The 83,817-nt window shown below is 68.1% G+C and carries 74 protein-coding genes (1 of these 74 cut by a window edge); 35 read left to right on the forward strand and 39 right to left on the reverse strand.

All coding sequences use genetic code 11. From position 1 onward, the window contains the following. A protein-coding gene (locus AP428_RS32315) for a porin (RefSeq protein ID WP_011549877.1) crosses the window boundary here: on the forward strand, positions 1-817 show its 3' portion. The gene continues 239 nt to the left of window position 1, outside the view; the window shows 817 of its 1,056 coding nt (coding positions 240-1,056); its start codon lies beyond the left edge, outside the window; its stop codon occupies positions 815-817. A gap of 62 nt (positions 818-879) precedes the next feature. Here AP428_RS32315 and AP428_RS32320 read toward each other — a convergent pair whose 3' ends face one another. From AP428_RS32320 to AP428_RS32345, 6 genes are all read right to left on the reverse strand, one after another. Beyond that, positions 880-2,028: a porin gene (locus tag AP428_RS32320; protein ID WP_011549876.1), complete on the reverse strand. Its 1,149-nt coding sequence runs from the start codon at positions 2,026-2,028 to the stop codon at positions 880-882. A 191-nt stretch (positions 2,029-2,219) separates the two neighbouring features. Further along, positions 2,220-2,783, reverse strand: a complete 564-nt coding sequence (locus AP428_RS32325) for a cytochrome b (protein ID WP_011549875.1) — start codon at positions 2,781-2,783, stop codon at positions 2,220-2,222. 151 nt (positions 2,784-2,934) lie between these two features. Continuing rightward, positions 2,935-4,299: an aspartate aminotransferase family protein gene (locus tag AP428_RS32330; RefSeq protein ID WP_011695045.1), complete on the reverse strand. Its 1,365-nt coding sequence runs from the start codon at positions 4,297-4,299 to the stop codon at positions 2,935-2,937. Positions 4,300-4,361: 62 nt separating this feature from the next. Beyond that, positions 4,362-5,807, reverse strand: a complete 1,446-nt coding sequence (locus AP428_RS32335; protein WP_041489558.1) for an aldehyde dehydrogenase — start codon at positions 5,805-5,807, stop codon at positions 4,362-4,364. Positions 5,808-6,068: 261 nt separating this feature from the next. Further along, the gene (locus AP428_RS32340; RefSeq protein WP_054928658.1) at positions 6,069-7,508 is read right to left on the reverse strand and encodes an APC family permease; all 1,440 of its coding nucleotides are present in this window, start codon (positions 7,506-7,508) and stop codon (positions 6,069-6,071) included. A gap of 288 nt (positions 7,509-7,796) precedes the next feature. Beyond that, positions 7,797-8,741 carry a helix-turn-helix domain-containing protein gene (locus AP428_RS32345; protein WP_011549871.1) on the reverse strand — a complete coding sequence of 315 codons (945 nt, stop codon included), beginning with the start codon at positions 8,739-8,741 and terminating at the stop codon, positions 7,797-7,799. A 528-nt stretch (positions 8,742-9,269) separates the two neighbouring features. Here AP428_RS32345 and AP428_RS32350 point away from each other — a divergent pair. Further along, complete coding sequence (locus tag AP428_RS32350; protein ID WP_054928659.1) at positions 9,270-10,595, forward strand: MFS transporter; 1,326 nt, start codon at positions 9,270-9,272, stop codon at positions 10,593-10,595. 50 nt (positions 10,596-10,645) lie between these two features. Here the strand turns inward: AP428_RS32350 and AP428_RS32355 are convergent, their stop codons facing one another. Then, positions 10,646-11,347 carry a FadR/GntR family transcriptional regulator gene (locus AP428_RS32355; protein ID WP_011549869.1) on the reverse strand — a complete coding sequence of 234 codons (702 nt, stop codon included), beginning with the start codon at positions 11,345-11,347 and terminating at the stop codon, positions 10,646-10,648. A 233-nt stretch (positions 11,348-11,580) separates the two neighbouring features. On the opposite strand from AP428_RS32355, the gene AP428_RS32360 reads away from it, so the two are divergent. The 9 genes from AP428_RS32360 to AP428_RS32400 all read left to right on the forward strand — a co-directional run bounded on the left by AP428_RS32360 (position 11,581) and on the right by AP428_RS32400 (position 21,146). Next, the gene (locus AP428_RS32360) at positions 11,581-13,125 is read left to right on the forward strand and encodes a sugar ABC transporter ATP-binding protein (RefSeq protein ID WP_011549868.1); all 1,545 of its coding nucleotides are present in this window, start codon (positions 11,581-11,583) and stop codon (positions 13,123-13,125) included. Beyond that, positions 13,118-14,149, forward strand: a complete 1,032-nt coding sequence (locus AP428_RS32365) for an ABC transporter permease (protein WP_011549867.1) — start codon at positions 13,118-13,120, stop codon at positions 14,147-14,149. Before AP428_RS32360 ends, AP428_RS32365 begins: the two co-directional genes overlap by 8 nt. 42 nt (positions 14,150-14,191) lie before the next feature. Continuing rightward, positions 14,192-15,139, forward strand: coding sequence for an ABC transporter substrate-binding protein (locus AP428_RS32370; protein WP_011549866.1), 948 nt, complete (start codon positions 14,192-14,194; stop codon positions 15,137-15,139). Positions 15,140-15,174: 35 nt separating this feature from the next. Then, a complete protein-coding gene (locus AP428_RS32375) occupies positions 15,175-16,191 on the forward strand; it encodes an aldo/keto reductase (protein WP_011549865.1) in 1,017 nt (338 codons plus the stop codon). Further along, positions 16,188-17,063: an amidohydrolase gene (locus tag AP428_RS32380; protein WP_011549864.1), complete on the forward strand. Its 876-nt coding sequence runs from the start codon at positions 16,188-16,190 to the stop codon at positions 17,061-17,063. Before AP428_RS32375 ends, AP428_RS32380 begins: the two co-directional genes overlap by 4 nt. 23 nt (positions 17,064-17,086) lie before the next feature. Further along, the gene (locus AP428_RS32385) at positions 17,087-18,097 is read left to right on the forward strand and encodes a zinc-binding alcohol dehydrogenase family protein (protein ID WP_041489557.1); all 1,011 of its coding nucleotides are present in this window, start codon (positions 17,087-17,089) and stop codon (positions 18,095-18,097) included. A gap of 31 nt (positions 18,098-18,128) precedes the next feature. Next, positions 18,129-19,292 (forward strand): D-mannonate oxidoreductase, encoded by a 1,164-nt coding sequence (locus AP428_RS32390; protein ID WP_011549862.1) that lies wholly within the window; start codon positions 18,129-18,131, stop codon positions 19,290-19,292. After that, positions 19,289-20,812, forward strand: coding sequence for a UxaA family hydrolase (locus AP428_RS32395; RefSeq protein WP_011549861.1), 1,524 nt, complete (start codon positions 19,289-19,291; stop codon positions 20,810-20,812). Before AP428_RS32390 ends, AP428_RS32395 begins: the two co-directional genes overlap by 4 nt. A gap of 67 nt (positions 20,813-20,879) precedes the next feature. Further along, positions 20,880-21,146 (forward strand): hypothetical protein, encoded by a 267-nt coding sequence (locus AP428_RS32400; RefSeq protein WP_227746085.1) that lies wholly within the window; start codon positions 20,880-20,882, stop codon positions 21,144-21,146. A gap of 56 nt (positions 21,147-21,202) precedes the next feature. On the opposite strand, the gene AP428_RS32405 is transcribed toward AP428_RS32400, so the two are convergent. After that, positions 21,203-23,164, reverse strand: a complete 1,962-nt coding sequence (locus tag AP428_RS32405; RefSeq protein ID WP_011695044.1) for a phosphatase PAP2 family protein — start codon at positions 23,162-23,164, stop codon at positions 21,203-21,205. Positions 23,165-23,353: 189 nt separating this feature from the next. Continuing rightward, positions 23,354-24,940: a methyl-accepting chemotaxis protein gene (locus AP428_RS32410; protein WP_011549858.1), complete on the reverse strand. Its 1,587-nt coding sequence runs from the start codon at positions 24,938-24,940 to the stop codon at positions 23,354-23,356. A 350-nt stretch (positions 24,941-25,290) separates the two neighbouring features. Between AP428_RS32410 and AP428_RS32415 the strand changes: the two genes are divergently transcribed. Further along, complete coding sequence (locus AP428_RS32415; RefSeq protein WP_011695043.1) at positions 25,291-27,108, forward strand: methyl-accepting chemotaxis protein; 1,818 nt, start codon at positions 25,291-25,293, stop codon at positions 27,106-27,108. 205 nt (positions 27,109-27,313) lie between these two features. On the opposite strand, the gene AP428_RS32420 is transcribed toward AP428_RS32415, so the two are convergent. From AP428_RS32420 to AP428_RS32430, 3 genes are all read right to left on the reverse strand, one after another. Further along, positions 27,314-28,492 carry a fumarylacetoacetate hydrolase family protein gene (locus AP428_RS32420; protein WP_054928660.1) on the reverse strand — a complete coding sequence of 393 codons (1,179 nt, stop codon included), beginning with the start codon at positions 28,490-28,492 and terminating at the stop codon, positions 27,314-27,316. Between the two features lie 32 nt (positions 28,493-28,524). Continuing rightward, positions 28,525-30,306 (reverse strand): IlvD/Edd family dehydratase, encoded by a 1,782-nt coding sequence (locus AP428_RS32425; protein WP_011549855.1) that lies wholly within the window; start codon positions 30,304-30,306, stop codon positions 28,525-28,527. A 188-nt stretch (positions 30,307-30,494) separates the two neighbouring features. Beyond that, positions 30,495-31,532 carry a LacI family DNA-binding transcriptional regulator gene (locus AP428_RS32430; protein WP_011549854.1) on the reverse strand — a complete coding sequence of 346 codons (1,038 nt, stop codon included), beginning with the start codon at positions 31,530-31,532 and terminating at the stop codon, positions 30,495-30,497. 298 nt (positions 31,533-31,830) lie between these two features. Here AP428_RS32430 and AP428_RS32435 point away from each other — a divergent pair, with 298 nt between their 5' ends. After that, a complete protein-coding gene (locus AP428_RS32435; RefSeq protein ID WP_011549853.1) occupies positions 31,831-33,177 on the forward strand; it encodes an MFS transporter in 1,347 nt (448 codons plus the stop codon). Positions 33,178-33,282: 105 nt separating this feature from the next. On the opposite strand, the gene AP428_RS32440 is transcribed toward AP428_RS32435, so the two are convergent. Then, positions 33,283-33,858, reverse strand: a complete 576-nt coding sequence (locus AP428_RS32440; RefSeq protein ID WP_011549852.1) for a DUF308 domain-containing protein — start codon at positions 33,856-33,858, stop codon at positions 33,283-33,285. 292 nt (positions 33,859-34,150) lie between these two features. Between AP428_RS32440 and AP428_RS32445 the strand changes: the two genes are divergently transcribed. After that, complete coding sequence (locus AP428_RS32445; protein ID WP_054928661.1) at positions 34,151-35,626, forward strand: HD domain-containing phosphohydrolase; 1,476 nt, start codon at positions 34,151-34,153, stop codon at positions 35,624-35,626. Between the two features lie 118 nt (positions 35,627-35,744). Here the strand turns inward: AP428_RS32445 and AP428_RS32450 are convergent, their stop codons facing one another. From AP428_RS32450 to AP428_RS32490, 9 genes are all read right to left on the reverse strand, one after another. Then, a complete protein-coding gene (locus tag AP428_RS32450; protein ID WP_041489555.1) occupies positions 35,745-36,044 on the reverse strand; it encodes a hypothetical protein in 300 nt (99 codons plus the stop codon). Between the two features lie 146 nt (positions 36,045-36,190). Beyond that, entirely contained in the window at positions 36,191-36,499 is a 309-nt protein-coding gene (locus tag AP428_RS32455; RefSeq protein WP_011549849.1) for an EthD family reductase, read from the reverse strand. 70 nt (positions 36,500-36,569) lie between these two features. Then, positions 36,570-38,051, reverse strand: coding sequence for an MFS transporter (locus AP428_RS32460; protein WP_011549848.1), 1,482 nt, complete (start codon positions 38,049-38,051; stop codon positions 36,570-36,572). A gap of 49 nt (positions 38,052-38,100) precedes the next feature. Next, positions 38,101-38,697, reverse strand: coding sequence for a TetR/AcrR family transcriptional regulator (locus AP428_RS32465; RefSeq protein WP_011549847.1), 597 nt, complete (start codon positions 38,695-38,697; stop codon positions 38,101-38,103). 132 nt (positions 38,698-38,829) lie between these two features. After that, positions 38,830-40,302, reverse strand: a complete 1,473-nt coding sequence (locus AP428_RS32470) for an NAD-dependent succinate-semialdehyde dehydrogenase (protein ID WP_011549846.1) — start codon at positions 40,300-40,302, stop codon at positions 38,830-38,832. 104 nt (positions 40,303-40,406) lie between these two features. After that, positions 40,407-40,898: an Lrp/AsnC family transcriptional regulator gene (locus AP428_RS32475; protein WP_006749694.1), complete on the reverse strand. Its 492-nt coding sequence runs from the start codon at positions 40,896-40,898 to the stop codon at positions 40,407-40,409. Positions 40,899-40,983: 85 nt separating this feature from the next. Beyond that, positions 40,984-42,384 carry an aspartate aminotransferase family protein gene (locus AP428_RS32480; protein WP_011549845.1) on the reverse strand — a complete coding sequence of 467 codons (1,401 nt, stop codon included), beginning with the start codon at positions 42,382-42,384 and terminating at the stop codon, positions 40,984-40,986. 164 nt (positions 42,385-42,548) lie between these two features. Next, on the reverse strand, positions 42,549-43,475 hold the full coding sequence (locus tag AP428_RS32485; protein WP_054928662.1) for a glyoxylate/hydroxypyruvate reductase A: 927 nt from the start codon (positions 43,473-43,475) through the stop codon (positions 42,549-42,551). A gap of 13 nt (positions 43,476-43,488) precedes the next feature. Then, complete coding sequence (locus AP428_RS32490) at positions 43,489-44,349, reverse strand: GNAT family N-acetyltransferase (RefSeq protein WP_011549843.1); 861 nt, start codon at positions 44,347-44,349, stop codon at positions 43,489-43,491. Positions 44,350-44,816: 467 nt separating this feature from the next. Between AP428_RS32490 and AP428_RS32495 the strand changes: the two genes are divergently transcribed. Both AP428_RS32495 and AP428_RS32500 read left to right on the forward strand, forming a co-directional pair. Further along, positions 44,817-45,485 carry a haloacid dehalogenase type II gene (locus AP428_RS32495; protein WP_011549842.1) on the forward strand — a complete coding sequence of 223 codons (669 nt, stop codon included), beginning with the start codon at positions 44,817-44,819 and terminating at the stop codon, positions 45,483-45,485. Between the two features lie 186 nt (positions 45,486-45,671). Continuing rightward, on the forward strand, positions 45,672-47,210 hold the full coding sequence (locus AP428_RS32500; protein ID WP_011549841.1) for a methyl-accepting chemotaxis protein: 1,539 nt from the start codon (positions 45,672-45,674) through the stop codon (positions 47,208-47,210). 203 nt (positions 47,211-47,413) lie between these two features. Here AP428_RS32500 and AP428_RS37040 read toward each other — a convergent pair whose 3' ends face one another. After that, the gene (locus tag AP428_RS37040; protein WP_127479536.1) at positions 47,414-47,638 is read right to left on the reverse strand and encodes a hypothetical protein; all 225 of its coding nucleotides are present in this window, start codon (positions 47,636-47,638) and stop codon (positions 47,414-47,416) included. Positions 47,639-47,903: 265 nt separating this feature from the next. Between AP428_RS37040 and AP428_RS32505 the strand changes: the two genes are divergently transcribed. From AP428_RS32505 to AP428_RS32555, 11 genes are all read left to right on the forward strand, one after another. Beyond that, complete coding sequence (locus AP428_RS32505) at positions 47,904-49,487, forward strand: ABC transporter substrate-binding protein (protein ID WP_011549839.1); 1,584 nt, start codon at positions 47,904-47,906, stop codon at positions 49,485-49,487. Between the two features lie 79 nt (positions 49,488-49,566). Beyond that, positions 49,567-50,520 (forward strand): ABC transporter permease, encoded by a 954-nt coding sequence (locus AP428_RS32510; protein ID WP_011549838.1) that lies wholly within the window; start codon positions 49,567-49,569, stop codon positions 50,518-50,520. 30 nt (positions 50,521-50,550) lie between these two features. Further along, on the forward strand, positions 50,551-51,507 hold the full coding sequence (locus AP428_RS32515) for an ABC transporter permease (protein WP_027806332.1): 957 nt from the start codon (positions 50,551-50,553) through the stop codon (positions 51,505-51,507). After that, positions 51,507-53,381 carry an ABC transporter ATP-binding protein gene (locus tag AP428_RS32520; RefSeq protein WP_011695039.1) on the forward strand — a complete coding sequence of 625 codons (1,875 nt, stop codon included), beginning with the start codon at positions 51,507-51,509 and terminating at the stop codon, positions 53,379-53,381. The genes AP428_RS32515 and AP428_RS32520 overlap by 1 nt, the downstream gene beginning before the upstream one ends. Before the next feature lie 139 nt (positions 53,382-53,520). Then, complete coding sequence (locus AP428_RS32525) at positions 53,521-54,855, forward strand: FAD-binding oxidoreductase (protein WP_011695038.1); 1,335 nt, start codon at positions 53,521-53,523, stop codon at positions 54,853-54,855. Between the two features lie 23 nt (positions 54,856-54,878). After that, the gene (locus AP428_RS32530) at positions 54,879-55,310 is read left to right on the forward strand and encodes a helix-turn-helix domain-containing protein (protein ID WP_011549834.1); all 432 of its coding nucleotides are present in this window, start codon (positions 54,879-54,881) and stop codon (positions 55,308-55,310) included. A gap of 120 nt (positions 55,311-55,430) precedes the next feature. Continuing rightward, a complete protein-coding gene (locus AP428_RS32535) occupies positions 55,431-56,165 on the forward strand; it encodes a cupin domain-containing protein (protein WP_054928663.1) in 735 nt (244 codons plus the stop codon). Positions 56,166-56,167: 2 nt separating this feature from the next. Further along, positions 56,168-57,493: an FAD-binding oxidoreductase gene (locus AP428_RS32540; protein ID WP_011549832.1), complete on the forward strand. Its 1,326-nt coding sequence runs from the start codon at positions 56,168-56,170 to the stop codon at positions 57,491-57,493. Between the two features lie 93 nt (positions 57,494-57,586). Next, positions 57,587-59,044: an aldehyde dehydrogenase family protein gene (locus tag AP428_RS32545; protein WP_054928664.1), complete on the forward strand. Its 1,458-nt coding sequence runs from the start codon at positions 57,587-57,589 to the stop codon at positions 59,042-59,044. Between the two features lie 65 nt (positions 59,045-59,109). Further along, a complete protein-coding gene (locus AP428_RS32550) occupies positions 59,110-60,297 on the forward strand; it encodes a M20 aminoacylase family protein (protein ID WP_054928665.1) in 1,188 nt (395 codons plus the stop codon). A gap of 195 nt (positions 60,298-60,492) precedes the next feature. After that, entirely contained in the window at positions 60,493-61,395 is a 903-nt protein-coding gene (locus tag AP428_RS32555; protein ID WP_054928666.1) for a GNAT family N-acetyltransferase, read from the forward strand. 176 nt (positions 61,396-61,571) lie between these two features. Here AP428_RS32555 and AP428_RS32560 read toward each other — a convergent pair whose 3' ends face one another. Continuing rightward, a complete protein-coding gene (locus AP428_RS32560; protein ID WP_011549828.1) occupies positions 61,572-62,435 on the reverse strand; it encodes an SDR family oxidoreductase in 864 nt (287 codons plus the stop codon). Between the two features lie 110 nt (positions 62,436-62,545). On the opposite strand from AP428_RS32560, the gene AP428_RS32565 reads away from it, so the two are divergent. Then, positions 62,546-63,451 (forward strand): LysR family transcriptional regulator, encoded by a 906-nt coding sequence (locus tag AP428_RS32565; RefSeq protein ID WP_011549827.1) that lies wholly within the window; start codon positions 62,546-62,548, stop codon positions 63,449-63,451. Positions 63,452-63,550: 99 nt separating this feature from the next. Here the strand turns inward: AP428_RS32565 and AP428_RS32570 are convergent, their stop codons facing one another. After that, positions 63,551-65,059: a diguanylate cyclase gene (locus AP428_RS32570; RefSeq protein WP_011549826.1), complete on the reverse strand. Its 1,509-nt coding sequence runs from the start codon at positions 65,057-65,059 to the stop codon at positions 63,551-63,553. Between the two features lie 337 nt (positions 65,060-65,396). Here AP428_RS32570 and AP428_RS32575 point away from each other — a divergent pair, with 337 nt between their 5' ends. Next, on the forward strand, positions 65,397-66,692 hold the full coding sequence (locus AP428_RS32575; RefSeq protein ID WP_011549825.1) for an MFS transporter: 1,296 nt from the start codon (positions 65,397-65,399) through the stop codon (positions 66,690-66,692). Positions 66,693-66,747: 55 nt separating this feature from the next. Then, positions 66,748-67,530 (forward strand): substrate-binding domain-containing protein, encoded by a 783-nt coding sequence (locus AP428_RS32580; RefSeq protein ID WP_011549824.1) that lies wholly within the window; start codon positions 66,748-66,750, stop codon positions 67,528-67,530. Between the two features lie 24 nt (positions 67,531-67,554). Here AP428_RS32580 and dctA read toward each other — a convergent pair whose 3' ends face one another. The 3 genes from dctA to AP428_RS37045 are packed head-to-tail and all read right to left on the reverse strand — an operon-like array spanning position 67,555 to position 70,113. Next, on the reverse strand, positions 67,555-68,889 hold the full coding sequence (gene dctA, locus AP428_RS32585; protein WP_011549823.1) for a C4-dicarboxylate transporter DctA: 1,335 nt from the start codon (positions 68,887-68,889) through the stop codon (positions 67,555-67,557). A 34-nt stretch (positions 68,890-68,923) separates the two neighbouring features. Then, the gene (locus AP428_RS32590; protein WP_011549822.1) at positions 68,924-69,847 is read right to left on the reverse strand and encodes a LysR family transcriptional regulator; all 924 of its coding nucleotides are present in this window, start codon (positions 69,845-69,847) and stop codon (positions 68,924-68,926) included. 17 nt (positions 69,848-69,864) lie between these two features. Then, entirely contained in the window at positions 69,865-70,113 is a 249-nt protein-coding gene (locus AP428_RS37045) for a hypothetical protein (protein ID WP_127479534.1), read from the reverse strand. Here AP428_RS37045 and AP428_RS32595 point away from each other — a divergent pair. The 5 genes from AP428_RS32595 (at position 70,112) to AP428_RS32615 (ending at position 75,208) form a co-directional block, all read left to right on the forward strand. After that, complete coding sequence (locus AP428_RS32595; protein ID WP_054928667.1) at positions 70,112-71,011, forward strand: LysR substrate-binding domain-containing protein; 900 nt, start codon at positions 70,112-70,114, stop codon at positions 71,009-71,011. The two genes, AP428_RS37045 and AP428_RS32595, sit on opposite strands and share 2 nt — an antisense overlap. Before the next feature lie 157 nt (positions 71,012-71,168). After that, complete coding sequence (locus tag AP428_RS32600; protein WP_011549820.1) at positions 71,169-71,918, forward strand: SDR family NAD(P)-dependent oxidoreductase; 750 nt, start codon at positions 71,169-71,171, stop codon at positions 71,916-71,918. Positions 71,919-71,992: 74 nt separating this feature from the next. Next, on the forward strand, positions 71,993-73,318 hold the full coding sequence (locus tag AP428_RS32605) for an MFS transporter (protein ID WP_011549819.1): 1,326 nt from the start codon (positions 71,993-71,995) through the stop codon (positions 73,316-73,318). Between the two features lie 49 nt (positions 73,319-73,367). After that, complete coding sequence (locus AP428_RS32610; RefSeq protein ID WP_011549818.1) at positions 73,368-74,213, forward strand: transketolase; 846 nt, start codon at positions 73,368-73,370, stop codon at positions 74,211-74,213. Further along, positions 74,210-75,208 carry a transketolase family protein gene (locus AP428_RS32615; RefSeq protein WP_011549817.1) on the forward strand — a complete coding sequence of 333 codons (999 nt, stop codon included), beginning with the start codon at positions 74,210-74,212 and terminating at the stop codon, positions 75,206-75,208. Before AP428_RS32610 ends, AP428_RS32615 begins: the two co-directional genes overlap by 4 nt. 131 nt (positions 75,209-75,339) lie before the next feature. Here AP428_RS32615 and AP428_RS32620 read toward each other — a convergent pair whose 3' ends face one another. The 11 genes from AP428_RS32620 to AP428_RS32670 all read right to left on the reverse strand — a co-directional run bounded on the left by AP428_RS32620 (position 75,340) and on the right by AP428_RS32670 (position 83,808). Then, the gene (locus AP428_RS32620) at positions 75,340-75,636 is read right to left on the reverse strand and encodes a hypothetical protein (RefSeq protein ID WP_011549816.1); all 297 of its coding nucleotides are present in this window, start codon (positions 75,634-75,636) and stop codon (positions 75,340-75,342) included. Between the two features lie 168 nt (positions 75,637-75,804). After that, on the reverse strand, positions 75,805-76,230 hold the full coding sequence (locus AP428_RS32625) for an Hsp20/alpha crystallin family protein (RefSeq protein ID WP_041489578.1): 426 nt from the start codon (positions 76,228-76,230) through the stop codon (positions 75,805-75,807). A gap of 36 nt (positions 76,231-76,266) precedes the next feature. Next, positions 76,267-76,710, reverse strand: a complete 444-nt coding sequence (locus AP428_RS32630) for an Hsp20/alpha crystallin family protein (RefSeq protein ID WP_011549814.1) — start codon at positions 76,708-76,710, stop codon at positions 76,267-76,269. Between the two features lie 369 nt (positions 76,711-77,079). After that, entirely contained in the window at positions 77,080-77,271 is a 192-nt protein-coding gene (locus AP428_RS37050; RefSeq protein WP_027810892.1) for a hypothetical protein, read from the reverse strand. 172 nt (positions 77,272-77,443) lie between these two features. Continuing rightward, positions 77,444-78,460, reverse strand: a complete 1,017-nt coding sequence (gene rfbB / locus AP428_RS32640) for a dTDP-glucose 4,6-dehydratase (protein ID WP_011695037.1) — start codon at positions 78,458-78,460, stop codon at positions 77,444-77,446. Beyond that, positions 78,457-79,341: a dTDP-4-dehydrorhamnose reductase gene (rfbD, locus tag AP428_RS32645; protein ID WP_011549811.1), complete on the reverse strand. Its 885-nt coding sequence runs from the start codon at positions 79,339-79,341 to the stop codon at positions 78,457-78,459. Before rfbD ends, rfbB begins: the two co-directional genes overlap by 4 nt. After that, positions 79,338-79,919: a dTDP-4-dehydrorhamnose 3,5-epimerase gene (rfbC, locus tag AP428_RS32650; RefSeq protein ID WP_011695036.1), complete on the reverse strand. Its 582-nt coding sequence runs from the start codon at positions 79,917-79,919 to the stop codon at positions 79,338-79,340. Before rfbC ends, rfbD begins: the two co-directional genes overlap by 4 nt. Continuing rightward, positions 79,916-80,812, reverse strand: coding sequence for a glucose-1-phosphate thymidylyltransferase RfbA (gene rfbA, locus AP428_RS32655; protein WP_011695035.1), 897 nt, complete (start codon positions 80,810-80,812; stop codon positions 79,916-79,918). The genes rfbC and rfbA overlap by 4 nt, the downstream gene beginning before the upstream one ends. A 100-nt stretch (positions 80,813-80,912) precedes the next feature. Continuing rightward, on the reverse strand, positions 80,913-82,310 hold the full coding sequence (locus AP428_RS32660) for an MFS transporter (RefSeq protein ID WP_011695034.1): 1,398 nt from the start codon (positions 82,308-82,310) through the stop codon (positions 80,913-80,915). Next, positions 82,307-83,026 carry an ABC transporter ATP-binding protein gene (locus tag AP428_RS32665; RefSeq protein ID WP_011549810.1) on the reverse strand — a complete coding sequence of 240 codons (720 nt, stop codon included), beginning with the start codon at positions 83,024-83,026 and terminating at the stop codon, positions 82,307-82,309. Before AP428_RS32665 ends, AP428_RS32660 begins: the two co-directional genes overlap by 4 nt. Then, positions 83,023-83,808, reverse strand: a complete 786-nt coding sequence (locus AP428_RS32670; RefSeq protein WP_011549809.1) for an ABC transporter ATP-binding protein — start codon at positions 83,806-83,808, stop codon at positions 83,023-83,025. Before AP428_RS32670 ends, AP428_RS32665 begins: the two co-directional genes overlap by 4 nt. Between the last annotated feature and the right edge of the window lie 9 nt (positions 83,809-83,817).

The raw sequence follows: 83,817 nt of genomic DNA on the forward strand, positions 1-83,817 counted from the left end.
GCTGGAGAGCCAGTTCCAGACGTCGGACGGCGCGCTGACCGTACCGGGCTCCGCGTTCAGTTCACAAGCGTACGTCGGGCTCGGCGGTGACTGGGGGACCGTGACGCTCGGGCGCCAGTTCGATTTCGTCGGCGATCTGCTGCCGGCCTTCGCGATTGGCGCAAACACGCCGGCTGGCCTGCTCGCGTGGGGATTGCCGACGAACGCGTCGGCGGGCGGTGCGCTCGACAACCGCGTGTGGGGCGTCCAGGTGAACAATGCGGTGAAGTACGTGAGCCCGACATTCGGCGGGGTCGCGTTCGGCGGCATGTGGGGATTCGGCAACGTGCCCGGCACGGTCGCACGCAGCAGCGTGCAAAGCGCGATGCTGTCCTACACGCAAGGCGCGTTCAGCGCCGCGCTCGCGTATTTCGGCCAGCATGACGTGACCGCCGGCGGCAATCTGCGCAACTTTTCGGGCGGTGCCGGCTACAACGTCGGGCCGTTTCGTGTCTTCGGGATGGTGTCGGACGTCCGGATCAGCGCCGCCGCGCCGTTGCGGGCCACCACCTATGACGCCGGGTTGACCTATGCCGTCACGCCGTCGTTGCAGCTGGGCGGCGGTTTCCAGTACCAGCAGCGCGGCGGCGATATCGGCTCGGCCAACCAGGTCACGTTGAGCGCCGACTATTCGCTGTCGAAACGTACCGGCCTTTACGCGGTATTCGCACGCGGGCACGACAGCGCGTATGGCGCGCAGGTCGAAGCGGCGCTCGGCGGGGCGGCGTCCGGCTCGACGCAGACCGCCGTTCGGCTCGGGCTGCGGCATCAGTTCTGACGACGCGGGAACACACGGGCTGGCGCGTGCGCCACGCGCGAGTCCGTGTTTTTCCACTGGATTCAGAAACGATGCATCATCCCGACGCGCAACGCCAGTTGGTTGCGGCCCGACGACTGCCCGGCCGTGCCCAGCACGTGCGCGTAGTCGAAGTCGGTGCCGGTGTTGCCGGTCGCATGCTGGTACGCGCCCTGGATGTACGTCGAGGTCCGCTTGCTGAGATCGTAGTCGAGCATCATCGACAGCTGGTGCCAGCTCGGCGACGCATCGCCCGCCGCCGTCGCGACATGCGCATGCGTGTAGGTATAGGCGGCGCCTAGCCAGAGATCCGGCCGGAAGAAATACTGGCCGTTGACCTCGAAGTTGTCGAATTTCCACGCGTTCTGCGAGCCTGCCGCGGGCTGGTTCGTGAAGTAGAGATTCGACTCGGGGTTGGTCACGTCGACGTGAGAATACGCGGCGGACAGCGTCAGCTTGTCGCTGAACTTGTACGATGCGCCGGCATCGATGTTCTGCTGCGAGCGGCCGCTGAAGACCGTGTCGTCGCTCGACAATGCGCCGCCCGCGATTGCGCCGCCGTTGTTGGCCTTCAGGTACGCGACGGCGGCGGAAAATGCGCCGGCCTGGTACTGCACGGCGGCGCTGTAAACGCGGTTTCGCGCGAAGCCGCCCGCCTGATTCGCGAGCCCGTAGAGCACTTCGCCCTTGAAGCCGCCATACGTGGGCGACACGTACTTGACGCTGTTCTGGATGCGGTAGTCCCAGTCGGCGTTGTCGTTGTCGTACGGGTGCGCGCCGAAGTCGCCGAGCCAGTTGCCGGTGGCCGTGAAAGGACTCCACATGTCGAGCGTGGGGTCGTACTGGCGGCCGAACGTGAGCGTGCCGAACCGGTCGGAATCAAGCCCGACGTAGGCCTGCCTGCCGAACATCCGCGACGTCACGCCGAGCGCGCCGGTGCTCGCGTTGAAGCCGTTCTCGAGCTGGAACAGCGCTCTCAGCCCGCCGCCGAGGTCCTCGGTGCCTTTCAGCCCCCAGTTGCTGCCCACGGTATCGCCGCTGACCATCTGGTAAGCCTTGCTGCCGCCCGCGTTGCTCGTGAAATTGACGCCTTCGTCGATCAGGCCGTATAGCGTCACGGTGCTTTGCGCATGGGCCGTCAGGCCGAATCCCATGGCGCTCGCGGCCGATACGGCCGCCATCATCTTCTTCATCGTCGATCTCCAGGTGGGGACGGCCCACGCGGCGCGGTTTCCGACGGCATGCGGCGGCACCGGACACGTGTGGCAAGTCCGCTTGTCGTTAGTAAAACGAAATATAAAATGCGAAGAAGATCGGCCCGCCGCGATCGCGGCGGACCGAATGACGAACCTCGCCGGGCGCGAGGTTCCGCGTGGCGGCGGCGTTACAGCATCCGCCGCAGCACGTCGTTTTCCGGATTGCGATCGAAGAACCGGTGTTTCAGCGCGCCGAGTACATGCAGCACGATGAGCGCGAGCAACGTGTAGGCGAGCGTCTTATGCAACCACTGAAACGCCTCGAACCAGTGGTCGTTCTTCGGCAGCAGCTCGGGTACGCGGAAAAAGAAGAACGGCACGCCGTCGCTCTGCGTAAACGTGCTGGACATCGAATAACCCATCAGCGGCACGATAATCGCGAGCGCGTACAGCAGGTAGTGGCCGATCTTGGCAAGCTTGCGGTCGAGCGTCGGCAGCGTGGAAGGCAGCGGCGGCAACGGCTTCATCGAACGAATCGCCAGTTGCGTGACGACCACCAGCAGCGTGAGCACGCCGAATTCCTTGTGGGTCGGGTAATACCAGTCGAACTTGGCCGGCAGGTTGTCGTCGAGCCGGACCATCGTCCAGCCGGTCCAGAGCTGCGCGCCGATCAGGATCGCCCTGACCCAGTGCAGCAGCCGAAGCGTGAGCGGGTATTTCTCCGCGGGGAATGCAATGGCCTGGTTGTCCATTTGACTTGTCTTCCTTTGAAACGACATTGCGACAGGCGGGATGCCGATCGTCGACTTCGACGTCCCGTGGCGATCTTCGTCGAACCGAGGCCGGATGGCGAGGCGCACGAACCTTCGACGAAAAGTCCGTGCGCCGGGCTGCTTCCTGCGGTCAGGCGATCGCCCGCGAATCCGCGCAGCACTCCTGCAATGCCTCGCGCAGCGTCACGGCCATGAAGTCGGCTTCGCCTTGCTGCAACGTCAGCGGCGGCGACATCACCACCTTGTTGGCGATCGCCCGCACCAGCACGCCGCGCCGGCGCGCGGCATCGGCCACGCGGGCGGCGAACCCCAGGCCCGGATCGAGCGGCGTGCGGCTGGCCTTGTCGGTCACCAGATCGAGCGCCAGCATCAGCCCCTTGCCGCGCACGTCGCCGACGGTCTCGAAGTCGGCCTTCAGCGGCAGCAATTGCTCGAGCAGGCGCTGGCCCACCCGCGCCGCGTTGCCCGGCAGATCCTCGGCCTCGACGATGTCGAGCACGGCGAGCGACGCGGCGCAGGCGAGCGGATGCCCGCTGTACGTATAGCCGTGCATGACCACGTGCGAGAAACCCGCGCCATGTTCGATCGCGTCGGCGATCCGCCCGTTGTACAGCGTCGCGCCGAGCGGCACGTAGCCGGCGGAAATGCCCTTGGCGACGCACAGGATGTCGGCGGCGACGCCCCAGCCGCGGCTGCCGAGCAGGCTGCCGGTGCGGCCGAAGCCGGTGACCACCTCGTCCGCGATCAGCAGGATGCCGTTGCGGTCGCATACGGCGCGCACGCGCGCCCAGTAATCGGCCGGCGGGACGATCAGGCCGCCGGCGCCCTGCACCGGTTCGGCGACGAATGCGGCGATGGTCTGCGGGCCGTGGAACGCGATCGTTTCCTCGAGCTGCCGGATGCAGTGCTCGACGAGTTGTTGCGGGTCGTCGCAGTTCCACGGATTGCGATAGAGCCACGGCGTGTCGAGCAGCACGCAGCCGGGCAGCAGCGGGCCGTGATTGTAATGGTAGACGCCGTTGCCGCCGATCGACGTGCCGCCCATGTGCACGCCGTGATAGCCGTTGCGCAGCGACAGGAATTTCGTGCGCGACGGCTCGCCCGCGGCGACCCAGTACTGGCGCGCCATCTTGAGCGCGGTCTCGATCGCGTCGGACCCGCCGCTGCCGAACATCACCCGTTGCATGTCCTCCTGCGCGAACATCGCGCACAGGCGGTCGGCCAGATCGTAGACGCGCGGATGGGCGACGCCGTCGAAGGTCTGGTAGTACGACAGCTCGTCCATCTGCCGGGCGATCGCGCTTTTCACTTCCGGCCGGTTGTGACCGACGTTGACGTTCCACAGGCCGCCCACCCCGTCGAGCATGCGGTGGCCGTCGACGTCGTACACGTAGTTGCCGTCGCCGCGCTCGATGATCACGGTGGGGGTCGTATGTCCGGCGGCCGCCGAGCTCATCGGATGCCAGAATCGTTTTTGACGCTTTTGATAGTCCATGGTGTCTCTCGTTTCTCTTGCGAAGTGCTTGAACAGGTTGCGGCGCGGTGCGCGCCGCGGGATCACAGGGCTGCGGTGACGATCTTTTCCTCGAGGTACGAATCGAGCGCGGCCTTCGACAGGTCGCGCCCGATCCCGCTTTGCTTGGTGCCGCCCCACGGCAGGCGTGCGTCGATCGGACTCCACGCATTGATCGCGACCGCGCCGACGTCGAGCCGCTCGGCGACGCGGTGCGCGGTGCCGACGTCCTGCGTCCACACGGAAGCGGACAGGCCGAACGGCGTGTCGTTGGCGATGCGAACGGCGTCGTCCTCGGTCTCGAACGGCATCACCATGCCGACCGGGCCGAACACTTCGTCGCGGGCGATCCGCATGCCCGGATGGACGCCGCCCAGGATCGTGGGGCGCATGAAGCAGCCGCGCGGCGGCACCTGTTCGTCGCCGGCGAGCATGACCGCTCCTTCGGCGAGCGCGCCGTCGACGAGCGTACGCACGCGCGCGAGGTGACGCGGGTTGATCAGCGCACCCATCTGCACGCCGGGCTCCGATGGCGGACCGATGCGCATCGCCCGGGCCGCGTCGGCAAGCCGTTCCTCGAGTGCCTGGGCGATCGAGCGGTGCGCGAGCACGCGCGAGCCGGCCGCGCACGTCTGTCCCTGGTTCGCGAACATGCCGGCCATCAGCGACGGAATCGCACGGTCGAGATCGGCATCCGCGAAGACGATCTGCGCGGCCTTGCCGCCCAGTTCGAGCGTGACGCGCTTGAAGGTCTTGGCAGCCACTCCCGCGATCGCGCGGCCGACTTCGGTGCTGCCGGTGAAGCTGATCTTGTTCACGAGCGGGTGCGCGACCAGCGCGGCGCCGACTTCCGCGCCTATGCCGTGGACGATGTTGACGACCCCGGCGGGAAGGCCGGCTTCGCAGACGAGCTCACCGAGCCGGGTGATCGCCAGCGGCGTGTCTTCCGACGGCTTGACGACCACCGGGCAGCCGGCCGCCAGCGCCGGCGCGAGCTTCCATACCGCGATCATCAACGGCGCGTTCCACGGGATGATCTGGCCGGCGACGCCCACCGGCGCACGCCGCGTGTAGCTGAGCGTCGGGCGGCCCATGAAGCCGTCGGTCGGAATCGTGCGGCCCTCGAGCTTGTCGGCCCAGCCGGCGAAGTAGCGCAGCGTGTCGATGCACATCGGGAGGTCCATCATGCGCATCTCGGCAAGCGGACGTCCCTGTTCGACGGCCAGCAATTCCGTCAGCGCATTGCCGTCGCGCTCGACGAGGTCCGCCAGCCGAAGCAGCCAGCGCGCGCGGGCCGGGCCGCCGGCGCGGGCCCAGGCGTCGTCGTGCAGCGCGGCGTGCGCGGCGCGCACCGCGCGATCGACGTCTTCGGCGGTCGATGCGGGCACGGCGGCCACGTAGTCGCCGGTCGCCGGCGCCAGTTTTTCGAAGGTGCGGCCGGCCGCTGCGTCGCAATGCCTGCCGCCGATCAGATTCTGAATTTTCATCATGGTGTCCGTGTTTCCCAGGGGCGAATCGTCGGGCCGAACGGTGCGGCGGCGAGGGCGGCCGCCACCGTGCTGCTTCGACGTCGCATTCACTGTATGTCGATGAAATCGGGAGCCTTGTCCGCTATCGGCAATCGTTGCCGCGCGATCGGGCTAGGGAATACCCGTGCCGGCGCGACGCATCGCGGGGCGCGTCGGCAGCGGGAAATGCTCGGGGAGTGAACAACGAGACGACGGTGCGGCGCGGCACCGTCCGGGCGGCGGCTACTGGGCGGCGCGCCCGAGTTCGCGATACAGGTCGGGGTCGCTGCGCTTCAATCGCAGCGCGGCGCGGATGCCGAGCGCGCCGACGGCGACGAGGAAATACGGAAACATCGCGACGAAGGTCGAATCCGATCCGCTCAGCACGGACAGGTTGCGCACGACCAGCACGAGACACGCGCCGAGCGCGATCACGCTGACGAGCGGCGCGATCAGGCGGTGCACGACGCCGGCGTCCCGACGGTCGCGCGCGAAGAACGCGATCACCGAGGCCGCCACCAGGATCTGCACCGCGATGATGCCGATCGTGGCCAGCGCGCTCATCCACGAGAACACGACCGCGAACGGGTCGAGGCGAAAGGCCGCCGATCCGGCGATGGCCGCGAGCGCGATCAGCGTCTGCACCTTGCCGGCGACGTCCGGGCAACGGTGCACGGGGCACGTATGGCCGAGCTTGCGCCACAGTACGCGTTCGCGGCCCATCGCGTAGAAATAGCGCGTGATCGTGTTGTGGAACGACAGGATGGCCGCGAACAGGCTCGTGACGAGCAGCACGTTCATCGCGTCCGTCGCGATGCCGCCGAGCAGCCGGCCGCTGACGGCAAACCAGAGATTGGCCGGATCGCGCGCGGCCTGCGCGGCGATCGCGTGCTCGCCCCACGCCTCGACGATCGCCCACGACGACAGCGCGTAGAACGCCATGATGAGGATCACGGCCAGGTAGGTGGCGCGCGGAATCGTGCGCTTCGGGTCGCGCGCCTCCTCGGAGAAGATTGCCGTCGCCTCGAAGCCCATGTACGAGCCGAGCACGAACACGAGCGCGGTGCCGAGCCCGGGCGCGAACACCATCGCGGGGCTGAACGGTTTCGCGCTGAAGCCGCCGGTGCTCGCGCCGTGCGCGACGATCGCGAGATCGAGCAGCATCACGATCGCGATTTCACCGATCATCAGCATGCCGAGCAGCCGGCCGCTGAACTCGATGCGCCGCGCGCCGCAGAAGTGGACCGCGACGACGCACGCGAGCGCGAACGCCCACCACGGCACGTCGACGCCATAGTGCCGCTGGATGCTGTCGTTCAGGAAGAAGCCGAACATGCAGTAGATCGCGATCTGCACCGCGTTGTACGCGACGATCGCGACGAATGCGCCGCCCACGCCGGCAGGGCGCCCGAGCCCGTTCGCGATGTATGCGTAGAACGCGCCCGCATTGGAGATGTGCCGGCTCATCGCGGCATAGCCGATGCTGAAAATCAGGTACATCACGCCCGCCAGCACGAATACGCCCGGCACGCCGGGGCCGTTGCCGAGCGAGAACGCCGCGGGTGTCGCGCCGACCATCGCGGTGAGCGGCGCGGCCGCGGCGACGACGAAGAAGACGATGTGTGAGAGTCCGACGGTGTTCTTGCTGAGCCCCGCTTCGGACCGGGGTGACGATTCGTTCATGAGTAGTCCCGCTGGCCGGATCGTGCGTCAGGAGTCGACACCGGCATGCCTGATCGATAGCCCCGTGCCGCGCGCCGCTCCTGACGAGCCGGCAAGCGATGTCGACGTTCGCCGACGCCACGGGTGTGCGCTTGGACGGCCGCTCGATGCGGTGCAGCGCATGCGAGCCGGCCGACGACAAAATTTACGGTGGCGAAAAAACGGTCGTTGTCCGTTATCGGCAATCCGCACGTGTCGGCCGGCCGGGGGATTACCCGGATGCGGCGCCGCCATGCGTCTGCCGCAGGCTCAGCTCAGGCGCGGCGTGTGCGACGGCAGCTCGTGGAAATGCTGCTGGTAGTACGCGGAGAAGCGTCCGAAGTGGCAAAAGCCGAATTGCGCTGCCGCGTCGCCGATCCGTATCGTCTCGGGTGTCGTCATCAGGAAGCGGCGCACGGCGTTCAGCCGGATCGAGCGCAGATAGGCGGTCGGCGTGGTGCCGACCACGTTCTGGAAGCTGTATTGCAGCGTGCGGCGGCTGATGCGGAGGTGGTGACAGAGATCGAGGACCGTTGGTACGTCGTCGGATTCCAGCGCGATTTCCTGGCTGCGGCGCACGATGTAGCTCTGCGTCGATGCCGACGGCAGCGCCCCCGCATCCGGGTCGTCGGACTGTACGAGATCGAGCAGGATGCCGACCACACTGTGCGCGAGCACGCGTTCGTCGAACGCATCGCGTGCGGTGAGCGAACCGCTGTCGAGCGCCTGGCAAAGCACGCGCTCGAGGCCGTTCAGTGCATTGCCGTAGCGTGCGGGCGAGATCGGCAGCACCGGCTGCTTCAGGATGCGGGCGGGGAGGTTCGCGAGTTCGTCCAGTTCGCGGTCGGCCGTGAGCGTGCGGTCGATCGTGAACGCGAGCACCTCGGTGTCGCACGGCAGGTGGGCGACGAACTCCTCGCCGCCGCGCAGGGTCAGCAGGCTCGGACACTCGACGGCGCGCCCCTGGACCACGGGCGCGACCGCACTGGCGATCGGCAGCGCGAAGCAGAGCCGGTTGCGCGGCGCGAGGCCGTGCTGCATCACGCGCTGGTTGATGCGTTCGCGAAAGACGTGAAAACGCTGGCCGGCGACCTGGCGCAGCGTGGTCGTGGCGGTGCCCGGACTGATCTGGTCGTAGTGCTGCGACCAGTTCACGATCGCCTGGGAATGGAGGAACACATCCGAGAAGCACAGTGTTTCAGCGCGCAGGTTCATGGCGTGGCGAATGCATCCCGTTTCAAATTCGATCCCGGCCGAAGCCGGCTCATGCTGCCCGGGCGCGGGCAGCGCGGCTCGTCCTGCAGACGATCATATCCAGAAAAAAACACCGGGTGACCCGATCGAAAACCCGTTGACCCTCGTCGAGCGAGCACGTCGCGGAGGGCGACGGAGCGTAACCGAACCGAAAGAAATGCGGGGGTGCCGGACAATATCGACAAGCGACCGTCGTTGGCGATCGTGTTTTTTAAAATCTCATTATAAGGGATTGTATTTATTTATAAGGTCGGGTTTACACATGGTGTTGCGCGAGGTCTTGCAACGAGGGGAAAGCGGCCAATAAGATCGTAATACGTTGCTGTTTTCTTACAAAACTGACGAATGCGGATTTGGCGACGTGGTGTCTCACGGGTCAGCGCCCTCTCTCGTGTTAACTACCAATAAATCCCGAAATACGGGATTCGTATAATTGCTTCGCAACGCCTCGCTTGCTCGTGACGCATGTCCACATACCGGGAGCGGTCCATGTCCGAGTCACCCCCTGCCGTCTTGTATCGTCGGATCGCGCTGCGCGTGATTCCGTTTCTGTTCGTCTGTTACGTGATCAACTTCGTCGATCGCGTCAACATCGGGTTCGCCAAGCTGCAGTTCCTGCAGGACCTCGGCTTGAGCGAAGCCGTATTCGGCTCCGCGACGGCCATCTTCTTCATCAGTTACGCCGCATTCGAGGTGCCGAGCAATCTGGTGCTGGCGCGCATCGGCGCGAGCCGCACGCTCATGCGAATCATGGTGCTGTGGGGCCTCTGCACGGTGGCGCAGATGTTCGTGACCGGGAGCGTGTCGCTGTACGTGGTGCGCTTTCTGCTCGGCGCCGCCGAGGCCGGCTTCTTTCCGGGCCTGATCCTGTACCTGTCGTACTGGTTTCCGGATACGGTGCGCGCCCGTGTCAACAGCGTGCTGCTGCTCGCCGTTCCTGTAGCCGGGATGATCGGCGGACCGCTGTCCGGCTGGATCATGGCGCACCTGCAGGACACGATGGGGTTACGCGGATGGCAATGGCTGTTCCTGATCGAGGGATTGCCGGCCATCGCGCTCGGGCTGGTCGCGCCGCGGATGCTGAGCGACCGGCCGGAGCAGGCGGCATGGCTGTCGCCGCCGGAGCGGCAGGCGCTCTTGCGCGATCTGGACGCGGAGCGGGCCTCGGCCGTGGTCGGCCATGGCCGGGTGGGCGTGCTCGACATCGTTCGCAACGGTCGGGTGCTGGGGCTTGCGGCGATCTATTTCTGCGTCTACGTCGGCATGGGTACGGTGACGTTCTGGTCGCCGACGGTGCTGAAGGCGGCCGGGGTGGCGAGCGTCACCGGAATCGGTTGGTTGTCCGGACTGATTTCCGTGTTCACGATGATCGGCAACGTGGCGATCGCATGGAGTTCCGACCGATACGGCGAGCGCCGGTGGCATGCGGTGGTGTGCATGCTCGTCACCGCCTGCAGTCTGCTGCTCCTGCGCTTCTCGGTCGGTCACGTATGGATCACCGTGGCCTTGCTTGCGATCGCGCAGCTGTGCGCGTTCACCGTGCCGATCGTGTTCTGGACGATTCCGGCTGCCCAACTGACCGGCCGGGCGGCGGCGGGCATCGCGGTGATCAGCATGCTGGGTTCGCTCGGCGGGGCGTTCAGTTCGTGGCTGGTCGGCGTCCTGTTTGCGCGGACCGGCGCGCCGTATGCCGGGTTCGGGGTGGTGGCGGGGCTGCTGGTGGTCGGCGCGGTGCTGGTGACGAGCCTGGTGCCGCGCACGCTGCCGGCGCGCCGCACGGCCAGCGAACGGGCCGCGTTGCAGGGCGTTGAATAGCGCGTTGCCGGCGCCCGTGCTCGCCAACGCGTGCCGGCGCCGGCACGCGGTCAATCCGGATCGGCTTTCAGGCCACCCTCGATCCACCGCGCTTCGGACGCACGAAGATGCGCGCGAATCGCCGTCTGGGCCGCAATCGGGTCGCCGGCCTGCAGCGCGAGCAGCACGTCCTCGTGCTCGCGCACCGCGGCGGTCCAGGTCTGCGGATTTTCCGCGTGACCGCGCATGGCGGCCGCGATTGGGTCGTGGCGGCTGTCGAACAGCTCGCCGACGAAGCGGGTGAGCACCGAATTGCCGGCGGCTTCCGCGATCAGCATGTGGAACTGCCGGTCGGCTTCGACCGGCGATTTGCCGGCCTCCGCGAGCCGCTTCATGCGCTGCACGGTGCGGCGCAGGCGTTCCAGCATGGCGGCCGTCATCCGCGCGGCGGCCAGCGCGGCGACGCTGCCTTCGACGGCCGCGCGGGCCTGCATCAATTCCGACGGACTGTCGCCGAGCGTGGCCATCGGGCCGACGTCGTCGGCCGCCGTGTCGCGCACATAGACGCCGGAGCCCATCCGGATTTCGATCTGGCCGCCGATTTCCAGCGCGATCAACGCTTCGCGCAGCGATGGGCGCGATACGCCGAGCGTCAGCGCCAGCTCGCGCTCCGGCGGTAACCGCTCGCCGATCGCGAATTCGCCCTGACGAATCAGCGCGACGATCTGGGCCGCGACCGATTGGTAAAGCCGCTTGGGTTCTGTCGATTTCATTCGATGGATCGGGATCAAGGCGCTTTGGGCGCAAGCGCGTGTCGCGGAGTCTATCACGCTTGCTGCATCGCCCCGTGCGGCGGCGCGTTCATTCGGATGTCCGGGTTTTCACCATTGGTAAGATCAGATGTGAATAATTAAATTGGCTTGACCAAAATGAGTTTGATTGCTGTAATTCAGCCAAATTGGACTGACCACGTAGTGTCGAGGTCGATCCATCCCAAGGAGACGCAATGGCAATGCCTCGCAATCTGCCCGGTCAGGCCGCGCACGACGAAGCCGACCAGGAGATCCTGCGCCTGGACGGGATTCGCAAGCGCTTCCCGGGCGTCCTCGCGCTCGACGGGATTCGCCTCGACCTGCGCCGCGGCGAGGTGCATGCGGTGTGCGGCGAAAACGGCGCGGGCAAATCGACGCTGATGAAGATCATCAGCGGCCAATACCTGCCCGACGAGGGTGCCGTTCACTATCGCGGCGCGCCGGTGCGGTTTCGTTCGGCTTCCGAAGCGCAGGCGGCCGGCATCTCGATCATCCACCAGGAACTCAATCTCGTCCCGCACCTGAGCGTGGCGGAGAACCTGTTCCTTGCGCGCGAGCCGCGGCGCGGGCCGTTCGTCGATACGAAACGCATGAACGCGGAGGCGGCGCGCTGCATCGCGCGCATCGGCCTGAACGTCGCGCCGACGACGAAGGTCGGCGTGCTGTCCATCGCGCAGCAGCAAATGGTCGAGATCGCGAAGGCGCTGTCGCACGATGCGCGCGTGCTGATCATGGACGAGCCCACGTCGTCGCTGACGGAAGCGGAAACGGTGCAACTCTTTCGCATCATCGAGGAGCTGCGCGCCGACGGCGTGGCGATTCTGTATATCTCGCACCGGCTCGACGAAATGGCGCAGATCGTCGATCGCGTGACGGTGCTGCGCGACGGGCGCCACATTTCGACGGACGATTTCGCCGACGTGAGCATCGACGACATCGTCGCGCGCATGGTGGGGCGGACGCTCGACGACGCCTATCCGTCGCGGCAATCGGTGCCGACCGACGACGTGCTGCTCGACGTGCGGGACCTGCGTCGCGACGGCGTGTTCGGGCCGGTGTCGTTCGCGCTGCGCCGTGGCGAGATCCTCGGTTTCGCGGGATTGATGGGCGCCGGGCGCACCGAGATCGCGCGCGCGATCTTCGGCGCCGATCGTCCCGACGGCGGCACGATCGCGCTGCACGGCCGGCCCGTGACGATCCGCTCGCCGCGCGAGGCGATCCGGCACGGCATCGCGTACCTGTCGGAGGACCGCAAGAAGGAGGGGCTCGCGCTGCCGATGCCGGTCGCGGCGAATCTCACGCTCGCGAACGTGCGCGGCATCGCGTCGCGCTTCGGATTCCTGCGTTTCGACGACGAGATCGACGTGGCGCGCCGCTACGTGCAGGACCTGGCGATTCGCACGCCGTCCGTGCACCAGCGCGTGCGCAACCTGTCCGGCGGCAACCAGCAGAAGGTCGTCATCGGCAAATGGCTGTACCGCGGCTCGAAGATCCTGTTCTTCGACGAGCCGACGCGCGGGATCGACGTCGGCGCCAAATTCGCGATCTACGGGCTGATGGACCGGCTCGCCGCCGACGGCGTCGGCGTGGTGCTGATCAGTTCGGAACTGCCGGAGCTGCTCGGCATGACCGACCGGATCGCCGTTTTTCATGAAGGTCGAATGACCGCCATTCTCGATACGAAACACACCAGTCAGGAGGAGATCATGCACTACGCGTCGGGGCGTTCCCATGCTTGAAATGACATCCGATCGAAGCCAGGCCGACGAACGGGCGGCGCGACAGCGGCGGCGCGACCTGATCCAGAAGTTCGCGGCGCTGGGCAGTCTCGTCGTGCTCGTGTTCGCGTTCTCGATATCGAGCGCGGCGTTCTTCTCGGTCGACAACCTGATGACCGTCGGCCTGCAGGTCACGTCCATCGCCTATCTGGGCGTGGCCGCCACCTGCGTGATCATCACCGGCGGCATCGACCTGTCGGTCGGCTCGGTGCTCGCGCTGGCCGGCGTGTGCGCCGCGCTGCTGGTCAAGGCCGGCGTGCCGGTGCCCGCGGCGATGGCGGCCGGCATCCTGGTCGGCGCGCTGTGCGGGCTCGTCAACGGCATCTGCGTGACGCAGATGGGCCTGCCGCCGTTCATCGCGACGCTCGGCATGATGCTCGTCGCGCGCGGCATCGCGCTCCAGATCACGGGCGCCCGGCCGGTATCGGATCTCGGCGACGCGTTCGGCGCGCTCGGCAACGGCGCGCTGCTGCGGATCTCGCGGATCGGCGCAGACGGCTTCCCCGACACGACCTTTCCCGGCATTCCGTATCCGGTCGTGATCATGGTCGTGCTGTTCGTCGTGGTGTCGGTCCTGCTGTCGAGAACGTCGCTCGGCCGTCATATCTATGCGGTCGGGTCGAACGCGGAAGCGGCCCGGCTGTCGGGCGTGAACGTGCAGGGCGTGAAGCTGTTCACCTACGTGCTGTCCGGCGCGCTCGCGGGCGTGACCGGCTGCGTGCTGATGTCGCGGCTCGTCACCGGGCAACCGAACGAAGGCGTGATGTACGAGCTCGACGCGATCGCCAGCTCGGTCATCGGCGGCACGTCGCTGATGGGCGGCGTCGGCACGATTTCCGGCACGGCGATCGGCGCGTTCGTGATCGGCGTGCTGCGCAACGGCCTGAACATGAACGGCGTGTCGAGCTTCATCCAGCAGATCATCATCGGCGTCGTGATCCTCGGCACGGTGTGGATCGACCAGTTGCGCAATCGCCGGCCCTGACCGGCAGCAAGCAGTCCCTACCAACGAGAAGCGGAGCGAGACATGAACAAATCCATCCTGCTGGCGGCATCGGCGTGCGTGTTCGCGGTATGCAGCAGCGGTGCGTATGCGGCGGGCGGCGAAATCGCGGTGATCGTCAAGACGGTCAATTCGAACTACTGGCAGAACGTGCAGAAGGGCGCGAAGGCGGCGCTCGACGGCGCCAAGGGCTACACGATGACGTTCCAGGGGCCGGCGGCCGAGTCGGACATCAGCGGGCAGGTCAACATGGTCGACAACGCGGTCACGCGTCACGTGGCGGGCATCGTGCTCGCGCCGTCCGATCCCGATGCGCTCGTGCCCGCGATCAAGAAGGCGTGGGAAGCGCACATTCCCGTCGTGCTGATCGACTCGGCCATCGCCGACGCCGGCAAACCGTACTACCAGGCGTTCCTGTCGACCGACAACGAGAAGGCGGGCGCGCTGTGCGCGAAGGCGCTGATCGACCGCGTCGGGCAGTCTGGCAAGATCGCGATCATGTCGTACGTGCCGGGCGCGGGGTCGGAGGTCAGCCGTGTCGGCGGGTTCCGCAAGTACATCGAGAGCCATTCGAAGCTGCAGGTCGTCGGCCCGTACTACTCGCAATCGCAAATGGCGACCGCGCTGAACCAGACGACCGACGTGCTGTCGGCGAACCCGGACCTGAAGGGCATCTTCGGCGCGAACGAGCCGACCGCGGTCGGGATGGGCCGCGCGCTGAAGCAGTCGGGTAAGGCGGGCAAGGTGGTGGCGATCGGGTTCGACGGCAACGAGGACCTGCAGGGCTTCGTGCGCGACGGCACCGTGCAGGCGATCGCCGTGCAGGGCTCGTGGCAGATGGGGAACCAGGGCGTGCGCACGGCGCTCGACGTCATCGAGCGCAAGCCCGCGCCGAAGCTGATCGATACCGGCGTCGTGATGGTCGACAAGCAGAACCTCGATTCGCAGGCGGCGAAGAACGTCCTGTACTGATCGCCGTGTCTCTTTCCCGCAACCAGTCACGCCTCATGAACGCAAACGATACGCGCACCTTGCCGCGCAGCGGGCTGACGGTGTCCGCGCTCGGCCTCGGCTGCTCGCAGCTCGGCGGCCTTTATCGGCCGATGTCGGCCGCCGATGCCGCAGCCCTCGTCGATGCCGCGTGGGCGGCCGGCCTGCGCTATTTCGACACCGCGCCGTATTACGGCTACACGCTGTCCGAGCGGCGCGTGGGGGCGGGGCTCGCCGCGCGCGAGCGCGGCGCCTTCACGCTCAGCACGAAGGTCGGGCGGCTGATGCGCGCCGACGCGAGCGTGCGGCCGGGCGACGACGGCTGGGCCGAGCCGCTGCCGTTCCGGCCGGTCTACGACTACAGCTACGACGGCATCATGCGCTCGTACGACGACAGCCGGCAACGGCTCGGGCTCGCGCGGATTGACATGCTGTACGTGCACGACATCGGCGCGATGACGCATGGCGATCGTCACGCGCACTACTGGGCGCAGTTGACCCGCGGCGGCGGGTTTCGCGCGCTGGAGGCGCTGCGCTCGGGCGGCGAGATCGGCGGGTTCGGTCTCGGCGTGAACGAATGGGAAGTCGCGGCCGACGCGTTGAACGAAGCGGCGCTCGACGCCGTGCTGCTGGCCGGCCGCTACACGCTGCTCGAACAGACGGCGCTCGAACCGCTGCTCGACGCGTGCGCCCGGGAAGGGACGGCGATCGTGATCGGCGGCGTGTTCAATTCCGGCCTGCTCGCCGGCAACGGCAAGTTCAACTATGCGGACGCGAGCGCCGACGTGATCGACAAGGCGACGCGGCTGGGCGCGCTGTGCAAGCGCTTCGACGTGCCGCTTCCCGCCGCTGCGTTGCAGTTCCCGTTCGGCCATCCGGCCGTCGTGTCGTGCGTGATCGGCGCGCGCAGCGTGGGCCAGTTGAAGCAGAACATCGACTGGTTCGAGCGCCCCGCGCCGGCCGAACTGTGGGATGCGTTGCGCGACGAAGGGTTGATCGCGGCGCACGCGCCGGTTCCGGGAGCCCGCGCATGACCGCGCGGATCGACGCCCATCAGCACTACTGGCGAATCGGCGCGCGGGCCGGCTGCTGGCCGCCGGCCGAACTCGATGCGATTCACCGGGATTTCGGCCCCGCCGATCTGGCGCCGCTGCTCGACGCCGCGCGCATCGATACCACCGTCCTCGTGCAATCGCTGCCGAGTGAAGCCGACACGCGTTTTCTGCTCGATCTCGCGAATGAAACGCCGACCGTCGGCGCCGTGGTCGGCTGGGTCGACCTGAAGGCCGACGACGCACCGGCGCGGATCGCGGCGTTCGCGGCGGCACCGAAAGCGCGCGGCTTGCGACCGATGCTGCAGGATCTGCCCGACGACGCGTGGATCGACGATCCGCGCCTGGATCGCGCGGTCGCCGCGATGCTCGAGCACGGGCTGCGTTTCGATGCACTCGTGATGCCGCGTCATCTCGACGCGCTATACGCGTTCGCGCGGCGCCATCCCGAACTGCCGATCGTGATCGACCACGGCGCGAAGCCGTTCATCGAGCGCGGCGAATTGCAGCCGTGGCTGTCCGCGATGAGCCGGCTCGCGAGCCTGCCGAACCTTCATTGCAAGCTGTCCGGTCTCTGGACCGAAGCGGGGCCGTCGGCCGGCCCCGATGCCGTCCGCACGCGCACGCGGCCGTATGTCCACGCGCTGGCCGAACTGTTCGGGCCGACGCGCCTGATGTGGGGCAGCGACTGGCCGGTGCTGCGGCTGGCGTCGGCATGCGGCGGCTACGGCGAATGGCTGGCTGCGTGCGAGGACGATTGCGCACGGTTGCTCGGCTCCGCGGCATTGCCCGACCTCTTCGGCGGTAACGCACGGCGCTTCTACCGGATCGACACCGCACGCCACGACGAATGAAACCGAACGAAAGGAAAACCGACATGCTCAGCGTGATCTGCGAATCCCCCGGCGTGCTGCGCGTGCAGCAGCGCGAACTGCCCGTGCGCGGCAGCGGCGAAGTGCTGTTGCGCGTGCAACGGGTCGGCATCTGCGGCACCGACCTGCACATCTTCACCGGCAACCAGCCGTACCTCGACTATCCGCGCGTGATGGGGCACGAGCTTTCCGCGGTCGTCGTCGAGGCGGAACCGGAGTCGGGTCTCGGCGTGGGCGACGCGGTGTACGTGATGCCGTATCTGTCGTGCGGACACTGCGTCGCCTGCCGCCACGGCAACACGAACTGCTGCGTCAACATCAAGGTGCTCGGCGTGCATCGCGACGGCGCGCTCGCCGAATACCTGAGCGTGCCCGCGCAGTTCGTTCACAAGGCCGACGGCATTTCGCTCGACCAGGCGGCGATGCTGGAATTCCTTGCGATCGGCGCGCATGCGGTGCGGCGCGCGGACGTCCGTGCCGGACAGCGGGCGCTGATTGTCGGCGCCGGGCCGATCGGCATGGCGGCGATGATCTTCGCGAAGCTGCGCGGCGCCGACGTCACATGCCTCGACACGCGGGCGGATCGGCTCGCGTTTTGCCGGCAGCATCTCACGGTCGATGCGACGGTGGAGGTGGGGGAAGACGACGCAGCGCGTCTCGCGTCGTTGACGAACGGCGAGTATTTCGATGCGGTATTCGACGCGACCGGCAACCTCGATGCGATGAATCGCGGTTTCGAGTTCGTCGCGCACGGCGGCAAGTACACGTTGATCTCGATCGTGCGCGGGCATGTCGCGTTTTCGGACCCGGAATTCCACAAGCGGGAAACCACGCTGCTCGCGAGCCGCAATGCGACCGCCGAGGATTTCGCGACAGTGCTCGACGCGATGCGTGCGGGGCGCATTCCGGACCGCGCGCTGAACACGCACCGGATGCGGCTCGAGGAGGTGCCGGATGCGCTGCCGCGCCTGCTGGAGGCGGGGCAGACCGTCGTGAAGGCGCTCGTCGAATGCTGAACGATCGAATCCGGCACGCGGAGCGCACGCGATGATGCCGCCGATCCTGCAGTTCGGCACGAGCCGCTTCCTGCTGGCGCACGTCGACCTGTTCGTGTCCCAGGCGCTGGACGACGGCAACGCGATGGGCGGCATCGGCATCGTGCAGACGACCGGCAATCCGGCCAGCCGCGCCCGCATCGACGCGCTGCGCGCCACCGGTCGCTATCCGGTGCGGATTCGCGGGCGCGAGCACGGCGTCGTGGTCGACGAAGTCGTCGAGTGCCGCGCCGTGCAGCGCGCGTGGGACGCCGAGCGGGACTGGGCGGAGATCCGCGGTGCCGCGATCGAGACGGTGCGCGTGATCGTGTCGAACACCGGCGACGCAGGGTATCGCCCCGATCCGCGCGACACGGTGGACCTGCTGGCCCAACCGGCGCACGCACCGCACGGCTTTCCGGCGAAGCTGCTCGCGCTGCTGCACGCGCGCTGGCAGGTGCGGCCCGGCGATGGCGTCACCGTGCTGCCTTGCGAACTGGTGACGAACAACGGCGACACGCTGCGCGACATCGTGCTGGGCCTCGCGCGCCAGTGGCGGCTGCCCGACGCGTTCGCCGACTATCTGGGCAACCGCTGCGTATGGGTCAACTCGCTCGTCGACCGCATCGTGTCCGAGCCGCTGCATCCGGTCGGCGCGATCGCGGAGCCCTACGCGCTATGGGCGATCGAACGGCGTGCCGATATGGCGCTGCCGTGCACGCATGCGCAGATCGTCGTCACCGACGATTTGCGCGGCCACGAGCGCCTGAAGCTGTTCTTCCTCAATCTCGGGCACAGCTGGCTCGCGGAGCAGTGGCTCGCGGCAGGGCGCGACGCATCGGAAACGGTGCTGGACGCGATGAACGATGCGCGGCTGCGCGACGGTCTCGAAGCCGTGTGGCGCGATGAAGTCGCGCCGGTTTTCGTCGCGCTGGGCTTGCGCGACACGGCGGAACGCTACGTCGACAGCGTGCGCGAGCGCTTTCTCAATCCGTTTCTTGCGCATCGCATCGCCGATATCGCAATCAACCATCGGGAGAAGGTGGCGCGGCGGATCGAGCCGCTGCTCGCGCTCGCGGATTCGCTGGCGGTGCAGACTGAACAGCCACGGTTACGGCAACTCGTCGCCCGCTATGAGCCGGCGGCCATCGCAATGACAGGGAGAGATGCATCGTGAAGCAACCGACCATCGTGATTCTTCACCGCAACGACAACGTCGCCGTCGCACTCGACGCGCTCGCGCCGGAGGTGCCGGTCGACGTACACGGCGCACCGCTGCGGCCGGCGGCCGCGATACCGGCCGGCCACAAGATCGCCACCGCGCCGATCGCGCGCGGCGACACGATCGTCAAATGCGGGCAGCCGATCGGTGTCGCGCTGCGCGACATCGCCGCGGGCGAGCATGTTCACGTGCACAACGTCGGGATGCCCGAGCGGCATGCGCACGATGACGGGTCGGTCGGCGGCACGCACGACGTTGCCGCGGATCGCCGCGATACCTTCGACGGATTCGTGCGGCCCGACGGCAGCGTGGGGACCCGCAACTACGTTGGCGTGATCGCGAGCGTCAACTGTTCGGCGAGCGTGTGTCATGCGATCGCCGATGCATACCGGCACGGCGCGCTCGATGCGTTCGGTCACGTCGACGGCGTCGTCGCGATCACCCATCAGAGCGGCTGCGGCATGTCGGCGACCGGCGACGGCATCGAACTGCTGCGGCGCACGCTCGTCGGCTATGCGCGCAACCCGAATTTCGCCGGCGTGCTGCTCGTCGGCCTCGGGTGCGAGGTCAACCAGGTCGGCGCGCTCGCGCAACGGCTCGATGCGGCATCGCCGGGCACCGTGCGCACGCTGGTCATCCAGGACGAGGGCGGGGTGCGCGACACCGTGGCCAAAGGCGTGTCGATCGTGCGCGAGTTGCTGGAGCGGGCCGAAGGCGCGCGTCGCAGCGCCGTGCCGGCCTCGCGGCTGACGGTCGGCCTGCAGTGTGGTGGGTCCGACGGCTACTCGGGCATCACCGCGAATCCGGCGCTCGGCGCGGCAGTCGATCTGCTGGTCCGCAACGGCGGCACCGCGATTCTGTCCGAGACGCCCGAGATCTACGGCGCGGAGCATTTGCTGATCGCGCGGGCAGCTTCGCGCGACGTGGCCGAGCGCTTGCTCGGCAGGTTGCAGTGGTGGGAGCGCTACGTCGCCGACAACGGCGGCGAAATGAACAACAACCCGTCGCCCGGCAACCTCGCCGGCGGCATCACGACGATTCTCGAGAAATCGCTCGGCGCGGTGTCGAAGGGCGGCCGCTCGCCGCTGCGCGCGGTCTACGACTATGCGGAGCCGGTGCGGCAAGCCGGGCTCGTGTTCATGGATACGCCCGGTTACGACCCGGTGTCGGCCACCGGGCAGATCGCCGGCGGCGCGAATCTCGTGTGCTTCACGACGGGCCGCGGTTCGGTGTTCGGCTCGAAGCCGGTACCGACGATCAAGATCGCGACGACGACCGGCTTGTTCGAGCGGATGCAGTCGGACATGGATTTCGACAGCGGCGGGATCGTCGCCGGTTCGCTCTCGGTCGGCGAAGCGGGCGAGCGGCTGTTCCGGCTGATGCTCGACGTCGCCTCCGGACGCAGATCCCGCAGCGAGGACAACGGCATCGGCGAACGCGAGTTCGTGCCGTGGCTGCGCGGCGCGGTCATGTGACGCGAAAGGCGGCGTGCGACCGCGTGCGCAATCGGACAGCGAAGGAGGAGCCGCGATGGAAACCAGCATGAGCGAGCCGGCGATCGGCGAAACCGGTCACGACGGCTCGCTGTCGGAACTGGAGAAGGGCTTGCTCGGCGAGGCGCTGCGCTTGCTCGCCGAGACGCGCGCGCGTGCGCTGGAACTCTGTGTCGAGGTGAGCCGGCGGCAGGGCGGCGCCACGCCGGACGTCCACGATTTCAACCTGCCGACGATCATCGAGTTGCAACGGCGCTTCGGTACGCGATCTGGCCCGGACGGCGCCGGCATGGCAGCCTCCGGTCGCTTCGCGTAGCCGAAGCCGAAGCCGCCCGGGGGCGGCACCGTTGCAGGATCGATCGTCCGCGCCGGTTATGCCGCCGACAACGTGATCGACACGCCCGTCGCGGTGTACACCGGCGTGGCCTTGAACCCGTCGACCGTCACCGTCGTGAACTTCGCGGCCGCCGCCGCGCCGTCGATCAGCGCGATGGTATCGCCGGCCTTCGGCGCGTAGCCGTTCACGAACTTCACGTGCAGCGTGCCGCCCGCGACGGTGAGCGGCCCGCCCACGCGCAGCCGCCCGCCGCCGTTGCCGTCGATGTCGAGTTCGAGCGTCGTGTTGTCGAGCTGCGTGTAGCGGGTCGCGATCGTCACCGGCGCGGCGGCCGCGATTCGCACGCTGCCGCCCGGGCCGACGTACACGTCGCCTTTGCCGAACGCCGTCGCGGACGCGGCCGCCAGCGTGCCGCCGCTCACCTGCGTGCCGCCCGTGTAGGCGTTGTTGCCTGCCAGCGTCAGCGTGCCGCTGCCTTGCAGCGTCAGCTTGCCGGCGCCCGCGACGTCGTTGCGCCACAGGTCGGCGGCATTGAGCCCGCCCTGCGACGCATCCATCGACACGATCACGTTGCCGTTGAACGCGCCGTAGCCGTCGGCCGCCGCGAACAGGTTCAGGCGCCCCCAGCCTTCCGCGTCGTCCATGACCGGATAGCCGGACGGCAGCTCGGTCGTCTTCAGCACGACGCGCCGCTGGTCGGCGCTCAGGTACGGGAAGCGCGTCTGCAGCAGGATCTCCGCGCCCTTAGGCACGACCGGCGGTGCGTTCGTCGATTCGATCGCGCCGAAGCCGAAGGTCATGCGGCGCAGGAACGCGGTCTTGTTCGCCGTGTAGTCGGCGAACCGGTCGGTGGCCGTCGTGCCCGAGTGCGCGAATGCGGAGAAGGTCGTGGCGCTCGTTCCGGTCAGTTGCTGCAGCGTCTGATGCGCTTGCGTGTAGGCGGCCTGCGCGTCGCTGGCGTACGCGGTCAGGTTCGCTGCGCTGAGGGCCAGCGCGAGCATGCGCCCGCCGATCACGTCGAGCGGCGAATGCATGCCGGCGAGAATCCGGTTCTCGCCCAGTTCGAGGCCGCGGCTGAGCATTTCCTGGAAGCGTTCCGGCACGAGCCACGCCATCGTCGTCGCATCGCGCACAGCCTCGGCCGTGTGGCCGCTGACGAAGCCGCCGTCGGTCGCGGGCGTCGTGCTTTCGGCCGGCACGAGCGTCGGCGCGACGACCACACTCGTGCTCCAGCGGTACGGGCGCGCGTATTTGAAGAAGCGCTTCGACGGCTCGGTCGACGCGTTGTTGCCCATTTCGTTGAGCAGGTCGACGACCTTGCCGAAGCTGGCGTTGCCGCTGCTGCTGCCGACGCCGACGTTGTTGCCGGAATCGTTGTACAGCACGGTCGTCGCATCGGCGGGCACGCTGGTGATGCTGGTCGTCTGCTGGGCCGCGGTGCGCCACGCGGCGGTGAGCGGGCCCATGCCGTCGGTCACGCTGTATCCCTTGCCGCGCCGGTCGTCGTAGTACGCGGCATCGGCCTGTTGCGGCGTACGCGCGGTCGTCGCGTTGATCACGTACTGCACGTTGGCCGACAGCACCGCATCGTTCAGGATCGTGCCGCACGGCACGCCGCTGTTCGGCAGTCCGGAGCACGTCGACGGCGAGATGGCCGGGAACGCGCCGTTCGCCGGCGCGCTCACGCCCGCGTCGACCAGCATCGTCGCCGGCTGCCACAGATCGAGGAAACGGCTCAACACGCGCACCGCGGCGTTGGTCGACAGCGTCGCATAGCGCGCATCGCCGCGCTGGTTGGTCGCGACGTTGTCGACGAAAGCGGGTGCGCTCGGGATCGGCGCGCTGTCGACGAAGCCGGGGTCGGCGGGCGGCGCGGGAACGGCCGCGGCGATCGTGCCGGTCGACGTGACGTCGTCGCCGCCGCCGCAGGCAGCCAGTACGATCGCACTCGACAATGCCGCGACGTGCAGCGGGAAACGGCTTCGTGACGCAAACATGCAAGACTCCATCCTGATGGTAGAAGATGGAGGATTGTGGTGAGCGATCGTTACGCGGTCGTTACGGAATTGTTTCGCGTCGTACGCGGCCGGCGAAAATTCCCACTATCTGGTTAATTTCCGATGCTTAACATGACGGACGCCGGAATCCATGGCGTCCGTCATCGATACAGGGCGGCGGGCGCCGGCCTACGCGCCGGCCGTGCGCGTGTCCAGCCGGAACAGCGAGACGGCCTCGGCAAGCCGGTTTCCCTGTTCCTCGAGCGACTTCGATGCGGCGGCGGCCTGCTCGACGAGTGCCGCATTCTGCTGCGTGACTTCGTCCATTTGCGTGATGGCCAGATTGACCTGCTCGATGCCGCGGCTCTGCTCGCTCGACGCCGCGGCGATCTCGCCCATGATGTCGGTCACGCGCGAGATCGCATGCGTGACCTGGCTCATCGTATCGCCCGCGTTGTTCGCGATATGCGAGCCATCCTGGATTTTCTGGACCGATTGCGAGATCAGTTCGCGAATTTCCTTCGCGGCGCTCGACGAACGCTGCGCCAGACTCCTGACTTCGCTTGCCACCACCGCGAAGCCGCGGCCCTGTTCGCCGGCGCGGGCGGCCTCGACAGCTGCGTTGAGCGCGAGAATGTTGGTCTGGAATGCGATTCCTTCGATGATGCCGGTGATCTCGGCGATCTTGGCGGAGCTCGCGCTGATGTCCGTCATCGTGTCGACCATCAGGCCGACCGCCGTGCTGCCGCGCTGGGCGACCTCCGATGCATTGTTGGCCAGGCCGCTCGCCTGCTGCGCGTTGTCGGCGTTCAGGCGCACGGTGGACGTCAACTGCTCCATGCTCGACGCGGTCTCCTGCAACGAGGCCGCCTGCTGTTCCGTGCGGGAGGAGAGATCCTGGTTGCCGGACGCGATTTCGCCGGCCCCGGTCGCGACGTTGCCCGATGCGGTACGGACTTCCGAGATCAGGCGAATCAGGTTCGCCTGCATGTCCCGCATGGAAGCCAGCACGCTGCCGGTCGGCGCGGCGCCGGTCGTGGATTCGGCGGCGAGGTTGCCGGCGGCGATATGGCCGGCGATCTCGCTGAGCGCGGCGGGCTCCGTGCCCAGTGCGCGCAGCAGGCCGCGGGTGATGAAGAGGCCCGAGATCGCGGCGGCCGCGGCGGCGGCGATGCAGATCGCGATCAGCATGAGCCGTCGCGAGGTATAGCGATCGTCCGATTCCTTCACCAGTTGGCCGGCCCGCAACCGCGTGTACGTCGCATACGCGTCGGTGGCCGCGACGAGCTGGGCCAGCAGCGGTCGGCACTGTTCGTTGATCATCGTGATCGCCTGGTCGCGCCGGTTGTTCGCCGCTGCGTCGACGATGGCGCGCGCCACCGGGCCGTACTGCGCCTCGACCGCCCCGATTTGCCGAACCAGTTCGCGAGACTTGTCGGACGCGCCGCTTCCCTCGCGGACCGCATTCGTCAGTTCGCCCATCAGCGCGCCGACTTCGCGGTCGGCCTGCAGTGCGGCCTCCTTCTCGAGGTCCGCGTCGCGCGGGCTGGCCGCGAGCACCTGGTTGCGGGCGGCGATCGCGCGCCGGTCGACCGCGAAGCGGATCTTGTCCGCCAGGGTCGCACGGGCGTTGGTGCCGTTGACATAGTCGTCGAATGCCGCGTTCGCGTTGCCGAGCGAGACGATGCCGAGGAGGGAGACGAGCACGACCATGCACGTAAGCAGTGCGAAAGCCATCAGCAGCTTCGTACGAACCGTTAACCGTCGATCATTCATGGGAAAAGTCCAGTGGTTGATATCAAATAGCTTTCCTCATTATCGGAACGGTGAATGAACAATTTAGGATCGCTCCCCGGGGCAATCGTTTGCGTGTTGCATGTCGTCAAAAAAATCCGGCCGCGATCCGCATTTGTCACGACGAACGGGCGAACGGCGCCGTTTTCCGCACGACGCCCCAGGCCCGTGCGCTCCTCGCGATAGCGTGCCGTGTCGCCCTCTGCGTGCCCGTTTCGGTCGCCGTCCTTCCGGCGTCGCTCAACTTCCCGCCCCCGGTGCCGTTAAATGGATCAGGATCAGCCTGTTCACCGATCCAGTTCAATCACGCGGTAACGGAGACCGAAGTCATCATGCTGTCATCAATTCGCGCACGGATACTGGCGACGTGTGTCGCCATCGTAGTGACGGCGCTGGCCGTAACCGGGGGGCTGGTCTATTACGTCGTCAAGACCCACAACGACGAGGCCATCGACCAGAATCACAAGTCGATCCTCGCCGGGCATGCGCTCGCGATCGACGAATGGGTGGCCAGCCGCGCGCGCGAAACCCAGGCGCTCGCGGACACGATCGCGATCGGCGAGGGCGACCCGGTGCCGGCATTGAAGCTGCTCGGCAAGTCGGGCGGCTTCGAGGTGCTGACGCTCGGCCTGCCGGACAAGACGGCGTTTTCCAACGTGCCGCTCGCGCCCGGCTACGATCCGACCGCGCGGCCCTGGTACAAGCAGGCCGTCGGCGCGGGCCGTCTGGTCGTGACGGCGCTCTATCGCGATGCGACGAGCGGCAGGCCGGCCGTGGCGTTCGCGGTGCCCGTGGTGCGCGACGGCGCGGTGAAGGGCGTGCTGGCAGCCAGCCTGTTCATGGAGAACGTGAGCTCGATCGTGACTTCCGTTCACCCGACCCCGGCGAGCTTTGCATTCCTGGTGGACAAGGGCGGCCGCGTGATCGCGTCGGCCAAGACCGACCTGATCATGAAGCCGGCCACCGGTCTCTCGCCGGAACTCGATGCCGACCACCTCGGCGCGCTGCAGACGGCATCCGCACCCGTCGCAGTCGACATCGACGGCGCCGCCAAATTGATGCGCGCGCAACCGATCGTCGGCACCGACTGGTCGCTGGTACTCGCGCTCGACAAGGGCGACGTGACGGCCGGCATGCGCGCGGTCGCGACGACGACGCTGCTGGCGATCGTGATCGTCGCCATCATCGCGGCCGCGCTCGTCGGCGCGATGACGAACGCGGCCTTCAAGCGCATCCTGATGGTGCGCGATGCGCTCACGGACGTATCGAGCGGCAGCGGCGACCTGACGAAGCGCCTGCCTGCCGACGGCACGGACGAAGCCGCGCAGATCGCGCGGGCGTTCAACGCATTCGCCGAGAAGATCAGCGCGATCCTGCTGCAGATCCGCGCGTTCAGCACGTCCGTCAACCTCGCGAGCGCCGAGATCGCCCAGGGCAATCAGGATCTGTCGGCCCGCACCGAACACGCGGCGTCGAGCCTCCAGGAAACGGCCGCCGCGCTCGAGGAGATCGCCGGCACGGCCCGCAATTCGGCCGATGCGGCGAGCCAGGTGAACCGTCTGGCGGAATCGGCGTCGGATGTCGCGCTGCGGGGCGGCACGGTCGTGCGCGAAGTCGTGTCGACGATGAGCGACATCACGCAGGCGTCGGCAGAGATCGCCAACATCGTCGGCGTGATCGACGGCATCGCGTTCCAGACCAACATTCTCGCGTTGAACGCCGCCGTCGAGGCGGCCCGCGCGAACGAGCACGGCCGCGGCTTCGCGGTCGTCGCCGGGGAGGTGCGTGCGCTCGCGCAGCGCAGCGCGCAGGCCGCGCGGGAAATCAAGCAGCTGATCCATTCGTCGGTCGAGAAGATCGAGGGCGGCTCCGGGCTGGTCCAGACGGCCGGGGCGACGATGGACGAAATCGTCGACGGCGTGCGCAACATCACCAGCGTGATCGCCGAAATCAGCGTCGCCGCGAAGGAGCAGAGCACGGGGCTCGAGCAGGTGAATCAGGCGGTGTCGCAGCTCGACGATACGACGCAGCAGAACGCGGCGCTCGTCGAGCAATCGGCGGCGGCCGCGACGTCGCTGCGCGAGCAGGCGGCGCGGCTCGCGCAGACGGTCGGGGAGTTCAAGCTGGCGGAGCGTGCGGTGCCGGCGTGACGGGCGGCTTGACGGGGCGGGCAGGCCCCGGTTTCCTGCGAGAGGCCGGCGGAGCAGCACGCGGCCGCGAAGCCGGCCGGCTGCATGCCCGCCGACGGCGGGCCGGATCGCGCCTCTATCCTGCGCCGATCCGCGGGTGCGCCGCCCACGCCGCAGCTGACTGCAATCGATCGCGGGTGGGGAGGCCGTATCGCCGTCGTTCCGGTCAGGCCAGCAGCCCGCGTGCAGCCAGATTCGCATACAGCGCACGCACGCCGAAGGTCCACGGCGCGATCTCCGTGCAAAGCCGCACGGTGTTGACGAGCGCGCCGAGCGCGGGCGTGGAGATCGTCACGCGGTCGCCCAGGTGATGCGTGAATCCGCCGCCGGGCGCGTCGCGATCCTGGATCGGCGAGAACATCGTGCCGAGGAACAGCATGAAGCCGTCCGGATACTGGTGATGCGCGCCGCAGGTCTGCGCGACGAGGTCGGCCGGGTCGCGGCTGATCTCGCGCATGTGGCTGATGCCGTCGAGCACGAAGCCGTCGTCCGCGCCTTCGACGCGCAGCGACACGCTGCATGCCCGCACGCTGTCGAGCGTGAAGCCGTCATCGAACAGCCTCACGAACGGGCCGATCGCGCACGAGCCGTTGTTGTCCTTGCATTTGCCGAGCAGCAGCGCCGAGCGGCCTTCGATGTCGCGCAGGTTCACGTCGTTGCCGAGCGTCGCGCCCACCGGCCTGCCGTCGCCGGCGACCGCCAGCACGATCTCCGGTTCCGGGTTGTTCCACACCGACACGGGCAACAGCCCGACGTCCGCGCCGAAACCGACCGCGGACATCGGCTGCGCCTTGGAGAACACCTCGGCATCCGGGCCGATGCCGACTTCCATGTATTGCGACCACGCGCCGCGGCGCTCGAGTTCCGCCTTCAGGCGCAGCGCGGCTTCCGAGCCGGGCACGATCTTCGACAGGTCGGTGCCGATGGTCGCGGCGATGGTGTCGCGTACCTCCCGTGCTTTGGCCGGATCGCCGCCGGCCTGTTCCTCGATCACGCGCTCGATCAGGCTGACCGCAAAGGTCACGCCGCACGCCTTGACGGCCTGCACGTCGCACGGCGCGAGCAAGTGCGTGGCACCCGGCGTGCCGTCGAGCGCCGCCTGCAGCAGCGGCTCGACGCGGCCGAGCGATTCGCCGGAAGCGGTGCGCGCGAGCGCGACTGCGTCGGGCCGGTCGAACAGGTCCGCGGTGGTCGGCACGGTGCGCGTGATGTCGAACACTTCGCCGCCGCGCACGGCGACGACGCTCGGGCCCGCGTGGGCGCCGTCGTGCCGCCAGACGCGGCCGATCAGCAGCGCGTGGTCGAGGTCGTGCGGCAGGCAATCGGAAACGGAAGGAGTACGCATGGTCAGCTCGGCAAGAGTCGGAGGCGGTGGGGTCAATGCGAATGGCGCGGGTTGCCGCGCTGCTCGATTACCTTCAGGTACAACGTGGCCGGTTCGAGGCAGCCGCCGGTGGACAGCTGGCCGACGAAGCGGCGATAGAGTTCCTGCCACGGCGTTTGCGCCTGCGGCACGGTGAAGCTTGCGGTCTCGCGGCGGCGCGCGAGTTCGTCCTCGTCGACGAGCACGTCGACGCTGCGGCGGTTCAGGTCCACGCGCACGCGGTCGTTCGTGCGCAGCAGCGCGAGGCCGCCCCCCACTGCCGCTTCCGGCGACACGTTGAGGATCGACGGGCTGGCCGACGTGCCGCTCTGGCGGCCGTCGCCCAGGCACGGCAGCGACGTCACGCCGCGCTTCACCAGCTCGGCGGGCGGCGCCATGTTCACGACTTCGGAACTGCCCGGGTAGCCGACCGTGCCGCAGCCGCGGATCACGAGGATGCAGCGCTCGTCGATGTTCAGCGCGGGATCGTTGATGCGGGCGTGGTAGTCCTCGGGGCCGTCGAACACGATCGCGCGGGCCTCGAACGTGTTCTCCGCGCCCGGCTCGGAAAGGTAGGTCCGGCGGAACGCGTCGCCCACCACCGACATCTTCATGATCGCGCTGTCGAAGAAGTTGCCCGACAGCACCATGAAGCCGGCGCCATGCTTGAGCGGCGCGTCGGGCGTACGGATCACGTCGCGGTCGGCGTCCTGCGCGGTGTCGGCGATCTCGCCGATCGCGCGGCCCGACACGGTCAGGCAGTCGCGTCGCAACAGCCCCGCCGCATCGAGCTGGCGCAGCACGGCGGGCACGCCGCCGGCGCGGTGGAAGCTTTCGCCGAGGTATTCGCCGGCCGGCATGCAGTTGACGAGCAGCGGCACGGCTTCACCGAAACGCTGCCAGTCGTCCAGGCTCAGCTCGACGCCCATGTGGCGCGCAATCGCGATCAGGTGCGGCGGGCAGTTGGTCGATGCGCCGAGCGCGGAGGCCACGACGATCGCATTCTCGAACGCCGCGCGCGTCATGATCGTCGACGGGCGCAGGTCTTCGCGAACGAGCTCGACCGCGCGCTTGCCGGTCGCGTAAGCCATCTGGCCGCGCTCGCGGTACGCGGCGGGAATGCTCGCGCAGCCCGGCAACGACATGCCCAGCGCCTCGGCCAGGCTGTTCATCGACAGCGCGGTGCCCATCGTGTTGCAGTGGCCGATCGACGGCGATGAAGCCGTGGTCAGCTGCATGAAGCCTTCGTAGTCGATCTCGCCGGCGGCCAGCAGGTTGCGTGCATGCCAGATCACCGTGCCCGAGCCGACCCGCTTGCCCTCATGCCAGCCGTCGAGCATCGGGCCGCCCGACAGCACGATCGCGGGCAGGTCGACGGTCGCCGCGGCCATCAGGCAGGCCGGCGTGGTCTTGTCGCAGCCGGTCGTCAGTACCACGCCGTCCAGCGGAAAGCCGTGCAGCACTTCCACCAGCCCGAGGTACGCGAGATTACGGTCGAGTGCGGCGGTGGGCCGGCGGCTTTGCTCGGCCAGCGGATGCACGGGGAACTCCATCGGAATGCCGCCCGCATCGCGGATGCCGGCCTTCGTGCGTTCGGCCAGCTCGATGTGGTGGCGGTTGCATGGCGCCAGGTCGCTGCCCGTCTGCGCGATGCCGATGACGGGGCGGCCCGATTGCAGTTCCTCGCGCGTCAACCCGTAGTTCATGAAGCGCTCGACATAGAGCGCGGTCATGTCTGCGTGCGCGGGATCGTCGAACCATTCCTGGCTGCGCAGACGGCGAGGGGTGTGTGACATGGCAGGCTGTCTCCGAAGGGCCTTCTTGATTTTGCATGCCGGATGGTACCGGTAACATCGATGGGATGTTAGCACGGGTTTTTTGCGTAGCGGAAGGGATTTCGTGTGCGCGTGGCGCAGATGCAGGCCAGGGGGCCGATGGGAGGCCGCGCATGTCGCGCGTCGGCGCACGCCCGGCCGTCGGCCCGTCAGGCGCTTTCCCGCGCGATGATCGTGTAGTCGATCCGGATGCTTTTCGACTCGGTCGGCTCGCCGCCGTCACGGGCTTGCAGCACCGCCAGCAACGCCTCGCCCGTGCGCAGCCCGATGCCGTACGCGTCGACCGACACGGTCGTGATGGTCGGGTGGCAGCAGGTCGCCACTTCGAAGTTCCCGAAGCCCGCCACTGCGATGTCGGCAGGCACTGACAGCCCGCGCCGGTGACATTCCATGATCGCGCCGAACGCCGACATGTCGCTCACGCACATCACCGCGTCGGTGTCCGGCCAGCGCTCCAGCAGCGCCGCCATCGCCGGCCCGCCGTGGCTCATCGTGATCGGCGATTCGCCGAGCCGCACGACGCGCGGTTTGCCCAGCCCGAGCGCCTTGATCTCCGCCTGGTAGCCCTTGAGCCGGTCCAAGCCGCGGCGATCCAGTTCGCTCGCGCCGACGAGAAAGCCGATGCGCCGGTAACCGCGCTCGGCCAGATGACGCACCATCGCACGGGCGGCCCGCACGTTCGAGAAGCCCACGGCGGTGTCGATCGGGTGCGTGGGCAGGTCCCACATCTCGACCACGGGAATCGCGGAGCGCTCCAATACCTTGCGCGTCGCGTCGGTGTGCTGCGACCCCGTCAGCGCGATGCAACGCGGCTGGTGCCGCAGCATCGAACGGACCAGCCGTTCTTCACGTTCGAGGTCGTAGTCGGTGTCGCCGAGCAGCAGTTGCAGGCCGTGCGGTTCGAGCGCATCGGTCAGGCCGCGCACGGTGTCCGAGAAGTTGGAGCTCGACAGCGACGGCACCAGTACCGCGACGAATTCCGAGCGCCCCGACGACAGCGCGCCCGCGGCGGCATCCGCCACGTAGCCGAGCCGGTCGATGGCCTCGCAGACCCGTGCACGCGTCTCGGCGGCCACGCTGTGGCCCGCGAGCACGCGCGATACCGTCATCTTCGATACGCCGGCAAGGCGCGCTACGTCGGACATGCGGGGCGGCCCGGCGGGCCGGACGGCGGTGGGGCTGGGCATCGGAATCGCGATCGGGAGAGAGCCGGAAAGGCTACATCATACCGGTGCGGCATATCGTCCAGGCACGGTCGCGGCGTGCCCGTCGCGGTGAGGGCCGTACTAGGGAAACCACGCGTCCGGCGACACTTGTACGTGCCTGTCGCGACGTGCTACCTTCGATTTTGTTACCGGTATCAACGTGCTGATCGCTCCCGTCGCCTCGCCGGCTTTTTTTTGCCACCGGATGTTATCGGTAACATCGATGCGTCAAACGCACTCGCCGGTACGAAGAAGATCGACATAAACAGGAGACAGACCGATGCCATCCCTCACGCAGGCCGCTGCCGCACCGGCCGCGGCCGACTCGTCCGAAGACGCCCTTTATCGCAAGGTCATGCGGCGCATCCTGCCGTTGCTGCTGCTCTGCTACGTCGTGGCCTACCTGGACCGCGTCAACGTGGGCTTCGCCAAGCTGCAGATGCTCGACGACCTGAGCCTGAGCGACGGCGTCTATGCGCTCGGCGCCAGCATCTTCTTCTGGGGCTATTTCCTGTTCGAGATGCCCAGCAACCTGTTGCTGCACCGCTACGGCGCGCGCTTCTGGATCGCACGGATCATGATCACGTGGGGCATCGTGTCGTCGTCGATGGCGTTCATCGTGCCGCTCGCGCAGTTCTTCCACGTGCAGACGACCACGATGTTCTACACGCTGCGCTTTCTGCTGGGGCTGTGCGAAGCGGGATTTTTCCCGGGCGTCATCCTGTACATGAACTACTGGTTCCCGGCGCGGCGCCAGAGCGTGGCGATGTCGGGCTTCCTGGTCGCGATCCCGCTGAGCCTGACGCTGGGCAGCGTGCTGTCCGGCTGGCTGATGGAGCAGACGCACGGCTTGTCGGGCATGAGCGGCTGGCAATGGATGCTGCTGCTCGAAGGGCTGCCGTCGATCGTCGTGGCGTTCATCGTGCTGGCGTGCCTGGGCGACGGCCCGCAGTCGGCGAAGTGGCTGTCCGCCGACGAAAAGGCGGTGCTGTCGCGCAACCTCGAAGCCGAGGCCGCGCACAAGTCGCACAGCATCGGCGCCGCGCTGCGCAGCCCGCGCGTCTGGCTGCTCACCTTCATCCTGCTGACCTTCAATACCGGCTTCTACGGGCTGGCGTTCTGGCTGCCGTCGATCATCCGCGCGTCGGGCGTGCAGAGCCCGCTGCATATCGGTGTGCTGACGGCCATTCCGTACCTGACCGCCATCTTCGCGATGGTGTGGAACGCCTCGCACTCGCGCAGGACCGGCGAGCGCCGCCTGCATGCGGCGATTCCCGCGCTGATCGGCGGCGTCTTCCTGATCCTGAGCGCGGCGTTCGCCCACAACGTGGCGCTGTCGATCGTATTCCTGACCATCGCCACGTGCGGCATCCTCGCGCTGATGCCGATCTACTGGACCTTTCCGGGGCAAATCCTGTCCGGCACGGCCGCGGCCGCCGGCATTGCGCTGATCAACTCGGTGGGTAACCTGTCCGGCTTCACGGGCTCGATGATCACCGGCGTCGCCAAGCAAATGACCGGCAACATCAACAACGGGACCTACGCACTGGGCGCGTGCCTGCTGGTCAGTTGCGTGCTGATCGCGGCGATTCCGCGCGACATCCTGCAGCCGCCGGTGGGGCGGTAGGGCATTCGCACGACGCCAGGTCGCGGTGCGAGGCCGGTACAACGGATGCGCCACGCGGAGAGTGGCCGGCACGACACCGCTGGCTACGGCATCGCATCCGGGCGCTCACGACACGCTGCGTCGCATCCCTCGCACCTGCAACCAAATCGCGGATATCAGGAAATAAAGCGCACCGACTCCCGCGTAGCCCGCGATCTTGACGATCGCGGGCGGCATCGGCGCATGGCTTTGGACGATGAAGAACAGGCCGGCCAGTGCCGATTGCGCACCGCTCAGGATCATCACCCACTGTGCGCCGGCAAGCTTCCAGCGTCGCACGGCGGTGCCGAGCTGCAGCACGCCGGAGAGAATCGCCCAGACGCCGAACACCGTGAGCACCGCATGCATGCCCGCATTCAGCGCCGGAAATACCGCCAGCGTCGTGACGGCGCTGATCGCGACGTTGACTGCCTGCGTGCGGTTTGCCGCCATCCCGCCGCTACGGGACAGGTCGACGAAATTGGCGAGCGCATCCCAGGCCGGATAAACGACCAGCAGGACCGCCGCGCCGGCCGCGCTCTGCCGGCCGACGGCAAACGCCAGCGCGACCCAGATCAGCGAGAATATCGCCCGGGAAAAGTAGTACCGTTTCAGCCATTGTTCGTCGGCAGGGGGACGAAATTCGGGGTAGCGGTCAGCCATTTGCACTCCTTCGTACATTGAATCGTCGTTCCGGCCGGCATGCAGGGCTTCCGCCATGCGGATGCGGTGCCGCCCGGATCTCCAGTGCGCCGAGTATCGCAATCGCCCGGCCTTGCCGCTATCGGTCAGATGTCCGATGGCGACGTCCTCCGGTTGCCTGCACCGAGGCGGGGGGACTTCGCGCCGGGCCGGCCGCGGCGAACCCCGAGCCCCGATGCTCATGCTCATGCACGCCGCGACGCCGTCGCGTATGATCGTTTTCCCATCCTTGCAAACGTCCCGGCCCCGCCCGATGTCCGACGCCCAAGCCCGTCACGCCCCGCTGCGCATATTCGACGCCGTACGCGCGCTGGCCTTCATCGGCGACCTCAGCATGGGCCAGCCGACCGACCATTCGCCGCGCACCGGCTGGCTGGCGGCGCAGCTCGCCCATGCGGCACGATTCGACGCATCGGTGTGCGACACGGCGCGCGAAGTGGCGCTGTTGCGCTGGTCGGGCTGCACGGCGAACGCGGCGGGTTTCGCGCAGGTATTCGGCGACGACGTCGCGATCCGCGCCGCGATGCTCGAGGGCCGGCCCGGCATCGCCGAAGCGATCGGCGGGGCGGGCGTCGCGCTGATCCCGCTCGCACAGATCCATTGCGAAGTCTCGGGCGAGGTGGCGCGAATACTCGGTCTGTCCAGCGCGACGGAAACCGCGCTGCGGCATATCTTCGAAACCTGGGACGGTAACGGGCTGCCCGCCCGGCTCGTGCACGAACAGGTGCCGCCCGCCGTGTCGATCGTCGCGCTCGCGGGCGACCTCGACGTGTTCAGCCGCACGTACGGCATCGAACGGGCCGTCGAACTGATCGGGCAACGCGCGGGGTCACGCTACCCGGCCATGCTCGTCGAGACGGCTGCGCGTGAGGCGCCGCGCTGGCTGGCGGCGCTCGAGCACATGGCGCCCGCCGACCTGGACGCCGCATTGGCCACACCGGACATGCAGGGCGCGACGTCCGCGGAATTGATTGCGGACGTCATCGATCTGAAACTGCCGTGGATGACGGGTTTTTCGCGTTCGGTCGCCGCGACGGCGGCCGCGTGTTACGGCCGTCTCTCGCCGGACGAGGCGGCGCGCGAACGCGTGTACCGCGCCGGACTGATTCATGGCATCGGTCGGGCCGCGGTGCCGAACGACGTGTGGAATCTGCCGACGCGGCTGCCTGCCAGCGCCTGGGAAAAGGTGCGGCTCGTGCCGTACTGGACCGAGCGCGCCGGCCGGCAGACCGGCGCGCTCGGCGAAGCCGCGGTGCTCGCGTCGTATGCCTATGAACGGCTGGACGGCTCGGGTTATTTTCGCGGCGCGCGCGAGGCGGCGTTGACGCTGGAGGCGCGCGTGCTGGCGGCGTCGCTGGCGTGGGTCGCGTTGCGCTCGGCGCGTCCGTGGCGCGCGGCGCTGAGCGATGCCGCGGCCGCTGGCCAGTTGCAGGAAGAAGCGGCGTGCGGCCGGCTGTGCGGCGAAGCGGTGGCCGCGCTCGTGACGGGTGGCGCGCCCTTGCTTCGGCGCACCGCCACGCGCCCGTCGCCCGCTGGCCCGCGCCTGTCCGCACGGGAAGTCGACGTCCTGCGGGCGATCTCCCGCGGCGCGAGCAACAAACAAGTCGCGCAGGCGCTCGCGATGAGTCCGAGCACGGTGCGAACCCATGTCGAGAAGGCGTTCCGCAAGCTCGAATGTTCGACGCGTGCCGCGGCGACCCTCAAGGCGTCGGCGCTGGGGTTGCTGTGACGCGCTCCGCGCTGCGGATTCGCCTTCGTGCGCGGAAGGACGGCCCGGCCTGCGCGGCCTTTGACACTCCGTCCGTGCAGTGGTTTGTCCCGCTTGTCGGAAATGGCGGTCGTGCCGTTCAAGACGGCCAGTCGCTCACCCGTTTCCGGCGATCCGGGGCCGTTGCGTCGGTGTCGGCCCAGCCGTACCCCAACGTCGCGATCGCGAAGTAGACGGCGCCGACGGCTTCGCAGGAAAGCAGCGCGCCGGCCAGCGCCGTTCGCGCCCCATCCGGGATCGTTCGCGACGGCGTGCCGGCGTGCTTGCCGCGACGCACCGCGATGCCGATCCGAAATAGTCCCGACAGGATAGCGAGCACGCCGAACGCGCGGGGCAGGCCGCTCGCCAGTTCGACGATGAACAGCTGACGTACCGACATTGCAGTCATCCTCCCGGTTCGGGTAGTCGCGTGACGTTGCCTATCCTGACACCCGATCGCTCGCGGCGCCATCGGACAAGTGACCGATGGCGCTCGCCGGAACCGATGCGTGGCGGCGCGCGATCGCCGTTACCGCGTGACCGCCGCTACGACATGCGCGAGAACATATCCGCGATGTGCCGATCGGGTTCGATATCGGTGAACGCATCGATATCGGCCATGACGTGAGCCGTCTCCGCGGACGCGAGCGCGGCGTCCAATGTCGTGCTGTCCTTGAAGCGGCACATCGCCACGACGATCAGTTCGCTATCCTCACGTGCCGGGAAGAAAGCGTCGACGTATTCGAGTCCGTACGGTTTCCAGGATTTTTCCACCAGCGGAATGTGCTGCTCGACGTAGTAACGGGAATCGAACCGCGTGCCCGCGGCTCGGCGATAGGAAACGACGAAAAACATGAATGACCTCCAGGTCGGACTGCTACGGCGGCGAATGTCGATACGGGAGACGACTGGCGATGACGGGCGATCACGGCCGTTTGCGCGCCGGGCCGAAGGTCGGCCGGGCAGCGGCCGGCAGCGAGGGGGGCGCGGCGGGTGCACGAGCGAGCGAGAGGCCCAGCGCGGCGCCGATGGCGAGGAACGACGAGATCGACAGGAGTGCGACGATGAACGCATGCGCGATGGCCGCCGGGTCCTGGCGCGTGCCGAGCACCGTATAGAAAATTCCGCCGATGATCGCCACGCTGAGCGACGTGCTGACCTGCAGCGTCGAGCTGACGATGCCGGCGATCATGCCGGACAGCGCCGGTGCGACGCGCCCCGTCACCATGCGCATCAGGGTCGGCAGCGCGAGGCCTTGTCCGAAACCGATGACGAAGAGAACGACGGTGAGCGGCACGGCAGTGAGCGGCATCCCGACCGGCGTGACGTCGATCAACCACGCGAGGCCGACGAGCCCGACGATCTCCAGGCTCATGCCGAACGGATTGACGTAAGCGCCGATGACACGCGAGCAGACAGGCGTCGACAGCGGGCCGAGCAGGAACCCCACGCCGAACGGCAGGAACACGAGGCCCGCGCTCAGCGCGTCGACGTGCAATGCATTCTGCAGATACACGGAGAACAGCAGGAAGAACGTGCCGATCGAGTACAGCAGCAGCGCGATCAGCAACGCCCGGCCCAGCCCCGGGGCTCGGAGCGCGGTCGGGTCGAGCAGCGGTGCGCCGCCGCGGCTGCCCAGCCGGCGCTCGTAGCGCCAGAAGCCCCACGCGAGGGCCGGCACCGCGAGCAGCGACACCCATGCCCATGCCGGCCAGCTCGCTTCGCGCCCCTCGATCAGCGGCACGATCAGCGCGCCCAGTGTCAGCATCGATAGCGCGGTGCCGCCGAGGTCGAGCTTGCGCGCATGCTGTGCACGCGTTTCCTTCAGCAGCGGAATCCCGAACAGGACGACCAGAATCGCCAGCGGCAGGTTGACGAGGAAGATCGTGCGCCAGCCGAGGTTCAACAGATTCAGCGAGATCAGGATCCCGCCCAGCGCCTGCCCGACCACGGCGGCGAGGCCGAATACCGCGCCGTACAGGCTGAGCGCGAGCGGCTTTTCCGATTCGGGAAAGATCGCCTGGATCGACGCGAGCGCCTGCGGCGCCATGATCGCGGCCGTCACGCCCTGCAACGCGCGGCCGACGATGAGCGTCCACGGCGAACTCGCGAGGCCGCACAGCGTCGAGGCGATCGCAAAGCCGATCAAGCCGAGGAAAAACACGCGCCCGCGGCCGAACAGGTCGCCCAATCGTCCGCCGGTGATCAGCGTCACCGCGTACAGGCCCGCATACGACGAAATGACGAGTTGCTCGGCCGACGACGAGGCGCCCAGTTCCGCGCGAATCGACGGCAGGGCGACATTGACGATGAAGAAATCCAGCGGCGGCAGGAACGCGCCGACGAGCAGGACCGAAAACATGGCCCAGCGACGCGGGTCGGGTGATACGGGGTCATTCCGTGACATGGATGGCTCTCCATACGGAACCAATCGGTTCCAAATTGGGTAAAAAATATCAGTCGAGGATGCGCATCGTGCGGTCGACCAGCGCAAGCATGTCGTGCTCGGGGACGCCGGTTTTCCCCAGCACGCGCATGCCCTCGACCTGGCAGACGAGCAAACGCGCCAGCACCTGTTCGTCCTGCTCGGGGATCTCGCCGCTCGCCTGGCCGCGGACGATCGCGCCCGCATAGAGCTGCTGCAGGCGCCGGAACATGCGCCCGGTGCGTTCCGCGACATCGGCATCGCGCGCGGCCAGCTCGGTGGTCATCGCGACCGCGAGACAGCCGCGCCGGCCGGCCTCGCCAATGGACAGCCGGGCATAGCGCAACAGCGAGTCGCGAATGGCGTCCTTCACGGGGCCGGGTTGCGACAGGATGTCGGCGGTCGCCTTGAGCCCGTCGGCCATATACAGGTCGAGCGCCGCCAGCAGCAGCGCCTTCTTGTCGCCGAATGCCTTGTAGAGACTGCCGCGCGACAAGCCGGTGCCGGCGATCAGGTCGGGCAGGGACGCGCCCTCATAGCCACGATCCCAGAAAACGTCCATCGCGTCGCGCGCGGCATCGCCCAGTTCGAATTCGCGCGGACGGCCCACGCCAGCCGGATTTGCCATTGATCGGTTTCGCAAACGATGCGGTGCCTGAAGTTGGATTCATTATATGGACCGATCGGTTCCGATGTCAATGCGCGTAGCTTGACCGGACACGGCGACGGCCGTCCTCGCGGACGGCCCGGATTCATCCGTTCAGTCGAGCCCGCCCTGGCACAGGTACTTGATCGACAGATAATCGTCGAGCCCATAGCGCGAACCTTCGCGACCATAGCCCGATTCCTTCACGCCGCCGAACGGCGCGGCCTCGCTCGCGAGCGCGCCTTCGTTGATGCCGACGATGCCCGTTTCGAGCCGCGCCGACACGCGCGCGATGCGCCGCACGTCCTGCGTGTAGAAATACGCGGCGAGCCCGAACGGCGTGTCGTTCGCGGCGTCGACCGCTTCGTCCTCCGTATCGAAGCGAAACAGCGCGGCGACCGGGCCGAAGGTTTCCTCGCAAGTGAGCTGCATGTCGGCGGTGGCGTCGGCGAGCACCGTCGGCGCGTAGTAGTTCGCGCCGAGCTCGGTCAGGCGCTTGCCGCCCGCGAGCACGCGTGCGCCGCGTTCGACGGCATCGCCGACGTGGCGCGCGATCTTGTCGACCGCGCGCGCGTTGATCATCGGGCCGATCTGCGCGGCCGGGTCGGTCGCCGGCGCGACCTTCAACGCGGCGACGCGTGCGGCGAGCTTCGCGGCGAACGCGTCGTAGACGCCGGCCTGCACGTACACGCGGTTCGGCGATACGCAGGTCTGCCCGCCGTTGCGGAACTTGGCGGCCATCAGCCCGTCGACCGCGGCATCGAGCTCGGCGTCGTCGAACACGATGAACGGCGCATTGCCGCCGAGCTCCAGCGACAGCTTCTTCAACGTCGCCGCCGATTCGCGCGCGAGCAGCTTGCCGACGGGCGTCGAGCCGGTGAACGTGATCTTGCGCACGCGGCCGTCGGCGAGCCAGTCGGCCGCCGCGTCGATGCCGCGTTCGCGCGACGCGGTGATCAGGTTCAGCACACCGGCCGGCACGCCGGCTTCCTGCGCGAGCAACGCGAGCGCGAGCGCGGTCAGCGGCGTGTCCTCCGCCGGCTTCGCGACCACCGTGCAGCCGGCCGCGAGCGCGGGTGCGATCTTGCGCGCGATCATCGCGAGCGGGAAATTCCACGGCGTGATTGCCGCGACGACGCCGATCGGCTCCTTCACCGCGCTCAACCGCTTGCCGCGCTGCTGCTGCGGGATCAGGTCGCCGTACGTGCGCGTCGCTTCCTCGGCGAACCACAGCACGTACGATGCACCGTACGCGACTTCGCCGCGCGCTTCGGCAAGCGGCTTGCCCTGTTCGCGCGACATCAGCTTCGCGAGATCGTCGGTGTGCGCGACGATCGCCGCATGCCAGGCACGCAGGATCGCGGCGCGTTCGCGCGCGGGCGTCGCGCGCCACGCAGGCAGCGCGCGGGCCGCCGCGTCGGTCGCCGCGCGCGCGTCGGCGGCGCCGCTGTCGGGTGCGTGGGCAACGGTCTCGAGCGTGGCGGGATCGGTGACGGCGAAGCGGCGGCCGTCGAGCGCATCGCGCCAGGCGCCGTCGATCAGGTTGGCGGTGCGAACGAGTTCGGTTCGGGACAGCGTAAGCGGCATGACAGGTCCTTGAATGAAGCGGTTCGACAACGACGACGGAGCAGGCGCGACTCCCCCCGCGCGGGCAGCGGGCTGCCGCGTGACGGGATGACGCACACCGGGTGTCAGTGACGTTCGCCGAACAGCGATTCGAGCGGGTAGTGCCGTTTGACGAACGGCGACTTGATGATCACGTAACTGAAATACTTCTCGATGCCGATGTTCTGCTCGAGCAGCCCTTCGACGATCGTCTGGTAATGGCTCACGCTGCGCGTGATGAACTTCAGCAGGTAGTCGTAGCCGCCGCTCGCGAGGTGGCATTCGACGATCTCGTCGACGTTGCGGATCGCCGCGACGAAGCGGTCGAAATCCTCGCGCCGATGGTCGGCCAGCGTGACCTCGGTAAACACGACCTGCACGTCGCCGAGTTTCTCGAGCTGGATGTGCGCGCCGTAGCCGCCGATGTAACCGGCCTTCTCGAGCCGCTTCACGCGGATCAGGCATGGACTGGGCGACAGCCCGACCGCATCGGCCAGCTCGACGTTGGTCATGCGGCCGCGCTTCTGCAACTGGGAGAGGATGCGCAGGTCGATGCGATCCAGCTTGCTGTCCGTCATGTTCACGTGAGAAGGCAAAAATGGAATGTCCGGTTACTTTAGAGTCGAACGATGGCGGCCACAAGCCCGGCTTTCCCTTGGCCAGTCAGGCCGGCTGCGCGTGCGCGGCGTCGAGCGCGCGCTGCACGCCCGAATCGGCCAGCACGTCGTCGAGCGTCTTGCGCACGCGTTCGAACAGCAGGTCGAACTCGCCCGCGGTGAAACTCAGCGCCGGCGCGAAGCCGAGCACGCCATCGCCGAACGCGCGGAACACCACACCGTTCGCGTACGCGGCGGCCGCGATCTTGTCCGGCACGTTCAGCGCAGCGTCGAAGCGCGTCTTGTGCGCCTTGTCGGCTACCAGTTCGAGCGCGCCGAGCAGGCCGACCGAGCGGGCGTCGCCGACGAGCGGATGCGCGCGCAGCGCATCGAGCCCCGCGGCGAAGCGCGGCGCGAGCGCCTGGCCGTTCGCGAGCAGCCCGCCTTCGTGATAGAGCTTCAGCACCTCGAGGCCGATCGCCGCGCTCACCGGATGCGCGGAATACGTATGGCCGTGGCCGACCACGGGCGCATCGGCGCGGTCGCCAGCGATTCCTTCGTAGATTTCGTCGGACATCAGCACCGCGCCCATCGGCGCATAGCCGGCGGTCAATCCCTTCGCGACGGTCATCAGGTCGGGGTCGACCTGTTCGGCCTCGCAGGCGAACAGCGGGCCGGTGCGGCCGAAGCCGGTGATCACCTCGTCGGCGACGAACAGGATGCCGAGGCGCCGGCACGCGTCGCGCATCGCCTTCAGCCAGCCGGCCGGCGGCACGATCACGCCGCCCGAGCCTTGTACCGGCTCGCAGAAGAACGCGGCGACGTTGTCCGCGCCGAGTTCGGCGACCTTCGCTTCGAGTGCGGCGACCGACGCGGCGATCAGCGCCTGCGGATCGTCGCCGAGCGGATGGCGGTACGGGTAGGGCGACGGAATATGGTGCTGGTCCGCGCGCGGCAGGTCGAAATGGCGGTGGAACGCCGGCAGCGCGGTGAGGCCGGCGCCGAACGACGACGAGCCGTGATAGCCGCGCTCCAGCGCGATCATCTGCTTTTTCGACGGGCGGCCGGTCGCGTTGAAATAGTGCGTGATGAAGCGCACCGCGGAATCGACCGCGTCCGAGCCGCCGAGCGTGAAGTACACGCGGTTCAGCGACGGCGGCGCGAGCGCGGCGAGCCGTTCGGCGAGCTCGATCGCCGGCTGCGAGCCGAAATGGAAATAACCGGTCGCGTAGGGCAGCTTCGCCATCTGGTCGGCGGCGGCCTTCACGATGCTGTCGCGGCCGTAGCCGACGTTCACGCACCACAGGCCCGAGAACGCGTCGAGCAGCGTGTGACCGGCGGCGTCGCGCAGGAACACGCCGTCCGCGGATTCCAGCACGGTGACGCCGCGCGCTTCGTGCGCACGGTAATTGACGACGGGATGGATCAGGTGTTGACGATCGGCTTCGATCAGCGCGGCTTGGTTCATGGGAAGGCGGGACTCTCGTCAGGTGTCAGCGGTGAGTTCATGCTAACGGGCGAGAATTCCGCATGCGTCTTCAATTTGCGGCCCGAAACGTATGCGCGCGGCGTTTGCACGGGGCGCTTCGGCATTTTCTGCTGCGCGCCCGGCGGGCCGGGGCGCGCAGCAGGTCAGTAGCCGCGCGTGCGGTCGACGACGCCGATCATCGGCTGGCCCGCGCGATGGCGCGCGAGGTTCGCGAGCACCGCGTCGACCGCGGTGTCGGGCCGCGTCGCGCTGGCGATGTGCGGCGTGATGCGAATGCGCGGGTGCGTCCAGAACGGATGGCCGGGCGGCAGCGGTTCGGGGTCCGTCACGTCGAGGATCGCGCTGTCGAGGCGGACGCTCGCGAGCGCCGCGAGCAGCGCCGCCGAATCCAGCTGCGGGCCGCGCCCGACCTGCACCAGCGATGCACCGGCCGGCAGCGCGTCGAACACGCGCGCGCCGAGCAGGCCGCGCGTGCTGTCGGTGAGCGGCAGCAGGCAGATCAGGATGTCGGTGCGGGCGAGGAACGCGTCGAGCGCCGCATCGCCCGCGTAGCAGTCGACGCCGTCGAGCGTGCGCGGCGTGCGGCTCCAGCCGGCGCACGGGAAACCGAAGCGCCGCAGCGTGTCGAGCACGGCCTGGCCGAGCGTGCCGAGCCCGAGCACGCCGACGCGCCGCGATGCGGCCGCGCGCACGGGATGCTCGCGCCACACCTGGTCGCGCTGCTGCGCCGCATAGTCGAACAGGTCGCGATGAATCGTCAGCACGGCCTGCGTCACGTATTCGACCATCCCTTCGACGATGCCCGGCTCGATCATCCGCACGACGGGGATGTGCGAAGGCACGCGCGACAGGTCGAACTGGTCGATGCCGGCGCCGACCGAGAACACGACCTCGAGATTCGGCAGCAGCGCGACCGGATCGTCCGGCGGCTGCCATGCGGCGAGATAGCGGACGGCTGCGGCGTCGCCGAGGTCCGGCCAGATCCGGAACGGCAGATCGGGCGCCTGTTGCGCGAAGCGCGCCGCCCACTGCGCGCCCCGCACCGGGTCGGCCTTGTAGAGAAAGCTCATCGTGCGCGCCCCCTCAACCGAGCGCCTGGTTCACGATCGCGAACGGGCGCAGCGCCGGGTCGCGGGCCGGCTGCGTGCCGCGCGCCATCGCGACGACGGTGTCGACGCGCGGCAGCCCGAGCCCCTGCAGCCAGTCGGACAGCCCGCTGTCGCCCGGCACGTCCAGCCGCACGAACATGCCCTCGTGCAGCGCGAGCCAGTGGCTGATCAGCGCCTGAGCGCGCAGCGCATCGGGCGCGACCACCGGGCCGATCACGTGGCCGCGGCCGAAGCGGCGGAACAGCGCGAAGCCGAGCAGCTCGCCGTCGCGATCGAGCGCGATGCCGTTCGCGACGTCGAGCAGCGCGTCGATCACCGCGCCGCGCTCGTAGCCGGCCGCGCGCGATGCGAGCGCGGCGAGGCGCGGCCCGTCGTTGGTGCCGAGCGGGCGCAGCCGCTCGCCGGGCGGCAGCGAGATCAGCGGCGGCTGGAACGCGGCGCCCTGGTGCTGATCGACCGTGCCGATCGCTGCGAAGCCGAACTTCGCGTAGAGCGGTTCGCCGGACGGCGTCGCATGCAAAAACACGGTCCGCTCACCGAGGCTGTCGACCACGCGGGTCATCAGCTCGCGGCCGATGCCGCAGCCCTGGCGCTCGGGCGACACGATCACCATGCCGAGGGACGCATGCGCGTCGTCGAAGCGCCAGCCGAGCGCGGTGCCGACGACGCCGGATTCATCCTCGGCGACGAAGCCGCCGCCGAGCTGGAACGCGAAGCGCCAGTCGTCGATGCGGTGCGGCCACTTGACGGCTTCCGACAGACGATGCGCAGCGGGCAGGTCCGTTTCGGTGAACGGGCGATAGGTAAGCGTGCGGGAAGGATTGAGGTCGGACACGCCGGACTCCGGATGGGTGGAAATGACAGGTCGACTCTGCCAGCGCGGGTGCGGCGCGGATAGGACGATTCGCCTGTTTTCGAGGTGCGGCGGCCGCTCGCGCACGATCGATGCAAACCCGCATGATCGGCGCGCACGAACGCGCGGATCGTGCCGGCGCGGCCGGCCAATCCGGCCACTCCTGCTGTGGGAATGCCTCTACGATGCATGCACGGCGGCGCTGCCGCCTGCCGAAGGGCCGCACCGGCAGGCGCGCCCGCCGCGGTGGCGCGGCGCTCATTGGCCGGCGCCGCGGCGCCACGCCCGATCGCACCGCAGATCGTGCTGCATGCGCCAGGCAACACGCGGCGATTCTGCGTTTTGAGCGGCGCCGAACGATGCGCGAACGACTTTTTGCCCTGATTCAATTTCGTTGAACCCAGCCCATCCCCGGCCCTGCCGGGGCTTCACACCGACAGGACCCGACCATGATCCAGTTTGAACCGAAGTACATCACCTTCGACTGCTACGGCACGCTGACCCATTTCCGGATGGCCGAGACGGCGCGCGAAATCTACGCGGACCGGCTGTCGCCGGCCACGATGGAGGCCTTCGTGCGCGCGTTCGCCGCCTATCGGCTCGACGAGGTGCTCGGCGCGTGGAAGCCGTACCGCGACGTCGTCGTCAACTCGGTCCGCCGCACCTGTGCGCGACTCGGCGTGACGTTCGACGAAGCCGAGGCCGAGCTTTTCTATCATGCGGTGCCGACCTGGGGCCCGCATCCGGACGTGCCGGCCGGGCTGTCGCGGCTGGCGTCGAAGTACAAGCTCGTGATCCTGTCGAACGCGATGGACGAGCAGATCATGAGCAACGTCGACAAGCTCGGCGCGCCGTTCCATGCGGTGTTCACCGCGCAGCAGGCGCAATCGTACAAGCCGCGGATGCAGGGCTTCGAATACATGTTCGACAAGCTCGGCTGCAAGCCCGAGGACGTGCTGCACGTATCGTCGAGCCTGCGCTACGACCTGATGACGGCCGAGGATCTGGGGATCAAGCACAAGGCGTTCGTGAACCGCGGCCACGAGCCGGGCACGCCGTTCTACAACTATTACGAAGTGTCGGACATCGGCCAGCTCGCGACGCAGCTGGGGCTGTAAGCCGGTTCGTCGATCGCCATGACGTGACGGGACGCGGCCGCGAGGCCGCCGGGGCCCGTCGCGTCGCGTCCCGGCGCGCGTTCGATCAGCGCACGGAGCGAGGGTAATTACCGATATTGAATCGTTCAAGGCCGGGCTGCCCAGGCCGATATATGTACCGAACGGTTAATATTGCGAGGCCCCCGCATGAAGTTGTCCACCAAACTGCTGATGCTCGTCGTCGCGGCGCTGCTCGGTATCGTCCTGCTCGCCGCGTTGTCGCTGCACACGCTGCGCGACGCGCTGATCGACAGCCGCCGCGAAGAGATCGTCATTCTGCTGACCAAGGCCGAGCACCTGGTCGATTCGTATCGCGCGATGCAGACGAGCGGCACGCTCACGCAGGAGCAGGCGCAGCAGCAGGCCAAGGCCGCGCTGGCGGCGCTCAACGCGAATTCGAAGAGCTACTTCTGGGTCACGACGTCCGACGGCGTCAACCTCGTCCATCCGAACGCGAAGTTCATCGGCACGCGCGCGAAGGGCAACCGCACGACCAGCGGCATGACCGACAGCGAGGCGTACCGCGCGGGCATGGCGCAGGCGCATTTCGCGCTCGTCGACGTGCTGATCAAGCGCAGCCCCGACGCGGACCTCGAGCCGAAGCTGCAGGGCGTGGTCGCGATTCCGGACTGGGACTGGTGGATCGGCACGGGATTCTTCTACGATGACATCAATGCGGCGTTTACCCGGCTCGCGACGGTGCTGGGCGTCGTCACGCTCGTCATTGCCGCGGCGCTCGCGGCGATTGCATGGGGTGTGCTGCGCAGCGTCAGGCGCACGCTGGGCGGCGAGCCCGCGCAGGCGGCGCAGATCGCGGCCCGCATCGCCGCCGGCGAACTGGACGTGCAGTTCGATACGGCGCATGCCGCGCCCGGCAGCCTGCTCGTCGCGCTGGGCGACATGAAGGCGCGGCTGACCGACACCATCGCCGAAATCCAGACCACGACCCACTCGATCGCCACCGGCACCGGCGAGATCGCGCAAGGCAACCTGGATCTGTCGCAGCGCACGGAGCAGCAGGCCGCGTCGCTGCAGGAGACGGCCGCCAGCATGGAGCAGATGACGTCCACGGTCAAACAGAACGCCGACAACGCACGCCAGGCGAATGCGCTCGTGACCCAGGCGAAGGATGCGACCGAACTGGGCGGCGCCGCCGTGCAGGCGGTCGTCGAAACGATGCGGCAGATCTCGGATGGATCGGTGCGGATCGCCGACATTACCGTCGTCATCGAAAGCATCGCATTCCAGACCAACATCCTGGCGCTCAACGCCGCGGTGGAAGCCGCGCGGGCCGGCGAGGAGGGGCGCGGGTTCGCCGTCGTCGCATCGGAAGTCCGCTCGCTCGCGCAACGCAGCGCCGCGGCCGCGAAGGACATCAAGGGATTGATCGACGCGTCGGTCGAGCGGGCCGGCAGCGGCAGCCGGCTCGTCGAGACGGCCGGTGAGCGCATGACGGAGATCGTCCGGTCGATCGACCGGGTGGCCGACATCATGGGCGAGATTTCGGCGGCATCGGTCGAGCAAAGCACCGGTATCGAACAGATCGGGCTGGCGGTCGCGCAAATGGACGAAGTCACCCAGCAGAACGCCGCGCTCGTCGAGCAGGCGGCCGCCGCCGCATCGTCGCTGGACGAGCAGGCGGCGCGCCTGCGGGCCGCCGTGTCGGTATTCCGGCTCGCTGCGTGACGGCTTCGTGCCGCTCGCTGGCAGCCGGCGCATCATTCAACCTCCTTCACGCCGAGCCGGCGCACGCCCGGCGTGCGCGCCGGGATGCCGGTGACGGACGCGTCGCCGCACGGGGTCACCACGGTTCCTGACGGCTGCACGGCTCGCGTGCGCCCGCTCCCCGGGCAGTCCCGTCCTCTTCCCGCCTTATCGCCAAGCCGCTCCTATCGAGCGGCATTCTTCTGAACTTTCATCCGCGGCGTGCCGTCGCCGACGCCCGTGCATGCGGCGATCTGCCGCAGCGCGCCGCGCGTTTCAGCCGTCGTCGGCATGCAAGCCCCCATTCGATACAAACGTGCGGTTTGCGCGAGCCAAACGCGCGCCGGATGCCGAACGGGCAATTTTGTCGACGCAATCTGCGGCGGCTGCGGCCTTACGATTTCCTGCATCGACACGGGTTCGGCAGCCGCCGCGACACACCGCCGGGCACACGGCGACACGGATGCGCATGCAGCAATTCATGCTGCGCGGGCGGCTCAAAACGGTCGATTCGTATCGTGCGGGCCGCCCGAATCGCGACAAACCGCATTTTGGCGATGCTTAAATGAATTGCATGTGTACGACGTCGCGTCCGCCACCAGCAAGCGGACGCAGCGGGATTGAACAACCACGCTGGACCCTTGGACCCACTTTCCACAGTCAGGAGCAGTTCGGATGAGCGACGATATCGACAACGGCGGCAAGGGCGGCTTCACGCGCCGCGACATGATGAAGGTCATGGCGGCGGGCGGCATGATGGCCGCCGGCGCCGGCGGACTGCTGATGACCCCCGACTCCGCCTTCGCCGCGCCCGCGCCGAAGCGCGGCGGCAAGATCAGGGTCGCGAACGAAGCCGGCTCGACGGCCGATACGCTCGACCCGGCCAAGGGTTCGACGGGCGCGGACTATACCCGCTTCTTCATGTTCTACAGCGGCCTCACGCAGCTCGATGCGAGCCTGACGCCGCAGATGAACCTCGCCGAGTCGCTGCAGACGACCGATGCGAAGACCTGGATCATCAAGCTGCGCAAGGGCGTCACGTTCCACGACGGCAAGCCGGTCGGCCCGGCCGACGTGGTGTATTCGCTGATGCGCCACAAGAACCCGGCCACCGCATCGAAGGTCAAGCCGCTCGCCGAACAGTTCGCGGAGGCGAAGGCGACCGGCCCCGACGAAGTCACGTTGACGCTCGCCAGCGCGAACGCGGACCTGCCGGTGATCCTCGCGACGCCGCAGCTCGTGATCGTCAAGGACGGCACGACCGACTTCAGCACCGGCATCGGCTGCGGCCCGTACAAGCTCAAGTCGTTCAAGCCGGGCGTGTCGACCGTCGGCGTGCGCAACGACAGCTACTTCAAGCCGGGCAAGCCGTATCTCGACGAGATCGAGCTGATCGGCATCAGCGACAGCGCCGCGCGCCTGAACGCGCTGCTGTCGGGCGACGTGCACCTGATCAACGCGATCGATCCGCGCTCGACGCAGCGGGTCTCGTCGACGCCCGGCTACGCGCTGAAGGAAACCAAGTCGGGCCTCTACACCGACCTGATCATGCGCAGCGACAACCCGATCGTCGCGAACCCCGATTTCGTCGAAGGGATGAAGTACCTGTTCGATCGCGAACAGCTTCGCACGGCGGTGTTCCGCGGCTACTCGGTGATCGGCAACGACCAGCCGATTCCGCCGGGGCATCGTTACTTCAACGCGTCGCTGCCGCAGCGTGCGCACGATCCGGACAAGGCGAAGTTCCTGCTCCAGAAGGCCGGGGCGCTCGGCGCCACGCTGCCGCCGATCTATGCGACGTCCGACGCGAACGGGTCGATCGAAATGGCCGTGCTGCTGCAGCAGGCCGGCCAGAAGATCGGGCTGAACCTGCAGGTCAACCGCGCGTCGCCCGACGGCTACTGGTCGAACCACTGGATGAAGCACCCGCTCACGTTCGGCAACATCAACCCGCGCTCGAGCGCCGACGTGCTGTTCACGCAGTTCTTCAAGTCGGATGCACCGTGGAACGAATCGGGCTGGAAGAACGCGAAGTTCGACCAGCTGCTGCTCGCCGCGCGCTCGGAAACCGATGACGCGAAGCGCAAGCAGATGTACGGCGACATGCAGGTGATCGTGTCGCAGCAGGGCCGGGTCGGCATTCCGGCGTTCATCAGCTTCCTCGACGGGTACGACAAGCGGCTCGCGGGCCTCGGTTCGATCCCGACCGGCGGGATGATGGGCTTCATGTTCGCCGAGAACGTGTGGTGGAACGCATGACGTTGTGGTTGGCCGCCGCCGCGCGGCCGGTGCGGACCCCCGCGCCGGCCACGCGCGGTTTTTTCGGGAGTGTCGCTCCATGAACCGAATTCTCATCGGGCTGATCGGCCGGCGCATCGCGGTCACCGCGCTGACGCTGCTGATCGTGTCCGCGATCATCTTCACGATCACGAACCTGCTGCCGGGCGACGCCGCGCAGGCCGCGCTCGGCCAGTCCGCGACGCCGGAGACGGTCGCCGCGCTGCGCCAGCAGTTCGGTCTCGACATGCCGGCGCACGTGCGCTACCTGCACTGGCTCGCCGGGCTGCTGCACGGCGACTTCGGCCGGTCGTTTTCCGGCGACATGCCGGTGTCGGAGCTGATCGGCGGGCGCCTGCCGAAGTCGCTCGCGCTGGCGGCGATCACGACCGCCGTGTCGGTGCCGATCGCGCTGCTGCTCGGCATCCTCGCGGCGGTCAAGCGCGAGTCGGTGGTCGACCGCGTGATCAGCCTCGGCACGCTGTCGCTCGTCGCGACGCCGGAATTCCTGATCGCGACGGTCGCCGTGCTCGTGTTCGCGGTGAAGCTGCACTGGCTGTCCGCGCTGTCGTACAGCGGCCCGATCGAAAGCCTGCACGATTTCCTGCGTGCGTATGCGATGCCGGTGCTGACGCTGTGCGCGGTCGTGATCGCGCAGATGGCGCGGATGACGCGCGCCGCGGTGATCGAGCAATTGAGCGCGTCGTACGTCGAGATGGCCACGTTGAAGGGCGCGAGCCCCGCGCGCGTCGTGCTACGCCATGCGTTGCCCAACGCGATCGGCCCGATCGCCAACGCGATCGCGCTGAGCCTGTCGTATCTGCTCGGCGGCGTGATCGTCGTCGAGACGATCTTCAACTATCCGGGCCTCGCGAGCCTGATGGTCGATGCCGTCAGCAATCGCGATTTCCCGTTGGTCCAGGCGTGCACGCTGATCTTCTGCGTCGCTTACCTGACGCTCGTGCTGTTCGCCGACCTGTGCTCGATCGTGTCGAACCCGCGACTGCGCACCTGAGTGTTTCGTCTTTCTTCCGAGATGCCGCCCATGCAACCGATCGAACCCGTACAACGCAGCAGCGCGCTGCCGCCCTCCGGCGACCCGCCCCTGGGGCGGGGCAGCATGCCGCCTGCCGCCCCGGCCCCCGACCAGCCGCGCAAGCGCCGCGGCGCGCGCATCGCGTTGACGACCGGCGGCCGCGTCGGCCTGTCGATGGTCGGCCTGATGCTGTTCGTCGCGGTGTTCGCACCGCTGATCGCGCCGCATGACGTCGGCGCGATCGTCACGCCGGACGTGTTCGCGCCGTTCAGCGCGAAGCTGCCGTTCGGCTCCGACTTCCTGGGCCGCGACATGCTGAGCCGAATCCTGTACGGCGCGCGGCTGACCGTGCTGCTCGCGCTGGCCGCGGTGCTGCTCGCCGCGGTGACCGGCACGACGCTCGGGCTGCTCGCGACCGTGTCGGGCCGCGCGGTCGACGAGACGATGAGCCGGCTGCTCGATGCGCTCACGTCGATTCCGTCGAAGATGTTCGCGCTGATGCTCGTCGCCGCGTTCGGCTCGTCGCTGCCGCTGCTGGTGCTCACCGCCGCGATCAGCTACATGCCCGGCTCGTACCGGATCGCGCGCGCGCTGGCGGTCAACATCAGCACGCTCGAATTCGTGCAGGTGGCCAGGGCGCGCGGCGAAAGCGCGCTGTACATCGCGTGCGTCGAGATGCTGCCGAACATGATCCACCCAATGCTGGCGGATACCGGGCTGCGCTTCACGTTCGTCGTGCTGCTGCTGAGCGGCCTGAGCTTTCTCGGGCTCGGCGTGCAGCCGCCGTATGCGGACCTCGGTTCGCTCGTGCGCGAGAACATCGCGAGCCTCGGCGACGGCTCGGCCGTCGCGATCATTCCCGCGGTCGCGATCGCGATCCTGACGGTGGGCGTCAACCTGATGATCGACGGCCTGCCGCATCGCGGCCGCCGCAAGGGCGCGGCCGGCGCCGCCGGAGGACACTGATGCGACACGAATCGAACCCGCTCGTCGAGGTGCGCGGGCTGCGCGTGGTCGGCGGCCGGCCGGGCGGCGAGGAAACGACGATCGTCCACGGCGTCGACTTCGACATCGGGCGCGGCGAGGTGCTCGCGCTGATCGGCGAATCGGGCTCCGGCAAGACGACGATCGCGTTGTCGCTGATGGGCCATGCGCGTACCGGATGCCGGATCGCCGGCGGCTCGGTGAAGCTCGACGGCACCGACGTGTGCACGCTTTCGGCTGCGGCGCTGACCGCGCTGCGCGGCCGCAAGGTCGCGTATATCGCGCAGAGCGCCGCCGCCGCGTTCAACCCGTCGCGCACGATTCTCGACCAGGTGATCGAGGCCGCGCTGATCCACAAGACGATGACGAAGCGCGACGCGCAGGCGAAGGCGATCGAGCTGTTTCGCGCGCTCGCGCTGCCGGAGCCGGAGACGATCGGCAAGCGCTATCCGCACCAGGTATCGGGCGGTCAACTGCAGCGGCTGATGGCCGCGATGGCGCTGATCACCGATCCGGAGCTGGTGATTCTCGACGAGCCGACCACCGCGCTCGACGTGACCACGCAGATCGACGTGCTGCAGGCGTTCAAGAGCGTGATCCAGCGCTACGGGATGAGTGCGGTGTACGTGTCGCACGACCTGGCCGTGGTCGCGCAGATGGCCGACCGGATCGTCGTGCTGAGCGACGGCGTGATCCGCGAGGCGGGCGCGACCGAACAGATCCTGCATGCGCCGGCGCACCCGTACACGCAGAGCCTGATCGCGGCGGTCACGCCGAACGATGCCGAACGCGACACGCAAGCGCAGGCACGCGAGCCGGCCGCGCCGGCGCCGCTGCTCGACGTGCGCGGCGCGATCGCCGGCTACGGCGGCCGCGCCGCGAACGGCTGGCCCGCGAAAGTGATCCTGCATGAAGTCGACCTGCGCATCGGGCGCGGGCAGACGGTCGGCGTGATCGGCGAATCGGGCTCCGGCAAGACGACGCTCGCGAAGGTGATCGCGGGCCTCGTGCCGGCGACCGGCGGCGCGATCCTGCTCGACGGCGAGCCGCTCGCGCGCGATATCGGCAAACGGACGAAGGAGCAGCATCGCCGCGTGCAGATCGTGTTCCAGAACGCCGATACCGCGCTCAACCCGGTGCATACCGTCGAGCGCACGCTCGCGCGGCCGCTGGCGTTCTATCACGGGATCAAGGGCGCGCGTGCACGCCAGCGCGTCGCGGAACTGCTCGAGCTCGTGCGGCTGCCGCCGGCGGTGGCGTCGCGGCGTACCGGCGAACTGTCGGGCGGGCAGAAGCAGCGCGTGAACCTCGCGCGCGCGCTCGCGGCCGAGCCCGACCTGATCCTGTGCGACGAGGTCACGTCGGCGCTCGACACCGTCGTCGGCGCCGCGATCATCGAGCTGCTGCGCGACCTGCAGGCGAAGCTCGGCGTGTCGTACGTGTTCATCACGCACGACATCGCGAAGGTGCGCGCGATCAGCGACGACATCGTCGTGCTGTATGCGGGCCGCCGCGTGGAGACGGGCAGTCGCGACGCGCTGTGCGCGCCGCCTTATCACCCGTATTCGCACTTGCTGGTGTCGTCCGCGCCGGAACTGCGCGCGGGCTGGCTCGACGATGCGGCCGAGCGTTGCCACCGGCCGCTGGTGCCGATCGGCGAGCGCGAGCACGAGGACGAGCTGTGTCCGTTCCTGTCGCGCTGCGCGATGCGGGTGGACGGCGTGTGCAACCGGACGGCCCCGTCGCTGCGCACGCTCGGCAACGGCGCGCAGGTGCTGTGCCATCGCAGCGAGGAGGATCTCGCGAGTTTCCAGGCGGAGCCGGTGCCGGCCGGCGTCACGCCGGTGCAACCGTAGTGCGTGGCGCGCGAACCGTTCATCGCGCGGTGCGGTGAACGGGCCGCCGCATAGTCTGCTGCGGCGGTCGCGCAAAACGGCGATTTGTACGCGTGCCGCGCGCGAATACGCGGCAACTGCGGTTTTTGACGGTGATTAAATGATTCTCATTGAACGGTCGCCGATCGTCGTTGCAGGCATGCAAAAGAAGGATCCGATGAAACTGGAATCGTACTGGCTGGATACCCGCCCCGCGTTTCGCGACGGCAGCGTTGGGCCCGTCGAGGGGCGGGCCGATGTGGTCGTGATCGGTGGCGGTTTCACCGGCTTGTCGGCGGCGCTCGCGCTCGCGCAGCGCGGCGTCTCGGTGGTCGTGCTCGAAGCCGCGCAAGTCGCCGGCGAAGCGTCCGGCCGCAACGGCGGCCAGTGCAATACGGGCGTCGCGCAGGACTACGCGTCGCTGGCCGCGCGCATCGGCGCCGAGCCCGCGAAGCAGTTCTATCGCGCCTACGAAAGCGCGGTGAAGAGCGTCGAGACGATCGTGACCGAACAGGCGATCGATTGCGATTTCCGGCGGGCGGGCAAGCTGAAGCTCGCCGCGAAACCGCAGCATTTCGCGGGGCTCGAAAAGACCTTCGACGCGTTGCGGCGCGACGTCGATCCCGATATCGAACTGATCGAGCCGTCGCGAATCCGCGATGAAATCGCGTCCGACGGTTTCTACGGCGGGCTCCTGCAGCGCAACGGCGCGCAGATGCACATGGGCAAGTTCGGCGTCGGCCTCGCGCAAGCGGCCGTGCGGGCCGGCGCACGTGTGTACGAGCACGCGGCCGTCACGCAGCTCGACCGGCTCGACGGCGAGCGCCACCGAATTACCTGCGCCCGCGGCACGATCGTCGCCGACCGCGTGCTGGTCGCGACCGGTGCGTCGCAGCACGGGCCGTTCGCGTGGTTCCGGCGACGCATCGCGCCGGTCGGCAGCTTCATCGTCGTGACCGAGCCGCTGCCCGACGCGCAGTTGAACCGGCTGTTTCCGCATCGCCGTGCGTACGTGACGTCGCGCCAGATCGGCAACTACTTCCGCGTGACGCCCGACAACCGGCTGCTGTTCGGCGGACGCGCGCGTTTCGCGATGTCGAGCCCGCGCTCCGATGCGAAGAGCGGCGACATCCTGCGCGCCGGCATGGCCGGCTATTTCCCCGAGCTGGCCAACGTGCGCCTCGACTACTGCTGGGGCGGGCTGGTCGACATCACCGCCGACCGGCTGCCGCGCGCGGGCCAGCACGACGGACTCTATTACTCGATGGGCTACAGCGGCCACGGCGTGCAGATGTCGGTGCACATGGGCCGCGTGATGGCCGACGTGCTGTATGGCGCGGCCGCGTCGAACCCGTGGCGCGAGCTCGAATGGCCGGCGATACCGGGCCATTTCGGACACGCGTGGTTCCTGCCGCTCGTCGGCGCGTATTACCGGATGCAGGATTTCCTGCATTGAAGCGAGCGCGGGGAGAACTCGATATGACAGTGCAATTCGTTGGTTCGCCGCGTGTCGCGCGGCCCGTCTCGCCGGCGATCGGCGACGTGCTGCGCACGATCGACGCGTCGTTCGCGCAGCCGCTGAACCTCGACACGCTCGCGGCGGTGGCCGGCTTGAGCGTGTCGCGTTTCACCGCGCGCTTTCGCAGCGAAACCGGGCTGTCGCCGCACCGGTATCTGTGTCTCGTGCGGATACGGCGGGCGCAGGACCTGTTGCGCGCCGGTCTCGCGCCGTCGGTCGTCGCGACCGACGTCGGCTTCTTCGATCAGAGCCATCTGTGCCGGCATTTCCGGCGCGTGCTCGGCATCACGCCGCGCGATTACGTGGTTGCCCGAACCGGCGGCGCACCGGTACGAACACCGTCGACGCGCCTGCGCACCGAACGCCGCGAAGCGTCGTGCCACGCGGCGTAAGCGCACGCATGGACGACATGCCCCGCTGACGATTTTCCGGCCGGAGAGCCGGCGAACGACGATTTCCGATATCGCGTGACGGCGTTGAACCAGGCCGCCACGCACTGCACAGGAGCAGAAATGACCGCAGTTTTCGTGTTGCACCGGGCCGACGGCGCACCTTCTTCCACCGCATTCCGCAAGCAGGCGTTCGGCGCGAGCGATCCGTTCGCGTCGCATCGCGAGATCGCGTGGGAAGGCCCCGACGCGATGGCCGCGGGGCGTATCCGCTTCGCCGGCGAGCTGGACGTGTCGAGCTTTCCGCACATCGAAACTCTCGTCGTCGTCGAAGGCGAGCTGACGCTCGAAGCGGCCGGGGCCGCACCGCTGGTGGTCGGCCCGGGGCAAGGCGCCGTGATCGGTTGCGGCACCGCGCTGCGCATCGCGGCGCCATCGCCCGTGCTGCTGACGTTCTGCTCGGCAGCGTGCGCGACCCCGACGAAACAAGGCGTCTTTGCGCTGTACGCCGACGCGGATTTCAAGCCGTCCGCCACGCTGCCGGCCGAGGTGCTGCTCGGCCCCGCGCCGCAATGCCGCAGCGACAACGTGTTCACCGACGACGCAGCCGGATACTGCGCGGGCACGTGGGATTCGACGCCGTATCACCGGATCGTCCGGCCGCATCGCGCCAACGAGTTCATGTTCCTGCTGGACGGCGGCGTCCGCTTCGCGGCGCCCGACGGCAGCGTGCAGTCGGTCGGTGCCGGCGATGCGCTGTTCGTGCCGCGCGGCGCGTCGATCGGGTGGGAAAGCAGCGAACGCGTGGCGAAGTTCTACGTGATGCAGAACGTCAAACCTTCCACCGAACGAGACTGAGCATGTCCCCTCCGCTGCGTCATATCGAAACCTTGTCCACGCCGCCGGCCGCGGCCGACGTCGTCGTGATCGGCGGCGGCATCATCGGCGTCTTCACCGCCTACTATCTGGCCCGGCGCGGGCTGTCGGTCGCGCTCGTCGAGAAGGGGCGCATCGGCGCCGAACAGTCGAGCCGCAACTGGGGCTGGTGCCGGCAGCAGAACCGCGATGCGCGCGAGTTGCCGATGGCGAGCAAGAGCATTGATCTGTGGGAACGATTCGCCGCCGAATCCGGAGAAGACACGGGCTTTCATCGCTGCGGGCTGCTGTATCTCAGCAATGACGAAGCCGAGCTGTCCCGCTGGGCCAGCTGGGGCGAATTCGCGAAGACCGCGGGCGTGACCACGTACATGCTCGACAGCAAGCAGGCCGCCGAGCGCGGACGGGCGACCGGGCGGCAGTGGAAGGGCGGCGTCTTTTCGCCGACCGACGGTACGGCCGACCCCGGCAAGGCCGCGCCGGCCGTGGCCGCCGCGCTGATCAAGCTGGGCGGCAGCGTCCACCAGCACTGCGCGGCGCGCGGTATCGAGCTCGAAGGCGGCCGTGTCGCTGGCGTCGTCACGGAGGCCGGCGTCATCAAGACCCGGACGGCCGTGATGGCCGGCGGCGCATGGGCGTCGTCGTTCTGCCGCCAGCTCGGCATCCGCTTTCCGCAGGCGTCGATCCGTCAGTCGATCCTGAGCGTATCGCCCGTCGACACGCCGCTGCCGGGTGCGATGTACACGTCCGGCGTGTCCATCACGCGCCGCTGCGACGGACGCTATGCATTGGCGATCAGCGGCCGCGCGCGCGTGGACCCGACGCCGCAGTTCCTGCGCTTCGCGCCGCAATTCGTGCCGATGTTCGCGAAGCGCTGGCGCAACCTGCTGCCGGGCGGCCTCGAAGGCGTACGCGGCGGTCATGAAACGTTGAAGCGCTGGCGCCTCGATGCGCCGACGCCGATGGAAGCGGTGCGCATTCTCGATCCGAAGCCCGACATGTCGACGGTCGCCGAAACGTACCGCCGCGCGTCCGAACTGTTGCCTGAGCTGCGCGAGGCGACGATCACGCACGCATGGGCCGGCTTCGTCGACAGCACGCCGGACGGCGTGCCGGGCATTGGCGAAGTGCCGGGCGTGCCGGGGCTGATCCTCGCGGCGGGCTTCTCGGGGCACGGCTTCGGGATCGGCCCGGGCGCCGGGCACCTGATCGCCGATCTCGCGTCCGGTGCGGAGCCGTTCGTGGACCCGACGCCGTACCGGCCCGGCCGGTTCAGCGAGTCCGCCTGGGGCAAGGTCGCGGATTTCTAGCCGGGCGGCTGCGACGCGCTCCGGCCGCTGCCTCGGCCCATCGTGGCTTTCGCCGTGCGTCGGCGCACGGTATCGACTCAAGGACCCCTTGCAATGAATTCCCCTGTTGTTCACCTGATGCAAGCCGGAAGGCTCGATCGCTTCTTCATCGACGGCGAGTGGGTGCTGCCCGAAGGCGGCGAGCGGTTTGCCGTCATCAGCCCGTCCACCGAGGACACGCTGTGCGAGATCCCGCTCGGCAGCGCGCGCGACGCCGACCGCGCGGTGCAGGCCGCGCGCAATGCGTTCGACCGCTGGTCCGCGACGTCGCCGCAGGAACGCGCGGCGCTGCTCGACCGCATCCATGCGTTGATCCTGGAACGTGCCGAGCTGTTCGCCACGGCGCTCGCGCTGGAGATGGGCGCGCCGATCGGCTATGCACGCGGCGCGCACGTGCCGCTCGCGGCCGAACACATTCGCGTTGCACGCGACAACCTCGCGAGCTACCCGTTCGTCGAGCGGCGCGGGACGACCGCGATCGCCCGCGAGCCGATCGGCGTATGCGCGCTGATCACGCCGTGGAATTGGCCGATCTATCAGATCACCGCGAAGGTCGGGCCGGCGCTCGCGGCAGGCTGCACGGTGGTGCTGAAGCCGAGCGAGCTGTCGCCGCTCAGCGCGTTGCTGTTCGCGGAAGTAGTCGCCGACGCGGGCGTGCCCGGCGGCGTATTCAACCTCGTGAGCGGCAGCGGCGAAACGGTGGGGGCCGCGCTGTCGTCGCATCCGGAAGTCGACATGGTGTCGATCACCGGCTCGACGCGCGCCGGCGTGCTCGTCGCGCAGGCGGCGGCGACGACCGTCAAGCGCGTCGCGCAGGAGCTGGGCGGCAAGTCGCCTAACGTCGTGTTGCCGGATGCGGACCTGTCGCGGGCGATCCCGCCGGGCGTGGCCGCCGCGTTCCGCAACATGGGGCAATCGTGCAGCGCGCCGACCCGCATGATCGTGCCGCGCGCCGTGCTCGGTGCGGTCGAGGAACTGGCCGTCGCGGCGATGCAAACGCTCGTCGTCGGCGATCCGTTCGGCGAGGCCACCACGCACGGGCCGCTCGCCAATCGCGCGCAGTTCGGGCGGGTCGCGCAGATGATCGACGTGGGCATCGACGAACGCGCGAAGCTGATCGCCGGCGGCCCCGGCCGGCCGGCGGGCCTCGACAAAGGCTTCTATGCGCGGCCGACGATCTTCTCCGACGTGCGCACCGACATGGCGATCGCGCAGCAGGAGATCTTCGGCCCGGTGCTCGCGATCCTGCCTTACGACACCGTGGAAGAAGCGATCGCGATCGCGAACGACACGGTATACGGGCTCGGCGCGCACGTGCAGGGCACCGACATGGCGCGCGTGCGGGCGGTGGCCGCGCGTATCCAGGCCGGGCAGGTGCATCTGAACTACCCGGCATGGGACCCTCAGGCGCCGTTCGGTGGATACAAGCAGTCGGGCAACGGCCGCGAGTACGGGATCGAAGGAATGGCGGAGTATATGGAGGTCAAGTCTGTCCTGGGCTTTTATGATTGAGGCGGCTGCCGCGCGCGATGCGGCAGTCGTGATTTGAACCGGTTGGCTTTGCAAGGGTGCCGAGATTGGAAAACGCCATCATCCCCGACACGTCGTTGAACGCGCACCGTGCGCACTGGGCGAAGCTGCGCCGCGACCTGCATGCGCATCCCGAGTTGCGATTCGAGGAACACCGGACGGCCGACGTCGTCGCCCGCGAGCTCGAAGCGCTCGGTTACGCGGTGTCGCGCGGGCTGGGTGGCACGGGCGTGGTCGCGAGCCTGCCCGGCGCCGATCCGGGCCGCGGCATCGTGTTGCGCGCCGACCTGGACGCGTTGCCGATCCACGAAGCCAACGACTTCGCGCATGCGTCGTGCTCGCACGGGATCATGCATGCGTGCGGCCACGACGGCCATACCGTGATGTTGCTCGGCGCCGCGCGCGTGCTGAAGGAATTGCCGCAGTTGCCCGGCACCGTCCATTTCGTGTTTCAGCCGGGCGAAGAGGGCGGCGCGGGCGCGCGCAGGATGATCGACGACGGGCTGTTCGAGCAATTCCCGACGGAAGCGGTATTCGGCATGCACAACTGGCCCGGGTTGCCGGCCGGGCATTTCGGGTTGCGCACCGGCGCGATCATGGCCGCGGGCTCGCGCTTCAGGATCACGGTGACGGGCAAGGGTGCGCACGCGGCGCAGCCACATCTGGGCATCGATCCGGTGCCGCTCGCGTGCTCGATGGTGCTGCAGTGTCAGACCATCGCCGCGCGGCACAAGGACCCCGTCGACCCCGCGGTCATTTCCGTGTGCATGTTTCATGCGGGCACGACGGACAACGTGATTTCCGACACCGCCGAGCTGCGCGGCACGATCCGCACGCTGTCGTCGGCCTTGCAGCAGAAGCTGCAGCGCGACGTTCGGCTCGCGTGCGAAGGGCTCGCGGGGGCCTATGGGGCGCAGGTCGACGTGGAGTTTTTCCAGTACTACCCGGCGACGGTCAACACGCCGGCCGAGACGGCGCTGTGCGAAGCGGTGATTCGCGATACGTTCGGCGACGAGCGCCTGTCTCCCGACGTGCCGCCGAACATGACGTCCGAGGACTTCGGCTTCATGCTGGAGGAGCGGCCGGGCGCGTACGTGCTGATCGGCAATGCGCAGGATGGCGCGGCCTCACCGGCGCTGCATCACCCGAAATACGACTTCAACGACGACATCATTCCGGCCGGCGTCCGGTATTGGGTCGCGTTGGCGCAGCATTACTTCACGCGATCGGCGTGATGCTTCGGAGCGGCGTGGAAACCGGCTGATGTCTGGTTGATCGGGCGTCAGGTCCGGGAACGGCGTGCTTCCTGATCGTCGGGCATTCATGCCAGCCGGGGAGCGCCGTGCAATTTTTAGCCGCTTCGATGTGGTCACTGCGCATTTTTCTGACGTGCCGTGTCGCACGAAAACACCATTTAGACGGACTGCTTGATGACCCAGGAACATGAAGTGAAGGAGCGCGGCGCGACGTCCGCGCTTCACTACCGCAGATTCACCGCAGAGGACGTCCCCGCTGCCCATGCGCTTTCCATGGCGCTGCGCTGGCCGTTCCGGGCGGAAGACTGGCAGTTTTCCGCCGACACGTCGATCGCGTTCGCGGCCGAGGAAAACGGCGTGGTCATCGGCACGGCGATGTGCTGGAAGTACGGTGCGGATCGCGCGGCGATCGGGCACGTGATCGTCTCCGACGCGCATCAGGGGCGGGGAATCGGCCGCAAACTGATGGAGACGCTCCTCGATGAGCTGGGGCCGCGCATCACGTTTCTGCATGCGACGCCGGCCGGTCGGCCGCTCTACGAGAAACTGGGATTCAACGTGTGCGGATCGTTGAGCCAGTATCAGGGGAACGTGGATCGGCCCGCCGCGGTAGCCGTGCCCGATGGCGAGCGGCTGCGCGCCGGATCGCCGGCCGACTGGCCGCGTCTCGTCGAACTCGACGCGCGTGCGTCCGGCCTTGAGCGCGAAGCGCTGTTGTCCGCGTTGCAGGCGCGGGGAGAAAGCGTCGTGCTCGAACGCGACGGCGAGGTCGTCGGGTTTTCGGTGCTGCGGCGCTTCGGCCGCGGTTACGTGGTCGGCCCGGTGGTTGCGCCGCGTTCGGGCGACGATGCGCATGCGAAGGCGCTGATCGGCTATTGGCTGACGAAACGGGACGGCGAATTCGTGCGGATCGATGTGCCTGACGGGAGCAGTTTGCCGGCGTGGCTGAGCGAACAGGGACTGAAGCAGGTGGATACCTGTTCGAAGATGGTTCGCAATGCGCCGGCCGCGGCACACGAGGGCGCGGCCGACCCGGTAGTCGGGCTGTACGGGCTGGTCAGTCAGGCGATGTTGTAGCGGGCCCGACCTGGTGTCCGGCTCCCGCCCGATCCGGACGCCAGGGGCGCGGCCGCGTGACCGCTGTCGCCGGCAACAGTATGGCGGTCGCGGCGAACCGGCCGCGCACGCCGCCGGTTCAACCGCTCGGCGACTCCCTGCACTGCCGCGCGGCGCATGAGTGCGTCGCATCCCGCTCAACGCACGAGCGTCGCCACGAAGTCACGATACGTCCGCAGCGGGCGGCCGAGGATCGCGGTCAGCCGCTCGACGTCGCCGGCCTCCGGCACCATCCCGTCGCTGACGAAGCGTTCGGCCATCAGCCGCATTTCGTACGCCATCCATTTCGGCATGAATGTCGCGAAATTGTCTTCGAACGGCGTCGGATCGTCGCCGCCATAGGCAACCGGGCGGCCGAGCGTGTCCGACCAGATCGACGCCAGTTGCGGGCCGGTCAGCGTGTCGGGCCCGACGAGATTGAGGGTCTCGACCGGCAGCTTGCCGGGCGCATCGTGGCGGCGGATCAACTCGAGCGCCGCGACTTCCGCGATGTCGCGCGCGTCGATCATCGCGATGCCCTTGCCGCCGATCGGCATCGGGTACACGCCGTGCCCGACGATCACGTCCTTGACCGTCGCATCGTTGTCCATGAAATACGCGGGCCGCAGGATCGTCGCGCTGAAGCCCATCTGCTCGATCATCCGCTCCGCGCCGAATTTCACCGCGAAGTGCGGCACGTTCACGAAGCGGTCGGCGTGCAGGACCGACAGATAGACGACGCGCTCGATACCCGCTTCGCGGGCCAGGTTCAGCACGATCAGCGCCTGCGTGAATTCGTCGCCCGCCACGCCGTTGAGCAGGAACAGCGTGCGCACGCCGGAGAAGGCCGCCCGCAGCGCGTCGACGTCGAGCATGTCGCCCTGCGCGACGGTCACGGCCGCCGGAAAATCGGCCTTGGCCGGATCGCGCACCAGCACGCGCACGTCGGCGCCGCGATCGACGAGTTGACGGACGAGCTGGCGGCCGATACGGCCGGTGGCGCCGGTAACGAGAATGGTCATGATGTTCACTCCTGAGGTAATGGTCGGGTTGACTGCCTACCTAAGTTAAGTGATCCACACACGATCCGGAAGATGTGATAAATAGACATGTCGTCTCACTGGTGGAACGCATGGACCTGCTCGCTCTCGCCGATTTCAATCTCGTCGCCCGCCATGGCAGCTTCGGGGAAGCCGCGCGGGTCGCGGCTCGCCCGAAGGCGACGCTGTCGCGCCGCGTCGCGGAACTGGAGAACAGTCTGTCGCTGCGCCTGTTCGAGCGCGGATCGCGCGGCGTGAAGCTCACGCAGGAAGGGCGCGCGCTCTACGAGCGCACGGGCGCGCTGCTCGCGGAACTGGCCGACAGCGCGTCGGCGATTGCAGCGGGGAGCGAGCGGCCGCGCGGCCGGCTGCGTATCAGCGCGCCGATGCTGTTTTCCCAGTTCGCGATGGGGAGGCTGGTGGCGACGTTCGCGCTGAGATACCCGGACGTCCGGCTGGAGGTGACGACGGAAGACCGGCCGGTCGACATGATCGAGGAAGGGTACGACCTCGTGATCCGCGTGAACCCGGACCCCGACGAGAGCCTGATCGGGCGCGTGATCCTGCGCGACCGGCTGGTCGTCGTCGCGAAGCCGGGGCTGGCGCGGCCCGGCGGCGACGTGCCCACGCCGGCACCGGCCGTGGTGCGCGGCGCGAACGATACGCGCACTGCATGGGAAGTCACCGGCCCGGCCGGCACGGCGCGCATCCCGGTCGAACCGGTGGCGCGGCTGTCGTCGCTGAGCATGGTGCGCGATACGGTCCGCCTCGGCCTGGGCGCCGCGTGCCTCCCGATCTCGCTCGTGAGCCGCGATCTGGCTGCCGGCACGCTCGTCAGTTGGGGCGACGTACCGGGGTCCGATATCGCCCTGTGGGCGCTGTATCCGTCCAGGCGATTATTGAGCGCACGCGTGTCCGCGTTTCTCGATCACCTGAAGGACGCGTTTCCGTCAGGCGAGCCGGAAGAACTGGCCGCGTATATCGAACCCGGGCAGTGAAACGGCCACGGCGGCGCGCATCGCGATGTCCCGAGCGGGCGGCCGTCGCGATCGGCAAGGGCGCATGCCACGCCACCCGTCCCGATCGAACCGCGGCTTTCACACCGCGTCCGGCTGCGCGCAACACACGCGGTTCCTGCCTTCGCGCTTCGCGCGGTAGAGCGCCATGTCCGCCTGGTGCGACAGCGCGAGCATGGACGCGTGCCGCGCGCGCCGACCGGTCGCACAGCCGATGCTGACGGTGAAAGGCGGCACGGTTTCCGCAAACCCGACGAGCCGGTTGCCTTCGACTTCCCGGCGAATCGCTTCGGCGACCTGCGCGGCGCCGTTTTCGTCCGTATCCGGCAACACCGCGACGAATTCCTCGCCGCCGTAGCGCGCAGCGAGGTCGCCGCGCCGCCGCGTATGCGCGCGGATGCATTCGGCGAGAAAACGCAGCGCGGTGTCGCCCTGCGCGTGCCCGTGCTGGTCGTTGTACTGCTTGAAGTGATCGGCGTCGATGAACAGCACCGACAGGCTGCCGCCGCTGCCGCGCTGCAGCCGCTCCCATTCGTCGGCCAGTGCGGTATCGAGCGCGCGACGATTGCGCAATCCGGTCAACGGATCGGTACGCGTGAGATCGGTGAGCAGCGTCTGCTTGCGGAAGTTGTCGCGCAACGCGAAGGCCAGCAGCCAGACCACCGCGCAGAACGACGCGCCGATCACGGACGCCGACACGCCGACCGTCCACGACAGGCGCCGAATGCCGGCCAGCACGTCGTTTTCGGCCGGCGCGACGACCGCGATCAGCGGGGTGCCCGGTATCCGCTGGTAGGTGTACAGCCGCACGATGCCGTCGATGCTCGAACGCGCGGGATAGAAGCCCGATTCGCTGTTCACCATCCGCTGGAAGGATTTCGAGCGGCGCAGGAGGTTCATCTGGCCGTCGTTCAACGACGGGTTTCTCGCGAGGATCGTGCCGTCCGCGCGCACGATCGCGCTGACGCCGTTCGGCCCGACATCGAGGCGGGACAGCAACTGCTCGAAGTAAGCGAGATCGACGGCGACGACCGCGATCCCGTCGAACGTATGATCCGGCCGCTCGATGCGCCGCGACAGCGCGATGGATTCCTTGCCGCCGCGCGAGCGCGCGCGATAGGGCTGGGAGACGTAGAGCCCGACGTTGTCCGCATCGCGATGGACCTTGAAGTAGTCGCGATCGGCGAAGTCCCAGCGATGGGTCGTGCTGCAGCACCCGTCAATGAGGCGGCCGCGCCGGTCGGTCACGCCCATGCCGGTCATGTATTGCGCCGCGGTGCGCTCGAACAGCAGGTCGTGCCGCAACCCGACGTCCATCCGCTGTACCGCCGGCTTGCCGAGATCGGCGGCCAACGCGACCAGCGCGTTGTTCGACGTTTCGACCGTCCTCGCGATCTGACTCGCCAGGACGGCCGCGACGTTGCGCGACGTCTCATGCGCGTGCTCGATGACTTCGCTGCGCGCGACCCACAGCGTCACCGCGCTGATCCCGAGTGCCGCCAGCGACATCAGCGTGCCCAACGCGCCGACGACGAACGGGTGGCGTCCGGCCCAGTCGGCGATTTTCTCGATCGAAGTGAATGCGGGCATGCTCGCGCTCGTTTTGAGATGCCGGCTGCATTTGCGCCGGCGCGGGTCCAGTCAGGGTTAACGGCACGGTTAACAAAAAATCGAGGCCGACATGACCGCTCATCGACCGCCCGTCGACGGCATCGGCCCGGCGCGGCGACGCAAACGTGTGCGGCCATGCCGCGATACGGCCCGCTCACCGTCCGGACCCGCGCGGGTCGCTTTCGATTGATAACCAGCCTGCATCAATCGTTCCGAAAATCGCACTTATCGTTTGATCGATACCGCGCCAACATGCCGGAAAACGACAATCGATCAGCCCCTCCCGCGTATTCCAGGATTTTCAGGAGACACCCAGATGCACCCCTCGTCCAGCCTTCCGGCCGAACGCTCGAAGGCCGCCGCGATCTTTCGCGTCACGGCCGGCAACTTTCTCGAGCAGTTCGACTTCTTCCTGTTCGGCTTCTACGCCACGCAGATCGCCAACGTCTTCTTCCCCGCGCAAAGCGAATTCGCATCGTTGATGATGACCTTCGCCGTGTTCGGCGCCGGCTTCCTGATGCGGCCGCTCGGCGCGATCGTGCTGGGCGCGTACATCGACGAGGTCGGCCGCCGCAAGGGCCTGATCGTCACGCTGTCCATCATGGCGAGCGGCACCATCCTGATCGCGTTCGTGCCGGGCTACGCGACGATCGGGCTGCTGGCGCCCGTGCTCGTGCTGATCGGCCGGCTGCTGCAGGGCTTCTCCGCGGGCGCCGAGCTGGGCGGCGTGTCGGTCTATCTCGCCGAGCTGGCAACGCCGGGCCGCAAGGGCTTCTTCACGAGCTGGCAATCGGCGAGCCAGCAGGTGGCGATCGTCATCGCGGCGGCCCTCGGCTTCGCGCTCAATCAGTGGCTGAGCGCCTCGCAGATCGCGGCGTGGGGATGGCGCGTGCCGTTCTTCGTCGGCTGCATGATCGTGCCGTTCATCTTCATGCTGCGCCGCAATCTGGAGGAAACCCAGGAGTTCAAGGCGCGCAAGCATCGTCCGGGCATGAAGGAGGTGTTCGGCACGCTGGTCCAGAACTGGGGCGTCGTGGTCGCCGGCATGATGCTGGTCGCGATGACCACCACGAGCTTCTACCTGATCACCGTCTACGCGCCGACCTTCGGCAAGACGGTGCTGCATCTGAGCACCGCCGACAGCCTGCTCGTCACGCTCTGCGTCGGCGTGTCGAACTTCGTGTGGTTGCCGATCGGCGGGGCGCTGTCCGACCGGATCGGCCGCCGGCCGCTGCTGGTCGGCATGACGATGCTCACCGTCGTGACCGCTTACCCGGCGCTGTCGTTCCTCGCGCATGCGCCGTCGTTCGTCAACATGCTGCTCGTGCTGCTCTGGCTGTCGTTCATGTACGGCATGTACAACGGCGCGATGGTCGTCGCGCTCACCGAAGTGATGCCGGTGCAGGTGCGCGTCGCGGGCTTCTCGCTCGCCTACAGCCTCGCGACGGCCGTGTTCGGCGGCTTCACGCCGGCCATCTCGACCGGGCTCATTCACATGACGGGCGACAAGGCCGCACCGGGCTACTGGATGAGCTTCGCCGCGGTGTGCGCGCTGCTCGCGACGTTCGCGCTCTATCGTCGCCGCGCCGCGACGTTGACGCCGGCGCATTGAGGCCCGGCCCGGCCGGAACGTTCATCCCCACCCACGTATTCGCACGACCACGACCATGAGAAATCTGTTCCTGAAATGCTGCGCGACCGCGCTCGTCGCCACCGCGGCGGTGGCGGCCAACGTACAGGCCGCCGAGCTGCACGTGATGAGCTCGGGCGGTTTCACCGCCGCCTACAAGGTGCTCGGCCCGCGGTTCGCGTCCACGACGGGCAATACGCTCGCGACCGCGCTCGGCCCGTCGATGGGCAAGTCGCCCGAAGCGATTCCGAACCGGCTCGCGCGCGGCGAGCCCGCCGACGCCGTGATCATGGTCGGCTACGCGCTGGACGATCTGATCAAGCAGGGCAAGGTCATCCCCGATTCCCGCGTCGATCTGGCCGACTCGCGCATCGGCATGGTCGTGCGCGACGGCGCGGCGAAACCCGACATCAGCACCGCGGAAGGGCTCAAGCAGGTGCTGCTGCACGCGAAATCGATCGCCTACTCGGACAGCGCGAGCGGCGTGTACATCGAACGTGAGCTGTTCAAGAAGCTCGGCGTCGAGGAGCAGGTGAAGTCGAAGGCGAAGATGATTCCGCGGATTCCGGTGGCGTCGGTCGTCGCGAACGGCGACTACGAAATCGGCTTCCAGCAGGTCAGCGAGCTGCTGCCCGTCAAGGGGGCGACTTTCGTCGGCAAGATTCCCGAATCGCTGCAGTCCGTCACGCGCTTCGCCGCCGGCATCCCGGTCGGCGCCCAGCATCCGAAGGAAGCGAAGGCGCTGCTCGACTATCTCGCGTCGCCCGACGTGCAGGCCGACGTGAAATCGACCGGCCTGGATTCCGTTTCCGCGCATTGAGCCCGAGCGACGGGCGGGCGCGTATCAGACCGTCTTCCCGTCGCTGTCACCGCCGCCGTCTGCCGCGGCACCGTTTTCATCGGCCCCGTTCGTCAACGCCGGCCCGGCCGCCGCGAGCCGCTGCGCGAGACGCGCACGATCGCACGCACCTTCCCACGACGACACGAAGATCACCGCGCACGCATTGCTGATCACGCTGGTCAGCGCGCGCGCCTCCGACATGAAGCGATCGATGCCGACCAGCAGCGCGACCCCGGCGACGGGCAGGTCGGGCGTCACGGCGAGCGTCGCGACCAGCGCGACGAGTCCGCTGCCGGACACGCCGGCCGCCCCTTTGGACGTGACCAGCATGATCGCGAGCATCGTCGCGACCTGCGGCGCGGAAAGCGGGACGTCGCAGGCCTGCGCGATGAACAGCGCCGCGAGCGTCAGGTAGATCGCGGTCCCGTCCAGATTGAACGAATAGCCGGCCGGCAGCACGAGCCCGACGACGCCTTTGTCGCAGCCGAGCGCTTCCAGCTTGACGATCAGGCGCGGCAGGACCGGCTCCGTGGACGAGGTCGCGAGCACGATCAGCAACTCTTCGCGCAGGTAGCGCAACAGCCGCCACAGCGCGAAGCCGTGCAGTCGCGCGAGCGGGGCGAGCACCAGCGCGACGAACAGCGCGCAGGCCACGTAGAAGGACACCATCAGCTTCGCCAGCGAGCCGACCGAACCGATGCCGAAGCGGCCCACCGTAAACGCCATCGCGCCGAATGCGCCGAGCGGCGCGAGCCGCATGATCATCGCGAGCACGCGAAAGACGACCTGGGCGATGCCGTCGATTAGCGCGAGCACGGGCCGCGCGGCGCGCGGGTGCGCATTCAGCGAGAAGCCGAACAGCAGCGACAGCAGCAGCACCGGCAGCACTTCGCCCGAGGCGAATGCGCCGAGCATCGTGTCCGGAATCATGCCGAGCGCGAACGTGACCAGGCTGCGCGGCTCTGCATGCTTCGCATACGGTGCGAGGATGCTCGCATCCAGATGATGGACGTCGATGTGCATGCCGGCGCCCGGTCGCAGCACGTAGGCGACGACGAGCCCGAACGCGAGCGCGGCGGCCGTCAACAGATAGAACAGCGCGAGCGAACGCACGATCGTGCGGCCGATCGCCTGCCCGTTCGACAACGACGTGATGCCCGACACGATCGTGCAAAAGACGATCGGTGCGATGGTCATCTTCACGAGCGCGACGAACGCGTCGCTGAGCGGCTTGAGCATCGCGCCCGCCGCCGGCCACACGTGACCGATGCCGATGCCGACGATCATCGCGAGCAGGACCTGCACGTAAAGCGATTTGAACAGCCGGGCCGCCCTCACGATGCGGTGTTCCTTCGTTTCCGTTCCGTCGTCGTCATGCCGATGTGCCGTTGCCGGCGGCGTCGCCGCGCTTCGCGTCGACGATCATCCGGTGAAACGCCTCGGCGGCCGGCGTCAGCGAGCGCCCGCGCCGCTTGACGATGCCCACCCGCCGTTTCACGGCCGGCTCGACGAGCGGCACGCTCGTGAGGACAGGGTGGTCATGGCCCGGCATCGCCATCGACGGCACCGCGGCGACGCCGAGCCCCGCCTCGATCAGCCCGAGCAGTGTCGTGACGTGGCGCGCCTCGCACACGCTCGGCGTGCGCGGCGCGACGGCCGCCAAGGCCTGGTCGAGCAGCAGGCGGTTACCGGACGTCTTGTCCACGGACACGTAGTCGTGCTCGTAAAGCTCGTTCCAGGTGACGCGCTTCTTGCGCGCGAGCGGGTGGTCGCAGCGGCAGGCGGCGACGAACCGCTCCTGGAGCAGCACCTTGAACTCGACCTCCGCCTCCTGGCTGCCGATGAAGCTCACGCCGAAATCCGCTTCGCCGCTGATGACGGCGCCCAGCACCTCGTTGGCGCCGGCGTCGAGCAGCTTCACCCGGATGCGCGGAAAGCGCTGATGATAGCGGGCGATGATGGGCGGCAGGAAGTAGTAGGCGACCGACGGCACGCAGGCGATTGTCACATGGCCCAGGCGGCTCGACGACACGTCCCGGATGCCGAGCAGCGCGGCGTCGAGATCGTCGAGCAGTTGTTCGGCGCTCTGCGCGAACACGCGGCCGACGGTGGTGAGCGCGACGCGGCGCGTGGTGCGCTCGAAGAGCCGCACGCCGAGCGCGTCCTCGAGCTTGTCGATCCGGCGGCTCAACGCAGGCTGCGAGAGGCTGACCGCTTCGGCGGCCTTGCGGAAACTGCCCGTTTCCACGACCGCGCGAAACGCCTGCAAGTCCGTCAAATCGAAATTGATGCCCACCGGTCACTCTCCGCCACTCAGATGCGCAGCATTTTGCATGATTCCGCCGGCGTCATGCGTGTCGCGTCGCCCGTGCGGCGGCGTCGGCGTGGCTCGGCGTGCCTCCGGGCCGCCGGGATAGCGCGGGCCGCGCCGCGAATCGATCGTCCCGGTGCCGCTTCCTGATGTACCGTATCGCTTTTGGGCGGGCAGGGCTCCGGCGCTGCCGCGCTGCCGCCAGTGCCGGCCAGCCGCGCGAGCCCGCTCTCTTCAACGGATTCCAGCATGCGCATTCCGCCGCTCAAGGCCATCATCGCGTTCGAAAGCGTCGCCCGGACCAAAAGCGTCAACCGCGCGGCGGAAGAGCTCGGCCTGACCGCGTCCGCCGTCAGTCACCAGCTCAGCAACCTCGAAGCGCAGATCGGTCAACCGCTGTTTCAGCGCTCGGGGCGCGGCCTCGTCCTCACGCCGACCGGCGAACGCTACCTGGCCGACGTCACCGGCTCGCTGGCCGACCTCAGCCGCGCGACCGAGCGCGCGTCGAGCCGCACCGAAGTCGATATCCTGCGCGTGCATTCGAGCCCGAGCTTCGGGCTGATGTGGCTGCTGCCGCGGCTGTCGTCGTTTCAGGAGGCGAACGGCGATATCCAGCTGAACCTCGCGTGCTCGTACGAAAACGTGTCGTTCTCGAACGGCTTCTACGATATCGACGTCCGGCACGGCTACGGCAACTGGGACAACCTCGAGGTGAAGACGGTGCGCGGCGAGTTCATCGCGCCGCTCGCGTCGCCGCAGTACCTCGAGCGGCATCCGGTGCGCGCGCCGGAAGACCTGCTCGCCCATCGTCTGATCTATTCCGAAACGCCGCTGGTCCAGTGGAAGCAGTGGTTCGGCCGCACCGGCGTGCCGCTGGCGGCGCAGAAAACCTTCGACTTCTCGTTCGACCGCTCGTACATGTCGCTCGAAACCGCCGCGCTCGGCCTCGGCATCGCGCTCGAAAGCCTGATGCTCGCGTCGGTGAAGATCCGTCAAGGGCTGCTGGTGCCGGTGTTCGGCGAGCGCCATGCGGTCGAAGTCGGTGCTCATCATCTCGTTTACCCGCGGCAGAACGCGGAATTGCCGCGCGTGAAGCGCTTCCTGGCGTGGATCGAGCGGGAAGTCGCCGCTCATCAGCAAGCGGGTTGACCGCACCATCCGGCGGCACGCCCCGCGATATTGCGCTGCAGCACCGGCTACTTGCCGTCATCTGAAATTTTCTCAACTATGGCTGAGCGTTTCCGCGTTGATGCGGGTGCCCGGTGAGCCGACACTCCGGACAACACATCAACACAGGAGACAAGCGATGTTGCTCGACAACCGGACCATCATCGTGACCGGCGCCGCGTCGCCGCGCGGGATCGGCAAGGCCACGGCCCGCGCGCTGGCCGCGCACGGCGCACGCGTGGCGATCCTCGACCTGCGCCGCGACGACGCGGAAGCGGCCGCCGCCGAACTCGGCGCCGGCCATCTCGGCCTCGCCTGCGACGTGACCGATCGCGACGCATGCGCGGCGGCCGCCCGCGCGACGCTTGAGCACTTCGGCCGCATCGACGGCCTCGTGAACAACGCCGGCATCACGCAGCCGGTGCGCACGCTGGAGATCTCGGCGCGCGACTTCGATGCGATCGTCGACGTGAACCTGCGCGGCACGCTGTACATGTCGCAAGCGGTGCTGCCCGCGATGCAGGCGCAGCGCGGCGGCAGCATCGTCTGCATGTCGTCGGTCTCCGCGCAACGCGGCGGCGGCATTTTCGGCGGCCCCCACTACAGCGCCGCCAAGGCCGGCGTGCTCGGCCTCGCGAAGGCGATGGCGCGCGAATTCGGCGCCGACCGGGTCCGCGTCAATTCGATCACGCCGGGCCTGATCCAGACCGACATCACCGGCGACAAGCTGACGCCCGACATGCGCGAGGACATCATCAAGGGCATTCCGCTCGGCCGGCTCGGCGAGGCTGCCGACGTCGCGCATGCGTGCCTGTTCCTGCTGAGCGACCTGTCGAGCTACCTGACGGGCATCACGCTCGACGTCAACGGCGGGATGCTGATTCACTGAGAACGGCGCCGCCCGATGCGCGGCGCCGACCATCATGCACCCGGGACAACCCGGGGCCATGGCAGGAGACAAGGATGAGAGCAAAGTACCCCGCACCGCCCGTCGAGGGCGAGATGCTGCAACGGGACGACGCGCGGACGTTCGAAGCGGCCACCTACGCGAAGGTCGCGCGACGGCTGATCCCGTTCCTGATGTTGTGCTACCTCGGCGCGTATCTCGACCGCGTCAACGTCGGCTTCGCGAAACTGCAGATGCTCAACGACCTGCGTTTCAGCGAGACGGTCTACGGGATGGGCGCCGGCATCTTCTTCCTCGGTTATTTCCTGTTCGAGGTGCCGAGCAACCTGATCCTGCATCGCGTCGGCGCGCGTCGCTGGCTCGCGCGCATCATGCTGACCTGGGCGGTGATCTCGGCGAGCTTCGTGTTCGTCAAGTCGCCCACCGCGTTCTACGTGCTGCGATTTCTGCTCGGCGTCGCCGAAGCCGGCTTCGCGCCGGGCGTGATCCTGTACCTCACGTACTGGTTCCCGTCGGCGCGGCGCGCGAAGGCGCTGTCGCTGTTCTTCATGGCGATTCCGCTCGCCGGGATCATCGGCGGGCCGCTGTCGGGCGCGATCATGCATTCGCTGCACGGCGCGATGTCGATGGCCGGCTGGAAGTGGCTGTTCCTGCTCGAGGCGCTGCCGTCGTTCGTGCTGGGTTTCGCGATCCTGCTGTATCTCGACGACGGCATCGCCGGCGCGAAATGGCTGACCGACGCCGAAAAAGCCTTGCTCGCGCGCAACGTGTCGGCCGACGCCGCGCACACCACCGCCCACCTGTCGATTCGGACCTTCGTCGCGGACCGCCGGCTGTGGCTGATGGCCGCGATCTACTTCTGCGTGGTGCTCGGGCAGTACGGCCTCACGTTCTGGCTGCCGACGATCATTCGCAAGGCGGGCGTGGCCGATCCGCTGTGGGTCGGTCTGTTCACCGCGATCCCGTATGCGTGCGCGATCGTTGCGCTGCCGCTGATCGGCATCAGCGCGGATCGTCGCCGCGAGCGACGCTTCCATCTCGCGGTGCCGATGCTGGTCGCGGCGGCGGGCTTCGCCACGTTGCCGATGCTCGGCAGCGTCGGCGCATCGATCGTGTGCCTGAGCATCGCGTCCGCCGGCATCCTCGCGTCGTCGTCGCAGTTCTGGTCGCTGCCGACCGCGTTGCTGGGCGGGATGTCGGCGGCGGCGGGCATCGCCGCGGTCAACTGCTTCGCGAACCTGGCGGGCTTCTTCTCGCCGGCGATCGTCGGCTGGCTGAACGACCTGACCGGCAAGTCCACCGCGGGGCTCGTGTTCATCTCCGTCGCGATCACGGCCGGCGCGCTGCTGGTGTTCCTCGTGCCCCGATCCGTGAACCGCTGATCACCGCCGATTCATTTGCATTCCTTCCGACCCGATACTGGAGTGATCGATGGAAACCGAAACCATCCATGAAGCGGTCACGCTCGCCGAGCGCGCGTACCGCATCCGAAGAAACGCCGTGCTGATGGGCGAAGTGCAGGGGCAGGGCTATGTCGGCCAGGCGCTCGACATCGCCGACGTGCTGGCCGTCGCCTATTTCGGCGCGATGCGCTATCGCGCCGACGATCCCGACTGGGAAGGGCGCGACCGCTTCCTGCTGTCGAACGGGCACTATGCGATCGCGCTGTACGCGGCGCTGTTCGAAGCCGGCATCCTGCCGGCCGCGGAACTCGAAACCTATGGCAGCGACGACAGCCGCTTGCCGATGTCCGGCATGGCGAGCTACACGCCCGGAATGGAAATGTCCGGCGGCTCGCTCGGGCAGGGGCTGACGATCGCGGTCGGCCGGTGTCTCGGCCTGAAGCGCAAGGGCTCCGATGCGTTCGTCTACACGCTGTTCTCGGATGGCGAGCTGGACGAAGGCGCGATCTGGGAAGGGCTGATGTCGGCCGCGCACTGGAAGCTCGACAACCTGATCGCGATCGTCGACGTGAACAACCAGCAGGCCGACGGCCCGTCGACCCAGGTCATGGCGTTCGAGCCGCTGGTCGACAAGCTCCAGGCGTTCGGCTGGTACGTGCAACGGGTGGACGGCAACGACATCGACGCGGTGAAACGCGCGTTCGACGATGCGCGCCGGCACGACGCGCCGCAGCCGCGCATCATCGTCTGCGACACGAAGATGGGGTGCGGCGTGCCGTTCCTCGAAGCACGCGAGAAGAGCCATTTCATCCGGGTCGATGCGCACGAGTGGCAACTCGCGCTCGACGCACTCGAAGCAGGGAGACACGCATGAGCACCGCCGACAACAAGCCGCGCCTGAAGACGTCGGCGATGATCGCCTCCATCGCCGCGGAAGGGCAGGCGACCCGCTCCGCGCCGTTCGGCCATGCGCTGACCGAACTCGCCCGCACGAACGCCAACGTGATCGGCATGACGGCCGATCTCGGTAAGTACACCGACCTGCACATCTTCGCGAAGGCGTTCCCGGAGCGGTACTACCAGATGGGCATGGCCGAGCAACTGCTGATGGGGGCCGCCGCCGGGTTCGCGCACGAAGGCGCGCAGCCGTTCGTCACGACCTATGCGGTGTTTGCGACGCGCCGCGCGTACGACTTCATTCACCAGGCGATCGCCGAGGACAACCTCGACGTGAAGCTGATCTGCGCATTGCCGGGGCTCACGACCGGCTACGGGCCGAGCCACCAGGCCGCCGAGGATCTCGCGCTGATGCGTGCGATGCCGAACATGACGGTGATCGACCCGTGCGACGCGCTCGACATCGAACAGATGGTGCCGGCCATCGCCGCGCACAAGGGGCCGGTGTACGCGCGTCTGCTGCGCGGCAACGTGCCGGCCGTGCTCGACGAATACGATTACCGTTTCGAGCTCGGCAAGGCCAAGCTGCTGCGCGACGGCAACGACGTGCTGCTGATCTCGTCCGGGATCATGACGATGCGTGCGCTCGAGGTGGCGAAGGCGCTCGAAGCCGATCGCGTCGATGTCGCCGTGCTGCACGTACCGACGATCAAGCCGCTCGATACGGCGACCCTCGTCCGCGAGGCCGCACGGAAAGGGCGCATGGTCGTCGTCGCGGAGAACCATACGGTGATCGGCGGGCTCGGCGAAGCGGTCGCGACCGCGTTGCTCGGGGCCGGGGTGACGGTGCCGTTCCGGCAGATCGCGCTGCCGGACGCGTACCTCGCCGCGGGCGCGCTGCCGACGTTGCATGAGCGCTACGGGATCTCGGCTGGCGCGATGCGCGCGAATATCCGGTCGTGGCTCGGGTGACGATCACCGGGCCGTCACATACCGGTGCGTGGCGGATTGCGCGTCGGTGATCGACCCGGCTGCCTGCGCACGGCGAACCCATTCGCCTGGCGTGGCCGCCGGGCCGTCACTGGTCGCAAGCGCGATCTAGATCACGCTTGCCGTCGTGCACGCGGTACGCTGTCTGAATCGCGGCGCGGCCCGGTGCGATTTCGTCTGACGTACCGGTCCGACACGACGGCCCGTCGCTGAATCCACGCAAGCGCGAGTTCGAGCGCCTGGTCGCTGGCTTCGCGGGTATCGGCGAAGTCGCCGTCGACGCCGAGCGTCCGGGTTTCACCGTCGCGATCCGTGAGGATCGCCGCCGCCGAATAGCGGCCCGTCTCCGTGTCGGTCACCACGGCCCGGACCGTATATCCACCATGTTCGATCGTCCTGTTGGTATGCATCGGATGCCTCCTGCAGGGAAATGCGACAGGTGTGTCGACGCGCTGGCGCCGCCGCGCAAGCGGGGCGCCAGCCCTTCACGCCGCGAGCGTGAGCGCGGGATGCCCACATCCGGCGTACGAAGCGTTGCGGATCGCGCCGGGGCGATCACACGCACCCGGCGCGTCCACTCACCCCGCCACCACCTGAATCCGCCGCGGCTTCGCTTCTTCACGCCGCGGGATACTCAGTTTCAGCACGCCGTCGCGCAGTTGCGCGTCGATGCGCGACACGTCGAAATCCGGGCTGAGCGTGAAGGCGCGCGAGAAGTGCGGATGCTGCACTTCGCCGTGCTGCAGACGCAAACCCGGTGGCGTCGGAATGACGGCCTCCGCTTCGATGGCGAGGCTGCCGTCGTGCACGCGGACGTCGAGCTTGTCGCGCGGTACGCCCGGCAGGTCCGCGTACAACGTGATGCCGTGCGCATCCTCGACGATGTCGACGGCGGGCGCAATCCGCGTGCGCGGCGTGTCGCGCTGAGCCGCTTCGCGGTTCGTCACGGCCGTTCGCGTCTCGGCCGGACGGGTGGTCAGTTCGGTCGTGTTCGTGTCACTCATGATGTCCTCCGTCATGCGTTCGTGACGTCGTACTGTTTACTGGACGGTAATCGCCCGCGGCTTCGAGGCTTCCGACTTGCCGACGCTGATCGTCAGGCAGCCGTTCGCATAGCGGGCCTCGATCTTGTCGGGGTCCGCATGCTGCGGTAGCTCGACCACGCGGCGGAACGTGCCCATGAAACGCTCGTTCGCGTAGATGCGCCGCTCGTCGTCGGTCGCGCCGTCGTCCGGGGGTGTGCGCTCGCCGCTGATCGTCAGCAGCCGGCGATCGACGGAGATGTCGATCTTCGCGGGGTCGAGACCCGGCGCGAACGCGACGATCTCGATCGTGTCGTCGGTGCTGCCGATATTGAGCGGTGGGAACGTACCGGGCCGCGGTGCGCGCAGGCTGGCCGGAAAGCCCGTGAACGCGCTGGCCATCTGCCGTTGCAGGCGGTCGAATTCCGCCAGCAGATCAGTGGGGAAGAAGATATCGCTCATGATTGGCTCCTGTTGCCCTGTGCGAAGGGACGAACCGGACCACGCGCTCCAGTTCGTCCATCCGCGACAGGGTCGCTGACTAACAAATCGAAACACGCAGCGCGTCAACCGCGACTGCCTTGAGCGATACCTAAAATAGGATACGTCGAGTGAATTTCAAGGGGGAGGGCGACGGCATTCTGTCGATACGTGCGGGTGCCCTGGAGGAGACTCATCGTCGGGGCGACGGCATGATCGGCGTCGCGATGGCGGGGGCCGACATGTCCGGCGCTGCGCGGATCAAAGCACGGCGATAGAAGGCGGAATTTGCAACGGCACGCTGGAAAAGACGCGGCGGCGTACCTGCGCCGTCGCGTCGCGTCCATCGGTTCAGCGCGACGGCCCGGACGGCGGCTTCACTTCGGACAAGTCGTCCTCGCGAACCTCGGCCTGACGCACCGTGGTGCCGTCGTCGCCGGTTTCCGAAATATCGGTTTCGAAGGTCTGCTGCCCATCGTCGCGTTTCTCCGCGGGCTTCTCGTTACCTGTCTGCTTGTCTGCCTGTGGCTGTTGACGTGTCATCTTGCTCTCCTTGGTCGCAACCTGGGATGTTGCGCACGTTGCAGGTGAGCAAGGCGCGGGCCGCGTGAAACTTTCAAATAGAAAGGTTCACGCGACACCGTCAGCGACCACGGCTTGCCGATTGACCTCGGCCCTCGGCACGGCGCAACGTACACCGGATGAGCGCGGCCGCCTATAGATACCAATCCAGCGTCTTCACGATCCCCGTTTCGAAGCTCTCCGCCGGCCGCCATTGCAGTTCGCGAGCGAGCTTCCCCGCATCGATCGCATACCGCCGGTCGTGACCGGCGCGATCGGTGACGAACCGGACGAGCCGCGCATGCGGCGCGTGTTCGGGCCGTCGCGCGTCGAGCAGCGTACAGATCAGCGCGACGATGTCGACATTGCGCCATTCGTTGCAGCCGCCGACGGTGTAGGTCTCGCCGATCGTCCCGCGCCGGATGACCGCGTCGATCGCGCGGCAATGGTCGTCGACGTACAGCCAGTCGCGCACGTTCGCTCCGTCGCCGTACACGGGGATGTCGGTGCCTTCGACGCAATGACGGATCACGGTCGGAATGAACTTTTCGCCGTGCTGGCGCGGCCCGTAATTGTTCGAGCAGTTCGTCGTGGTGACGGGCAGGCCGTACGTATGGAAATACGCTCGCACGAGGTGATCCGAGCTTGCCTTGGTGGCCGAGTACGGAGAATTCGGCGCATACGGCGTCGTTTCGCAAAACGGCGGGTCGTCGGGGCCCAGCGAACCGTACACCTCGTCGGTGCCGATATGGTGAAAGCGCCGTCGCGCGTGGGCGTCGGCCCGGCCGAGTTTCTGATCGTTCAGCCAGATCTGGCGGCACGCATCGAGCAGCGTCCACGTGCCGAGCACGTTCGTGCGGACGAACTCGCCGGGACCGTCGATCGAGCGGTCGACGTGGCTTTCGGCCGCGAAGTGGACGACGGTGTCGATCGCATGGTCGCGCAGCAGCGACTCGACGAGCGGTCGGTCGCAGATGTCGCCGAGGACGAAGCGATGCCGATCGGCACCCGGCAGGTCGTCGCCGAGATTGTCGAGGCTGCCCGCATAGGTCAGCAGATCCAGCGTGGTGACGCTGACCTGCGGGTCGCTTTCGAGCAGATGACGCACAAAATTGGCGCCGATGAAACCGGCACCGCCCGTCACGAGAACATGTTTCGGTCGATAGCTCATGGGTTTCGCTTCCAGGTGGCAAACACGTCGGTTAGACCCGCGATCCACGAAGGCGATTCGACCCCGAAGTGTTCTCGCAGGAGGCTGCAGTCGAGCGCGGAATTCGCCGGTCTCGGCGCAGGCAACGGATAGGCGTCGGTCCGGATCGGCCGGACCAGCGGCACGCGGTCGATGAGGCCGGTGCGCCGCGCCTCGGTGAAGATCGTTTCGGCGAAGCCGTGCCACGTGGTCACGGGCGTGCCGCACAGGTGATAGGTGCCCCAGCGCAGCGCTTCACCGGCCCGGTAGCGCGCCGCGATCGTCAGCAGCGCGTCGGCGATCGCGCCGGCATGCGTCGGGCCGCCGTACTGATCGGCGACGACGCCGACGACCTCGCGCTCGCGCGCCAGGCGCAGCATGGTGCGCACGAAATTGCTGCCGTGCGCGCCGAATACCCAGGCGACGCGCAGAATCAGGTGACGGTCGGGCAACCGCTCGCGCACCGCTTCCTCGCCCGCGAGCTTGCTGCGGCCGTATACGCCGAGCGGCCCGACGGCGGCGGCTTCCGCGTACGGGCCAGGCAGGCGGCCGTCGAACACATAGTCGGTCGACAGATGGAGCAACGGAATGCCGCGCGCGGCGCATGCGTCGGCCAGCACGGCGGGGCCGTCGCGGTTCGCCCGCCACGCGGCATCGGGCTCGGCCTCCGCGCGGTCGACGGCGGTCCATCCGGCGGCATTGATCACGAGCGTGGCGCGCTGTTCGTCGAGCGCGTGGCGCACCGCGTCTGCGTCGTCGATGTCGAGCGCGGCGCGCGACAGCCCGACGAGCGGCTGCTCGCCCGCGCGCAACACCAGTTCGCGGCCGACCTGGCCGAGTGCGCCGGTCACGACGATCGTCATCGCGCGCTCCCGTAGGCCGGCAGCATCCCCGGCGCGCCGGCGGCGAGTTCGGCGAGCGGCGGCTGCCGACGATCCTTGTCCGACAACTGATACGGTGCGCCGGAATCCGGCCAGTCGATGCCGATCGCCGGATCGTCCCAGCGCACACCCGCATCCGAATCGGGATCGTAATACTGCGTGCACTTGTACGCGAAGTCGGCCTCGTCGGACAACACGCAGAAGCCATGCGCGAAGCCGGGCGGAATCCATAGCATCCGGTGCGATACGTCGTCGAGCAGCGCGCCGAACCAGCGGCCGAAGGACGGCGAGCCGCGCCGGATGTCGACGGCGACGTCGTAGACCGCGCCGCGCGACGCGTGCACCAACTTGCCTTGCGGATTCACCCGCTGGTAGTGCAGCCCGCGCAGCACGCCGCGCCGCGAGCGCGACTGGTTGTCCTGCACGAAGGTGGCGTCAACGCCCGCATCGCGCAGCCAGCTTGCCCGGAAGCTTTCGACGAAAAAGCCGCGTGCATCGCCGAACACGCCGGGCTCGATCAGCAGCACGCCCGGCAACGGTGTCTCGATCACCCGTGTCATGCCGCGACCTCCTTGCTCAGCAGATCGAGCAGATAGCGGCCGTAACCGCTTTTCGCGAGCTTGTGCGCGAGCGTTTCGAGCTGCTCCGCATCGATCCAGCCGAGCCGGTACGCAATTTCCTCGGGACACGCGATTTGCAGACCCTGTCGCGCCTGCATCACCTGGATGAAATTGGCCGCGTCGAGCAGCGATTCGTGCGTGCCGGTGTCGAGCCATGCGTAGCCGCGCCCGAGTAGCTCGACGTTCAGCGTGCCGCGCGCGAGATACGCGAGGTTCAGGTCGGTGATTTCCAGCTCGCCGCGCGCGGACGGTCGCACGGCCTTCGCCAGTTCGACGACGTCGTTGTCGTAGAAATAGAGGCCGGTGACCGCGTAGTTCGACTTCGGCTCGCGCGGTTTCTCCTCGAGGTCGATCGCGCGGCCATCCGCATCGAACGACACGACGCCGTAGCGCTCCGGATCGCGCACGTAATAGCCGAACACGGTCGCGCCGGCGGTCCGTGCGGCGGCTTGCTGCAGCAGCGACGACAGCGCGGGCCCGTGATAGATGTTGTCGCCGAGCACGAGCGTCGCCGCGTCGCGACCGATGAACGGCGCGCCGATCACGAACGCCTGCGCAAGCCCGTCGGGGCTCGGCTGCACCGCATACGAAAAGCTCATGCCCCACTGGCTGCCGTCGCCGAGCAGTTGCTGGAACGCGTCGAGATCGCGCGGCGTCGAGATGATCAGCACGTCGCGGATGCCCGACAGCATGATCGTGCTGAGCGGGTAATAGATCATCGGTTTGTCGTACACCGGCATCAATTGCTTCGATACCGAATGCGTGAGCGGATGGAGCCGGGTGCCCGAGCCGCCCGCCAGAATCAGTCCTTTACGGCCAATCGCTGTTTGCATGAGGTCCCTCGCTGCAAGAGGAAAAATGCGTGCGTGATACGCGGAATACACCGAATGCGCCGATCGCGCCCGATTGCCGGCGATACCCGTGCGCGCCCGGCTACGACTGCTCGGCAGGCCCGGCGTGAATCGCACGAAACACGATCGCGAAGCCGAGCGCGTACAGCGCGGCGATCACCGCGAAGCCGACGGCCGTCGCGCGGTCCGGATCGTCGACCACGTGCAGGATCACCGACGCGATCGCGATGCCGACGAGCGAGCCGATCTGCCGGCTCGCGTTCAGCGACGCGGCGGCGAGATTCGCGTCCGCCGCATCGGCCGACTGCATCACGACGAGATTCATCGCCGGAATGGCCTGGCCGGCACCGAAGTTGGCGAGGCCGACCGCCAGCGCCAGCACCGGATACGGCATCGCCGCGACGCCGACGAGCGCCACGCTGCCGAGCGCGGCGAGCGCGAGCCCGGTGAGCAGCGTGCGGCGCGCGCCGAGCCGGGCGCTGACCTTCGCGGACGCGAGATTGCCGATGCCGAACATCGCCATCAGCGGAAACAGCTCGAATCCGGCGACGAGTGCGCTCGCGCCGCGGACGTTCTGCAAATAGAGGCTCAACAAGAAGATCTCGGCGAGAATGCCGAAGTTGATCGCGAGGCCCAGCGTGCTGCCCGCGACGAAGCGCCGGTTCGCGAGCAGCGCCGGCGACAGGATGCGCGAGGTCGCGTAGCGCTCGCGCAATGCGAATGCCGCGGTGGCGGCCAACGTCGCGGCCACGCCGGCGAGGATCGACGGCGAACGCCAGCCGGCGCTGGGCCCTTCGATCAGCGTGAAGCTCAGCGCGGCGAGCGCGAGTGCGCCGAACAGATGGCCGAGCGCGTTCAACGGGCCCGGATGACGCGGCGCCCGCGCGATATGCCGGTACGTGAGCCACAGGCCGGCCGCCCCGACCGGCAGGTTCACCCAGAAGATGCCGCGCCAGCCGATCGCGTCGACCAGCACGCCGCCGACGCAGGGCCCGAGCGCCATCGCGGCCGACACCAGTGCGCCCCAGATGCCGATCATCCGCGTGCGCGTCGGTCCCGGCGGGAACGCGAGCGTGAGCAGGCTCAGCGAACTCGGCATGAAGAGCGCCGCGCCGACACCCTGGGCGAGGCGCGCCGCGACCAGTGCGCCGCTGGACTGCGCGGCCGCGCACAGCACCGACGCGCCGACGAACAGCGCGAGCCCCGCGACGTAGACGGCTTTCGACCCGTAGCGGTTCGCGAGCGCGCCGCCGAGCAGCAGCAGCGCCGCGAAGCTGAGCGTGTACGCATCGACGACCCACACCAGCGCGGTCAACGACATCGACAGGCTGGTTTCCATCGCCTTCAGCGCGACGTTGACGATCGTCACGTCGAGCATGGCCATCACGAAGCCGCACGCGAGCGCGACCATCACGAGCACGGGGCGCGCCGCCGCGGATGCGTATGCGCCGGCGGCCGGCGCGGCACGCCCGCCGTTCATGCGGCCCTCCCGCCGAGGTACAGGCGCCGCATCTCGTCGCTGTCGAGCAACTCGGCAGCGGAGCCTTCGAGCGCGACGCGCCCCATCGTCAGCACGATGCCGCGATCCGCGATGCGCAGCGCCTCGATCGCATTCTGCTCGACCATCAGCACGGCGATATGCTCGGTGTCGCGCATCCGGACGATCGCGTCGAACACCTCGTCGACCATCTTCGGCGACAGGCCCGCCGACGGCTCGTCGAGCAGCAGCAACACGGGCCGCGGCATCAGCGCGCGGGCGAGCGACACGATTTGCCGCTCGCCGCCAGACAACGCGCCAGCCAGCGACCGGTGGCGACGCCGCAGCACCGGGTACTGCTCGCACAGCTCGTCGATGCGGGCCTCGCGCGGGAACGCCGACATCGACTGGCCGCCGAGCATCAGGTTCTCCCGCACGGTCAGCGACGCGAACACGTTGTCGGTCTGCGGCACGAAGCCGATCCCGTACTCGCGGATCTTGCGATGGACCGGCACGCGCGCCACGTCCGTGCCCTGGATCGTCACGCTGCCGGCGCGCGGCAGCACGAAGCCCGCGATCGCCTTCAGCAGCGTCGATTTTCCGCAGCCGTTCGGGCCGAGGATCGTCACGATGTCGATCGCGCCAACCGTGAGCGACACACCGTGCAGGATGTCGACTTCGGGTGTGTAGCCGGCGACGAGTTCGCGCACGTCGATCATGACGCCTCCAGCGGGCGAGGGGCGGCATGGGCGCGCCCGAGATACGCATCGAGTACGCGACGGTTGCGCTCCAGCTCGGCCGGGCGGCAGTTCGCGATCGTCACGCCGCGGTCCAGCACGACACAGCGGTCGCACAGCTCGCGGATGAAATGCATGTCGTGCTCGATGACGACCAGCGTGACGCCCTGTTCGCGAATCCGTTGCAGCGCGTCGATCAATTCGCCGCGCAGGTTCGGGTGCACGCCGGCGGTCGGCTCGTCGAGCAGCAGCAGCTTGGGCTCGGTCATCATCGCGCACGCGATGCCCAGCAGCTTCTTCTGGCCGCCGGAGATCGACGCGGCGGAAAGGTGCGCGACGCCCGACAGTTTCAGCTCGTCCAGCAGCGCGGCGGCGCGCGTACGGGTATCGGCATCGAGCGCGCGCGTCGCCCGGCCGCGCCAGAGGGCGGCGGCGATGCCGTGGTGCGCGGACGAAGCCGCCATCGCGAGTTCGAGCACCGACATGCGCGCGGGCATCGACGGCAACTGGAACGTGCGGCGCACCCCCAGCCGGGCGATCTTGTGCGGCGACAGCGCGTCGATACGCTGGCCGTCGAAGCGGATCGCGCCCGCCGCGAGCGGCGCGAAGCCGGTGATCGCGTTGAGCGCGGTGCTCTTGCCGGAGCCGTTCGGGCCGAGCAGTCCGACGATCTCGCCGCCGTCGACCGACAGCGTGATCCCGGACAAGACGACGTTCTCGCCGTAGCGGATCGTCACGCCGTCTAGATCGAGCAGCGCGCTCATGGCCGCACC

Origin of the sequence: Burkholderia sp. E168m22 (assembly GCF_001319805.1) — a bacterium.
GTDB classification, from domain to species: domain Bacteria; phylum Pseudomonadota; class Gammaproteobacteria; order Burkholderiales; family Burkholderiaceae; genus Burkholderia; species Burkholderia orbicola.

Excerpts from the sequence above, each read along its gene's own strand:
- AP428_RS32620 (WP_011549816.1), bottom strand. The coding sequence starts at position 75,636 with ATGCATACCAACAGGACGATCGAACATGGTGGATATACGGTCCGGGCC.
- AP428_RS32435 (WP_011549853.1), top strand. The coding sequence starts at position 31,831 with ATGCCATCCCTCACGCAGGCCGCTGCCGCACCGGCCGCGGCCGACTCG.
- AP428_RS32320 (WP_011549876.1), bottom strand. The coding sequence starts at position 2,028 with ATGAAGAAGATGATGGCGGCCGTATCGGCCGCGAGCGCCATGGGATTC.
- AP428_RS32470 (WP_011549846.1), bottom strand. The coding sequence starts at position 40,302 with ATGCCGCTTACGCTGTCCCGAACCGAACTCGTTCGCACCGCCAACCTG.
- AP428_RS32330 (WP_011695045.1), bottom strand. The coding sequence starts at position 4,299 with ATGGACTATCAAAAGCGTCAAAAACGATTCTGGCATCCGATGAGCTCG.
- AP428_RS32340 (WP_054928658.1), bottom strand. The coding sequence starts at position 7,508 with ATGAACGAATCGTCACCCCGGTCCGAAGCGGGGCTCAGCAAGAACACC.
- rfbC (WP_011695036.1), bottom strand. The coding sequence starts at position 79,919 with ATGACACGGGTGATCGAGACACCGTTGCCGGGCGTGCTGCTGATCGAG.
- AP428_RS32350 (WP_054928659.1), top strand. The coding sequence starts at position 9,270 with ATGTCCGAGTCACCCCCTGCCGTCTTGTATCGTCGGATCGCGCTGCGC.
- AP428_RS32545 (WP_054928664.1), top strand. The coding sequence starts at position 57,587 with ATGAATTCCCCTGTTGTTCACCTGATGCAAGCCGGAAGGCTCGATCGC.
- AP428_RS32515 (WP_027806332.1), top strand. The coding sequence starts at position 50,551 with ATGCAACCGATCGAACCCGTACAACGCAGCAGCGCGCTGCCGCCCTCC.
- rfbA (WP_011695035.1), bottom strand. The coding sequence starts at position 80,812 with ATGCAAACAGCGATTGGCCGTAAAGGACTGATTCTGGCGGGCGGCTCG.
- AP428_RS32570 (WP_011549826.1), bottom strand. The coding sequence starts at position 65,059 with ATGCCCGCATTCACTTCGATCGAGAAAATCGCCGACTGGGCCGGACGC.
- AP428_RS32510 (WP_011549838.1), top strand. The coding sequence starts at position 49,567 with ATGAACCGAATTCTCATCGGGCTGATCGGCCGGCGCATCGCGGTCACC.
- AP428_RS37045 (WP_127479534.1), bottom strand. The coding sequence starts at position 70,113 with ATGCTGGAATCCGTTGAAGAGAGCGGGCTCGCGCGGCTGGCCGGCACT.
- AP428_RS32455 (WP_011549849.1), bottom strand. The coding sequence starts at position 36,499 with ATGTTTTTCGTCGTTTCCTATCGCCGAGCCGCGGGCACGCGGTTCGAT.
- AP428_RS32525 (WP_011695038.1), top strand. The coding sequence starts at position 53,521 with ATGATTCTCATTGAACGGTCGCCGATCGTCGTTGCAGGCATGCAAAAG.
- AP428_RS32335 (WP_041489558.1), bottom strand. The coding sequence starts at position 5,807 with ATGATGAAAATTCAGAATCTGATCGGCGGCAGGCATTGCGACGCAGCG.
- AP428_RS32535 (WP_054928663.1), top strand. The coding sequence starts at position 55,431 with ATGACCGCAGTTTTCGTGTTGCACCGGGCCGACGGCGCACCTTCTTCC.
- AP428_RS32465 (WP_011549847.1), bottom strand. The coding sequence starts at position 38,697 with ATGGCAAATCCGGCTGGCGTGGGCCGTCCGCGCGAATTCGAACTGGGC.
- AP428_RS32430 (WP_011549854.1), bottom strand. The coding sequence starts at position 31,532 with ATGCCCAGCCCCACCGCCGTCCGGCCCGCCGGGCCGCCCCGCATGTCC.
- AP428_RS32460 (WP_011549848.1), bottom strand. The coding sequence starts at position 38,051 with ATGTCACGGAATGACCCCGTATCACCCGACCCGCGTCGCTGGGCCATG.
- AP428_RS32390 (WP_011549862.1), top strand. The coding sequence starts at position 18,129 with ATGATGCCGCCGATCCTGCAGTTCGGCACGAGCCGCTTCCTGCTGGCG.
- AP428_RS32660 (WP_011695034.1), bottom strand. The coding sequence starts at position 82,310 with ATGAACGGCGGGCGTGCCGCGCCGGCCGCCGGCGCATACGCATCCGCG.
- AP428_RS32520 (WP_011695039.1), top strand. The coding sequence starts at position 51,507 with ATGCGACACGAATCGAACCCGCTCGTCGAGGTGCGCGGGCTGCGCGTG.
- AP428_RS32580 (WP_011549824.1), top strand. The coding sequence starts at position 66,748 with ATGAGAAATCTGTTCCTGAAATGCTGCGCGACCGCGCTCGTCGCCACC.
- AP428_RS32670 (WP_011549809.1), bottom strand. The coding sequence starts at position 83,808 with ATGAGCGCGCTGCTCGATCTAGACGGCGTGACGATCCGCTACGGCGAG.
- AP428_RS32380 (WP_011549864.1), top strand. The coding sequence starts at position 16,188 with ATGACCGCGCGGATCGACGCCCATCAGCACTACTGGCGAATCGGCGCG.
- AP428_RS32495 (WP_011549842.1), top strand. The coding sequence starts at position 44,817 with ATGATCCAGTTTGAACCGAAGTACATCACCTTCGACTGCTACGGCACG.
- AP428_RS32365 (WP_011549867.1), top strand. The coding sequence starts at position 13,118 with ATGCTTGAAATGACATCCGATCGAAGCCAGGCCGACGAACGGGCGGCG.
- AP428_RS32410 (WP_011549858.1), bottom strand. The coding sequence starts at position 24,940 with ATGAATGATCGACGGTTAACGGTTCGTACGAAGCTGCTGATGGCTTTC.
- AP428_RS32325 (WP_011549875.1), bottom strand. The coding sequence starts at position 2,783 with ATGGACAACCAGGCCATTGCATTCCCCGCGGAGAAATACCCGCTCACG.
- AP428_RS32475 (WP_006749694.1), bottom strand. The coding sequence starts at position 40,898 with ATGACGGACAGCAAGCTGGATCGCATCGACCTGCGCATCCTCTCCCAG.
- AP428_RS32480 (WP_011549845.1), bottom strand. The coding sequence starts at position 42,384 with ATGAACCAAGCCGCGCTGATCGAAGCCGATCGTCAACACCTGATCCAT.
- AP428_RS32505 (WP_011549839.1), top strand. The coding sequence starts at position 47,904 with ATGAGCGACGATATCGACAACGGCGGCAAGGGCGGCTTCACGCGCCGC.
- AP428_RS32370 (WP_011549866.1), top strand. The coding sequence starts at position 14,192 with ATGAACAAATCCATCCTGCTGGCGGCATCGGCGTGCGTGTTCGCGGTA.
- AP428_RS32385 (WP_041489557.1), top strand. The coding sequence starts at position 17,087 with ATGCTCAGCGTGATCTGCGAATCCCCCGGCGTGCTGCGCGTGCAGCAG.
- AP428_RS32420 (WP_054928660.1), bottom strand. The coding sequence starts at position 28,492 with ATGCGTACTCCTTCCGTTTCCGATTGCCTGCCGCACGACCTCGACCAC.
- AP428_RS32485 (WP_054928662.1), bottom strand. The coding sequence starts at position 43,475 with ATGAGCTTTCTCTACAAGGCCGACCCGGTGCGGGGCGCGCAGTGGGCG.
- AP428_RS32565 (WP_011549827.1), top strand. The coding sequence starts at position 62,546 with ATGGACCTGCTCGCTCTCGCCGATTTCAATCTCGTCGCCCGCCATGGC.
- AP428_RS32615 (WP_011549817.1), top strand. The coding sequence starts at position 74,210 with ATGAGCACCGCCGACAACAAGCCGCGCCTGAAGACGTCGGCGATGATC.
- AP428_RS32415 (WP_011695043.1), top strand. The coding sequence starts at position 25,291 with ATGCTGTCATCAATTCGCGCACGGATACTGGCGACGTGTGTCGCCATC.
- AP428_RS32575 (WP_011549825.1), top strand. The coding sequence starts at position 65,397 with ATGCACCCCTCGTCCAGCCTTCCGGCCGAACGCTCGAAGGCCGCCGCG.
- AP428_RS32625 (WP_041489578.1), bottom strand. The coding sequence starts at position 76,230 with ATGAGTGACACGAACACGACCGAACTGACCACCCGTCCGGCCGAGACG.
- AP428_RS32610 (WP_011549818.1), top strand. The coding sequence starts at position 73,368 with ATGGAAACCGAAACCATCCATGAAGCGGTCACGCTCGCCGAGCGCGCG.
- AP428_RS32540 (WP_011549832.1), top strand. The coding sequence starts at position 56,168 with ATGTCCCCTCCGCTGCGTCATATCGAAACCTTGTCCACGCCGCCGGCC.
- AP428_RS32345 (WP_011549871.1), bottom strand. The coding sequence starts at position 8,741 with ATGAACCTGCGCGCTGAAACACTGTGCTTCTCGGATGTGTTCCTCCAT.
- AP428_RS32595 (WP_054928667.1), top strand. The coding sequence starts at position 70,112 with ATGCGCATTCCGCCGCTCAAGGCCATCATCGCGTTCGAAAGCGTCGCC.
- AP428_RS32560 (WP_011549828.1), bottom strand. The coding sequence starts at position 62,435 with ATGACCATTCTCGTTACCGGCGCCACCGGCCGTATCGGCCGCCAGCTC.
- AP428_RS32450 (WP_041489555.1), bottom strand. The coding sequence starts at position 36,044 with ATGTCGGTACGTCAGCTGTTCATCGTCGAACTGGCGAGCGGCCTGCCC.
- AP428_RS37050 (WP_027810892.1), bottom strand. The coding sequence starts at position 77,271 with ATGACACGTCAACAGCCACAGGCAGACAAGCAGACAGGTAACGAGAAG.
- AP428_RS32360 (WP_011549868.1), top strand. The coding sequence starts at position 11,581 with ATGGCAATGCCTCGCAATCTGCCCGGTCAGGCCGCGCACGACGAAGCC.
- AP428_RS32445 (WP_054928661.1), top strand. The coding sequence starts at position 34,151 with ATGTCCGACGCCCAAGCCCGTCACGCCCCGCTGCGCATATTCGACGCC.
- AP428_RS32605 (WP_011549819.1), top strand. The coding sequence starts at position 71,993 with ATGAGAGCAAAGTACCCCGCACCGCCCGTCGAGGGCGAGATGCTGCAA.
- AP428_RS32600 (WP_011549820.1), top strand. The coding sequence starts at position 71,169 with ATGTTGCTCGACAACCGGACCATCATCGTGACCGGCGCCGCGTCGCCG.
- AP428_RS32500 (WP_011549841.1), top strand. The coding sequence starts at position 45,672 with ATGAAGTTGTCCACCAAACTGCTGATGCTCGTCGTCGCGGCGCTGCTC.
- AP428_RS32405 (WP_011695044.1), bottom strand. The coding sequence starts at position 23,164 with ATGTTTGCGTCACGAAGCCGTTTCCCGCTGCACGTCGCGGCATTGTCG.
- AP428_RS37040 (WP_127479536.1), bottom strand. The coding sequence starts at position 47,638 with ATGCAGGAAATCGTAAGGCCGCAGCCGCCGCAGATTGCGTCGACAAAA.
- AP428_RS32530 (WP_011549834.1), top strand. The coding sequence starts at position 54,879 with ATGACAGTGCAATTCGTTGGTTCGCCGCGTGTCGCGCGGCCCGTCTCG.
- AP428_RS32425 (WP_011549855.1), bottom strand. The coding sequence starts at position 30,306 with ATGTCACACACCCCTCGCCGTCTGCGCAGCCAGGAATGGTTCGACGAT.
- AP428_RS32665 (WP_011549810.1), bottom strand. The coding sequence starts at position 83,026 with ATGATCGACGTGCGCGAACTCGTCGCCGGCTACACACCCGAAGTCGAC.
- AP428_RS32630 (WP_011549814.1), bottom strand. The coding sequence starts at position 76,710 with ATGAGCGATATCTTCTTCCCCACTGATCTGCTGGCGGAATTCGACCGC.
- rfbD (WP_011549811.1), bottom strand. The coding sequence starts at position 79,341 with ATGACGATCGTCGTGACCGGCGCACTCGGCCAGGTCGGCCGCGAACTG.
- AP428_RS32400 (WP_227746085.1), top strand. The coding sequence starts at position 20,880 with ATGAGCGAGCCGGCGATCGGCGAAACCGGTCACGACGGCTCGCTGTCG.
- AP428_RS32555 (WP_054928666.1), top strand. The coding sequence starts at position 60,493 with ATGACCCAGGAACATGAAGTGAAGGAGCGCGGCGCGACGTCCGCGCTT.
- AP428_RS32440 (WP_011549852.1), bottom strand. The coding sequence starts at position 33,858 with ATGGCTGACCGCTACCCCGAATTTCGTCCCCCTGCCGACGAACAATGG.
- AP428_RS32355 (WP_011549869.1), bottom strand. The coding sequence starts at position 11,347 with ATGAAATCGACAGAACCCAAGCGGCTTTACCAATCGGTCGCGGCCCAG.
- rfbB (WP_011695037.1), bottom strand. The coding sequence starts at position 78,460 with ATGAGCTATCGACCGAAACATGTTCTCGTGACGGGCGGTGCCGGTTTC.
- AP428_RS32375 (WP_011549865.1), top strand. The coding sequence starts at position 15,175 with ATGAACGCAAACGATACGCGCACCTTGCCGCGCAGCGGGCTGACGGTG.